General features: G+C 35.8%; 61 protein-coding genes, 1 tRNA gene and 1 pseudogene. 21 read left to right on the top strand and 42 right to left on the bottom strand.

Annotated features, from left to right (window positions below; all coding sequences use genetic code 11):
* Positions 1–447: 447 nt before the first annotated feature.
* The 10 genes from FLAVO9AF_RS15660 to FLAVO9AF_RS15615 all read right to left on the bottom strand — a co-directional run bounded on the left by FLAVO9AF_RS15660 (position 448) and on the right by FLAVO9AF_RS15615 (position 15,835).
* Positions 448–2,736: a BamA/TamA family outer membrane protein gene (locus FLAVO9AF_RS15660; RefSeq protein WP_159691483.1), complete on the bottom strand. Its 2,289-nt coding sequence runs from the start codon at positions 2,734–2,736 to the stop codon at positions 448–450.
* Positions 2,737–2,958: 222 nt separating this feature from the next.
* Positions 2,959–7,905, bottom strand: a complete 4,947-nt coding sequence (locus FLAVO9AF_RS15655) for a translocation/assembly module TamB domain-containing protein (protein WP_159691480.1) — start codon at positions 7,903–7,905, stop codon at positions 2,959–2,961.
* A 90-nt stretch (positions 7,906–7,995) separates the two neighbouring features.
* A complete protein-coding gene (locus tag FLAVO9AF_RS15650) occupies positions 7,996–11,136 on the bottom strand; it encodes a DEAD/DEAH box helicase (protein ID WP_159691477.1) in 3,141 nt (1,046 codons plus the stop codon).
* Positions 11,133–11,519 (bottom strand): (deoxy)nucleoside triphosphate pyrophosphohydrolase, encoded by a 387-nt coding sequence (locus tag FLAVO9AF_RS15645; protein WP_159691474.1) that lies wholly within the window; start codon positions 11,517–11,519, stop codon positions 11,133–11,135. Before FLAVO9AF_RS15645 ends, FLAVO9AF_RS15650 begins: the two co-directional genes overlap by 4 nt.
* Positions 11,520–11,770: 251 nt before the next feature.
* Complete coding sequence (locus tag FLAVO9AF_RS15640) at positions 11,771–11,932, bottom strand: hypothetical protein (protein WP_201296316.1); 162 nt, start codon at positions 11,930–11,932, stop codon at positions 11,771–11,773.
* A 247-nt stretch (positions 11,933–12,179) separates the two neighbouring features.
* Positions 12,180–13,295, bottom strand: coding sequence for an alkene reductase (locus FLAVO9AF_RS15635; protein ID WP_159691471.1), 1,116 nt, complete (start codon positions 13,293–13,295; stop codon positions 12,180–12,182).
* A 12-nt stretch (positions 13,296–13,307) separates the two neighbouring features.
* Positions 13,308–13,568, bottom strand: coding sequence for a hypothetical protein (locus tag FLAVO9AF_RS15630; protein ID WP_159691468.1), 261 nt, complete (start codon positions 13,566–13,568; stop codon positions 13,308–13,310).
* 174 nt (positions 13,569–13,742) lie between these two features.
* Positions 13,743–14,399, bottom strand: a complete 657-nt coding sequence (locus tag FLAVO9AF_RS15625) for an NAD(P)H-dependent oxidoreductase (protein ID WP_159691465.1) — start codon at positions 14,397–14,399, stop codon at positions 13,743–13,745.
* Positions 14,400–14,445: 46 nt separating this feature from the next.
* Positions 14,446–14,874 carry a cupin domain-containing protein gene (locus FLAVO9AF_RS15620; RefSeq protein WP_159691462.1) on the bottom strand — a complete coding sequence of 143 codons (429 nt, stop codon included), beginning with the start codon at positions 14,872–14,874 and terminating at the stop codon, positions 14,446–14,448.
* A gap of 10 nt (positions 14,875–14,884) precedes the next feature.
* Positions 14,885–15,835 (bottom strand): polysaccharide deacetylase family protein, encoded by a 951-nt coding sequence (locus tag FLAVO9AF_RS15615; protein WP_159691459.1) that lies wholly within the window; start codon positions 15,833–15,835, stop codon positions 14,885–14,887.
* Between the two features lie 92 nt (positions 15,836–15,927).
* Here FLAVO9AF_RS15615 and FLAVO9AF_RS15610 point away from each other — a divergent pair, with 92 nt between their 5' ends.
* The 5 genes from FLAVO9AF_RS15610 to FLAVO9AF_RS15590 all read left to right on the top strand — a co-directional run bounded on the left by FLAVO9AF_RS15610 (position 15,928) and on the right by FLAVO9AF_RS15590 (position 22,368).
* Complete coding sequence (locus FLAVO9AF_RS15610) at positions 15,928–16,770, top strand: AraC family transcriptional regulator (protein ID WP_159691456.1); 843 nt, start codon at positions 15,928–15,930, stop codon at positions 16,768–16,770.
* 75 nt (positions 16,771–16,845) lie between these two features.
* Positions 16,846–18,438 carry a murein L,D-transpeptidase gene (locus FLAVO9AF_RS15605; protein WP_159691453.1) on the top strand — a complete coding sequence of 531 codons (1,593 nt, stop codon included), beginning with the start codon at positions 16,846–16,848 and terminating at the stop codon, positions 18,436–18,438.
* A 235-nt stretch (positions 18,439–18,673) separates the two neighbouring features.
* Complete coding sequence (gene gnd, locus FLAVO9AF_RS15600) at positions 18,674–19,573, top strand: phosphogluconate dehydrogenase (NAD(+)-dependent, decarboxylating) (RefSeq protein ID WP_159691450.1); 900 nt, start codon at positions 18,674–18,676, stop codon at positions 19,571–19,573.
* A 51-nt stretch (positions 19,574–19,624) separates the two neighbouring features.
* The gene (locus FLAVO9AF_RS15595) at positions 19,625–20,944 is read left to right on the top strand and encodes a gluconate:H+ symporter (protein WP_159691447.1); all 1,320 of its coding nucleotides are present in this window, start codon (positions 19,625–19,627) and stop codon (positions 20,942–20,944) included.
* Complete coding sequence (locus FLAVO9AF_RS15590; RefSeq protein WP_201296315.1) at positions 20,932–22,368, top strand: gluconokinase; 1,437 nt, start codon at positions 20,932–20,934, stop codon at positions 22,366–22,368. The genes FLAVO9AF_RS15595 and FLAVO9AF_RS15590 overlap by 13 nt, the downstream gene beginning before the upstream one ends.
* A 63-nt stretch (positions 22,369–22,431) precedes the next feature.
* On the opposite strand, the gene mgtE is transcribed toward FLAVO9AF_RS15590, so the two are convergent.
* The 5 genes from mgtE to FLAVO9AF_RS15565 form a co-directional block, all read right to left on the bottom strand.
* Positions 22,432–23,748 carry a magnesium transporter gene (gene mgtE, locus FLAVO9AF_RS15585; protein ID WP_159691444.1) on the bottom strand — a complete coding sequence of 439 codons (1,317 nt, stop codon included), beginning with the start codon at positions 23,746–23,748 and terminating at the stop codon, positions 22,432–22,434.
* Between the two features lie 47 nt (positions 23,749–23,795).
* Entirely contained in the window at positions 23,796–24,086 is a 291-nt protein-coding gene (locus tag FLAVO9AF_RS15580) for a DUF1272 domain-containing protein (RefSeq protein WP_159691441.1), read from the bottom strand.
* A 38-nt stretch (positions 24,087–24,124) separates the two neighbouring features.
* Positions 24,125–25,777 carry an FAD-dependent oxidoreductase gene (locus tag FLAVO9AF_RS15575; RefSeq protein ID WP_159691438.1) on the bottom strand — a complete coding sequence of 551 codons (1,653 nt, stop codon included), beginning with the start codon at positions 25,775–25,777 and terminating at the stop codon, positions 24,125–24,127.
* 70 nt (positions 25,778–25,847) lie between these two features.
* Positions 25,848–26,636 carry a PhzF family phenazine biosynthesis protein gene (locus FLAVO9AF_RS15570; RefSeq protein WP_159691435.1) on the bottom strand — a complete coding sequence of 263 codons (789 nt, stop codon included), beginning with the start codon at positions 26,634–26,636 and terminating at the stop codon, positions 25,848–25,850.
* A gap of 145 nt (positions 26,637–26,781) precedes the next feature.
* On the bottom strand, positions 26,782–27,651 hold the full coding sequence (locus FLAVO9AF_RS15565) for an SDR family oxidoreductase (RefSeq protein WP_159691432.1): 870 nt from the start codon (positions 27,649–27,651) through the stop codon (positions 26,782–26,784).
* A gap of 130 nt (positions 27,652–27,781) precedes the next feature.
* Here FLAVO9AF_RS15565 and FLAVO9AF_RS15560 point away from each other — a divergent pair, with 130 nt between their 5' ends.
* Positions 27,782–28,159: a helix-turn-helix domain-containing protein gene (locus tag FLAVO9AF_RS15560; RefSeq protein ID WP_159691429.1), complete on the top strand. Its 378-nt coding sequence runs from the start codon at positions 27,782–27,784 to the stop codon at positions 28,157–28,159.
* Between the two features lie 4 nt (positions 28,160–28,163).
* On the opposite strand, the gene FLAVO9AF_RS15555 is transcribed toward FLAVO9AF_RS15560, so the two are convergent.
* From FLAVO9AF_RS15555 to thrA, 4 genes are all read right to left on the bottom strand, one after another.
* Positions 28,164–28,622, bottom strand: a complete 459-nt coding sequence (locus tag FLAVO9AF_RS15555; protein WP_159691426.1) for a nuclear transport factor 2 family protein — start codon at positions 28,620–28,622, stop codon at positions 28,164–28,166.
* Positions 28,623–28,720: 98 nt separating this feature from the next.
* On the bottom strand, positions 28,721–30,016 hold the full coding sequence (gene thrC / locus FLAVO9AF_RS15550) for a threonine synthase (protein WP_159691423.1): 1,296 nt from the start codon (positions 30,014–30,016) through the stop codon (positions 28,721–28,723).
* Between the two features lie 111 nt (positions 30,017–30,127).
* A complete protein-coding gene (locus FLAVO9AF_RS15545; protein WP_159691420.1) occupies positions 30,128–31,051 on the bottom strand; it encodes a homoserine kinase in 924 nt (307 codons plus the stop codon).
* 97 nt (positions 31,052–31,148) lie between these two features.
* Entirely contained in the window at positions 31,149–33,596 is a 2,448-nt protein-coding gene (thrA, locus tag FLAVO9AF_RS15540; protein ID WP_159691417.1) for a bifunctional aspartate kinase/homoserine dehydrogenase I, read from the bottom strand.
* 607 nt (positions 33,597–34,203) lie between these two features.
* Between thrA and hutH the strand changes: the two genes are divergently transcribed.
* The 3 genes from hutH to FLAVO9AF_RS15525 are packed head-to-tail and all read left to right on the top strand — an operon-like array spanning position 34,204 to position 37,732.
* Positions 34,204–35,718: a histidine ammonia-lyase gene (gene hutH, locus FLAVO9AF_RS15535; protein WP_159691414.1), complete on the top strand. Its 1,515-nt coding sequence runs from the start codon at positions 34,204–34,206 to the stop codon at positions 35,716–35,718.
* 49 nt (positions 35,719–35,767) lie between these two features.
* Entirely contained in the window at positions 35,768–36,412 is a 645-nt protein-coding gene (locus FLAVO9AF_RS15530) for a DUF47 domain-containing protein (RefSeq protein ID WP_159691411.1), read from the top strand.
* Between the two features lie 30 nt (positions 36,413–36,442).
* Positions 36,443–37,732 (top strand): inorganic phosphate transporter, encoded by a 1,290-nt coding sequence (locus FLAVO9AF_RS15525; protein ID WP_159691408.1) that lies wholly within the window; start codon positions 36,443–36,445, stop codon positions 37,730–37,732.
* Between the two features lie 65 nt (positions 37,733–37,797).
* On the opposite strand, the gene FLAVO9AF_RS15520 is transcribed toward FLAVO9AF_RS15525, so the two are convergent.
* The 15 genes from FLAVO9AF_RS15520 to FLAVO9AF_RS15450 all read right to left on the bottom strand — a co-directional run bounded on the left by FLAVO9AF_RS15520 (position 37,798) and on the right by FLAVO9AF_RS15450 (position 62,728).
* Entirely contained in the window at positions 37,798–38,265 is a 468-nt protein-coding gene (locus FLAVO9AF_RS15520) for a nuclear transport factor 2 family protein (protein ID WP_159691405.1), read from the bottom strand.
* Between the two features lie 2 nt (positions 38,266–38,267).
* Complete coding sequence (locus FLAVO9AF_RS15515) at positions 38,268–38,948, bottom strand: peptidoglycan DD-metalloendopeptidase family protein (RefSeq protein WP_159691402.1); 681 nt, start codon at positions 38,946–38,948, stop codon at positions 38,268–38,270.
* A gap of 115 nt (positions 38,949–39,063) precedes the next feature.
* Positions 39,064–41,472 carry a thiamine pyrophosphate-dependent enzyme gene (locus tag FLAVO9AF_RS15510; protein ID WP_159691399.1) on the bottom strand — a complete coding sequence of 803 codons (2,409 nt, stop codon included), beginning with the start codon at positions 41,470–41,472 and terminating at the stop codon, positions 39,064–39,066.
* A gap of 187 nt (positions 41,473–41,659) precedes the next feature.
* Positions 41,660–44,488: an aminopeptidase gene (locus FLAVO9AF_RS15505; protein ID WP_236552347.1), complete on the bottom strand. Its 2,829-nt coding sequence runs from the start codon at positions 44,486–44,488 to the stop codon at positions 41,660–41,662.
* A 293-nt stretch (positions 44,489–44,781) separates the two neighbouring features.
* Entirely contained in the window at positions 44,782–45,510 is a 729-nt protein-coding gene (locus FLAVO9AF_RS15500) for a TIGR00730 family Rossman fold protein (RefSeq protein ID WP_159691396.1), read from the bottom strand.
* A 186-nt stretch (positions 45,511–45,696) separates the two neighbouring features.
* Positions 45,697–47,418 carry a hypothetical protein gene (locus FLAVO9AF_RS15495; protein WP_159691393.1) on the bottom strand — a complete coding sequence of 574 codons (1,722 nt, stop codon included), beginning with the start codon at positions 47,416–47,418 and terminating at the stop codon, positions 45,697–45,699.
* A 10-nt stretch (positions 47,419–47,428) separates the two neighbouring features.
* Positions 47,429–49,870 (bottom strand): AAA family ATPase, encoded by a 2,442-nt coding sequence (locus FLAVO9AF_RS15490; RefSeq protein ID WP_159691390.1) that lies wholly within the window; start codon positions 49,868–49,870, stop codon positions 47,429–47,431.
* 36 nt (positions 49,871–49,906) lie between these two features.
* Positions 49,907–52,741, bottom strand: coding sequence for an excinuclease ABC subunit UvrA (uvrA, locus tag FLAVO9AF_RS15485; protein ID WP_159691387.1), 2,835 nt, complete (start codon positions 52,739–52,741; stop codon positions 49,907–49,909).
* 118 nt (positions 52,742–52,859) lie between these two features.
* Positions 52,860–53,813 (bottom strand): Fic family protein, encoded by a 954-nt coding sequence (locus FLAVO9AF_RS15480; protein ID WP_159691384.1) that lies wholly within the window; start codon positions 53,811–53,813, stop codon positions 52,860–52,862.
* Between the two features lie 109 nt (positions 53,814–53,922).
* Entirely contained in the window at positions 53,923–57,003 is a 3,081-nt protein-coding gene (locus FLAVO9AF_RS15475) for a hypothetical protein (RefSeq protein WP_159691381.1), read from the bottom strand.
* Positions 57,004–57,066: 63 nt separating this feature from the next.
* Positions 57,067–57,804: an outer membrane lipoprotein-sorting protein gene (locus FLAVO9AF_RS15470; protein WP_159691378.1), complete on the bottom strand. Its 738-nt coding sequence runs from the start codon at positions 57,802–57,804 to the stop codon at positions 57,067–57,069.
* 86 nt (positions 57,805–57,890) lie between these two features.
* A complete protein-coding gene (locus FLAVO9AF_RS15465; protein WP_159691375.1) occupies positions 57,891–59,690 on the bottom strand; it encodes a chloride channel protein in 1,800 nt (599 codons plus the stop codon).
* Positions 59,687–60,367, bottom strand: a complete 681-nt coding sequence (locus FLAVO9AF_RS15460; protein ID WP_159691372.1) for a DNA alkylation repair protein — start codon at positions 60,365–60,367, stop codon at positions 59,687–59,689. The genes FLAVO9AF_RS15465 and FLAVO9AF_RS15460 overlap by 4 nt, the downstream gene beginning before the upstream one ends.
* 2 nt (positions 60,368–60,369) lie before the next feature.
* Positions 60,370–62,052: a gamma-glutamyltransferase gene (gene ggt / locus FLAVO9AF_RS15455; RefSeq protein WP_159691369.1), complete on the bottom strand. Its 1,683-nt coding sequence runs from the start codon at positions 62,050–62,052 to the stop codon at positions 60,370–60,372.
* 91 nt (positions 62,053–62,143) lie between these two features.
* Positions 62,144–62,728: an ACP phosphodiesterase gene (locus tag FLAVO9AF_RS15450; RefSeq protein WP_159691366.1), complete on the bottom strand. Its 585-nt coding sequence runs from the start codon at positions 62,726–62,728 to the stop codon at positions 62,144–62,146.
* A 148-nt stretch (positions 62,729–62,876) separates the two neighbouring features.
* On the opposite strand from FLAVO9AF_RS15450, the gene glmM reads away from it, so the two are divergent.
* Complete coding sequence (gene glmM / locus FLAVO9AF_RS15445) at positions 62,877–64,265, top strand: phosphoglucosamine mutase (protein ID WP_159691363.1); 1,389 nt, start codon at positions 62,877–62,879, stop codon at positions 64,263–64,265.
* Positions 64,266–64,484: 219 nt separating this feature from the next.
* Here glmM and FLAVO9AF_RS15440 read toward each other — a convergent pair whose 3' ends face one another.
* Positions 64,485–65,969, bottom strand: a complete 1,485-nt coding sequence (locus FLAVO9AF_RS15440; protein WP_159691360.1) for a glycosyl hydrolase — start codon at positions 65,967–65,969, stop codon at positions 64,485–64,487.
* A gap of 241 nt (positions 65,970–66,210) precedes the next feature.
* Here FLAVO9AF_RS15440 and FLAVO9AF_RS15435 point away from each other — a divergent pair, with 241 nt between their 5' ends.
* Positions 66,211–67,698 (top strand): aminotransferase class V-fold PLP-dependent enzyme, encoded by a 1,488-nt coding sequence (locus tag FLAVO9AF_RS15435; protein ID WP_159691357.1) that lies wholly within the window; start codon positions 66,211–66,213, stop codon positions 67,696–67,698.
* A 58-nt stretch (positions 67,699–67,756) separates the two neighbouring features.
* Here FLAVO9AF_RS15435 and FLAVO9AF_RS15430 read toward each other — a convergent pair whose 3' ends face one another.
* Entirely contained in the window at positions 67,757–68,626 is an 870-nt protein-coding gene (locus FLAVO9AF_RS15430; protein ID WP_159691354.1) for a lysophospholipid acyltransferase family protein, read from the bottom strand.
* Between the two features lie 112 nt (positions 68,627–68,738).
* On the opposite strand from FLAVO9AF_RS15430, the gene FLAVO9AF_RS15425 reads away from it, so the two are divergent.
* Positions 68,739–69,377 carry a rhomboid family intramembrane serine protease gene (locus FLAVO9AF_RS15425; protein WP_159691351.1) on the top strand — a complete coding sequence of 213 codons (639 nt, stop codon included), beginning with the start codon at positions 68,739–68,741 and terminating at the stop codon, positions 69,375–69,377.
* A 63-nt stretch (positions 69,378–69,440) separates the two neighbouring features.
* Positions 69,441–70,136, top strand: a complete 696-nt coding sequence (locus tag FLAVO9AF_RS15420; RefSeq protein WP_159691348.1) for an SIMPL domain-containing protein — start codon at positions 69,441–69,443, stop codon at positions 70,134–70,136.
* Between the two features lie 52 nt (positions 70,137–70,188).
* Here the strand turns inward: FLAVO9AF_RS15420 and FLAVO9AF_RS15415 are convergent.
* The 5 genes and pseudogenes from FLAVO9AF_RS15415 to FLAVO9AF_RS15395 form a co-directional block, all read right to left on the bottom strand.
* Positions 70,189–70,269: transfer RNA gene (locus FLAVO9AF_RS15415), tRNA-Tyr, on the bottom strand.
* A gap of 171 nt (positions 70,270–70,440) precedes the next feature.
* Positions 70,441–70,830 (bottom strand): annotated as a pseudogene (locus FLAVO9AF_RS15410) (peroxiredoxin family protein); the annotation flags it as partial.
* Between the two features lie 18 nt (positions 70,831–70,848).
* Positions 70,849–71,607 carry a DUF4369 domain-containing protein gene (locus FLAVO9AF_RS15405; RefSeq protein ID WP_159691342.1) on the bottom strand — a complete coding sequence of 253 codons (759 nt, stop codon included), beginning with the start codon at positions 71,605–71,607 and terminating at the stop codon, positions 70,849–70,851.
* A 169-nt stretch (positions 71,608–71,776) separates the two neighbouring features.
* Positions 71,777–72,217 (bottom strand): KTSC domain-containing protein, encoded by a 441-nt coding sequence (locus tag FLAVO9AF_RS15400; RefSeq protein WP_064714805.1) that lies wholly within the window; start codon positions 72,215–72,217, stop codon positions 71,777–71,779.
* A gap of 162 nt (positions 72,218–72,379) precedes the next feature.
* Positions 72,380–72,625 carry a hypothetical protein gene (locus FLAVO9AF_RS15395; RefSeq protein WP_159691339.1) on the bottom strand — a complete coding sequence of 82 codons (246 nt, stop codon included), beginning with the start codon at positions 72,623–72,625 and terminating at the stop codon, positions 72,380–72,382.
* A 91-nt stretch (positions 72,626–72,716) separates the two neighbouring features.
* On the opposite strand from FLAVO9AF_RS15395, the gene FLAVO9AF_RS15390 reads away from it, so the two are divergent.
* The 7 genes from FLAVO9AF_RS15390 to FLAVO9AF_RS15360 all read left to right on the top strand — a co-directional run bounded on the left by FLAVO9AF_RS15390 (position 72,717) and on the right by FLAVO9AF_RS15360 (position 77,833).
* Entirely contained in the window at positions 72,717–73,286 is a 570-nt protein-coding gene (locus FLAVO9AF_RS15390; RefSeq protein ID WP_159691489.1) for a hypothetical protein, read from the top strand.
* Positions 73,259–73,411: a hypothetical protein gene (locus FLAVO9AF_RS15385; RefSeq protein ID WP_201296314.1), complete on the top strand. Its 153-nt coding sequence runs from the start codon at positions 73,259–73,261 to the stop codon at positions 73,409–73,411. Before FLAVO9AF_RS15390 ends, FLAVO9AF_RS15385 begins: the two co-directional genes overlap by 28 nt.
* Positions 73,404–73,640 (top strand): hypothetical protein, encoded by a 237-nt coding sequence (locus FLAVO9AF_RS15380; RefSeq protein WP_236552346.1) that lies wholly within the window; start codon positions 73,404–73,406, stop codon positions 73,638–73,640. Before FLAVO9AF_RS15385 ends, FLAVO9AF_RS15380 begins: the two co-directional genes overlap by 8 nt.
* On the top strand, positions 73,630–74,016 hold the full coding sequence (locus FLAVO9AF_RS15375) for a YchJ family protein (protein ID WP_159691336.1): 387 nt from the start codon (positions 73,630–73,632) through the stop codon (positions 74,014–74,016). The genes FLAVO9AF_RS15380 and FLAVO9AF_RS15375 overlap by 11 nt, the downstream gene beginning before the upstream one ends.
* A gap of 47 nt (positions 74,017–74,063) precedes the next feature.
* Entirely contained in the window at positions 74,064–74,858 is a 795-nt protein-coding gene (locus FLAVO9AF_RS15370; protein ID WP_159691333.1) for an META domain-containing protein, read from the top strand.
* A gap of 311 nt (positions 74,859–75,169) precedes the next feature.
* Positions 75,170–76,288, top strand: a complete 1,119-nt coding sequence (locus tag FLAVO9AF_RS15365) for a VWA domain-containing protein (RefSeq protein ID WP_159691330.1) — start codon at positions 75,170–75,172, stop codon at positions 76,286–76,288.
* 87 nt (positions 76,289–76,375) lie between these two features.
* A complete protein-coding gene (locus FLAVO9AF_RS15360; RefSeq protein WP_159691327.1) occupies positions 76,376–77,833 on the top strand; it encodes a magnesium chelatase in 1,458 nt (485 codons plus the stop codon).
* A gap of 37 nt (positions 77,834–77,870) precedes the next feature.
* Here the strand turns inward: FLAVO9AF_RS15360 and FLAVO9AF_RS15355 are convergent, their stop codons facing one another.
* The gene (locus tag FLAVO9AF_RS15355) at positions 77,871–80,294 is read right to left on the bottom strand and encodes an AsmA-like C-terminal region-containing protein (protein WP_159691324.1); all 2,424 of its coding nucleotides are present in this window, start codon (positions 80,292–80,294) and stop codon (positions 77,871–77,873) included.
* Between the two features lie 151 nt (positions 80,295–80,445).
* Here FLAVO9AF_RS15355 and FLAVO9AF_RS15350 point away from each other — a divergent pair, with 151 nt between their 5' ends.
* Complete coding sequence (locus FLAVO9AF_RS15350; RefSeq protein WP_159691321.1) at positions 80,446–81,306, top strand: EamA family transporter; 861 nt, start codon at positions 80,446–80,448, stop codon at positions 81,304–81,306.
* Positions 81,307–81,554: the final 248 nt, after the last annotated feature.

The following is an 81,554-nucleotide window of genomic DNA, read 5'->3' as shown; positions in this document are numbered from 1 at the left end:
TGTCAATCATAACTATGTAAATATATAAAAGGTTAAAAAGTTATTTCCGAAAATTTTTGAGCTTTTTGAATTAGCTCAAATTTTCAGAATAACTTTTCAACTTACACAGTTAGTGAGACACTACCATTAGGAAATCAACACAGAATCTTTGCGGTAAATTTTTCACCACGAATATTTTAAGAATACTTATATGCCTTTCCATTTTTACTTCACTATAACTCACCGTAACTATATGACCTTATATGCCTTATATGTTTTAAAAAAGCGGTTAATTGGTTAACTGTTTAATCGTTTATTCTTTGCGTCCCTTGCGTAAATCATTGCTTGCTTTGCGGTTAATTTTTTGCCACAGACATTTTAAAAACACTTAATTGTCCTTTCATTTTTACTTGACAACAACACAGCACAACTTATATGACCTTATATGTCTTATATGTTTAAGAAATACTAAAAAGGATACCCAATCGCCAAGTTAAAAATCAAGTTTTCTTTTCTCCACGCTCCATTCCCCAAGTTGATTTGGTCAATGACCCAACGATTCCCTTCAGGAAGATAAGGCTTACGAAGTGGGAAAGCAAAATCCGTTCGGAGGATGAGGAAAGACAAGTCAAAACGCAATCCAAGTCCAGCGCCGACCGCCATTTCTTTCATAAAGTTTTTAGAAAATTTGGCTCCTGGTTTGTCTTTGTTTTCATTGAGTAACCAAATATTTCCTGCGTCGATAAAAGCGGCTCCTTTCACAAAACTAAACAAGGTAGTTCGGTATTCAGTGTTAAGTTCGATTTTGATATCTCCCGATTGGTCTGCCAAAAAACCATCAGTATTTACCGCTTTATCGAGGTAACTTCCAGGTCCAATAGAACGCGCTCTAAAGGCACGAATACTGTTCGTTCCTCCAATAAAAAACTGTTTGATAAAAGGCATTTCTTTAGAATTTCCAAAAGGCAAAGCGGTACCTACTATAATTCGACTCGCCAATTGGGTTTCCTTTCCTAATTTTAAAAAATGGCGGAATTCATTTTCGAATTTTATATATTGGCTGAAAGGCACTCCAAATACTTTTAGCGTATCTTTTTTGTCGATGTTGGCACCAGCAATTAAACCTGTCACCGCAGCCGATAAGTCTACTGTGCCTTTGTAATAGATGGTGTTTTTCTTTCTCTTCTGTGCGGTGTTGGAGTAGGTGTAAGAGTAAGTAGGACCAAAAATAAGTTGGCGTTCGATTACTTTTCCTAAGGATGGATTCAAATCCACCTCATCGAGGTACAATTGCGTTACGTTTTGAGGTCGGGCAAAAATGACTTCACCTATGTTTAGTGTATGTTCTCGTCGTGCATTTTCTTTCCAGTTGTACCCAAACAGCGCTTTAAACGTTTGCAGCCTATACAATTGCTGGCGATCTTGAAATTCATAGCCTAAAGTGGCCTTGGTTTTTGGAGTAAAGCGATTGCTCATTTTGAAACGGATAGGGGAAATCATTCGTGGCCAAATCAAATTGGCTTCGGTACCAATGCGGTAGACGTTATATCCATTATTTTGCCCTGAGATTTGTACTTCATATCCACCAAATATAGAAATAGAAAGTAGTTCGGCTCCTCTAAACGTATTGCGATGGCTCCAATTGGCATTCAGTTCAGTTCCGTGATAATTGGCCGAATTGGTTTTAGCTAAAACTTCAAATCGCAATGCTTTTCGTTCTAAAGGAGATAAGTAGTAAAAGGCATCTAAATAATTGCCTTCTATCAACGAAGGCTGAAATTCATTTTTGACCAATTTAAAAACGCCCAAATTCACCAAACGATTTAAGGATAGATTGTGATTGGTACGGTTGTATACATCACCTTTTTTGAAGTACAGTGCGTGATCAAAAATTTTGGGTTTGAACAACGAATCGCGGTCTACGATTGTAAAATCTTTGTATTGGGTCACTGCTTTTTTGGAGGCGCTGATGGTGTCGGCTCCCAAGGTGTAATTGGGATAAATTACAATTTGGTTGATTTTATAAATAAATCGGGCACGGGCGGGTGTTTCCTCTTTTACTTTTAGAATCAAATCGACTTCTTGTTGGGCTACGGTTGAGTCCACTTGAATTTTTAAATATTCGGGACTGAAGTAATAAAACCCTAATTCTTTTAAGCGTTCGTCGATACGGACGCGCTCTTCTTTTATGGTTTCTAGGCTGTAGGTATTGCCAATTTTGAGCAAACTTCTTCTTTCGGTACTGCTAATGGCTTTGGACAAATCCGAGGAATCTTTCGGGAAAACTACTTTTTTGATGCGGTACTGTTTGGAAGGTGTTACGGTGTATATTGCCTGAATGTTTTTGCCTTTTATAATCGTATCCGCTTTGGTTTTTGCATTGAAAAATCCTTTGTTTTCCAAATAATTTTGGAGTACTAAGCGATTGTATTCGGGATCTAGTTTGGTGTTCAAAACGGGTGGCTCACCTACTTTGGTACGCAACCAATTTCGCCATCCTTTTTCGGTTTTGGGTGTTCCCGCCAAATTGTAAATGGATAGTTTTGGATAAATGCCTAAGAAAGATTGATTGGGAATCGGACGTACTAAAGTACTCAATTCTGTAGCCAATGCTTTTTTTTCTTTTGAGCTGCTTGGTCCTTCAACCGTTACTTTGGCACCCGTATACAGCAATTCGCCCTCTGCTAGATTTTTAGTAGATGAACAGCTTTGAAGCCCGATGGCGACAAGCAAAATGAATACTATTTTGTGATACATTTTCACTGTACTTTGGTTTTGATTCCTTATTTACTCAACGGTTGCTATTATTTTTAACCACATAGAGACATAGAATTTTTAGTTTTAAAAGAGAGAAAAAGACGCTTTACTATTCACATAGTTGTTCTATGTGTGAAATAATGTTATTGCTATTTATTCTTTTTTTATTTATTTAGGTTTAATCTATGATTCTATGTGGTTTGTTTTAATTTCAACTACTGTTTATTTACTTCTCTGAAACAACTCTTTAAATTTATTGTAATCCATCGTAATGATGAAAGAGACCCCCGTTTCGACTACTTCTCCTTGAAGCGCTACTTGGTATTTGTTTACACGATACCCTCTTATTTTGTAACGACCGTCTTTTGTGATTTGGTAATCGATAGAAACATCTCCTGCAATATTGGTGGCTTTTTCATTGGCTTGCTGGCTGCCTTCCAATTCGAAACTACTGCCTACGGTAACTTTTACTCGGTCATTGAATAGTTTTTTGGATACAGCGACGTTCAAATCTGTTTTTTCTTCTTTTTTTCCTGTCGAGTAATCTTCGGTGGATTGCAAATCAAAATTCAATTCTACACCTTTTATTAAATTGCCAGCAAAGTTGTTCAACTGATTGGATAAAATTTTACTTGCACTTCCTCTTGCCATCGATTCTGCCGAGAAACCTGATTCGCTCGATAACGGATTTTCGCCCATAAAATTACCCAAAACCAATAGAGCAAAAACCTGTTTATTCATTTCGTTCGGGTCTTGGCGTAATTGTTCAAGTTTGGCTTTGGTAGTACTCATTACCTTTGAGGAAACCGAATTGTTTTCTGGCATTACGATATCAAATGCAATTTCGGGCTTCATAATTTCACCTGTCATTTTTAACTCGGTTTCAAACGGAATTTTCTCTTTATAGGTGTTTTTTTCTGAGTCTGAAACACTACCAATTTGGTTTAACACCAAGTCGATAGGCGCCGTGGTCACTTTGTACACTGCGGTAATATTGATGTCGGCTTCCATAGGTTCACCTTTCCATAAAATATAACTTCCTTTTTTGATGTCGAATTTCTTTTTGATGGAACTGAACGTCATTTCATATTGTCCTTCTTCTATCTCATATTTTCCGGTCAAATTAGTTTTTCCGGAGGCGTCAATACCACCGTTTAAGTTGGCTGTGCCTTTTACTTTTACAAAATCGCCCGTAGTTTTATCAATAATCATTGTTAGTTCGGCGTCTTTGTCTACCGTAATATCCACTGATGCATTGATACCCATAATGTCGCTTTGACTGGCTTTTTCATCCCCTTTTAAAGTAGTCGCCAGCGCAGGATGGTCTTGGTCGATAAACTCAACAATGCCTTCTCTGTCGGCTATTGAGGGGTCGGATTGTGGGACAACGATGGTAAATTTGGTGTCTTTATTTACTTTAATTGCGCCCTTGATTATTGGATTTTTACTAGTTCCAGTAATAGTGATGTGGTTGTCTAGGAATAATTCGCCATAGAACAATTCGTTATCTTTCGCTTTGGAGTTGATGGCTTTAAAGTTTTTAGCATCAATGGCCAAATCAAAAGCGAGGTTGTCCAAAGAAGTGGTATTAATTAGACCATCAATAATCAAGTCATTGTTTTTTTCGTCTTTTATCGTAAACTTTTTAAAGATGATTTTTTGATTTTCAAAAGCAATGGCATCGTTAATGGAATTGAAGTTGGCGTTGAGTTGTTTTACATTGAAACCAACGTTGTTAAATTGCAAGAGTCCATTTAAATTTGGTTCGGCAGTTGTTCCTTTGATGTCGAAGTTACCTGACAAATAACCACTACTTTTAATCAATTGCCCCATTGAAAAGCCTTGAATACTCTTCATATTGAGTTTCGCTATGGCCAATTTCATATCGAAGCTATCGCTTTGGCTACTATAAGTCCCGTCTAGCCTTACGTCATTTTCTTGACCTGTGAGGGCTACGTGCGTATCGTATTCGTTTTCTCTTTCGTTTTTAATTTGAATCACAAAATCGCCAACAGCTTCTTTTTTGAAAGTAAAGGCATCGATTTTTATATCTGAGGTGAAAAGTGGTTGCGTCGCTATGTTTTTGACCACAGCCGTACCGTTGATTTTTCCGCTCATTTGCCAGTCGTCTTTTTCGACCATACTACTTATCGTTTGTATGTCGAAATTTTCAAATGCTAAAGCGATAGGAGCATTGGCGTTTGACGTTTGCGATTGCACGCTAATACTGCTTCCTTCGTGTTCTAATTTGAAATCCGAAATAATCAATCCTTTGGGTGTCGAAATGATTTGATTGTTTTCTGGGATTTGCCAATTTTCGTAATTCAGCAAGACATTTTTATCCAAGTGGAGCAAAGTATTGCCTTGACTGGTTTTTACATTTCCAGCAAGGAAATAACGCTCTTTGTCTTTATTATCTTTAAGTTGCAAGGCATAATCGATTTGATTGTTGGCTACTTTTCCCGACAGTAAAGTAAAAGGCAATTGCATTTGTGGATTTTGAATATCATCAATGGTTACGCTATAGTTCAGCGCATTATCATTGGTAGAAATGTTCAAATCGGCATTGGTGATGGTTTGATTGCCATACACTAGTTTTGGCATTTTTCCAGTGACTGCAATCGAATCGTTTACCGAATTGTAGCGTCCCGAAAACTGAATAGGAGCCAATTCCTTTACCTCAGGCAATAACTGTGCAAACAACGGACTTTCTTTGGTATTGAGCGTAAAGCTGAATTGTTGCGGAGCCGTTGTTTTTCTTTTGGCTTTTGGTGTCGTATTGTAATAATGCGCTATCGAGTTTTGTAAAGCCGTTGCTAATTGACTTATTTTAAATTGTCCTTCCATAGTCGCATCCACAAGGCTAGAGTTCAAGAGCAATTCGGTTTTTTCTTTATTGGATACCGCTTTAAATTGAACAGAATCTATCGGGAACGCTCCTTTTTCATTGGTGATTACGAGTTGATGTGCGACTACCGTTCCATTAAGTCTATCCAAATCGGCGGAAAGGATATTGGCATCGACTTCGCCTTTTAGTTTTAAAGGTCCTGCGTGAAGGTTTAGTTTTTCTAAATCGGCGATGTCCAAATGAAGTTTTACGTTTCCTTTTGGCGTTTTACCGTTCATCCCTCCAGTTCCTGTCAAAGTAAAAGTCAAATTGGGGTCGTTCGCATCCATCGTGGCTTCAAAAAGCCCTTGTTTAAGAGCGCCATTCCAACTCAAATTTTGATAGGTGTACTTGTTGTACATCAGTTTAGATACCGTTCCCGTACTTACAATTGTAGCTGTTTTTGGGTCCAATCCTGTCCCTTTTACTCGGATGCGGCTACTTATTTTACCCAAATCCTTATTCTGAATCAAACGACCGATATCAAAATTCGTTAACTCGGCTTGGGCGTCGTAGCGTTCTTTGTTTTTTTGGCGTTGGTCGAAAGTGGCTTTTACTTTGGCTTTGCCAAAACTACTATTCAGCACCACATCGGTAAAAAAGGAATGAATCGTTCCTTTGAAACTTCCTTTTCCACTCAATTGATTGGGTAAGCTAAGGTTAGTAGGCAAACTTCCTTTGGGAGCGAATTGTTGCAAGTCTTTGGCGGTCGACTCAAAATTTTGAATGGCGATGTCGAATCGGGCTTGGTCTACATTGGGTAAGCCTACGATTGAACCACTCGCTTGCAATTTGGTTTTGCCAATGCCGCTCACTTCGAGATTGGGAATTTCGATGCGATTCAGTTTGCCCGAAACGGTACTGTTAATCAGTAAAATTCCTTTAGGATTACTCGCAAACGGATTGGTGTTGGTCAATTGTGGCGCCAACAAAAGCACATCTTTGAAACCCAACTGACTCTTTTTTAGATTCGCCTTTACGGATATTTCACCCGGATTTTTACTTAGAGTCGCTACAGAAGGATAACCCAAAAGCACTTGGTTGCGCAAAAGGGTTTGAGGTGTTTTGAGGTACAGCTTTTTCAAATAGCTGTTTTTGGGGCCAAAGAAAAAGTCGGTGGAGAGAGAATCTATGACCAAACCACTTTGTTCTTTTCCGGCAAAAGAAGCTACGTTGACCGCAATCGATTCGGGTTTGTAATGAAAATTAGCCGCTTTGAGGTGGGCTTTTTTGAGTTGGATATGGTTGTAATCTAATCCTTTTGACAAACGGTTAAAGTTGTTGTTGTCAAACTGAAAAAACAGTTGAGCGACATCGGTTTGATTGATTTTCACTTCCCATTGGTTCGGTTTTTCGGCGGGGTTGGTGACCTTGGGAGCTGCAATCTTATTCACTTTACCCAAAGCTACGGCACCTCTTAGGTTTTCGAAATTCAGGGTGTTGATGACCACGAGTTCATTGGCCAAATCAATCAAATCTATTTTGGTGTACCAGCGTTTGAAGGAAACGTGGGCTTTGGTTTTTTGAACGGATTCTAAGTAATCGACTTGTACTTTGCGAATATCAATTTCGCCAAGGTTGATTTTCCAAACGGGCGAGGGAGCTGTAGCTCTTTTGTTGGACACTACCGTTTTGGGAGTTGCTTTTAGGGCTTGCGATACATCTGCGGTGAGTCCAGTGACTTTGATTTTGGGCAGGTCGATTTCTTGTTTTTCTAAATCGAAGGCTTGGAATTCGGTGTCGAAATGTTTGAGTTTTAGTGTTGCCTTGATGGGCTCTTTGGCATCATTGTATATGAAACGTATTTGGTTCAGATTGATTTTACGCAACACGATAGCCATAGGCTTCGAAGGCTCTTCTTTAGGTTTTTCTGGAGAAGCAAACGCTTGGGTGATGTAATCAAAATTGAATGTGCCTTGACGGTTGCGGTCTATTTTGGCAGTGATGCCTTCTAGTGTAATGCTGTTTAACGTTAGTTGGTTGCTAATCAAATCGACTAGGCTAAAATCGACGGCAAGATGTTGTCCTGCCAGTAAAGTGTCTTTCTTTTGGTCGGACAAATACAAGCCGTGTACTTTTATGGGTTGAAAAAGTCCAAACGAAAGCGAGTCGATTTGTACTTTGGTTTTGATTTTTTCTTGTAGGTAATCGACCGCTTGGTCTTTGGCGAATCGTTGTACCACGGGCAAATGCAGCGCTATACCCAAAACCAATAGCAAGAGGACAGCCCCCAAGACTATTTTGCGTACCACCGAAATACTTTTCTTGATATTAGGTTTCAAACGTTCGATTTTAGCATAAAAGTAGCTTTTTTAAAACAAAGTAGCAAGTGGTGGGTTGGGGGAGTTGCCAAGACTTAACAATATCTTTCTTTATCCTACAGACATTTTAGCTGATTCTTTCCATAAATAATTTGGCATTGGTTCATGTAGCTCCCATTTAATACTCATCGGTTTTGAACCTTCTGTCTCTATGAAATTTGCTTCACCAATAAAAACATAACCAAGGGTATTTCCGTTTTCGTCGTTTGCTTTTTCTCTAACAAAAAGAAGAATTTTTTTATTGATTTCAAGATGATTTATGTAAGATTGTCCTTTTGGAGTTTCTGGACCATAGGCATTATGAGATTGCCAATGAAATAATGTTTCACTGATAGCGTAATCATCATACATAGTGGTTGGAGAGAAATTTTCTTCTGATTTTATCAAGTTGATGAAAAGAATTTCTGTATTTAATCTTGCGTTAAAAGCCGCACCTTCTCTATTAGAGGATTTTTTATCAAAAGTACTTAACCCAAAAGCAACTAATATTTGGTCTCTTGTATATCGGGCATGCAATTTCAAAGGTTGTTCGTAAGGAAGTTTAATATCAATTTCTTTAAAACCAATTTTATCCATTAATAGTTCTAATACTTCAATAATTTCCTTAACAAGAGTTTTGTTTTTTCCAATTTGATTTATACTTTTTTCTAACGAATCAAAACCTCCAGCATTTTGCCAAACATCGTAATGAAGCATTAACAGCATTGTTTTTTCATTTTCACTAAAATCACTGATTCTAATGTTGAAATTTTGCTTTGCTATTTGTAAGATGAAATTGAAATAACTTGTGGAATTTGTAGACAACCACTTTTTACCAATGGCTGAATAAATTTGCTTTTCATTAATTGGTTCAAAATCATCAATCACTCCTGCTTTTTGACATAATCTTGACCAACTGTCTTTTTTGTAAATTGTTTCGATTGACAAATGATTTAAACTAATGAAATTTTCTAATGTTAATGGCAAGGTGGTTTGATGTTGGAAATTTCTAATCTTTGCTATCAACTGATTTACATTTAAAGATGTTGCTCTTTTGATATTTTCTAAAATAGTTTCTTTTGCTTTCTTTTCTAAAATGATTGAACATCCTAATGGTAAATGAGGAAAATCATCTTCAATTTCCTTTTGAACAGATGTCGTTGTTTTGCCGATAAGAGCTCTAAATTTACTTTCAAAATCATATTCAGGTCTTGAGTTACCTACGAAATCTAAAACAGTCAAACAATCTTTTCCTTCTGCTAAACGCAAACCACGTCCTAATTGTTGAAGAAAAACCGTTAAACTTTCAGTTGGTCTTAAAAATAATACGGTATCAATTTCTGGAATATCAACACCTTCATTGAAAATATCAACTACAAATAAGTAATTGAATTCATTTTTCTTGAATTGTGCCCGAATTTTTTCTCTTTCATTTGAATTTTTACTCGTTAAACATTCAGCTTTTATTCCCGCTAAATTGAACTTTTCTGTCATAAAAAGAGCATGCTCTTGAGTAACACAAAATCCAATAGCTCTGACATCATTTAGGTCGTTTGTATATTTTTCAAGATTTGAAATTATTTGTCCAACTCTCACATCGTTTTTTGTGTATAAACTGGTCAACTCACTGGCAACATACTTGCCTTTTTCCCATTTAACGTTCGTTAAGTCAATACTATCTGTTATTCCAAAATATTGAAACGGACATAATAATTTTTTGTTTAGTGCTTCTGGAAGTCTAATTTCAGCAGCAATGCGATTGCAAAAATCCTCCAAAATATTTTCACCATCCATTCTTTCAGGAGTAGCTGTTAATCCTAACAGCACTTTTGGCTTGAAGTAATTAATTATAGGTCGATAGGTTGCTGCTGAAATATGATGCACTTCATCAACTATTATAAAATCATAATAATCAGGTGAAAGTTTGATGTCTTTAAGTCTATTATTCAAAGTTTGAACCGAAGCAAAAACATATTCATTTGAATTGGGTTCCAATCCGTCAACCCATAAATCGCCGAAATTATTGTCTTTTAAAACTCCTTGAAAAGTAGCTTTTGCTTGCTGCAAAATTTCTTTTCTATGAGCGACAAAAAGTAATTTTGATGATTCATTATTGTTTCTGAAATTTTTATAATCAAAAGCAGAAATGACTGTTTTTCCTGTCCCTGTTGCAGCAACTACAAGATTTCTATATCTATTGTGTACTGACCTTTCCACTTCTAATTTTTCAAGTATTTCACTTTGATAATGAAAAGGTTTGATATCAAAATAAGAGGTTGTAAAAGTATATTCCTTTGAAAATTTCCCTTGTTTTAAAGCTTCGACTAATTTTACAGAATGAATATTTTTATCATATAATTCAAACTCAGAATTTTGCCAATAAGCTTCGAATGTTTTCTTGAACTTGTCAATAATATGACCAACTTCTTTGGTGGTTACTTTTAAATTCCATTCTAATCCATCTGTCAAAGCAGAACGAGAAAAGTTGGATGAGCCAATATAGCCAGTATGGAAACCCGTTTTTCTTTGAAACAAATACGCTTTCGCATGTAATCGTTCATTTCCTGTGTTGTAAGAAATTTTGACTTCTGTATTTTTTAATGAGGATAAAAACTCCACTGCTTTTGCGTCCGTTGCTCCAATATAAGTAGTTGTGATTACTCTCAGTTTGCCACCTCTTTCAGTAAATTCTTTTAGTTCTCTTTCAAGAATTCTAATTCCTTTCCATTTAATGAATGAAACTAGTAAATCAATTTCATCCGATGATAAAATTTCTTTTCTTAATTCACTTTCTAAAGTTGTACCTGAATTACCACCTGTAAAAAGTTCACTATGAATTAATCTTGTGTAAGGTGTAATTTCTTTTAGGTGTAAATCTAAGTCTGTAAAATGACTGTCAACTTTGGTAAATACAGCTTTCAGTATTTTTCCTTCAGTTTCTATCAAATCATCCTCAAACTCTTCTTTCTTTAATTCTTCTTTTAAAAATAAAATGATTTTATTGGCGATTTCAATTTGAGTTTCAAGTATGTCGTCACCTTTAATTAAATTAAAAGCTTGCTTTATAGTTTTGCCGATATGTTGAGATAATAATTGAGCAGCTTCTGCTTTGTCAATTGAAGTTTTCTTTACCTGAAAAGTATCTTTGTTTAATTCGTTTAATTTATAATTTATCAGTTTAGTAACTAATTCTTCATACAATCCTTGGTTCATAGTTCCAGTTTTAGAAATTCTTCAACAATCGGTAAATCAGCTTCAGCCCAATCTAAATGCAAAAGTTCTGATTTATCAAGTAGTTTATAATCATTATGTTCGGCTAAAATAATTTCTCCTGAAACATATTCTGATAGAAATGGAATCAAATTAATGGTAAAAGTTCCATAATTATAAATACTATTTGATAATTGTCTTACAACTTCAATTTCAATATTGATTTCTTCTTTGATTTCTCTTTTAATGCATTCAATTACATTTTCACCTTCTTCCAATTTTCCACCTGGGAATTCCCATTTTAAAGGCAATTTCATTTGTTCACTTCTTTGAGTGACTAGTATTTTGTTGTTTATCTTAATGATTGCACAAGTTACATTTATCATTTAATGATTTTTTAATAAAAATAGTTTTTTGAATTTATATTTATTAAAAAAGTCAAAGTTATTTGCATAAATAAATAAACAAACAACGCTTCTCCATTCCCAGAGAAGCGTTGTTTATTTTATGTTTTTTTTTTTTTTTTGAGATGAATTGTGCTGCTGTTTTGTTGTTTTTTGTCGCAAATAGTTACAATTTTTGCGACAAAAAAATAAAGGTATAGCTGTAAAAACTACTGAAGATAAAGTATCAGTATCTATTTTTTTACGGTAGTTTTTTCTTTTACAATTGTTTTTGCAACTACTTTTTTAGATTTGCTACTAGCAATAAAATCACTAATTTTTTTTCTCTCTTGATCCGTTAAAGGGGGACTTTGAATGATAAAATCCACACCTTTGGGTTCTTTTATGATGTTCATATTGTTACGATTTAAAATATTTTTTTACTAACTTTTTTGCTGCTTCGGTTTCAATAATCATTCTTTGATTTTTAAAATGGTAAGTACATAAATTTTCTTCGTAATGTTTGCTAAAGTTTTTTTAATGTTCTTCGAAACCTTATTCGTTCTGGCTAGCCCCGGGAGTAGTGGCATCCTTTGTGGCCTCGTTTTTTTGAACGAGGCTACAAAGTAGAACGAATCACGGGAGGGGACGTACTTGCGGTCCTTAGGCGGGCTGCTCCCAAAAAGGATAATCGGTATAGCCACGGCTGCTGCCTCCTCCAAAAAGCGTGTGGGTGTCGCTGATGGGATTGAGTGGGGCGTCTTGGAGTAGGCGTTGGGGATAATCGGGATTGGTCAAGAAGTTGCGGCCAAAACCAATTAAGTCCACGAGTTGTGCGGCTAGTAATTGCTCTCCTTCCTCGGGAGTTTTGTTGCCGGTGGCGATGATGGTGTTTTTGAAATCGTTTCGGAGTTGGATTCTGAAGTCCATTGGAATTTGCGGTGCGTCGTCCCAATCAGCTTCCGACAAATGGATATAGGCGATGTCAAGCTTGTTGAGTTGGGCGGCGGCTAGGGCAATGGTTTCAAGGATTTCGGGGTCGTTCATGTCCTTGAAACTGATGAAAGGTGACAAGCGAACGCCTGTTTTTTCTTTTCCAATGGCTTGGGCAACGGCTGTGGTGGTTTCCATCAAGAATCGGATGCGGTTTTCTTGGCTTCCGCCATAAGCATCGGTGCGTTGGTTGCTGTTGCTTCTGAGAAACTGGTCGATGAGGTAGCCATTGGCGGCGTGAATTTCAACGCCATCAAAACCCGCTGCTATGGCGTTTTTGGCGCCTTGTACGAATTCGGCAATCGCTTGGTCGATATCGGCTTGGGTCATTGCTTTTGGTTCGTCTACGGGCACAAAAGTAGCATCGCCATTGGGTGCGCCATCAAAAATGTACACGTTGGTTTTTTGAGCAGTAATTGCCGAAGGAGCGAGGGGTTGCAATCCGTTGACTTGTGCGCTACCCACACGACCTACGTGCCACAATTGGAGGAAAATGGTGCTTCCGGCTTGGTGCACGGCTTGGGTGGTCAATTTCCAGCCTTCGATTTGTTCGGGCGAGTAAATGCCGGGAGTTTTGGCGTAGCCCATACCTTGCAACGAAACCTGTGTGGCTTCGGTGATGATAATTCCAGCCGAGGCGCGTTGGGCATAGTATTCGGCCATCAATGTATTTGGAACGTCTCCAGGTTGTGAGGTTCTAGAACGGGTCATCGGTGCCATTAGGAAACGATTTTTGAGTTCGTTAGGTCCGAATTGGTATTTTGAAAATAGCTGAGGTAAGTTCATATTGTTGTTGTCTTAGTTTTTGAAAAATGTTTTGTTGACAAACTGGTACACGACAGTAAACAGTAGCAACCACAAAACCACCATCAAAGCATAGCCCCAATTGCCCAACGACCAACCAAAGACAAACAACCAGGTCTCGTGTTGGTATATAGGATTAAAAGCTTGCCAATAATTTGTCGGTCCACCGCTAGAAATTAGCAATACCACTAAGGATACCAAGTAAATTAGTAAAATGGTGAATACAGTGGTTAGGAGTATTTTTTTGAATGTCATGAGGGGTTGGTTTATGGTTTATGGTTTATGGTTTGTTGTTTATGGTTTGTGGGAAATTGTTTAAAGGTTTAAAAGTTTAAAGGTTTAAAGGTTTAAAAGTTTAAAAGTTTAAAGGTTTAATCTGTGTTCTATTTTCTATTTTCTTCCTTCTAACCTCTAACCTCTAACTTCGACCTATTTCCACGTTACGACTTCTTCGATAGTTCTTCTGGTTTTTGGTCGAGGGTCGATTACTCGGTAGCCAAAAGCGACCATATAAGCCAAGCCGTATTGGGTGGTGTCGATGCCAAAATGTTCGGCTAGGATGGCTTCGGATATTTTTTGGTTGAAGCCTTCGATAGGGCAGGAGTCAATGCCAATCATGGCAGCGGCTGTCATCATATTACCCAACGCGATATAGTTTTGTTTGGTGGCCCAGTCGAATAAGTGGCGTTCGTTGTTGAGGTCAAAATCTGATTTTTGAAAGTCTTCATAGAATTTTCCTTTGCCTTTTATGGTTTCTTCTGGAAGTTGCTGCACTTCTTTCATAAAATTTGCAATGTATTCGCTATCCCATTTGGTCAAAGGCGCTTTCATAGTTAATCCCAATACAAAATGACTTGCTGTTTCTAATTTTTTAGGAGCGCCCCAAGCATTTTGTTTCAGTAGCTCTCTCAAGTTTTTGTCTTGTACCACCACAAAATGCCAAGGTTCAAATCCAAAGGAACTAGGCGATAAACGAGCGGTTTCTAAAATAAAATCAAAATCGTCTTTGGGAATGATTTTGTTGGTATCAAATTCTTTGCAAGCGTGACGGAATTGAAAAGCGGACAGTATTTCTTGTTTGTTCATATGTTTCTGATTTTAAGAACTATAAAGATAAAATATTTTTTTGCAATTATTTTTTAGGAGTCAAATAGTTTTCGGTTTTGTTAATCCAATCCATACGTATGGGAGTGAAAATATCCAAATCCAACGTATTTTCTAAAGCCCAAAATTCGTGCGGAACATTAGGAGGAATAATTAAAACATCGCCTTTTTTTACAATATATTCTTTGTCGTTTATTTTGACCTTTACTTTTCCTTCGAGGATATGAGTGATTTGTTCATTGGGATGCTGGTGTTGCTGAATATGAGCTCCTTTTTCAAGTTTCAAATAAGCAATCATTCCGCCACTTCCATAAGCATATTTGCGTTCTACCTTGTCCATCATTTTTTCATACTTCAAAGTATCCATCGAAAAATGATTGACTTCATTGCCTTTTTGTGCCTTTGCTCCCCAAACTATTAGAAAGAGAGCGATTCCGATTATCGTTGTTTTATTCATAATTGCTTTATTAGTTATTGTACTTTGCTTCGGCATTGTCAATTGGCGTATTAGGGTCATTTTGCACCATTTTGGCAATGGCATCTTTACGCATAAAGACTACACCTGGTTTTGATTTGGCATAAGTGATGAATTCGTCCATTACTTTTACAATGGCTGGACTTCCGCCAATTCTGTCGTGTAAACTCACAGACATCATGCGTCTTTTGGTAGCGCCTTCGGCATAGAGTTGGTCGAATTCTAGTTTCAATTGTGCTAAGAATTGGTCAGCACTCCATTTTTTGCCTTCAATATTTACGATGTCGTTGTTGCGCAGGGTATAAGGCATCACGACAAAGTTTTTTCCATTGACTTTGGTAATAAAGGGTTCGTCTCTACTTAAATCATCAATGTGGTATAAAAAGCCTAATTCTTGTAATACTTTGAGTGTATTAGGACTTCTGCGTAACCAATTGGCATTGTAACCCACTGCTTTTTGTCCAGTGATTGCAGCTACAGTATCAACTCCTTTTTTTACAAAATCCAATTCATCGGCATAATTTTTATTCCATTGATTGTCCCAAGCAATACCATGTGCGGCAATTTCGTGGCCTTGATTGGCAATTGCTTTAGCTACTTCTGGGTATCGTATTGCGGCTGCACCAACCACATGCGAGGTTACTTTGATGTCGTGCTTTTTCCATAAATCGAGCATTCTGTAAATACCTTCATTTGCACCATAACGGTACCAACTATCGGCTGCCAAATCTGGGTTTCCTTTGGGAAGCGGATTGCCTGAAAATGGACTTTCGGCACCTTCGGGTTGGCCGCCTGTTTCAAATTGCATGGACACCGAGATCACTAATTGCGCGCCATTAGGCCAATAGGATTTTGTAGGCTTTTCTTCTGTTGCTTTTTGGCAATTCGAAAAAAAGAATAAGCTAATAAAGGTGCAAAGTATTGATGCTGAGGTTTTTTTCATAATTCATAATTTTATATGGTACAAAATTAATCTGTCTACAGGTGTTTTGTTTTGTAAAAAACAAGGGTATATTTGTAAAAATCAATGGTATTATGAAACGGTTTACGAATTTTCATTCCCTAAACGTCTTTTCTCTTCATTTGGATGTTTGGGAATACGAATGGCATACGCATAATTTTTATGAAGTTATTTTTATTGAGCAAGGAACGGGTATGCATTTGCTGAATGGGTTACGTTTTGAGTACAACACTGGCGATATTTTTTTGCTAACACCCGAAGATGCTCACGCTTTTGAAATTCAGTCGTCTACTGTTTTTACTTTTGTTAAGTTTACCGAGCAATTGTTTTTTGAACTAATCGATAATCCGCATGCTAAAGAAGCTGTGAGTAGCATCAAGAATGCTATACTGAATACCAATAATCGGTTAGGGTCTGTGGTTGCCTCTTCAACAGATAGTAAGTACTTGTTTGATTTATTGAAAGTACTTCAATATGAATTTCGCAACGATGCTCCGTATCAATACGCTATAGCGTTGTCTGTTTTTAAGTCGATGATGCTCTATTTGGCAAGACATCGTAATGAATCGGCTTTACTGCTTTCCAATGCCAATGACCGTCTCCAAGCCGTGTTGTCCTATATTCGACTGCACGCTCTCGATGCTGAAAAGATGAAAATCAACGCTCTGGCTGCTACTTTTCATTTGTCACCAAATTATATTAGTGCCTATATCAAAAAGCACACAGGGCTCTCGTTACAACACTACGTGATTCAAATTAAACTCAAGCAAGCCGAGCAATTGTTGCTGCAAAATAATTTTACTGTGGGCGAAATTGCAAGCCGTTTGGGATTCAATGATGCAAGTCATTTTAATAAATTATTCAAAAAATACAAAGGTGTGGCACCTACTGCCTTTCGTGAGTCGGATAAACAATAGCATTTTTTTAGTCTTTCTTATTCGAACTGTTTTCTAATTGCCTTGATTTCTATATATTTAACAAAAAAAGCTCCTATGAAAAAACAGCTCCTTATCCTCGTGTTTTTTGCTTTTAGCATTTGGTTTACTTTCGTTGCTTGCAATTCTAAGAAAGAAGCTGAATTTGCTGCACCTAAAAGCGCAACTGGAACCTTATTGTATACTGCACTGCCTGTAGATTCTATAGCTATCGACGCTTTTTATGAAAAATATCCCAAGCTAAAAGGCTATCAAAAACAAGTAATGGAATTGTATGCTAACCAACAATTTACTTCGATTTGGTATGAGAAAAAAGGCATAGTCGAGTTTGGAAATACCTTGTATTCTAAATATGGAAATAGAGAACTAGAAGGAGTAAAAGCCAAATTCCCTTACGAAAACGAATTGAATACCATTTTTGATGGTCATTCCGAAACCAATTTGTCTAATGAAACTAACGATTTGTTGTTAAGTAATTTGTATTTGTTTTATGCCGATAAAGTCTATAATGGCGTAGACCAAAAAGTAACTGAAAAAATGGGTTGGCTTTTGCCACGAAAAGAAATCGGATATGCTCAATTGCTTGATTCGATTTTGTTGCATCCCAAGAAAGCTTTAAAAGAAGAAAAGCTTTTGTTCAGTCAATACGGTAAACTGCGTAATTTTTTGCAAAAATACCGTGACATAGAGAAAAAAGGCGGCTGGGGTACGATTACCGTTGCCCCCGATTTCAAGTCGTTCAAGCCAGGCGATAGCGCACAAGCCATTCAGCAAATTCGCAGCCATTTGTTCCTTTCGCAAGACCTTGCTTCCAATTCTAAAAGTGCGATTTACGACGAAGAACTTCAAAAAGGCGTGGCCAATTATTTGGTCAGAAACGGATTCAAAGAAGATGTGGTTTTGTTACCTAAACACATCCAAGCGATGAATGTACCCATTGAAGAACGCATTGAGCAAATTATGGTCAATATGGAGCGTTGTCGCTGGATTTCGCCCGACTTAGAAAAGGCCAACGAATTCATCGTAGTCAATATTCCGTCGTACTATATGTACCTGAGTCGCGGAGGCAAGAAAATCTTCGATTCGCCAGTTGTAGTCGGAAAAGCAATGAATAAAACCGTGATTTTTAGCGGCAAAATGAGTTATATCGTCTTCAGTCCCTATTGGAATGTCCCTACCAGCATCATTAACAAAGAGGTAAAACCCGGAATGGCCAAAAATCCCAATTATTTAGCAAGCCACAATATGGAATGGAATGGTGGTCGCGTGCGTCAAAAACCCGGGAACAGTAATTCTTTGGGATTGGTTAAGTTTATTTTTCCCAATTCCAACAATATTTATTTGCACGATACCCCATCCAAAGGCTTGTTTGCCAACGAAGAGCGCGCTTACAGTCACGGTTGCATTCGCGTAGGAAAACCTCGTGAATTGGCCATAAAAATTCTAGAAAACGACAAAGCGTGGACACCCGAAAAAATCGATGCCGCTATGCACAAAGGCAAAGAAAATAGCTATGTTTTAAAGAACAAAATCCCCGTTTACATTGGCTATTTCACCGCTGTAGTCAAAGACGATGGTCAAATCTACTTCTACAAAGACGTCTACGAAAGAGACCAGCGATTGGCTAATTTACTATTCAAAGAAGAGTAGCATTTGGAGCGGGAGCAATGGGGCTTTTTTGGCAACATCGTCCCGTCATCCATTATATCTTTGCCTTTTTAAAGGAAAAAGGCAAAGGATGCCATTCCTGCCGGGGCTATAAGGGAATATTTGTTCTTTTTGGGAGTTATTAATTGTATATTGTTGATTGCCATTTATTTTTGGTAATTAATCCAAAGTTTTAGTATAAAGTATATTTTTAGAAATCAAATAGAAAATTCACAAAATGCAAATAGGAATAATAGGACTTGGAAAAATGGGATTTAATCTCGCTCTAAATTTAAAAAGAAACCAATATCAAGTGGTAGCACAAGATGTCAATCCTGATTTTGTTGCTAAAATTGGTAAAGAAGGAATTGAAACGGCGTATACTACAGAAGAATTGTGCCAAAAACTAACTAGCCGAAAAGTAATTTGGCTAATGGTTCCTGCAGGAGAAATTGTTGATTCGGTGATTCATGCTTTGCTTCCTTATTTGTCTCCAAATGATATACTTATTGATGGAGGGAATTCTAATTTTAATGATTCTAAGCGTCGTTATTCAAAATTAAAAACACTTGGCATCGATTTTTTAGATTGCGGAACTTCAGGCGGAACTTCCGGGGCCTTGCATGGAGCTTGTACCATGATAGGTGGAGACCCAGAGGTGTTTGATTATGTAGCTAAAGTATTTAAAGATATTTCTGTTGAAAATGGTTCTCTCTACACCGGTGCGGCAGGAAGTGGCCATTTTACCAAAATGGTGCATAATGGCATTGAATATGGTATGATGCAATCTATTGCTGAAGGTTTTGAAGTCTTTGAGCATTCAGAATTTGATATTGATTTTCAAAAAACCGCTAAATTATTCAATCATGGTTCTGTGGTGCGCAGTTGGTTGATGGAATTAACCGAAAATGCTTTTGCAAAAGATCCAAAATTAGACGGTATTAAAGGAATTATGCATTCTTCAGGAGAAGGTAAATGGACATTAGAAACCGCCTTGGATTTAGGTGTACCCACTCCAGTTATTGCGCTTTCTATTATGATGCGCTATCGATCACAAATGTCCGATACTTTTTCGGGCAAAGTAGTGGCAGCACTCCGAAACGAATTTGGAGGGCATGCAGTAGAGAAAAATGAGTAATACTTTTTGTTGCAAATCAACTAATTATTCACATTTATAACATTGTAATTCATGTCTTTACTGATCCTTATCGCAAGTATTGTTTTGTTGTTGGTTTTGATTTCCGGGGTCAAGCTCAATGCTTTCATAGCTTTGATAATAACAGCTTTTTTCGTTGGAATTTTGAAAGCGATGCCATTCGTTTCTTTACTTGAATCTATTCAGCTAGGTATTGGAAATACGTTGGGTTCTCTAGTTCTCATTATTGCTTTTGGAGTGATTTTGGGGAACTTACTTTCAGACAGTGGAGCCGCTCAAAGAATTAGTTCGGTAATGATTCGAACTTTTGGTGTGCAACACATCAAATGGGCGATGGTGCTTACAGGCTTTTCTGTTGGGATTTCAATGTTTTATAATGCTGGTTTTATCATATTAATTCCGATGGTTTTTGCAGTTGCCAAAAGTACAAAACAGCCTATTATTTATTTAGGCATTGCTATGGCTTCCGCTCTGTCCATTACCCATGGTTTTTTGCCGCCCCATCCGGGGCCAACGGCCATCGCCGTTATTTTTAAAGCGAATATTGGGAGGACCTTACTTTATGGCTTAGTGATTGCAATTCCCGCTCTAATTGTTGCAGGTATTATTTTTCCTGAATTGATAAAAAAAATTCAAGCGTTCCCTCCCAAAGGACTATTCGAAAGCAAAACATTCGCAGAATCAGAACTGCCTTCTTTTCAAATAAGTATTATTGCCGCCTTAGTTCCGGTTATTTTAATGGCGTCCGCTACTTTTAGCGAATTGGTTTTGACTGAAGAAAATAGTTTGCGTGCCTTTTTAATTTTTATTGGTAATCCCACCACTTCTTTACTACTCGCAATTTTGTTTGCAATAGTTGCCTTGGGGCTTTTTCGCGGTAGAAAAATGCAGGATATTATGGATAGCTCTGGTGCGGCATTAGGTTCTGCTACAATGATTATACTAATAATTGCTGCTGGTGGAGCCTTTAAACAAGTATTAATAGATAGTGGAATAGGAACAGATGTCAGTCTTTTTTTTAAAGAATCTTCTCTTTCGCCTTTGGTTTTAGGTTGGCTGATTGCAACGATTATTCGTATAGCTTTAGGTTCTGCCACTGTTGCTGGATTAACAGCAGCAGGAATTGTACAACCCTTAGTTATTCAATCGGGCGTCAGTCCAGAATTAATGGTACTTTCTATTGGTGCTGGTAGTTTAATGTGCTCTCACGTTAATGATACAGGATTTTGGATGTTCAAAGAATATTTTGGTATTAGTGTTTCGGATACGTTTAAAACCTGGACATTGATGGAAACCATTATTGGTGTTATGGGATTAATAGGTGTATTGTTATTAAATGTATGGATCAAATAAATAGAGCGCCTATGTATTATGTTGGCATTGATATTGGCACTACAGCTACAAAAGCAGTTTGTTTTGATATCCAAGGAAATGTTGTCGATGAGTTGTCTATTTCGTATCCTATGTTTCATCCCAAACCACATTGGAGTGATCAGGATCCACAAGAAATACTAAACGCTGTTGTAACATGTATAAGCACTATAACCAAAAACATTCGACCAGAATTTATTAGTTTTAGTGCAGCCATGCAAAGTGTTATTGCCATTGATTCTTCAGGAGAGCCATTGTCACCTGCTATTTTATGGGCAGATAATAGAGCCATAACTTTAGTTGAGGAGCTCAAAGTTTCCAATAAATCACAATGGTTGTATCAGAAAACAGGCATTCCGACGCATCCTTTTTCGCCTTTGGCCAAAATAGTATGGTTCAAAGCGTTTGATACTGAAACGTTTTCCAAAACCTACAAATTCATAAGTATAAAAGAATATGTTTGGCATCATCTTACAGGTGAATATGCTATTGATACTTCAATGGCATCGGGCACTGGGCTAATGAATATTCATACTTTGCAATGGGATGATGAGATTCTTACTTTTTTAAATATACAAGAGGCACAACTTTCTCCAATTCATGCAGTGACCCATTGTTTAAAAGGGATTTCGGATGATTTTTTATATGTGATTGGAGGAGGAGATGGTGCTTTGGCAAATCTAGGAACTGGTGCAATGAATGATGCATGTATCGCTTTAACCATTGGTACCAGTGGAGCGGTTCGACTCCCAATTGATCAGCCCTTACTTGATTCCCAAATGAGAACACAATGTTACCATCTTAAAGACAATCAATATCTTACTTTAGGAGCTGTAAATAATGGAGCAATTGTGTTGCAATGGCTTAAGGAAACGATGCTAAAAACAACAGCTTCTTATGAAACTCTTTTTCTTGAAGCTGAAAAAATCCCTGCGGGTGCTGAAGGATTGCTTTTTGTACCTTATTTACTTGGAGAGAGAGCGCCAATTTGGGATGCATCAGCACAAGGGACTCTTTTAGGAATGCAAATTACACATACTCAATCGCATTTGGTCAGAGCTACTCTCGAGGGAATTTTATTTGGATTATTTCAAATTACAGAAATTCTGATTCCTGATGCAGAAAAGAGAAAAAACACTACGGTTATGGTTAGTGGAGGATTTGGTAAAAGCGAATTTTGGTTACAAATAGTTGCGGATATTTTTCAAATGAAAGTAGCTATACCTAATACCATTGAAGGTGCTGCTTGGGGTGCTGTTTTAATTGGTTTGGAGGCCACTTCCGGAATAGTTAATACGAAGCAAAATATTGGAAAAACTTTTTTTCCAAATAAGACAAATGCAGAAGTATACAAAGAAGCCTTCATTAGATTTAAAAAAGTGTACACTTTGCTAAAAGAAATATAGTGTTTGCTGTTTTTTAGCGGATTAGGTGTCTTTAAATGAAATCATGTTTAATTGTGGCTATGTCTAAAGTAATTTTCCCGCCAAGAAAAATGCCGAAACAGAAAAGTAAATAATCAATCCCGTAACGTCCACCAAAGTAGCTACAAACGGAGCCGAAGCCGCTGCAGGGTCGAGTTTCATTTTGCGCAGCAAAAACGGAATCAATGCGCCTGAAAGCGTTCCCCATAAAACGATAAATAGGAGCGAAGTAGAGACACTCAGCGCAACCCACAACCAATACGGACCATAATCATAAATTCCTGCTTCTTGCCAAATCACAATTCGAATAAAGCCTAGGAGTCCTAGTATGCCACCCAATAATAATCCAGAAACAAACTCTTTTTTCATCACATACCACCAATCCCGCAATTGCAATTCTTTTAGTGCCATAGCACGAATAATCAAAGATGCCGCTTGCGAACCCGAATTTCCTCCACTAGAAATAATCAACGGAACAAACAAGGCCAAAACTACGGCTTTGGCGATTTCGTCATCATAATGTCCCATAGCCGAGGCGGTGAGTAGTTCGCCTAAAAACAAAACGACCAACCAACCCGCACGTTTTTTTACCAAATCGGAGAGTGAAGTTTTGGTGTACGAAACATCCAATTCTTCCATACCCCCAAATTTCTGCATATCTTCGGTATCTCGTTGTTCGATTTGTTCCAATAAATCGTCAAAAGTCACTATGCCCACCAAAATGCCTTTTTCGGTCACGATAGGCAAAGCTTCACGGTCGTATTTGTCAAAAATGGCCAAGCTTTCTTCAATTTTTTCGGTGGTGCGAATGGCAATAAAATTTTTATCCATCAACTCCTCAATCAAAGTCGAGTCTTCTGCCATTAGTAACTGACCTATACGTAAATCATCAATCAACTTGTTTTTGTCATTCACTACATATACAAAGTTGAGTGTTTCGGCTTTTTTACCATAAATCTTAATCGATTCAAGTACTCGTTTTACCGTCCAATCTTTTTTCGCCTGAATATAATGAGGCGTCATCAATCGGGCAATACTATCACTTTCGTAGCCCAGTAAATTCAGCGCTTGTTCTCTTTCTTTTTGGTCCAACAAATTGATGATTTCCTTGATGATGCTATCTGGGAAATCCGTCAAAAGAAGCGTTCTATCATCGGGAGCTAATTCGTTAAACAGTTCCTTTGTGGCTTCATTTCCTAAATTCAAAATGAGCTCTTGTTGAATTTCACTGTCAAAATACGGAAACACTTCAGCTTTGGCTTCTCCTGCTAAAAGGAGAAAAGAAAGCACACGGTCTTTACTGCTTTTTTGTGTCAATTGGTCGGCAATATCCGCTGGATGTTTAGAGGTAATGTGATCCATAGCAATAAAATTAATGAGGTATTTACTTTTTGGTTTTAAACAGAATACTATCTGCTTTCGGGTGGTATTGCTTTGTTGTGGTTTTGGAGTGTTTCAAAGCTACTCCAATCAATTGGTTTTATTATCGATTCATTTTGTGCAGGATATTTTGAAAGCAATTGTGCAGGACGAACGGGTCTTTTTTCAAATCCGCCGCCACAATTGGGACAAACATTTTCTAAAACGGTAGTAACACAATCCGAACAAAAGGTACATTCAAAAGTACAAATCATGGCGTCTGTACTCGTGGGAGGAAGCGGCTTTGCACAGTTTTCGCAGTGGGATCTTAGTTCTAGCATAAGCTTGTTTTTTGTTGAGTAGGGAACTAAATCAGGATTTATTTTTTAGGTTCTTCCATAACTTGTCCAGCTTCAAGCAATGCTTGTTGGAGCTTTGCATAAGGTACTTCTTGAACGCTACTTTTGTTTTGTATGGCCAATGCCGCAATTTGTGCACTTGATTCGGCCAAAATCATAAAAATAGGCTCCATGCGAATGCTTCCATAAGCGATGTGCGAACTTGACACACACACAGGTACCACCAAGTTGCTGCATTCGTTGGCTTTCGGTAAAACGGTTCCCATGGCAATTTTATAAGGTCTTGGAGGTTCGATGCCTACATCGCCTTCGTTTTCTATCCAGCCTTCTTTGGTGACATAGCGTTGTACATTGTGGGAATCTAAGTTGTAAGATCCCATGCCAATAGGATCTTCGGGTTCTGTTTCTCCCCTTACTACATTTCCAGTCATGACGTATGCACCAACCATTCGTCTGGCTTCTCTAATGTATAATTGATGGGGAAAGCCACCATTGTCTAGGAATTCATCTTTTGGATAACCCCATTTGAGCATGGCTGTTCTTATCTTTTTGGGCACTCTAGCATCTGTAGCCGTAAAGTAGAGTAGTCCTTTTTGGTAGTTTTCGTGTTCTTTGGCTATGGCTTTTCGGCGTTCGTATGAAGCTTCGGGATAGTCATGGTTCATTCCAATATTGTCATGGCTAAACGGGCCGTGATTGTTCACATCGGTTTTGAAATTGGGAATAGCATCAAATTTTTTGAACGTTTTTTTCCAACCTTTTTGATACAATCTTCCTAATATTTCATAGTCTTTTGGGTCATAACCTTCTGGCTTTTCTATCGGAATTTGGTTTTCTTTTACGGTGGTTAGGCATAAGCGGTAACAGTAGGCTTCCATTTTATGATCGCCCGTTCCATTTTTGCTAACTGGGTCTGGTGAAATTTTGGGCAACAAGCCTGAGGAAGCGTCACCGGGAATCCAATACGGACTTATCTTGAAATTTTTGAAATTATGATCGTGTTGGTATAACTTTTTTTGAACACCGTTAAATTTCTCAAAGTAAACGGCAATAGATTCTCTTCCTACATGATAAGAAACACCAGCTGCCGCCATTAAATCGCCTTCGTAGGTGGCATCAATAAACACTTTTCCTTCAATTTTCTTTCCGCTTAGGGTATAGAAAGCTTCGATTGTAGTGCCTTTTTTGTCTATTTTTTTGTTGCGATCCAGCCATTCGTTTTTATAGACTTTAATCTTGTGGTCAGCAATCCATTGGTCGAAAATATGTTCTGCTACATGCGGTTCAAAAACCCACATGGTTTTTGATTTTTCGTCTATAGCAGGTGTGCCTTGACCTTTGGCATTAAAATTTGATTTTTTTTGCCATTTCCATGCACTTTCGGCTTGGTAGTAGTTATATACTTTTTTATAAAACATTTTGGATAAACCACCTATGAGTTGTGTTTTTCCTGCATCGGTATAGCCAAGTCCAGCAGCCGACATTCCTCCCAAATGCTGATCGGGTGAAATAACGAGTACTGATTGCCCAAGTTGAGCCGCTTTTACTGCAGCGACCACTGCTGCCGATGTTCCACCGTAGACTACAATATCCGCCTGAAGTGTCGTAGTGTTTTGTCCCCAAAGCGAACCACCTAGTAGTAAACTATAAAATAATACCTTGATTTTTTTCATATGATTATAGTAAAGTTTTACTTTGGTTAATTAATTATAACTAATTGATTATAAACCATATATAATGTTATTATTCCGTCCAAAAAGAACCTATTGCATATGTTTTGGCTTGTCCGCTAATGATAACACGATCGCCACGTAATTCACAATTCAGTTTCCCCAATCTTTCAGAAACTTGAAGCGCAAAGAGTTCTTTTTTACCCAGTCTTTCTGCCCAAAGCGGAATCAAAGAGCAATGAGCTGAACCAGTTACAGGATCTTCGAGTATTGAAGCTTGCGGTGTAAAAAAGCGAGAGACAAAATCGCTGTTTTTTCCTGGTGCGGTTACAATTACCCCTCCAGTTTCCATATTGATTTGGTCAAATAAATTGCGATCAATTTGAAGGTTTTTGATATCCTCTTCATTATCGTAAATTAAAACATAATCTCTTGATTTTAAAATCTCTTTTGGTTTTATGTTAAATGAAAGCTTTAAGTTTTCTGTAAGATGAGATGCGACTGGCATTCTGGAAGGGAAATTCAAAAAATAGTAATCGTCTTGTACTAAAACCGTAAGGTCTCCACTTAAAGTTTCAAACACAAAGGTAGTTCTTGGATCATTTAAAATTGTTTTTAATGCATGAACGGTAGCCAAAGTAGCATGACCACACAAGTCCATTTCGATTTCGGGAGTAAACCAACGCAGATGTATTTTTTCTCCTTTGTCTACAAAAAAAGCGGTTTCAGCAACAGCATTTTCTTGGGTAATTTTTAATAAAAGTGCATCGGGTAACCACTCTTTCAGAGGAACAACTACTGCTGGATTTCCTCCAAATAAGGTATCGGTAAAAGCATCGATTTGATAAAAGTCTAATTTCATTGGGATATAAGTTGTGGGATAGTTTTTTATTTTTTACCAAAAATAAGGATTTCTATCGGTCTTATTGTGTGTACGCATTTTTTAAAAGGCTAATTTTTATCCATAAAAAAACCTGATGTTTAATCATCAGGTTTTGAAATTGAAATTACAATTGATATGCTTCTTTCAAGAAGGCTTTTAAAGAAGTCGGTTCCTGATCGATGATTGTTTTTAGACTACTGTCTACTTCTTCAAAATCATTGTTTTTTATACCAGCAGCAAAAAGAACCGACATAGTAATGATGGGCTCTGGAAGTCCAAATCCTTTCAGAGCGTTTTCAAAATCGGCTGAGGAAGGGCTGATGTAGGGTACTTCCTTCCCTGAGAGTTCTGATAAATAGCTAGCAATTTCGGAGAATGAATGCGATTGGCTTCCGGTAAGGTTGAAAATCTTATTTTCATGTTCGCTTTTAGCAACAATTTTAGCAATGGCTTTGGCCAAATCTTTTCGGTTTGCAAAAGCAACTTTCCCTTCGCCTGCTGGGAAAAATACTCCTGTTTCGATGGTATTGGCTCCAATAAACATTGGCACCACATCGGCATACAAACTATTGCGTAAGAAAGTATAAGTTAGTCCGCTTTGCTTAATGTATTCTTCAGTTTCAAAATGATCTCCTAGTAACGGTTTTAAGGGGGAAGTTTCGATATCTTTTATTGCAACTCCAGTGTAAAAAATATGTTGTACTCCGGCAGCTTTTGCGGCATCAATCACATTTTTATGTTGACCAATTCGGTCATTAAAGTCACTTGATGAGATTAAAAGAACTCTGTCGATTCCTTGCATAGCCTCTAATAGACTTGATGGATCTTGATAGTTCCCGATTTTTACGGTTATTCCTTTTTCAGTAAATGGAAGGCCTTTTTCGCTACTTCTTGCGAGTACCGAAAGTTGAGCAATAGGATATTTTGCTGTTAGTTCTGATACAATTTGACTTCCTAGTTGGCCTGTGGCTCCAGTAATTAATAGTTGACTCATTTTTTATTTCTTTAATTATTAATACTTACTTTTGTAGAGCAAATATCTTTTAGTTAGTTTGATTATACAAGACGGTACTTTTTTGTGCTTAACTAACTTAAAAGTTATTATTAATGAAAATCAATGATTTATGGAGGAAATAAAAATAAAAAAAGAAGATTTTAATTTATTGAATTGTCCTATTCGAACGATTTTAGATCGCTTTGGAGACAAATGGTCGGTTTTAGTCTTGTTGATTTTAGGCGAAAAAAAGAAGCTTCGCTTTAATGCAATTAATAAAGAAATAGGCACGGATATTTCACAAAAAATGCTGACGGTTACCTTACGAACACTAGAAGCCGATGGTTTGGTACACCGCACAGTTTACCCAGAAGTTCCACCAAGAGTGGAATATGAAATAACGCCATTAGGAGTGTCTTTGGTTCCTCATATTGAAAGCCTAGCACAATGGGCATCAAGCAATATGGAATCTATTAAAACGTCTCGCGAGCGATTTAAAAATAGTTAAAATACTATTGTTTTTCGTTTGTAGTTGGCTCTTCAAAATTATCGTAGTAGGTAAAATCTTTGGTAATTAGTCCGTTTTCGATGGTGAAAATGGTGCAGATGGGTAAGGTAAATTTTGTGTTATCTGGAGCTGTTCCTGTAGAAACGAATTCAACTACTATATGATTAGCATCAGAGGGATAAATTTGTACAATCGAGTCGTGAACGTCTGGAAAAATAGCTTCTAGTTCCCCATATTTTTTTGCGATTTGCGCCCTGCTTTGTTCTACTACACCCGTTCCTAAACTCGGATCTTTAAAAGCTGCTTTTTCACTATACATTTTAGCCATTTCTTCCCATTGATGTTTGTTAAATAGCTCGTAATAGCGTTCTACTATTTTTTGATTCTCGTTTGAAGAAGTTGAGGGATTTACGCAAGATAACAACAACAAAAGGACCAAAGTAATACCGTATCTATTTTTCATTTTAAAACGTATTTAGTTGTTTTTTAATTGATTATAAAAATAGAAAAAATAAAGCGATTTCTGTATAGAAATCGCTTATGAGTAGGGAAGAGGAAGAATTATTGATTTTGTAAAAATGCTTTCAGTTCCTCGTATATTTTGATTTTGGTGCTTATTTTTTCTTTGTTTAAGACACTTTCTATTTGTGGCGGAATGGGTAAAGTCACGCCTAATGCTGGTTCTACGATGTCTAGAAACTTGATAGGGTGGGCGGTTTCCAGAAAAATTCCCAAGGCATCGGGATGGTGTTGCAACTCTTTTTTCAATCCTAAATAACCTACTGCTCCGTGTGGTTCTGCGATGTAGCCTTTTTGCTTTTGGATGGTTTTCATAGCCTCGAGTGTAGCGGCATCGCTAAAAGTGTAGGACGAAAAGTCTTTTTCGAATTGTTTCAAATCATGTTGATACATTTCTTGTATGCGCACAAAATTACTCGGATTACCCACATCCATAGCATTCGAAATCGTGGCGATGGAAGGTTTTGGGTCGTAAACGCCATTTTCTAGGAAACGCGGTACGGTATCATTGGCATTGGTCGCGGCTACAAAATGTTCGATAGGTAAGCCTAATTTCTTAGCAATGATGCCTGCGCAAATGTTCCCGAAATTTCCGCTCGGACACGAAAAGACCAAGGGTTTTTGATGTTTTTTCAAGGCTTTGTAAGCAAAGAAAAAGTAGAACATTTGAGGTAACCAACGCGCAATATTGATGGAATTCGCAGAAGTTAAATGAACATCGGCCAAATCTGGATCCAAGAATGCTTTTTTAACCATATCTTGACAATCGTCAAAAACACCGTCTACTTCGAGTGCTTTGATGTTCTGTCCCAAAGTGGTCAATTGACGTTCTTGGATGTCACTCACTTTACCTGATGGATATAAAATTACCACTTCTACGCCAGTCACGCCCAAAAAACCACTCGCTACGGCGCCTCCTGTATCTCCAGAAGTGGCTACCAATACTGTGTTCTTTTTGGAAGGGTCGTTTCGGTTGAAATAAGCGATGCAACGCGACATAAAACGCGCTCCAACATCTTTGAATGCCATCGTTGGGCCGTGAAATAATTCTAACGAATAAATACCTTGTTCGACTTCGATTACTGGGAAATCAAAGCAAAGCGTTTCGGCTATGATTTGGCGTAGCGTGTCGGCTGGAATTTCGTCACCCACAAATTGCTGAATGGCTTGAAAAGCAATCTCCTCGTGAGATAGCTTTTCGATGTTTTCAAAAAAGTCAGCCGCTAATGGACTAATTGATTCCGGAAAATATAAGCCTTTATCAGAGGCCAATCCTTGTACCACCGCTTCCTCAAAAGAAACGTTGGGTGAATTATGATTTAAACTGTAGTATTTCATTTTTAGTGAATAGTCGCTCTCGACTGCGCTCGAGCTGACAGTAATTAGTGATTAGTAATTAGTGTGTTGTTTTGCTTGAATAAATAGTATTCCCCTTCGGGGGTTAGGGGGCTATGCAATTATAGCAACTCCATCTGGATTAATTTTCGACACGTGGATTTCGTAGGGCAAATTCATTTCTTCATAAACTTTGCTCATTGCATCGGCAATCTTTTTGGCTGTTTTTTCACCTCTACTCAACGCAAAAATTGAAGGGCCAGAACCTGAAATTCCAGATCCCAAAGCGCCGTTTTCGTAGGCAGTTTGTTTGATGGTATCAAAACCTGGAATCAACATACTGCGAACGGGTTCTATGATTTCGTCATGGAGTGATCGCCCAATAAGGTCATAATCTTGGGTGTACAAACCAGCGATTAAACCACCCACATTGCCCCATTGAGTAATAGCACTTTTTAGGGAAACAGTTTGTTTTAAAACCGAACGCGCATCCGAAGTCTTGAGTTCAATTTGTGGATGAACTACCGTAGCGTATAATTCTGTCGGACTGTCGATTTTGATAATGTCTAAAGGATTGGAACTTCTCACTAAAGTGAAACCACCCAAAAGGCAAGGAGCGACATTGTCAGCATGTGCATTGCCACTGGCTAGTTTTTCGCCTTGCATTGCAAATTGTACCAATTCTTTGCGTGAAAAAGGCCTTCCAAGCAATTCGTTAATTCCGAAAACGGCTCCAGCAGAACTTGCGGCGCTGCTTCCAATGCCACTTCCAGCTTTAATGTTTTTGTAGATTTCGATTTCAAAACCCATTTCTGTTTCAAAAGCTTCTAGTAATGCCAAAGCAGCAACTCCTGCTACATTTTTCTCGGTTTCTAAAGGCAAATCAGCGCCTACGATTTTGGTAATTCGAACCCCTTTTTCGGAAGAAGTCCGAACAATCATTTCGTCGCCTGCAGTGGCCAAACACAAGCCCAATACATCAAATCCACAAGAAAGATTAGCAATAGTAGCTGGACAAAATAGTTTTATTTCTTTCATTTTTTTTAGTTTCTTAGTTTCTGAGTAGCTAAGTTTTTATTGTTCTAAGTTTGAATTGTCTTAGAGGCTAAGGAACTTAGTGTCTCAGTAACTCTTTTTACACATTTCCAATACGAATTACATCGGCAAAAATTCCTGAAGCAGTAACAGCTGCTCCTGCACCAGCACCCTTAATCAATAAAGGTTGGTCTACATAGCGATCGGTGTAGAATAACACAATGTTGTCTTTTCCTTCTAAGTTATAAAACGGATGATCTTTGGCGATGAATTGTAATCCGACATTGGCTTTGCCGTTTTCGAATTGGGCAACAAATTTGAGACGGGATTCTTTTTCGTTAGCTTCTTTTAATAATTCCTCAAAATGTGAGGCATTTGTAAGGAGTGATTTGAAAAAATCTTCATTGTTAGTTGTCTTCATACATTCATCTGGTAAAAAAGAAAGGTTCTCTATATTTTCAATTTCCATTTGATAACCGCTTTCTCTAATAAGGATTAAAATCTTTCTTGCTACATCAACTCCGCTCAAATCGATTTTTGGGTCAGGTTCTGTGAATCCTTGAACGCCTGCTTCTTTTACAACATCGTGAAAAGAATAATTTGGACCGAACTTATTAAAGATAAAATTCAAACTTCCGGATAAAACCGCTTGAATTTTGTGCACTTTGTCTCCTGATGCAATTAGGTTTTTGACTGTGTCAATTATTGGTAAACCTGCACCTACATTGGTTTCGAATAAGAAAGGAGCATTGTATTTTCGAGATAGATTTTTAAGGTTTTGATAATTGGCATATGCCGATGAACATGCAATTTTGTTGCAAGTCACTACTGCTACGTTTTGTCTTAAAAATTGTTCATAAAGCTTAGACACACTTTCATTGGCAGTAATGTCGACAAATATACTATTGCGTAAATTGAGTTCTTTTACTTTGGAAATAAAAGCCTCGGCATTTGCAGGTTCACCATTTGCTAAAAGTGATGACCACTCTTTGAGCGGCATACCATCTTCATCAAAATACATGTTTCTAGAATTAGAAACAGCTATTAAACGCAAATTGATTTTTAGATTTTCTTTTAGGAATTTCTTTTGTTGGTGAATTTGTTCCATAAATTTTTCACCTACATTACCCACGCCCATCACAAATAAGTTGAGTTGTTTGGTGTTTTCTTCAAAGAAATTTTCGTGCAAAGTATTCAAGGCTTTTTTGACATCTCTTTCATTGATAACCACAGATATATTTCTCTCTGAAGCCCCTTGCGCAATGGCTCGAATATTGACATTGTTTTTTCCAAGTGTACTAAACATACGTCCGCTGAGCCCTTGATGGTTCTTCATGTTTTCGCCTACTAAAGCAATAATACAAAGGTTTTTCTCAACGATACAAGGTTCGACTTTGTTTTGAGTAATTTCAATTTCAAACGCTTTGTTGATGGCGATTTCTGCATTTTCTGCATCAGAATTCAAAATACCAATACAAATCGAATGTTCTGAAGAAGCTTGTGTGATGAAGATAACATTGATACTTTCATTCGAAAGTACTTCAAAAAGACGTTTTGAGGAACCCGCTACACCAATCATTCCAGAACCTTCGAGAGTAATAAGAGTGATGTTATCGATATGACTGATTCCTTTTACAGGTGAACCATTAGCAGCAATTGTATTCGAAATAAAAGTTCCTTCTGCTTGGGGCTCAAAAGTGTTTTTAATAAGTATTGGAATGTTTTTTCTTAGTACTGGCTGAATGGTAGGCGGATATAAAACTTTAGCCCCAAAATGAGACAACTCCATAGCTTCTTGATAAGAGATAGTGGCAATAGGTTGTGCTTGTTTTACCAATTTAGGATTAGCAGTATACATTCCGTTTACATCTGTCCAAATTTCTAGCTCGTCAACTGCTAATGCACTAGCAAGAATTGCTGCCGAATAATCTGAGCCTCCACGTCCAAGAGTAGTAGTGATTCCATCCTCAGTTGCTCCAATGAAACCAGGAAGGAGTACTACTTTAGAAGTATTTGTTGTAAAGTAATCCTGTATAAGACGATTGCTTACTTCAAAATTCACGCTTGCTTTTCCAAAAGTTGCGTTGGTTTTAATGAGTTCGCGACTGTCTTTGTAATTGGTGCTTTTTGGGTTTTGTTTCAAAGCTTCGGCTATGATAAATGAAGATAATAATTCACCAAAACTTAAAATGGTATCGGCTGTTCTCGGGGATAATTCACCCAATAAGAAACAACCATCCAACAATGTTTCTAAATGATTAATAATGCGCTTGATGTGACTCAATAAAGCACTTTGTTCGCTTACTGGAATTAATTGTTTTAAGGTGTCTAGGTGTTTTTTTTCTATTTCTAGAACAATTTCTCTAAAGTTTTCGTCATTATTAGCAGCTTTATGGGCGGCTAGTTGTAGTAAATCTGTGACTTTGCTCAAGGCGGAAACGACTACTGCTAGTGGTTCTTTTTCTGCTTTTTTAGTTATTATCGCAATTACTAGTTTTATATTATCTGCATTGGCTACTGAAGTTCCGCCAAATTTTAATACTCTCATTGTATATTTTGTTTAATTGAATGCTAAAGTTTGCTGCCTCCCAAAAGTCTATTTTCTAAATAAAATAGATGGAATAAAATCGGATGATATGTAATAAAGTATACCCCTAAAGGGTAGTAGTGGTTGTAGTTGTAGAAGTAGTAACAGCAAATGCAACCCCAGTTGGCGTTGTCATTAGTAGTGTGTATGTGCTGTTTTTATTTTCCATTTTGATTTTTCAAAAGTACAGTTTTTTTGTAAAGATTTGGAACTGTTTAGTCTTTTTACGAATATTTTAAAAATATCGAATCATAATTCATAAAATTACATATAATTTATTTTTACTTGAGAATGATTATGATTTTTGCTTTGTTTAACATAGTTATCCGATAGGGTTTACTTTTTTTATTATTTATTTTTATTTGTTTTAAGGTTGTTTTTTGTAAAAGAAGCTCCATAATTATAGAATGACTTAGTAAAAATGTTGATAATAATGATAATGTATTCAAGCTACAGATTATTATACTTTTTTAAATAGTTAGAGTGGTATATTTTTTTAAATTATTTCTATTTTCAGTTGGTTTTTAATGTGAATTTATTCAATTTTGGAGCTTAAACGATTCTTAAAATGGATAATACGCATTATATTTCTACCGAACTCCTTACTTTTGAAGCATTACAAGAGATTATTACCTTTCAAAAGACCATTGCCCTCTCTGAAGAAGCTAAAGTAAATATTCAGAAATGTAGGGATTTCTTGGATAAAAAAATGGCCACTCATAACGAACCTATTTATGGCATAAATACGGGTTTTGGTTCTTTGTGTAATGTGAAAATTTCGAATGAAAATTTATCGAAGTTACAGGAGAATTTAGTTAAATCGCATGCTTGTGGCACTGGTGAAGAAGTTCCGACTGCTATTGTTCAATTGATGTTGTTATTGAAGATTCAATCATTAAGCTATGGTCACTCTGGAGTGCAATTGCAAACGGTTGAGCGCTTGGTTGATTTTTACAATAATGGAATCTATCCTGTTGTATATACATTGGGATCTCTTGGAGCATCAGGAGATTTGGCACCTTTAGCACATTTGTCATTGCCTTTAATTGGTGAAGGTGAAGTGTATTTTGAAGGAAAAAAAAGGAACTCGTCTGAGATAATGACAAAGTTTCAATGGGAGCCAATTGTTTTGCAGTCCAAAGAAGGTTTGGCTTTGTTAAATGGGACACAATTTATGGCTGCTTATGGCGCGCACATTCTTATAAAAGGATATAAATTATCTTATTTCGCTGATTTGATAGGAGCGATTTCTCTTGAAGCTTTTGATGGACGAATTGAACCGTTTAATGAATTGATACATTATATTCGACCACACAAAGGTCAAATTGTAACAGCACAACGTATAAATGAATTCTTAGAAGGTAGTCAGATTATTGAACAAACCAAATCGCATGTGCAAGACCCTTATTCCTTTCGTTGTATCCCACAAGTGCATGGAGCGTCAAAAGATGCTATGGAATATGTGAAGAAAGTTTTTAAAACTGAGATAAATTCTGTTACTGATAACCCAAATATTTTTATAGAAAGTGACCAAATCATTTCTGGTGGTAATTTTCATGGACAACCTTTGGCTTTGGCTTTAGATTTTATGGCGATTGCATTGGCTGAGTTAGGAAGTATTTCAGAAAGGAGAACTTATCAATTAATTTCAGGCTTGCGAAATCTTCCAGCCTTTTTGGTTGACAATCCAGGATTAAATTCTGGTTTTATGATTCCACAATACACGGCTGCAAGTATTGCAAGTCAAAACAAGCAATTGGCTACTCCTTCAAGTGTTGATAGTATTGTTTCTAGCAATGGTCAGGAAGACCATGTAAGTATGGGGGCTAATGGAGCTACAAAATGTTTGAAAGTGCTAGATAATTTAGAACGAATTTTGGCAATTGAATTGATGAATGCTTCACAAGCTATTGAATTCAGAAGACCTTTGCAGTCAAGTGAATTTATAGAAATGTTTTTAGCTTCCTATAGACAAGAAGTTCCTTTTGTAAGCGAAGATAGAATATTGCATTACGATATTGAAAAAACCATTTTGTTTCTTGACAGTTTTCATATCGAAGATGATTTGTTAACGTTAAATTAACATTGGCTTAAAATAATGAACTAATTTTGCAATTCTAAATCCTTATAAAATGACATTAAATAGTGTTTTCCAATTTTTAGTACCAAAGGACAAAAAGTTTTTTCCTTTATTTGAAGAGGCATCAAGTAACTTAATTGAATTAGCTTCTAACTTGCACGAAGCAGTGAACTTACCTTTAAAGGAAAGAGAAGTTTTGTTTTTAAAAATTGATGAATTAGAACAGCGTGGCGAAGATTTAACGCGTCAAACCAATCTAGAGTTAAGTAGAAATTTTATTACTCCTTTTGATAGAGAAGATATACACTCATTGATAACTTCAATTGATAACGTGGCCGATAATTTACATGGTGCAGCTAGTAGAATGCGTTTGTATCAAGTAGATAAAATCACTAAATCTATTCGTAAATTAACAGAAATTAACCTTGAAGCTTGTCAGCATATTGACGCTGCTGTTAAAGAGTTGAAAAATTTAGAACGAATGAAAACCATTACTACGGCTTGTGCTAAAATCAATAAATTAGAAAACAAGTCGGATAATGTATACAATAAAGCTGTTTTTGAAATTTTTGAAAACGAAACTGACGTAAAAAATATTATTAAATATAAAGAAGTACTTTCTGTATTAGAAACTGCTACGGATAAATGTAAAAGTGTAGCTAGTGTATTGGAATCAATCACTGTAAAACACTCGTAAATTTATTTATTCCCTATAGAAAATACAATTATGGAATTTACTTTATTAATAATAATTATTGTTTTAGCATTAATTTTTGATTACATCAATGGTTTTCATGATGCAGCTAATGCAATTGCTACCGTGGTTGCGACAAAGGTACTTTCTCCTTTTCAAGCGGTATTATGGGCAGCTTTCTTTAACTTTTTAGCCTATTGGGTATTTGGTTTTGGTGTAGCTGACACCGTTGCAAAGACAGCAAGTACAATGGATATAAATCTTGTTGTGATTTTGGCTGGGGTTATAGCAGCGATTTGTTGGAACTTACTAACTTGGTGGTTAGGTATTCCTTCAAGTTCTTCTCATACTTTGATAGGTGGTTTTGCTGGAGCAGCCATAGCTCACGCAGGTTTTGGCGTGGTTACTTGGTTCAAAGAAGGAAAAGATGGAGGTTTGCCTTCTGGTGTTTTAATCGTTATAGCATTTATCGTTTTAGCGCCTTTGTTGGGAGCTTTGATTTCTTATTTAATTTCAATTTGGTTATTAAATTCTTCTAAGAAAAGCATTTACCCAAAAATATTTACCTTGTCAATAATGGCAGTAACTGTTTGGTTTGTTGAAAAACAAATGAAGTATTATGCAGATATTGAAAAACCAAGATTTGATTCACACTTTTGGAGCGTAGCTTTTGAAGCGCACAATATCAAATGGTTATTAGTTGCATTTATTGTTTTGTCAATAAGTACTTTCTGTTTGATTTTTAGTAGTTTAAATATTCATCAAGCGAATTCGTGGTTGAAAAAATTTCAATTACTGTCTTCTGCGGCTTTTAGTTTAGGACACGGTGGAAACGATTCTCAAAAAGTAATGGGAATTATTGCAGCAGCAGTAGCCGTATATATTCATACTAGTGGAGTGGCTCAAGAATCTTTGCCAGATTGGTTGCAAGTGATTTTACCTAATGATGATAAAGAGATAAAAGGAGCAATGCCATCTTGGATTCCTTTAGCTTGTTATACTGCTATTGCGGCAGGTACATTGAGTGGTGGTTGGAAAATTGTGAAAACAATGGGTTCTAAAATCACTAAAGTATCATCCTTCGAAGGTGTTGCTGCCGAAACAGCTGGTGCTTTGACCTTATATTTCACAGAACATCTTAAAATTCCAGTTAGTACTACTCACACCATTACAGGTTCTATTATTGGTGTAGGATTGACCAAAAGAGTTTCTGCAGTGCGTTGGGGGGTAACCGTAAGTTTAATGTGGGCTTGGGTATTAACCATTCCTATTTCAGCATTGTTAGCGGCAATTACTTATTATATACTAAGTATCTTTTTGTAGTTAACAAACAATATATAAAAATGGGCTATGAAGAATTTTTTCTTGATAGCCCTTTTTTTTGCTGTTTAACGTTCACTATATTTTTTTAACGAATACAATGCTTTTTCTTGAATTTTCTTTTGGAAAAAGCCTGTCCAGCCTAGTAAATATCCTTTCCATCCCATCGCTTGTTGCGACCATTTCCATACATTGAAGTTATCGGTATGTTTGTATATAAGCCCATCTTTGAATTCAAATTCAGCGGCAATATGATTAACTACTTTTCGGTTAGTTTGTGAAAAAGTGTAATGTGCAACCCATTTTGCTGTGCCATAAGTATCATCTGCTTTAACTTCATTGTACTCAATTTTTATAGCACCTTTGGCTCTTTCTAAAAGCATTTTCCACATCATACTGGCTTGTTCTTCTTTTAAAAGTCCAAAAGCAGGGTCACGAAATTGAATGTCGGGATGGTAGCATTCTTTCATAGTAAGGGCGTCTCCATTCTGAAAAGCTGTGTAGAATTTATGGATGAGTTGTTCGTTTGGATGCATGATTATGAGTTGATTTTTAATAATAAATTAGGGTCTGGACAATTGGATAAATAAAAAGAAAGCATACTTTGACTACATACTCCTGGATAATCACCTTCTTTATCCTGAATATCTTTTATGATTTGGAAATGCAAATGAGGTGCATAGTCGCCATTTACGCTTGCTTTTCCTAATGTGGCTATTTGTTCTCCTTTTTTTACAATTTGTCCTTTGGAAAGGTTTTGAATGCTCTCTAGGGACAAGTGTCCGTATAAAGTGTAGAAATGGTGGTCGTCAATTTGATGTTCTAGAATAATAGTTGGGCCGTAATCTCCTAATTGATTATTGAATTGAAAGCTGTGAATTTTTCCATCTAACGCAGCTAGAATAGGGGTATTAGCAGTTGTCCATAAATCTAATCCAATGTGTATATTGCGTTCCTCTTCCTCTGAAGTATTGAACACGTGGCTTCTTTTATATAAGTTTCTTGTTTCGTTATATCCGCCATAAGCGATGTTAGCTTGATTTTCCTTTAAATAGTTTTCGATATAATTTTCAAAACCGACAGAAGTAGTTAGATTATAGTTTGTTAATTCTTGATTGTGAATAGATAAATCTAAGGCAACATAGGAAGAATAAGGGACTGCTGGAGCAATTACTTTTATTCCTTCGAGTTTTTGTAGTACTTGTTCAAGTGAGGTCATTCCTTTTTTTATTGAATTTTAAAAGTAATAAAAAAAGTATATAACAAAATGTTTATTTCATAAATAAAAATGCCGTTCCTATTCGAAACGGCATTTTTTTATAAGTGTTTATTTTTTAGTATAAACTAGGAAATTTAGCAGGATTACTTTCGTGCATCATACTGTACACTTTTTCGAAAATATCCTCAGCAGATGGTTTTGAAAAATAATCTCCATCGGTTCCATAAGCTGGGCGATGTGCTTTGGCAGTAAGTGTTTCAGGCTTGCTGTCTAAGTATTTGTAACCATCTTGAATTTCTGTAATTTGTTGTAAAAGATAAGCCGAAGCACCACCAGGAACATCTTCGTCGATGACTAAAAGGCGATTCGTTTTAGCTAAACTTTTTACAATATCATGATTCAAGTCAAAAGGAAGTAATGACTGCACATCGATAACTTCGCAATTGATTCCCACTTCTAAAAGTTCGTTAGCGGCTTGTTGTACCAAACGCAAAGTTGAACCGTAAGATACCAAAGTGATGTCTGTTCCTTCTTTCAGTGTTTCAACAACTCCAATTGGTGTTTTGAATTCACCATAATTAGTTGGAGCTACTTCTTTCAAGCGGTAACCATTTAAGCATTCAATCACTAAAGCCGGTTCGTCACATTCTAAGAGTGAGTTGTAAAATCCAGCAGCTTGTGTCATATTTCTAGGAACCAATACATGCATTCCTCTAACAGCATTGATAATCATTCCCATTGGAGAGCCAGAATGCCAAATTCCTTCTAAACGATGACCACGAGTACGAACAATAAGTGGTGCTTTCTGTTTTCCAACGGTACGGTATTGCAATGTAGCCAAGTCATCACTCATGATTTGAATAGCATACAATAAGTAATCTAAGTATTGAATTTCTGCGATAGGACGTAATCCTCTTAACGCCATACCAATCCCTTGGCCAAGTATGGTAGCTTCACGAATACCTGTATCGGCAACACGTAATTCTCCATATTTTTCTTGCATACCTTCCAATCCTTGGTTTACATCACCAATAGTCCCGGCATCTTCTCCAAAAATTAAAACTTCAGGATATTTGTTGAAAAGAGCGTCAAAGTTGTCACGTAAAATCATTCTTCCGTCAGTATCAGCAGACGCATTTTCGTTATACGTTGGCGCTATTTTTTCTACTGATTGAACATTGAATTTTGATTCAGAGTGAAGATTGCTACTGAATTTTGGTTGCGTTTTATTGATGTAAGCTGATATCCATTGAGCTAATTCAGTGTGTCCTTTTTGATTGATTAGCAATCGCAATGATTTTCTAGCTGCAATTAAAATTTCCTTTTTTAATGGGTTTTTAATGGCTTTTAAATCAGCAATATGTTTTACGATAAAATCTTTATTGATGCTTGAAGGTGCTAATTGTTCTAATAAATTAATTAGCTCTTTTTGTTCATTAATTATTGGTTGAATGAAGTTATTCCAAGCTTCTTTTTTGGCTTCTAAAACCTCTTTTTTTGCTTCTGCATCAATCACGTCTAATTCTTCTGGAGAAGCAATATTAATTGCAATCATCCATAAACGCATTTGACGTAAACAGTCATATTCTTTTTCCCAAGCCAATCTGTCGCTGTTTTTATAGCGTTCATGAGAGCCTGATGTAGAATGACCTTGAGGTTGTGTAAGTTGTTGTACGTGGATTAAAACAGGAACGTGCTCTTCGCGTGCTATAGCTGCTGCTTTTTCGTAAGTAGCAATCAATTCTGCATAGTCCCAGCCTTTTACTCTAAAAATTTCGTAACCGTTATTTTTTTCGTCTCTTTGGTACCCTTTTAGAATTTCCGAAATGTTTTCTTTTGTAGTTTGGTATTTGGCGTGGACAGAAATTCCATATTCGTCATCCCAAACACTCATTACCATAGGAACTTGTAGTACTCCAGCAGCATTGATGGTTTCAAAAAACAAACCTTCAGAGGTACTTGCATTACCAATTGTTCCCCAAGCAATTTCGTTTCCGTTTTTAGAAAAATTAGAAGCGTTACTTATCTCAGGTATGTTTCTGTATATTTTTGAAGCTTGTGCTAATCCTAACAGTCTTGGCATTTGCCCTGCTGTTGGTGAAATATCGGCACTTGAATTTTTTTGTTGTGTTAGGTTCTTCCAGCTACCATCCTCGTTCAGACTGTGTGTAACAAAATGGCCTCCCATTTGTCTTCCTGCCGACATAGGGTCGTGGTTCAAGTCTGTATGACCGTATAATCCAGCAAAAAATTGAACCGGAGTTAATTCGCCTATAGCCATCATGAAAGTTTGGTCTCTGTAATAACCTGAACGGAAATCTCCGTTTTGAAAAGCCTTAGCCATTGCTAATTGTGGTACTTCCTTACCATCACCAAAAATACCAAACTTAGCTTTCCCGGTAAGTACTTCTTTACGTCCTAAAAGGCTACATTCGCGACTGGTAATGGCTAATTTGTAATCGTTTATAACTTCTGTTTTAAAATCTTCAAAAGTTAAAGTAGTGTTGTGTTGTTCTTTTACCATGGTGTAGTAGATAGTAATTTTATGCAAACTTACTTAAAAACAAGTGATTTTCATAATTCGTTAGATAAAATAAAATTAAATTATTTTCAATCAAAACCGTTTTTTAAGGGTTTTAAATTATTTAATTATTCGTTATTTTATTAAAATAATAGTAAATTACTATTTTATTGTTGGTTTTTAAGTGTTTTTAAAACCATTTTCTTGTAAAAAGATTGATTAGTTTACTTGGGTCAAATGTAACGACAAAGCGAATTTTTTGATTATAATTTCTTTGAGAAATTTCCCAACCATTACTTGAACGAACTGGAAAATAGAGTTCAAAATAATCAGTTAATAGATTCAGTCTAACGCCACTATCATAAACAAATTGTGCTTGTGTACCTTTATTTTTAACAAAACCAGCATCACCATAAAGTTCAATCCAATTCCATATATTGAAGCTTGCATTAAAAGTAGTCAACCATTGGTTGGCATAAGGTGTGTTGAGTTTTGATTTAAATCCTCCTTCGGCCAAGATAAATTGTCTGCTAAAAAATCCGGTACTTTCTGAACGTCCGTAATAGTTGTAATCAAACAAATAATCCGTTGGGCGGTCTAGTGCGTAGCTGAAAAAATCTGTACCTGTAGAAGTATTATACAAAAAACGCCCAATGAACAATCTTAAATTCAGTTGTCGATTGCCCCGAAACAATTTTCGGTAATCAATCTCTACAGATGTTTTACCAAATTCTTTTGCCAATTGTAAATCTGTTGAAAAACTCAAATGATTGGTTATTTCAGTTTTTGAATTGATGTATCTGGCATTAAAAACCGAATAGTTTAGCATAGAATTATCCACGACAATCGCGCTTTTCTCTCTATCGACCATAACATGCCGAAATACTAAAAGTTGCTTCCGATTGTCTCTAAAATCCCTGCTTCTAATTTGCATTTGTATCATTGGATTGAGTCGTAGGTAGGTAGCGTCGGGAGCATAATGAAAGTAGGATGCTCCAAGCGAATAGCGAACATTGTACAACCTACTTTCTCGATAGTTTTCATTCACTACAAAAAATCCAGAACCCGAAAAAGTCTTTGCTTTTAAGGAATACATCGGACTCATATCGAATGTAAATGGCTTGTTTAAAATCGTTTTGTTATGAAAACGTATGCCAGGAGAAAAACCATCATATACATTAAATCCTAATACTGGAGTATACAACACTTGATTGTAATACGGGTCTTCTAGGTCTTTTAGAAATACAAACTTTAAAGGGCGATTATTTGGAAAAAAACCATTCAATTTTCTCCAATTATTTCTTAAGTTAAATTCGGGAACTTCATTGTTTAAGTTCAAAATTATTTTCTCGGCATTTTCTCTTGGGATACTGTAAATAGTATCTGGATTTTTCGGGATGTCTAACCATTTGCTAAAAACGATGTTTCCTTTTTTGGTCCCATAAATTGGTACAGGTACAAAAACATTTGTCTTGTTTTTGATAGAAAAACGAATACTGTCTTTTGTTTTGCTTACTAAATCAATCTTAAAATCAAGTAATTTTCTGGAGTTAATGATTGTCTCAAAAAACCAGTCAATGTTTTTTGTTGTATTCGATTTAAGAATGCTTATTAAATCATCATCATTGGTTTGTTTTCTTTGATTTAAATCATAAAAAGCCAATATGCTTTTAGGTACAGTTGCTTCTTTTAAATAATTATTCAAGTACTTAAAACTCAATCCAGCTCTGTATTTACTTGCAATTTGTTCATTGAATTTTATTAAAGTATTTTTTGGGTCACCTAGTGGTTGGTCTAGATTTTTTCTTGCCATTAGCATATAGAAGTAGCTGTATTGGTCATTAAAATCGAGATTAAATAGATTGTAACTTTTTAATACTCTTATCTTACTTATGGTTCCAAACATTTTGCTATCAGGATGGTAAGTATCAATATAATTCATCATAGTATAAATTTGTATACCATCATAAATCCAATTGTCTTTTCTGGGGTCTAATCGCAAAGTGTTCTTTAAATAATTATTCAAAAAAGTTTTCAAAAACTGCAATTCAAATATAAATTCATTGCTAAATGGACTCAAAAAAGAGGGTAACTGATTCAATCCATAAAACTGATTGTGTTCATAATCAGATTGGCTAACCGTAATTTTAGTATGTGGATACAAGCCTATTTCATTTTTTGCAAAATGTACAATTCTATCAATAATAATTGCTTTTTGAATAGGGTCAATAGCATTATCTTTTAGGTTTGTGTGTATGTCAATAAGGTCACTTTTATAGTTTGTAAAGCTGTTTTTTTCCTCAACAAAAAGACTAAAATCAGTTCTATTATTGCCACTCAAAGAATAAGTTGTAGCGTTGCTATCTGATTCTTTTTTTGTTGCTATCAAGTCTGTAGTCACAGCATAATTTAGAGGAACTTTTAGCGTAACTTCAAAGGAGCTTAATGCGTTCGCAATGTCTTCTAAGTTTGCATTACTGTTCTTTGTAAAGGCTTGATTTTCATATCGAGCTGGCGACAAAAACCAATTTTTAAGGTTCATTTTTTTGGCAGAATAGCCAATACCGGTAAATCTATCACTTGGTATTTTTGCCAAATAATTAAGTTGAATTGTAAGGTTTTCGCCGGGAAGTAGTGGTTTTTTTAATTGTATTTCAATGACATCCGGCTTTTTATTCAAACGTTCCCAAAGCAACTCTTGTTGTTCTCTATCTCGAATACTTAAATTAAAAGTCCCGCCTCGTTCTTCTTTTTTAGACAAATGAAAACCGCGATAAAATTCATCAGAAAAACGTTTGCTAAGCGGAGTCGATAGGTCAGAGTAAGCGTGGTTCCAATCGTTCAAAACAATCGTTTTTAAGGTGTCGTCACTATCATTATTAAAATTGATTTCTTGCTCTACATAAAGTGATTTAGTAGTCCAATTTACTGTGGCTTTAAGATTTGTCTGATGTTGCCCTTTTGCAGAAAAAGAGAAGAACAACAGTAACAAAAAAAATAAACAAGTAGATTGGCGCATCAAACAGCTTTTGGATTTAGGGGTAAACTTACATTCAATTAAAATAGAGTTGCTTTTTTTTGAAGCAGAAAGAATAGGCTTTTCAGGAAACAACGTCCCGCTATCCGCTATATCTTTGTTTTTTTAAAGAAAAAAACAAAGGATGCCGCTACTATCGGGGCTAAAGATAAACATTTAGCTTTCTTGGTTTCATTTCAAAACAAAAATCTAACTCTTCCACATAAAAATACATATTCTCCTTGAAACGAACTACTAATTGTAAAAAAAAACTGTCCGACAGGACAGTTTTTCTATTAAAAATTTGGACTCAAATCATACTTCTTATAAAACTTATCCAATACATCTAGGACTTCATCTTCGGTATCCACGAGTTTGAATAAGTCCAAATCATCTTCGCTAATGGTATGTTCTCTTTCCACCAATACACTTTTAATCCAATCTATCAAACCCGACCAGAAACTAGTTCCTACCAAAATGATTGGGAACTTTCCAATCTTTTTAGTCTGAATCAATGTAATAGCTTCGAATAGTTCATCCATTGTACCAAAACCACCTGGCATCACAATAAATCCTTGCGAATATTTCACAAACATTACTTTGCGCACGAAGAAATAGTCAAAATTCAGGTTCTTATCGTGGTCAATATAAGGATTGAAATGTTGTTCAAAAGGCAATTCTATATTCAATCCTACTGAAGTACCTCCACCTAAATGAGCACCCTTGTTTCCAGCCTCCATAATTCCAGGTCCACCACCTGTGATGATGCCGTAACCAGCTTTGCTAACTTTATAAGCAATTTTCTCAGCCAATAAATAGTAAGGGGTGTCAGGTTTTAAACGTGCCGAACCAAAAATAGTCACACAAGGCCCAATTCTACTCATTGTTTCGTATCCATTTACGAATTCGGACATAATTTTGAAAATCGCCCAGCTATCATTCGTACGAATTTCATTCCAAGTTTTGCGTTTCAATTTGTCTTGAATCACTTTGTCTTCGTCGTTATCAAAATCTTCTAATTTCATATGCTTTCAATTTTATTATTTTTTCAACGGATAAAAATCTGTTATTATTATGTTCTTGTTCTTTTCTGTTGTTGAGGGGAATTATACCAATTCTTTTTTCAAAAATTCTCCTGTATAGCTCTTTTTTACTTTAATGATTTCCTCAGGTATGCTTTGATTAGAGTTTTAAATCAATATTATGTTAAATTAATTAACTTCTAGAAGTTTCTGAATACTGTTATTTAATAATCGACTTTCATTTTCAAAGTTTAATCCAATACTACCAATTGATGGATATACAGGGTTGTCGCTATCTAAATCATATTCCTTATTTTGATAAAACTCTATTGAATCTTCGATTCCTGGATATAATACAAATAATCCTAAAGGATTGAAAAAACCACCAGATTTATTTCCTATACCGTGAAGATATTTTAATGTTAAATCAGGATAATCAAATCTATTAATGATGTCTAATTTCTTGTATTTTGCATCAATAATTATGAATTTACCATTCTCCAATTCAATAGTAAAATCAGGTTTTAACTTTCCAGAATTATTTCGGACTGTTGTAAGTTTGTTTGGTATTGTTTCAAAATACAAATAATGAACAATACCTTTTTTAAATAATTTAATTTTATTAGGGAACCCATCTTCATTTCGACTAATTTCTTCAGCTTCATATTCTAAATTTATGAAAGAATCTATTAACTTGTAAAAACAAGCTTTTTCAAATAGTTGATCCATTCTGTTTATTCCTTTGAATAGTTTTTTATCTTTAGAATAGGTAGCGTTTTTATAAAGTAACCATTCAATTAGCTTTTTGTATACAAAATTATAATGTTCTTTAGATTCTATTTTGTTGGTATTGATAAAATCTAAAGTTTCATTAGTTACAGGTATATATCTGTCTAAATAAAATTTAACTTCAATTATGTTTTCAATTATGTCTTGCAAACGTTTTAGACTTCTTTTGTAAGAATAGAAATTTAAGCGACCGTCGAAAGTAACTTTGGAACAATTTTTAATATTCTCTTCAAAAGAGTCTTTAATTTGATTTAAGAAAAGTTTTAACTCAGTTAAAAAACCGTGTATTATTTGATTTTCGTTTGTGTCAGTACTTTCTTCAAGTTCATTTGAGAGTATTTCTAAAGGAGCAAAGAGTCTATTATTTATTATTATTTTATTTACATCGTAGGATGTGGATGGATATAAAGTGTCTAAGTTATTTATTAGCCAAAATAATGATTCATCTGATATATTTATTTCTGCTGTATAGTTTACAATTTCATTTTTTTGCTTGATAATTTTAATTTTATCGAAACTAAAAAAATGAAGATGTTCGTTTTTTAAATCATTAACAAAATTTTCGCAAAAATTAAGTAGCCATTCTATTTTATCATCTGCATTCAATGGAGCTGCTGTATGCTTTAATAAGGAATGTTTTGTCCATATTTTTGTTCTTTTTGATTCAATATATTTAACTAACGAATCGAACTCTATCTCATTTATTTTTGATGAATTAATATTCAAACTAAAAGATTGTATTATTCTTTCGGTTGTATTCTCAATTAACAGAATGTCGCAGCGACCAATAGGATAGTTAACAAATAATCTATAAAACCAGATTTTTTTTTGGAGTGCACTACAATAAATTTCTTTACTATAACTATCAATTCTAAATTTTTGGCTTTGAAAATAATCTTGAAGAGAATTGTAATCAAGTACATAAATATATTTATGTTTAATTTCAGTCAGCCTATTAAGTTTAAAAGGTATATCTGTGATGTCAATTCTTACGTCACCACAATCGGAATCACTTTCTAAGTAAAAAGAAAAATTATCAGTTTCATCGATACAGTCACCTTGGTTTAACTCAAAGTTTTGATTTTGATTGTTTTTTAAGCAATGTAAAATACAATTCATCATAAATTAACGATTAATAGTAAATGTATCTGAAGTGTTTTAACACTTTGCCTCTTTCAATTATTTTGGTCAATAATTTTTCTGATTTGGTCATTCCTTTATCATTCAAATCACTTTTCAAACCTTCTAGTAACTTTTGAAACGATTCTCCCCTCCCGTTAATTAATGGGAGAATGTGTTGACATATGGCATAATCAAGTGCAACATAACTATTGCCTTCTAATAAGCCAGTAGCAACTTTACAATACTTATAAATTGCAATTTCTTTTCGTGGACTAATTAAGATAGTATGATTAGATTCTAATCTTTCTTTTATTTTATTGAATGTATCTTTAATTAATGTTTCTTCTGTTTGCCATTTTTGTGTTTCCGTAAAAATATTTTCTACTTCTTTAAAATTACAAATTGAATCAATGTTGATTGTTGAATCATCAGTAATAATATTTGTTTTATCTAATTGTATTATTGCAGCTCTATCTATCAATCTGTTTGAAAGTGCTTCCGTCGTGTAGTCGTGATTTATGGTTGCAACAAATCTAAAACCATCTCCAAACTGAATTTCTTCATCATCTGAAATTTTTATTTTTCGTGAATAATTGCTATCGGCAAGCTTAATAAAATCAGACCAATAATGCTCAATTGGACTCAAGTTAGCTTCGTCGAGCAGAACAAGATAAGGAGCATTTGGATTTTCTTCGGATTTTTTTAAAGCTTCTCTTAATTTGGTTTTGGCTGGTTGGAATTTATTAGTTAACGGATTAAAAAAACCAATCAAATCTTTTGAAGATGTCCATCCTTTTGCACAAGCAATTTCCAGATAACCATAATCTTCGTTTAGTCCATAACTTTTTGATAATTTTTCAACCAATGAAGTTTTGCCAACTCCAGGAGCACCAGCTATAATGGTTATAAATGTTTGGTTGATTGTAATTATTATATTTGCAACATCGTTAAAAGAATATTCCCTCCCTTGACTTGACAATCTTTCTTTAATTTCAAGGATGTATTTTTTTGCAGTTATATCAGGATTCAATGAAATTATGTTTGCTTTTATTATTTCTGAAACCTTTTTTTTATCCTTGTTTGGCAAGATTTCAATACCATTTAGTAAGTCGTTGTACGTTTTAGCTTCTTGTAATTTTGCAGTATGTTCAGATGCTGTTCTGTCAAATATATCTTTAATCTTTTTTACAGAATCTTCAACTCCTCTTAATTCTTCTTGCTTCTTTTTGATTTCCTCGTCTAATATCTCTATTCTTACAGAGAGCCTTTCGTTTTCCTTTTTTAGATTTGAAGAAGTTATTTTTTCAATTAAAATTTTTTCAATTTCATTAATTTCATTTTCAATATCTAAAACTTTGAAAAGGTTTGGAAAGCGAATAGCATCTACTTTACTATTTTCTTTTACCTTACTTTTTTCTTCTTTGAGTTTATCTTTTAAAGTTCTATTTGCGTCAATTAAAGCTAAATTTGCATTATCTTTTAGTTTTAAATCATTCTCAATATTTTCTATTTTTTTATTTAATTTCTCTATTTCAGAAGTATCAATTGTTTCCTTAATGAATTTTTTGTTAAATAATAACTTAACTAAATTTTCAATCTCAACTTCTTCATTCTTAATTGTTTCTAAATAATCAATATACTTTTTCCATTTGAGATTTTCAGCAGAAGAAATGGCTGATGATGATATGTTTTTAATCTCTTTTAAGAAAGGAGAAATACTTGGTGAACTTTGTTCTAGTTTTTCTAGAGCCCATTTATGAAGTGATGCAACGGGAGTAAAGTCAATTGCAATGCCAATTTTACTATCTATAAAAAATTTAAAATCTTCTAGATACTCAAAACCTTCATTATCTGAAAAAATGAAGTTTGATGCTTCTTCTAGTATTATCTCAAATATTGTTGAAGTGTCATATTTTCTTTCATAGTCTTCAATAAAATTTAAAAATAATTGATCGTTAAAATTTTCTTCAAATTCTTTAAAATTTATAGCTTTAAGCTCTTTACCATTTCTTTCAAAGGGACCAAATAATTTTGTCTTGTTTTTAAGAAAGAATATTTTACTTTTTATATTTTCTGGAAAATCTACTTCATTATTTTGTATGGAAAAACTATTTGTATAAATAGGAATGAATTTTGTAGGCTCAATATTTTTGAAATAACTACTTATTCTAGTATTGTAATTTATTCTTTTTTTGCAAGCTCCACTTTCCGTTTTTTTATCTTCATAGTTATTGTCTTCTGATATAAAAAAACAATTATCCATTAAAAATATTTCTTCTTTTATATCATTATCTAATAATTCATAATCACTAAAAAAAATATGTCCACTATTTGGATATTCTTCCAAAGAAATTGGTGATATGTTTTGATTATCATCAATTTTAAATATTGGTTTTATTAGTCCATTTTTGTAACCTATAAATTGTCTAACTTTTTTTGCTATTATTTTCATTTAATTTTATATTTCTTTAAAAGTAATTTTTTTAAATTAAACTTTCAATTCTTTCTTTAAAAATTCTCCTGTATAACTCTTTTTTACTTTAATGATTTCCTCAGGTGTTCCTTTGGCTACAAGCTGTCCACCACCTTTTCCGCCTTCGGGACCAATGTCAATGATATAATCGGCGAGTTTAATGACGTCCATATTGTGTTCGATAATCAAAACGGTATTTCCTTTGTCCACCAATCGATTAATCACATCCATCAACACCCGAATATCCTCAAAATGCAAGCCTGTAGTAGGTTCGTCTAAAATATAAAACGTATTTCCTGTATCTTTTTTAGACAATTCACCCGCTAGTTTAATACGTTGTGCTTCACCACCAGAAAGCGTGGTACTTTGTTGTCCAAGCGTTATGTAACCCAAACCAACATCTTGCAAGGTTTTTACTTTTCTATATATTTTTGGAATATTTTCGAAAAACGGTACCGCTTCATCAATAGTCATATCCAATACATCCGAAATCGATTTGCCTTTGTAGCGAATTTCAAGGGTTTCTCTATTAAATCGTTTGCCCTGACAGCTTTCGCATTCTACATACACATCAGGTAAAAAGTTCATTTCGATAGTTCGAACACCAGAACCTTCGCAGGTTTCGCAACGCCCCCCTTTTACATTAAAACTAAAACGTCCCGCTTTGTAACCCCGAATCATACTTTCGGAAGTCATCGTAAACAAATTGCGGATTTCGGTAAAAACCTCAGTGTAAGTCGCAGGATTAGAACGCGGTGTTCTTCCAATTGGACTTTGGTCAATATCAATTACTTTATCGATATGTTCCAAACCTTCAATCTTTTTATAAGGTTGCGGTTTTTTGACCCCGTTAAAATAATAAGCATTCAAGATAGGGTAGAGGGTTTCGTTGATTAAAGTTGATTTTCCACTCCCCGAAACACCTGTTACACAAATCATTTGCCCTAGCGGAATTTCTATAGAAACATTTTTTAGATTGTTTCCCGTTGCTCCAGTTAATTTAAGGAACTTTCCATTGCCAGTTCTGCGCTTTTTGGGAATGTCAAATTTCATTTTTCCATTCAAATATTGTGCAGTTATAGTATTGGATGCTAAGGTTTCTTGTGGAGTACCAATGCTGATGATTTCGCCTCCATATTTCCCTGCTTTTGGACCAATATCTATTACATAATCGGCACGTTCAATCATATCTTTGTCGTGCTCAACGACCAAAACGGAATTGCCAATATCACGCAATTGCTCTAGCGAATGAATTAGTTTTTCATTATCTCTCTGATGTAAACCAATACTCGGTTCGTCTAAAATATAAAGCACACCAACCAATTGCGAGCCAATTTGGGTAGCCAAACGAATGCGCTGTGCTTCACCACCCGAAAGTGATTTAGAACTTCGGCTCAACGCCAAATAATTTAAACCAACATTCATCAAAAACGCTAATCTGTCTTTGATTTCCTTGATGACTTCTGTTGCAATTCGTTTTTGTTTATCGGTCAAATGATTTTCTAAATCCAAAAACCAAGCCGTCAAATCTGAAATGTCCATAGTGCACAATTCAGAAATATTCTTTTCGTTTACTCTAAAATAATTAGCTTCTTTTTTAAGGCGAGAACCTTCGCAAACTGGACAAGCAATTTCGTCCATAAATTCTTTAGCCCAACGCTTGATAGCAGTAGAGCCGCTTTCATCGTGTTGGTTTTTGATGAAATGTGAAATGCCTTCAAAATCAATTTTGTACTCTCTCGTGACGCCCAAATCCTTGGATTGAACAGCAAATTTTTCTTTACCACCATTCAAAATCATTTCAATAGCTTCTGGAGGAATTTTTTCGATGGGGTCCGTTATTTTAAAATTAAATTTTTCTCCAATAGTTTCAAGCTGCTTAAAAATCCAAGACGACTTGTATTCTCCAAGCGGAGCAAAACCACCTGCTTTGATAGATAATTTTGGATTGGGAATGATTTTTTTGGTATTGATTTCATTAATAGTCCCTAATCCATTACAGTGTTCGCAAGCTCCTTTTGGTGAGTTGAAAGAAAACAAATTGGGTTCAGGATTTTGATACGAAATTCCAGTAGTTGGACACATCAAATTACGACTAAAAAAGCGTACCTCATTCGTATCCTGATTCAAAATCATCAATACATTTTCACCGTGATGCATAGCAGTGTTGATACTTTCGGACAAACGTTTTTGTATGTCATCAGAAGTATCAACAACAATTCTATCCACTACAATTTCTATATCGTGTGTTTTGTAACGGTCGAGTTTCATTCCGGGAGTAATGTCTACAATTTCTCCATTTACTCTTACTTTTAGAAAACCTTGTTTGGTAATTTGTTGGAAGAGTTCGGCATAATGTCCTTTTCTCGCTCGAATGATTGGAGCCAAAATATTGATTCTTTTTCCATTAAAATCCTGAATGATTAATTCTTTGATTTGCTCATCAGAGTAGGAAACCATTTTTTCTCCCGTATTATAACTATAGGCATCAGCACCACGCGCATATAACAAACGCAAGAAATCGTATATTTCAGTAATTGTTCCCACGGTAGAACGCGGGCTTTTGCTAGTCGTTTTTTGTTCAATAGCAATCACAGGCGAAAGACCATCGATTTTATCAACATCTGGACGTTCTAATCCTCCTAAAAATTGTCGGGCATAAGCCGAAAATGTTTCTACATAGCGACGTTGTCCTTCGGCATAAATAGTGTCGAATGCCAAAGACGATTTTCCCGAACCCGAAAGTCCTGTTATGACAACGAGTTTTTCTCTAGGAATAGCAATGTCGATGTTTTTTAGGTTGTGAACGCGAGCGCCTTGAACTTCAATAGTATTGTTTGTATCTAGCATAATTTTGCAAATTCCGAATAGGTCGGAAGCAAAGTTACTATTTTGATTTATTCTTTTGGTAGAACACTATCGAAGATTGTGTTAAAAAAGGGATACAAAAAAACGCTAACTTTTTGGGTTAGCGTTTTCTTTTTCTGGTACTGATATAGGCTTCAATGGCCTCTTTGGTGGTGTACCAATTTCGCCCTTCTTTGTAGGCGTCTATTTTTCCCGTTCGAGCTAATAAACTAACATATTCTTGTCCGTAAGGGCTACTTGGTTCACTAACAATATTAGCTATTGTCTGAAAGTCGTTGTTACTATCAGGCATAGCATTTAGGTAAATATTCAAACTTCGCTCAAGTGCTTGACTCATCAAGAGTATTAATTTTTGATAGTTACCATTATTAGCTTGATTGAGGGCTTCATAGTATTTTTTTCTATCGTTCTTGAGAATAATTGCTGGTGGAAAACCACATCGCATCAATAACAAATTCATACTTAAACGAACCGTTCTTCCATTGCCATCAAAAAAAGGATGAATCCAAACTAATTTATGATGAAAAATAGTAGCCAACTCAATATCGTTTAGATGTAAAGGGTTGGTGTTAATGAAGTCAATCAATTCATCTAGTAAATCCGAAACTTTATTCGCATTGGGTGGAATAAAATTGGCTCCCGAAATACGGACACCTCCATTACGTAATCTACCTGCAAAATCATCTTCAATCGAGCGTAATACCAAACCGTGTAACGATAATATATCAATACTTCGCAATACATAGTTCTCATTGATTATCGAAAAAAGGTAATCAATGGCTTTGTCGTGATTGTGTGCTTCGAAATGTTCTCTTAAAGAAATCCCTTTTATAGTGATGCCTTCTTGCAAAACCATTTGGGTTTCTCTTAATGTTAAGGTGTTTCCTTCTATACTATTGGAATTGTAGGTCCATTCTATGGATAAACTTTCTTTTATTTTATTCAAAGCGATAGTAGGCAAGGGTCTGCTGTTTTGCAAATCTTGTTTTTTTTGGTACAATCGTTCAAAAGTTGATTGAAATTCTTCGCGATATCCTAAATCTATTTTCCACATAACCCCACAAAAATACAACTAATATCGGATAAATAAAAATATTTACCCATCCGATAATAAAAAAACGCTAACCGAAGTTAGCGTTTTTAAATATCAAAGTATTGTGAAATTATTCTGCTACAAACTCTGCATAAGTTTTAAGTGTAAACGGAATATTCTGTTCTTTTGCTTGTTTTAAATAAGCAGCTTCGTTTTTCGTTTTTAAGTTTTTAAATTCGGTCATTGAAGTGTCAAAACGTTGCAAAATAGCATCTTTGTTTTCTAACTGAGAAGGTGATGGAGCAGTAAAATTCCCTGCTACAGAAGCATAAAGTTCGCCTAATTTTTCTCTCAATTGCGGTTCAGCTGTTGCTACGTATCCATCGCCGGTAGTAACTACCATTTTTGCTTTAAGACTTTCAAAGTCAGTTTTTATCTTAGTCCCTTGTTTGCTAAAACTTTTGTTTTTAGCAATCAATTGATCTAATAATTTTACAGTTTCATCAATCTCATAAACGGTATAAGCCAATTCTTCGTTTTTGTTAAACAATTCACGAGTGGTTTCTTTTTGTTTCAAACGATCAGCTGCAGAGATACTACTTTTCGGATCGTTTAGTACTTTAAGATTGTGCGTATAGGTTTCTTTACCTTTAGTTAATACTACTTTATAAGTACCTTCTTGTACTCTAGGAGCAGTAAATCCTGCAAAAGAAAGCGTTTTGGCAGCAGCAATTTTTGGATTTTTCATATTGTAATCCCAGTTAACTACATTAATTCCTTTTTGCTTACCGGGTGCCAATGAAATGATTTTATTCCCTTTTTCATCTTGAATTTCAATATCCATTTTACCTAATGTGTGTCTTTTCTTAAGGTAATAAATGATTTGAGCACTTGTAGATGGATTTCTACCCACAAATTCAAGCTCTGTTGCTGTAGTTCCAAAGCTGGATTGTTCCTCAATAATTGCAGGTTTTAAATCAAAAAAGTGTACATCTTTAGCTAAAACCTCTTGATTAATTTGACGTAAAGGAGTGATGTCATCTAAAATAATAACACCTCTACCGTGTGTAGCCATAACTAAGGAATTGGTTTTTTTATTAATATCCATAAAGTGAACTGCTACTGATGGCATATTATTGGTAAAATGAGACCAGTTAGCTCCTCCATCAATTGTGATATACAATCCTTTTTCTGTTCCTAAGAATAATAAATTTTCATTCTTGAAATCTTCTTGAATGTTACGAACAAAGCCATCAACATCTGGAGTTATGATTGATTTCCAGGTCTTTCCATAATCGGTTGTTTTGTAGGTGTAAGGAGTGTAGTCGTTTTTGGCGTGACCTTCAAAAACAGCATAAGCAGTTCCTTCTCCAAAAACACTTGCTTCAATATGATAGCACCAAGTATTTTTTGGCAAGCCACTAATATTAGCTACCACATTAGTCCAAGTTTTTCCTCCATCTTTAGTCACTTGTACATTACCATCGTCAGTACCTGCCCAAATTACTTTTTCGTTCAAAGGAGATTCTGCAATGGTAAAAATGGTACAATGTTGCTCAGCACCTGAATTGTCAACAGATAAACCACCTGATTTTGTTGTGTCCATTTTCAGAGGGTCCTTGGTGGTCAAATCTGGTGAAATTTTAGTCCAAGTTCTTCCCATATCTTCTGATTTGTGCACGAATTGGCTTCCCATATAAAAACGATCGGGTTGTTTTTGGCTTATTTCCATCGGAGCGTTCCAATTGAAACGCAATTTTGGATCCCCTTTTACTGCCAATGGCTGAATCGTAATCAATTCTTGTGTATCTGTATTGTAACGCCAAACATTTTCAGCACCTTGCATTTCGCTGTAAATAATGTTCTTGGTTGGATGTTTTATTACTCTAAATCCGTCACCTTGACCAATTCTTGTCCAATCACGAGATTCCACTCCGCCTGGACTTTTAGAAGGACCATACCAAGAACCATTGTCTTGTAAACCTCCATATACATTGAAAGGTTCTTTGTCGTCTATACTTACGTGATAAAATTGAGAAACAGGTAAGTTGCTTACCATTTCCATAGTGTTTCCGCCATCCCAGCTTCTATACACACCTCCATCAGTACCGCAGAAAATACGATTGCTGTCTAGGTTGTCAAAAGTAATGTCATGAATATCTGAGTGCATAACACCTAAATTTTTAAATGTTTTTCCACCATCTCTACTTATGGAACCATTTAAACCACCTTTAACTACGATATCTGGATTTCTAGGGTCAACAACAATTCTTGAAAAGTAAAAAGGACGTACTACTAATCCAAAATCACTATTCAAGTGTTTCCAAGTAGCCCCAGCATCTTCAGAACGATACAATCCGTTCAATTCAGCTTTTTCGGTTTCTAAAACAGAATATAAAATGTTAGAGTTCGAAGGGGCTACAGCAATAGCAATTCGACCTAATTGTCCAGCAGGGAAACCGTTGTGAATTTTATTCCAAGTTTTTCCTCCATCGGTAGTTTTGTACAAAGCTGATTTGGTTCCTCCTGAGCTGAATGACCAACCTGTTCTTCGGAATTCCCAAAATGAGGCATACATAATGTTGCTATTTTTTGGATCCATAATCAAATCTGAACAACCTGTTTTGTTATCTACAAATAAGACTTTATTCCAAGTAGTTCCTCCATCGGTGGTTTTGTATATTCCGCGTTCGTCGCTATCACCCCAAAGTGCACCAAGAACAGCCACCCAAACTATATCGCTGTTTTTAGGGTTGATTACGATGGAAGCAATACGGTCTGATTTTGGCAATCCCATATTTTTCCAGTTTTGGCCTCCATCGGTAGATTTGTATATTCCGTCTCCCATAGAAACACTATTTCTAGTCCACGTTTCTCCAGTTCCTACCCAAATGTTTTGGTCAGGTTTTGAAGGGTCGATAGCTACACATCCAATCGATTGAATATGATCATCGAATACAGAATTGAACGAAGCACCGCCATCGTTACTTTTCCATACACCACCGCCAGCTGTGGCAGTAAAGATTATTTTGTTGTTTGTTGGGTGCATTTCAATATCTGTGATCCTACCGCTCATTAATGCTGGCCCAATGTGTCTGGCTTGAATATCACCAAACAATTCTTTGCCTTTTAGTACTATTTTGTCCTGCGCAAGTACTGTAGTTGCTGATAGTATTCCTAAACAAGCAACCCAAATAGTGGTTTTTTTCATAAAGTTAATAGTTAAAAAAAGTCCTTACTTTTCAATAAGGACTTTGAGTTGGTTTTGTTTTATTTATTGAGCTGGAAAAGCATAAGCTTTTGCGTCTACAGTTGGATTTAAAGTGATTTTTTTAACTTTCATTGCTTGACCGCCTTGGTTCATTGCAAAAGGAAAGTAAATACCATCCACTTCTTGATAATCACTCATAGTAGAAACTGATTTTTGACCTTTAGCAGGACCTTGTTTGATTTCTGTTTCAGTAGCAATTGGTAAATTATTTTCGGTATCAAAATAGTAATAGTTTACATCATCTGTTTTTACTCCGTCAACCGTGATAGGTTTTTTTGTTAATTTTATTTTGTAACACTCTGTACCTTCTTTGGTTTCTTTACCCATTAATTCTATTGAGTACCCTTTTGTTTTGTAATCTAAAAATGGATCTGGAAAATCAGCAGCGCTTAATTTTGCATTAGCGGTAGTTTCAGCATCGGATTTTTCGGCTTTCATTGTCATAAAACTAGTACTCCAAACAGTTTCCCCATCAGAAGCCATTTGAGTCATTTCTTTTCCTTGAATATTGATTTTTACGTACATTTTTCCACCTGGTTCTTGTACGATTTCAACAGGAATTTCCATTCCTTGGGCATTCACAACCATTTCCATTTTTACTCCTTTTAGTGCTTTTAATTTAGCAGCACCACCAATTGTAGTAATGTATTTGGATACAATTTCGTCAGCAGTTTGCGCAATAAGTGAGGAACTACTTGCAAGAAGAAACAATGCTAAAGCAGTCAATTTTAATGTTTTCATAATTTTTAAGTTTAGTTATTTGATTTTAATTGGGTTAGTAGGCACTTAGCCTTTTTTGTTACAAAAAATAGTATATTTTTTTTTGATTAGTCAATAGTCATCGCTTTCAGTTTGGTTCTGTAAGCCTCTAAAGCGACTGATTTTGAGATGAAACCAAAATATTTTCCATTTTGGACTACGGGCAAAAATGCTTTTCTGGTTTGTTCAAATTTATTCATCACAATTTCCATACGATCGGTTGGTGCAATTAATGCAGCTGGTGCAACCATAATTTCTTTGACCAAAGTATATTTTACGCGATAGCTATTAAATATGATTTCTCGGATGTCATTAAAATGAACGACACCTAATAATTCATTTTCTTCATTGACTACTGGAAAAATAACTTGATCCGAGTGTGAAATTAAATCCACTAAGCGTTCTAAGTTTTCGTTTGGAGAAATAGTGAGATAACTAGTGTCAATGATAGTACTTGTTTCTAAAGTTGATAAGACATTAGCATCTTTATTACTGGTGAAGGCGTGTCCTTTTTTGGCCAAATTCTTCACATCCATCGAATGTTTTTCAAAGCGTTTTGAAATGGCGTAACTAGTTGAGGCTACAATCATCAACGGAATCATCAGTCCATAACCACCTGTAATTTCAGCAATCAAGAAAATGGCTGTAAGCGGAGCGTGAAATAATCCACTCAAAATACCTGCCATTCCAACGATGGTGAAATTACTTACTGGTAATTTTGCTATACCAATAAGATTGAGTAATGATGAAAAGAAAAAACCAACATAAGAGCCTAAAAATAGAGAGGGAGCAAAATTTCCTCCATTTCCTCCACAACTCAAAGTAAATCCAGTGGCAAAAACTTTGAGCATCATACTGGCTCCAATGAATAAAAGTAACACCCAATTGTTATTACGGAATCCTTTGAAGAGTGTGTTTTCGAGTAATTGTCCGGGGTCATTTTGAGACAAAATACGGATGCTTTCATACCCTTCTCCAAAAAGTGTTGGGAATACAAAAATCAGCAAAGCCAAGATACTTGAGCCCAATAAAGCCTTTTTGTAAACAGAAAGTTTTGAAATATGAAAATAACGTTCTATTTTTTGAAAATATCTTGAATAATAAACAGAAACAAATCCTGTAAAAACGCCTAAAAAGACATAATAAATGATATTCAGATGATGAAAATGCTCTTGCTGTTTGAAGGATAGTAAGATGCTTTCATCTAATGCAACCACAGAGACCATCGCACCTGTTGCAGCGGCAATCATAATGGGTGTAAATGCAGAAATGCTTACATCAACTAACAAAACTTCCACAGCAAATAATACACCGGCTATGGGAGCATTAAAAGCTGCCGCAATTCCTGCTGCAACGCCACAGCCAATAAGTAAAGTTCTGTCCTTGTAACTCAAATGATATTTTTGTGCATAATTGGAACCAAAAGCTGCACCAGTAATCACAATGGGACTTTCTAAACCAGCCGAACCTCCCAAACCAACAGTTAATGAACTAGTCACGATTTGTGCATACATTTGTTTTTTGGGGATAATACTTGCTTTTTTAGCAACGGCATATAAAATCTGAGAAGTCCCTTTTTCTATACTCCCGCCAAGTAATTTATTCACAACAAAAACAGTAAGCAAAATTCCTATTATAGGTAGAATACTGTTGATGTAGTTGAGTTTTAAAATACCATTGACATAGGTAGCAAACGTAAAAACCGAATGCGCAAATGATTTTAGGATAATAACCGCCAAACCAGCTGATATTCCTACCAATACACTCGATAAAAAAATGAATTGTTTATTAGTAAACTTACTTTGACTCCATACAATTAGTGATTCGAAGCGATTTATCACGCTAGTAATAATAGTGCTGAAATTCATAGTTTTTGTTTTTCAATAATTCGTAAGGCTTCTTTTGTACTTAATGGTTTTAAATTGGTATTAATAACATAGTTTTGGACAGCTATCGGATTGATTTTACTGTATTCTCTTAGTGCCCAACCCATTGCTTTTTGAATAAAAAACTCGTTACTTTCTTTAAAGTGTTCACAAACAGCTTCTAAGATAGTAAAATTGGTATTCTTTTTATAGTCTAATTGAAATAAAAGTGTACTTCTGTTCAGCCAAATATTTGAAGCATTAGAAAATTTCTCAATCACCTTATTCGTTTGTTCAGGGAATTGAACCAAATAGCGTCCCAATAAATATTTGCTAATCGTATCGACACTGTCCCACCACGAGTAGGTGAGTAATAGTTGTTCTATCCAATGAATATCATCTTTTTGTAATTTTTTGCTACAATGCTGAAGTAAAAGTTCAATTGCGCAATAATGAAATTCTCTTTGTGGTTTTTCATAAAGCTGAAATGCCAGCGCGCGAGCATTTACTTTTATTTCATCCGAAAATTCGGCACTAACCGATTTTAAAATTGCTCTTCGTTGTGGCATAGCAATACCAAAAAACGGAAAATGATTTTTCATATACGCTTCCATAGCACTACTTTGTGCTGTATTGGCCTTCGCTATAAATTCTTTTTCTAAGGCTGTAATGAAATCCATAATTAAAAGCCAACCGCTGTATCGTCACCTCTAAAATCAGCTCCACCTTCAAGTTTTTTATTAGGTAAAACCAAAATAGCATCGACTTTGCCAATGACAGGAGTCGTTTTTTCGTTGATGATATAGCCTTTTGTTTTTAGTTTTTCAAAAGTAGTAGTGTCGAATGTTTTTGGTTCAAAAGTAATTATATCAGGCAACCACTGATGATGAAAACGTGGCGCATTTACAGCTTGTTGCATATTCATTTTATATTCGTAAACATTTAGAATCGTTTGCAAAACCGAAGTAATAATAGTAGAACCACCCGGCGAACCTACTACCATAAATAATTGCCCGTTTTTTTCAACGATAGTTGGAGTCATCGAACTTAGCATTCGTTTTCCGGGAGCAATACTGTTGGCTTCGTTTCCAATTAAACCAAACATATTTGGTGTTCCCGGTTTGGCGCTGAAATCATCCATTTCGTTATTGAGGAAAAAACCTAAAGCATCACAATAGTATTTGGAACCATAGCCATCATTTAAGGTTGTGGTCGCAGCCACGGCATTTCCAGCTGCATCCACTATAGAATAATGAGTGGTCTCGGTACTTTCGTTATAGTTCACTTTTCCTTCTTTGATTTCAGAGGACAACGTGGCTTTTTCAAAACTAAAAGTGCTCATTCGTTGTTGTAAATAGTCATCAGCTAACAATGCTTTAATTGGGATTTTAACAAAATCGGGGTCGCCAAGATAGTGACTTCTGTCTGCGTAAGCCCTGCGTTCCGCTTCAACAATTACTTGTATAGATTCTGTTGAGTTGTGTCCCATTTTCGATAAATCAAAGGGAGCAATCATTTTAAAAATTTCAGCCAAACAAATACCACCGCTACTTGGTGGAGGCATAGAGATGATTTTTAAATCTTTGTATTGAAACGACAACGGAGTGCGCCATTTGGCTTCGTATTGTTTTAAATCTTTCATCGTAATGATGCCTCCTTTTTGTTGTAAATACTGCACTAACGTTTTTGCCGTTTGTCCTTTGTAAAATTCATCACGACCATTTTTTGCAATTCGCTTTAGCGTTGCTGCTAGAGCGGGATATTTTATAGTATCTTTTTCTTTAAAAGGTTTTGCAAACAAGGTGTTTGTCCCATTTACTTTTATAATTTCTTCTCGATAATCATTTAATCGGCGCTCTTGTTTGCGCGTAACGACAACTCCTTTTTCTGCCAAAGCAATTACAGGTTTTAGTATTTCTGACATAGGCAGACTTCCCAGTTTTTTATGAACGGCAAAAACACCAGCGATGGTTCCCGGTACGCCAATAGCCAAAGGTGATTCTGTGCTTTTACCTTTAATGACATTACCTTCTTTATCCAAAAACATCGTTTTATGAGCTGCCAAAGGAGCTTTTTCTCTATAATCCAAAGAACCAATTTCGCCATTTGCTTTGCGATACACCATAAATCCACCGCCACCTAAATTCCCTGCATACGGATAAGCAACTGCCAAAGCCAATTCGGTAGCCACCATAGCATCAAAAGCATTGCCGCCTTTTTGCATAATTTCGACGCCTATCTTGGAAGCTTCTTCTCGTGCAGACACCACCATAGCTTTGTTAGCGATTAGACCGGTTTGCGCATCGACATTTTCACTAAAAAAACTACAGAGAATAGAAAGAAAAAGAAATTGAAAAATTTTCATATAGGTAAAAGTTATTTATTAGTTGTCATATATGGTGTCGCCTTTGATTTATCGGTGTTTGTTTTCAACAAACCTGTTGTTAATGGCGATTTCATAATTGTTGCATTTTTATTGTCACTTGTTCTTGTAAGTCTTGGAAAAAGATAGTAAACTCTTCTTCAAATTCAGGATAAAATTCAACCAATTCATTCGAGGAAAACCTCATTTTGGATGCATTTTTGGTTCTATTATCCATTTGTGTCAAAATCCGACCAATCCCTTCTACTGTTTGATAACTCAATAACCAATTGTGCTCTATTAAGTAAGGCATCATTCCTTTGGTTCTTTCGGATAAAATATCGTAATTGTCTCTTAGCGATTGATAAAAAGTTTCGGTATACTCCTCTAAATTTTCATCAGAATAAGTACTCCAATTTTTGGCCAAAAAATGGTCGTAAAACAAATCAACAATGACTCCAGCATAGTGATGGTATTTGGAGTGCAGTCTTTGTGTACTCTTTCTAAAAACAGGATGTGCGTCGGTGTAAGTATCAATGAAGCGATGCAAACGAATGCCCTTTTGTATGGACAAAGGGAAGTGCTCGTACTGTTTTCCACGAATGCCATCGGCCATAAAATTGCCTATTTTGAGTAATTCATCATCACCCGAAAGAAAAATGTGCGCGAGAAAGTTCATTGTTTTGATTTGACTATTTTCAAAGATACAAACTTTAAAAAGCCTCACAATAGAAGCCTCATTTTCCTTAACCAAAAACTTTTCGTTGGAAAGACTATAAGCCCATACAACTTTTTTATATTTGTAGCTATAACCAAATTGTAATAAAATGACATTAATCAAATCAATATCAGGTATTCGAGGAACCATTGGGGGAAAAGTTGGGGACAATTTAACTCCTGTAGATGCAGTAAAATTTGCTTCGGCCTACGGAACTTGGTTAAAAAAACATAGTAATAAAGAAAAAAATACCGTTGTAATTGGTAGAGACGCTCGTATTTCTGGACCTATGATTCACAATTTAGTGGTGAATACTTTATTAGGTTTAGGCATTGATGTAATCGACTTAGGATTGTCCACGACACCTACCGTTGAAGTCGCAGTTCCTATGGAAAAAGCTGATGGTGGAATAATTTTGACCGCGTCACATAATCCAAAACAATGGAATGCCTTGAAGCTTCTTAACGAAAAGGGTGAGTTTTTAAGTGGTGCCGATGGCGAGAAAATATTAGCCATTGCCGAAGCGGAAGCTTTTGATTTTTCTGACGTGGATAGTTTGGGAGAAATCACAATCAATGACGCTTATATGGATATTCATATCGATGAAGTGTTGAACTTACCATTAGTAGATATTGAGGCAGTAAAAGCGGCCAACTTCAAAGTGGTGGTCGATGGTGTAAATTCATCAGGTGGAATCATCGTCCCAAAATTGTTAGAACAAATGGGGGTTGAAGTAGTAAAATTGTACTGCGAACCGAATGGTCATTTTCCTCACAATCCAGAGCCGTTAAAAGAACATTTAACGGATATTTCAGCTTTAGTAGTCGAAGAAAAAGCGCATTTGGGAATCGTCGTAGACCCAGATGTTGATCGTTTGGCGTTCATTAGCGAAGACGGCGAAATGTTTGGCGAAGAGTACACTTTGGTAGCTTGTGCCGATTTTGTGTTGAGCAAAACGCCTGGTAATACGGTTTCTAATATGTCTTCTTCAAGAGCGTTGCGCGATGTAACGGTTGCTCACGGTGGCAGCTACGAAGCGAGTGCAGTGGGAGAGGTGAATGTAGTGGAATTAATGAAAAAAAATAATGCTATTATCGGAGGTGAGGGCAATGGCGGAATCATCTATCCTGAATTGCATTACGGACGCGATAGCTTGGTGGGTGTGGCTTTGTTTTTGACGCATTTGGCCAATAAAAAAATGAAAGTATCAGCCTTGCGTGCTTCGTATCCTGAATATTATATGAGTAAAAACAAAATCGAATTGACACCTCAAATTGATGTGGATGCGATTTTGGTGGCAATGGCCGATAAATATAAATCAGAAAACATCACGACCATTGACGGAGTGAAAATTGATTTTGCCGAAAATTGGGTACACCTAAGAAAATCAAATACAGAGCCAATTATCCGTATTTATACCGAAGCCGCTACGCAACAATTGGCAGACGATTTAGCGTTGCGAATCATTGACGAAATCAAAGCAGTCGCTGGAATCTAAAAACACAAGTTTAGTTTTTAGAACCGAAACAAAAGGCTAATTAGGAAACAAGAATCCCGCTATCCGCTATATCTTTGTTTTTTAAAGAAAAAAAACAAAGGATGCCGCTACTATCGGGGGTAAAAGAGTCACAATTGGCTTTTTTGGTTTCATTTTTTAGCATTCTAAATCAAGAAAAACCTTTTCAGTAGCAGTATTGAAAAGGTTTTTTTATTAGGGTTACTTTTTAATAATTTTAAAGTGCTCTACAGTAGTTCCATAGGAAACGATAACAAAATAAATACCGCTTGTAAGTTCTTTTCCTAAACTGATTTCTTGGTTGGTAAAATACCTGTCGTTTGAGTAACAGATACTTCCTTTTGTATCTAAGATTTTTATTTTAAGCGGAATTGTTTGCTCTGTTTTACAATGAAAAAAGAATTCTTTCTCAAATGGATTAGGATACACCATACTTTTTTTATCTTTCATAAAATCATCAGTATCAAGCGTATTCGTTTCTTTCACTTCAAAAAAATTAAAATTGAGGTCGTTGGTTTTAAAAAGTATTTTAAACAAGACTTCTCCTTTGGGCAACGTAATAGAGGAAACAACCTTATCTCCATAAGTTTGCCAACCACCAGTACTTTCAAAGGTTTCATCATTTTTTACCACTACACCATTTACACTTAAATCAAATTTTACAGCTATAGAAGGCGAGGCTAACCTGAATTTCATATCGTAGAGTCCTTCTTTAGGTACTTCAATCAAATATTCTGTCCAATCTCCTTCATTGATAAAGCAAACATTTTGTCCAGTAGTTCCGTCACTAGTATTTTGTAATCCTGTTCCTTTTCTACGATAATGGGTTTTGGCTGCTATTGTCGCAGGAATAATAGTTTTTTTTGAGGTATACGATGCTGTTGTGTAGGCAATCCCAATGGGTTTCAAAACGCCACTATTCGGACCAAAGAGTTGTCCCTCTTGCATATCGAGCCAGTTATCAGGAACGCGACCTGTGAACCACGAGTAACGATAAATATCGGGGTCGTTTTCAAAACTTTCTACAATCGTTTTCATAAAATCAATCTTTTCTGTACTAGTCTGAATAACTCTGTTCGCAAATTCGGTCACCCATACTGGTCGTAAGTATTTTTTTAATCCATTGGTAACACCAATAACAGAAGCCGCAGTAGCATCATAAGTATGAAAAGCAATGAAATCGACTTTGCAAGTTGGACATAATCTGAAAAATTCGTCGTGCCAAGCAATCGGACTTTGGTATCCGCCATAATTATCTGGGCCATTGTAAGCTGGAGAAGCACTCACAATTTGCAAGTTCTTCGCTTGAGCAATTTTTTCTAATGCAGGCCAAGCTGTAACTGCTTCTTGTGGTGTGAGTCTAGCACCATCATTAAAGTTAGGTTCGTTAAACGCTAACAAATATTGGGTTCCTGTTGGAATAGTGGCGATAAAGGCGTCGGGGTCGTTAATTTTTCCCCAAGCCATCGGTACAAATTTTACTCCTAATGTGTTATATGTACTTATTAATTGTGATTCGGGAGAGGGAGACCAATTATACCACCACGAAATTCCAGACTTCAAAGCGTTCATATCTTCAACCGAATGATGTCCATAAGCGATTCCACGTTTTGGACTTTGGGCATAGACAAGTGCAACTAGCAAATGAAAAAGTAATAAACTGATAAAAAGGATGATTTTATTCATAATAAAAGAATACTTGTGAATTACAGTTAATGATTCTCAAATGTAAATGTTCTCTTTAGATGTACCTTTTACTTTTTCTACTACAAAAACACATCAAAAGTATTTTTTAGAGCAAGATTATTCAGATACACTCTACTATAACTTAAATAAGCAATAATCCTTTTTTATTCTTTAGGTTTAACACTTTTGAAGATAAGTTTTTTTTAAAAAGGAATATATTTGCAATCAAATGAAAGATATAATGACAAATAGCACAAAAGAGACGGCTTTAGAACAGTATTTTCAACAATTTCGCAAAAATATTATCGGAATTGAGCAAGAATTTGAATCTCCATTTGGACAAAAAAAAATTATCTATACTGATTGGACCGCAAGCGGAAGATTGTATCGCCCCATCGAAGAGAAATTGATGAATGCCTTCGGACCTTTTGTTGCTAATACACATACTGAAACTACCGTTTCTGGAACAGCTATGACCAAAGCGTATCATCACGCTAGAAATATCATTAAGCAACACGTTAATGCCAATCAAAATGATGTTTTAATCACAGATGGTACAGGAATGACTGGAGTTGTGAATAAGTTTCAACGTATCTTAGGGATTAAAGTTCCTGAAAACTTAAAAGATTTTGTAGCTATTCCAGCCGAGAAAAAACCAGTAGTTTTTATTTCTCATATGGAGCACCATTCCAATCAAACCTCTTGGTTAGAGACCATCGCTGATGTTGAAGTAATTCCTTCAACCGAAGACGGTCTTTTTTCATTAGAAAATCTAAAAGTATTACTCGAAAAATATAAAGAGCGAACGTTAAAAATTGCTTCAATTACTTCTTGTTCCAATGTTACTGGTATTCGTACGCCATATCACGAGGCTGCAAAAATGATGCATCAGCATAATGGAGTTTGTTTTGTGGATTTTGCTTGCTCAGGTCCTTATGTATCCATTGATATGCATCCTGAAGATGAAGAGGCGTATTTGGATGCTATCTTCTTTTCACCGCACAAATTTTTAGGCGGACCAGGCACTTCGGGGGTATTGGTTTTTAATAAAAAATTGTACAACAATATGGTGCCAGATTGCCCAGGAGGAGGAACCGTTTCGTGGACGAATCCTTGGGGTGAGCATAAATACATCGATAATATTGAGGACAGAGAAGATGGAGGTACGCCTGGCTTCTTGCAAGTGATTAAAACCGCTTTGGCCATTCAGTTAAAAGACGAAATGGGTATTGACAATATTTTGAAACGCGAACACGAAATTGTGGAGTATGTGTTTGATTCACTACAAAATGTTCCAAACATCAAAATTTTAGCTGGACAACATCAAGAGCGATTGGGAGTTATTTCGTTTTTTATAGACGATTTGCATTTTAATTTAGGAGTAAAACTACTCAATGACCGTTTCGGAATTCAAACAAGAGGAGGATGTAGTTGCGCAGGAACTTACGGTCACTTTTTGTTACACGTAGATCAAGAAACGTCTCATAAGTTGGTTAACGAAATCAGTTTAGGAGATTTAATTCGTAAACCGGGGTGGATCAGAATGTCTATTCATCCGACTACAACTTCAGCTGAAATAGAATACGTTTGCAATGCTATTAAATCTTTAGCGGAGAATCATAAAGAATGGGCGTTAGAGTATCGTTATGATTCAGAAACCAATGAATTTATTCATCAAAAAGCAACTTCATTCGAAAATACATTAGTTGAAAAATGGTTTGCTAAGTAGACTTTAAATTATTCTTATAAAAAAAACTCATTACAGTTCGTAATGAGTTTTTTATAGACTAACGCTTGTGTTTCCATCTTTTATGTGTCCACAAATAATATTCTGGTGCATCTAAAATTTGCTGCTCTACCAATTTCAAAAATCGCTCGGTGATTTCAAAATCAGGCACACTTCTCGCATCCGATGAAAGATCAATAAAAGTAGCTTCGTAAAAACCTCTTTTTACTTTTTTTACATCAACAAATAGTACATTCATATCGTAACGCTTGGCAAGCATTTCGGCACCAGTGTGAACAGGAACTTCAACGCCCATAAAAGTGTGCCAATGAAAAGCACGATCCAATTTAGGTGATTGATCACTTACCAAACCATACATACACATTTTTCCGCTCTTTTGATTTTCGCGCATCATTGGTATTGCTTGTTTTGTTTCTGCCAATTCAGCATTAAATTTGGATCTAATATCGCGTACCAATTGGTCAAAATATTTATTGCCAATTTTTTTATAAACACCAATTCCAAAAAAAGAAGTTTGATTATTAAGAGTCATTAACCATTCCCAACTTGCATAATGTGAGGTCAATAACGCAACACTTTTTCCTTTTTTTTCAAATTCTTTAACCAATTCGATATTAGTTATTTTAAAACGTTTATCCATTTCTTCTTTAGAGATAGATAATGTTTTGACCATTTCTAAAAACAAATCACATAAATGATGGTAGAATTTTTTCTCAATAACTAATCGTTCTTCGGTACTCAAATGTGGAAGCGCCAGAGCCAGGTTCTCGCGGACAGTTTTTTTACGATACCCCACAATTCGATAAACGATGATGTGCATAAGATCTGAGAACCAATAAAAAACGCGAAAAGGAAGGATAGAAATAATCCAAAGAATAGGAAAAACTATAATGTAAACCAGAAACTGCATGCTAATTTTTTATGCAAATATAGCCCAAAAAAGGAAACAATTTAATGTTGGCACAACTAGGGTTTAAAAATGTAAGATTACTATCTTTACCATTATATATAAAAAGTTTACTATGAATATGATTTTGCTAGTCCTTATTTTGGCTAATGTGGTAATAAGTTACAAAGGTTGGAATGACCTTTATTTCTTTAGAAAATACGAATTCCATATAGGAAGTATTCGAGCAGGTGAACAAATCCGAATGTTGACTTCTGGTTTTCTACATGTAGATGCTTCTCATCTTATTTTTAACATGCTTACGTTGTATTTTTTCGCCCCAGTAGTAATAGGCTTTTTAGGGACTTTTTCCTTTGTTTTGGTGTATTTTGGAAGTTTGGTTTTTGGAAGTTTACTTACGATGTCTTTTCACAAAAACGACTACAGTTACAGAGCTGTAGGAGCTTCAGGTGCCGTTACAGGGGTGTTGTATTCCGCTATTTTATTGCAACCGGATATGATGTTGGGATTGTTCTTTGTAATTCCAATTCCAGCGTATCTTTTTGGAATATTGTACTTGCTGTATTCTATTTACGGAATGAAAGCTCAAAATGATAATATTGGTCATACGGCACACTTTGGTGGGGCTGTTGGGGGCTATGTGATCACTTTGGTAAAAGAACCGCAGTTATTGGTCGAACACACTTTGATGGTGATTCTTTTGGCGATTCCAATTGTTCTTTTGTTTATTTTAGAAAAAAGAGGAAAATTATAATGGCATTACTTTTGTAATATGCCATAGCAATAAATAATTAATTATAAATTAAATCCCATTCTTATGAAAAAAGTACTTATCCTATTGTTTATCTTTTCAGTGTTTGTTGTTCAAGCTCAAGACATTAAACCAACACCTCAAATTAGTGTGAATGGAGAAGGAAAAGTAAAGGTAACTCCTGATCAAGCAGCAATTGTAATAACTGTAGAAACCAAAGGAGCAAATGCCAAAGATGTTAAGAAAGAAAATGACATAAAAGTAGAGGCGGTTATTAAATTTATAAAAAAAATAAATTTACCTGCAGAAGACTACAAAACTCGTCGAGTGGCGCTAAACCCACAGTACGAATATGAGTCCAAAAAGCGTTCGTATAATGCTAGTCAAACCATTGAAATTTTATTGAAAGATTTGACTAAATATGATGGTTTAATGGAGGGCTTGGTAGATGCAGGAGTTAACCGTATTGATGGTGTTACGTTTCAATCATCAAAATTAGAGCAATATCAAGCTGAAGCTCGAAAATTAGCGATGAAGGATGCCAAAGCTAAAGCTGATGATTTCGTGTCTGTATTGGGACAAAAAGTAGGTAAAGCGTTAATGATATCTGATAATTCTCAAAATTACTATCCATCACCTGCACCAGTGTTTGCAATGAAGACCACTATGAGTGATGCCGCTGAGTCTACGCCAAGAGAAACATTGGCTATTGGAGAAATTGCAATTGTAGTAAATGTGAGTGTGAGTTTTATTTTAGAATAAACCAGAATTTTGTATAAATAAAAAGTCCCGATTTGCATCGGGACTTTTTTTGTGGGGAGAGCAGGATTCGAACCTGCGAAGTTTTCACAGCAGATTTACAGTCTGCCCTCGTTGGCCGCTTGAGTATCTCCCCAAGACTCATAAGCTGTTGCTTATTGTGCTAACCGGGTGCAAATATAAGAACACTTTTGAGTTCTCCAAATAAAAAATACACTTAATTTTTGGATATTTTTTAATGTATTGGTAGTGAATAAAATAAAAAAATCTCCACTAGGGAGATTTTTTTATTTTTTAGTAGTTAGGACTATTTTTTAGCTAAAAGTTCCACTACTTTGGCTTTTAGTGCAGCACCATTTAATCCTTGTGCTACTATATTTCCTGAAGCATCTAGCACAAATGTAGCTGGAATGGCTTCAACTTTATATTGTTTTGCAATCGGTTCATCCCAGAATTTCAAATTTGAAACTTGTGTCCATGTTAACCCATCTTTTGCAATCGCTTCTTTCCAAGCTTTAGCTGATTTGTCTAAGGAAACACCAATGATATTTAATCCTTTTGCGTGTAATTCTTTGTATAAGGCTACCATATTTGGATTTTCTTTGCGGCATGGAGGACACCAAGACGCCCAAAAATCAACTATGGTAACTTTTCCTAAACTTTGTTTTAAGCTAATCACTTTTCCTTGCGGGTTAGGCGCAGAAAAGTCGGCTCTTCATTTTGCTGAACCTGGAGCTGCTGGTGCAGCTGGAGTAGCTCCAACAGTTGGCGCTTTCATTTCAGTCAAACGCGCTTTGATTGCTTTACCTGGTTTAGTGTTTTTTAGAGATTCCTCTAAACTTTCGTATAGTTTCTCTGCTTTTTTAACATCAGTAGATGGGTCATTCAACATTCCTTGAACGATTAATGCACTAATGAATGATTTTGGGTGAGTTTCTGCATAAGAAACATATTTAGTTTTTGATGCAGTACTAACTTCTTGTTGGATCGTCATGAATTCTTTCATCAAGCTGTTGATAACTGCAGTATCTTTTTTAGCTTGAGCATCATTCATTTTTTGAGTGTTAGCTGTTTGAAAATCTACTAATTTCTTTTGAACTTTTGTAATTTCTTCATTGAAAGTAGCATATTCGTCATTATTGTAAGTTCCAGAAATTTTAGATTTTTGAAGGGTATCTTTGTTGATTACGATTTCAATAGATCCGTTTTCTAGGATGAATGGTAATTTTCCTTGAATTCCTTCAACAGTAATTAAATGGAATGCTGGTTCTGTAGCTTTACCTTCGATTTCAAATTTACCATTTTCTACTTTTACAGTATCAATAGCAATTACACCTAGTTTCTCATCTTGACTTTCTAAAATGATAGTTTTTCCATTTTCAATTCCTTTGGCTGTACCAGAAATTGTGTAGGACGTTTTGTTGCATGAAAACAATACAACAGAAGCAGATAATAATAAAATGATTTTTTTCATTTTTGAGTTATGTTATTAGATTTTGTTTGCAAAAGTATTTAAATTTATAAATTACACATACTATTGCGACCTAAATTTTTGTTATAGTCTATTTTTTTTAAGAAACATTTATGAACTCAAAAAAAAAGCACTCAAAATGAGTGCTTTTATAGAATATTTTTGAAAATAATTAATCTTGATTGATGGTTTTTCTCCAAGTGAACGCATTAAGAATGTGTCTTTTGGCAAAACGCCCTGGTGAATCAGCATTGACCATTTTTACGTAAGTTGCTTTTGGTACACTAATGTATTCGTAAACACTTCCGTTAGAGAAATTGATAATCAAACGTCCTTCTACAAATTTGTAGTCAGTAATGGTTGATGTTGCAATAGTCTCAGTATATTCAGGTAAGTTTTGTTTAATTGTCTCTGGATTGATGCTTACTAAGAAATGGTAAGCTTCAATGATTTTTTTACTGTTTTCTTCAGCAGCTTTTAATCCTTCTTCATCGCCTTGAAATTTATCAGGATGCGCGTCTTTCATCGCATTGCGATAAATAGTTTTTAACTCTTTAAGGTCTACGTTTTTGTCTACATTCAGTAGTTTGCGGTATTCAACGATTTTTTTCATAAATAAGGTAACTTATTGTCTTTTAATGTGAAGTAATGAATTAGAATTCAATTTTGACAAATTTTTTGCAAAGGTACACTTTTTTTTATCTTTTTAGTTTCGGACCAAAAAAAAATCAAAAACTAGCTAAAGTTTTTGATTTACAATGTGTTATTGGGAGACTTATTGTTCTGGTTTCATATTGGCTTTATCGAAATTTTTCGATTTTTTGGGATACTTGTCATAACTTTTGTCACTTGGGTTTTCTATAACCGACTTGATTGTGATGACGTCACCTAATTTAAATTGTAAAGCCATTTTATAATCAAGTAAATAAGTACCACAAAAAAAGTTGTTGTCTTCGTCTTGTTCTATTATTCCTGTATATACTCCTTTTTTTAGCATTTTGCTTGGTATTCCTTTTTCCATGATCCTGAAACTTCAAATTTATAAAGGGCAAAGATACACAATAATTATGGCTATTATATTGGTTTTGGTTATTCTGCTTACCTTTGCAGCTATGAAAAACGTTTTTCGACCCGCACCGCAATCTTTTAAAAACACTTTTTGTGTGTTTTACGAGGTTGCTTTGGTGCAAATTGAAGGATTGGTTTTACAATATCATAGTGCCTCGGGGAGTAAGTACTATTATACTCCAGAAGGAATGTATCGTTTGTCGAATCATTGGGGACGATTTGCCAATAGTAAATGGCGTTTGGAACCCTTGGAACCCGCCACTAGCTCTAAATTTAAAGTAGGATTTGCGCGATGGGAGGATTTTTATCCCGATAACGCAGAAGAAAAGCTGTATTACATTGCAGCAGATTACGCTAAGAGAACCGTAAATTATCAGCACAAACAAAATCCTAATTATGATAAAAAAGCGGTGCTTCGAACTAGTTTTGAGACGACAAAAAAGATCAAGCAAATTCGGAATTTGTTCGAATTGACCAATTGGGCGAAGTATTTTGATTATGAAGATATAGACGAATTAAGGAAAAGAATAATTGAGCAAATCATATACACCGAGTGCTCTCTTGAAGAAATAAAACGTAGCATACAATGGGAAGAAATAACGAAAGAAACATAAAGAAACACAACGATAAGTTGCACAAAGCCCAAGATAAGGCCAAGAAAGCAGCTATGGAACGCAAAGAGAAATTGAAAGAAATCGTAAAAAAGTTTAATGAAGACCAAGCGTCTAAAAATGAATAATATGAGCGAGAATCCGTTTGACCAATTGAAAATACAAGTGCAAGAAATCATCGGCTTGATGGCACAAAAACAAAACCGAGAAGCCAATAACAAATTGACCGAAGTAAGTGAAGCTTTGGACGAACTTCTAGACCATTCAGAAGATGATGCCGATTTAATCGAAATAAGTAAATATCAAGTGTTGCTGAATCAGTTGTTTCAAAAAATCAACCCAGAGGATGAACAATAGTGTTTGCCCTTGTGGTTCTGAAATGGTTTTTATGGACTGTTGTCAAAAATACATTTTAGGCTACGAAAGCGCGCCAACTGCTTTGGCATTGATGCAATCACGATATAGCGCTTACGTGGTTAAAAATGCGGACTATTTGATTGCGACTACATACGAAAGTACAAGAAGTCTTTTTTCTAAAGATGAAATTTTACGTTGGGCTAGCGAAAACCAATGGCAACAATTGAAAATCATAGCTTTTGATGCTACAACTGTTGAATTTCAAGCTTTTTTTAGAGGTCCCGATAGCAAAGATTACATCCATCACGAACGCTCTACTTTTGAAAAAGTGAAAGGACATTGGTACTATATAGACGGTGTTTTTTTCGAAACTTAGTTGTTTTTTTGCTAAATTTAGGGGTTACTTTCTAAAACAATTGCCTTATGTTACACTACAGCCGTTTACTTTTTGTTATTGTATTGTTTTTGGGTTGTAAAACTGCCATCAATGCTCCAGTCGATACTTCTTTGAACACAAAACCAACCAAGGCCTATCAGGAGCAAATAGAAAATATGGAGCAAGGAATTTATTTTCGTGCGATGGGGAATGAACCTGAGTGGAGTTTGAAAATTAGTTCAAAACAAATTGAGTTTACTTCTTTATCACCCGATTTTAAGTCATTTACTGCGCCTCATATTGATCCGATAAGAGTAATGGACGCCAATGTGAAAACCTATCGGTTGACAACTTCTAATGGAACGGCAGCCATCACCATTGAGCAGCAAAAATGCGCCAATACAATGTCTGGCCAAGAATTGCCTTATACTGTTCGTGTTGAAATGACGAACAATTCTAATACCTCCAAAATTTTTTCAGGTTGTGGGTATTATGTGATTGATGCTAGGCTACACGATATTTGGGTATTGGAAAAAATGAACGGTGAGAATGTTTCAATAAATAAATTTGCCAAACAATTACCTTATATTGAGATAAACAGCACCAATGGAACGTTTATGGGATATGCTGGATGCAATCGTATGAATGGAACTGTTTTTTTTGAAAAAGGGATTTTACGTTTCACAAATATAAGTACTACTGAAATGGCTTGTGAACCTCAAAATAGAGAGAGTGAGCTGCTACATTCTTTAGAAAGTACTACCACCTATCAGATTGCGAGTATGCGCTTAATACTTACCAATCCTTCTGGAATTGAGTTGGTTTTCAAGAAAGTAGATTAATTCTACACTCTTGCTTTTCCCTTTTAACTAAAAATTAATAAACGTTAGACCAGCCACCGTAACAAAATACTGTACTTTTAAAATTCTAAAGCATCGTTTCAAAATGGTATTGGCTTTACTGCTTACCAAAAAGCGATTTGCTGCTCTTTAGCCCCGGCAGTAGCGGCATCCTTTTTCTTTTATCTTTAAAAAGAAAAAGATATAGCGGATGACGGGACGATGCTGGCTAAAAAGCCCATTGTTACTGCTCCTAAATTAGGATGTAGTCATAGTTAAAAGTAAAAATTCATAATCCAATTTTGTTGTTTGCAATGAAAAACCAAAACCGTGCTGGATTTTATTTTAAGACCTACGAAGCGCCATTTCAGTCGCCGTTTGATCGTTTGTTCCCTATTTTTAAAGAATTAATTACGCATACTTCGGGCGATTTTGACGAAGCGATTGCTTGGTTACGCGAATTGGACAAGGAGTATAAATTGACCGATGCTAGTTATACTATCGATGATTTTATTGAGGATTTAAAGAAAAAAGGGTACATCCGTGAGGAATTGAAAGACGACGGCACCACTGGAACGGGTATTACAGCCAAAACCGAACGCGCTATTCGTCAGCAAGCGTTGGATACCATTTTTGGTACTATGAAACGCTCGGGAAATGGCAATCACAAAACGAAACACAGTGGCAATGGGGATGAACATACAGGTGAGTTTCGAGAGTTTCATTTTGGAGATAGTTTGGAACGTATTTCGCTGACTGAAAGTTTGCGCAATGCCCAAATCAATAATGGGGTTACCGATTTTAAACTTACAGAAAACGATTTGGTTGTCGAGGACACCCAATACAAAGCCCAAATGAGTACGGTTTTGATGATTGACATTAGCCATAGTATGATTTTGTACGGCGAAGACCGCATCACGCCTGCCAAAAAAGTAGCGATGGCTTTGGCTGAATTGATTACTACTAGGTACCCAAAAGATACTTTGGATATTTTGGTTTTTGGAAATGATGCTTGGACAATTGCGATTAAGGATTTACCTTATATAAAAGTCGGACCTTATCATACTAATACTGTTGCTGGTTTGCAATTGGCAATGGATTTACTCCGAAGAAAACGCAACACCAACAAGCAAATTTTTATGATTACCGACGGGAAACCAAGTTGTGTACGGGAGAAAGATGGCTCGTATTATATGAATAGTAATGGCTTAGACCAATACATTGTTGACAAATGCTATACTCAGGCGCAACAAGCCAGAAAATTACACATTCCTATCACCACTTTTATGATAGCGAATGATCCGTATTTGCAAAAATTCGTGACTTATTTTACCGAAGCCAATCAAGGAAAAGCCTTTTATACGGGTTTGAAAGGATTGGGTGAAATGATTTTTGAGGATTATGAAGCGAATCGAAAGAAGCGGATTAGGTAATTGTCGGTTATCAGTTATCGGTTATGGGTTATCGTTTAGGGTTTAATAGAGCAAGCATAAATTAAGATCAAAATAAAAATACCATCAATGAAGGATATAACAACTTTAGGCGCATTAAAACAATCGGGTTATCAGCCAAGAACGATTAAAGAAGAATTGCGCGATAATTTGAGGAAGAAATTGCAAGCAGGTATTCCGACTTTTGAAGGGGTACACGGATTTGAAAATTCGGTGATTCCAGAGTTGGAGCGCGCTATTTTGTCGAAGCACAATATCAATTTGCTAGGACTTCGCGGGCAAGCAAAAACGCGTTTGGCTAGAAAAATGGTAGAATTATTGGACGAATACATTCCATTTGTGGCGGGTTCTGAGATTAATGATGATCCTTTCCGCCCAATCTCTCGTTACGCCAAGGATTTGATTGCCGAGTTAGGCGATGCAACGCCCATAGATTGGTTACCTAGAAGTGAGCGTTTTTATGAAAAATTAGCTACGCCAGATGTAACAGTAGCCGATTTAATTGGTGACGTCGATCCTATTAAGGCGGCGAATCTAAAATTGTCGTATGCTGATGATCGTGTGATTCATTTTGGGATGATTCCAAGAGCGAATCGCTGTATTTTCGTCATCAATGAATTGCCCGATTTACAAGCTAGAATTCAAGTGGCGTTGTTTAATATTTTGCAAGAAGGTGATATTCAAATTCGAGGCTATAAGTTAAGAATGGCTTTGGATATGCAGTTTGTTTTTACCGCCAATCCAGAAGATTATACCAATCGTGGGAGTATTGTTACGCCATTGAAAGACCGAATTGGTTCTCAAATTTTAACCCATTACCCAGAAACTATTGCTATTGCTCGCACCATTACGCAGCAAGAAGCCAAGTTAGAAAGCAGTCAAACTGATGTGGTATATGTGCCTGCTTTGGCCAAAGATTTGTTGGAACAAATTAGTTTTGAAGCGCGAGATAGCGATTTTATTGATCCAAAAAGTGGCGTGAGTGCTAGAATGAGCATCACTGCCTACGAAAATCTGATTAGTACGGCTGAGCGTCGTGCTTTAAAAGCAGGAGAAAGCACTACAGCAGTGCGTTTGTCTGATTTTATGGGTGTGATTCCTGCCATAACCGGAAAAGTAGAATTGGTGTACGAAGGTGAGCAAGAGGGCGCTGCGGTGGTAGCCCAACATTTAATCAATGATGCGATTCGTACGTTTTTCCCGGGCTATTTTCCTAAGATTGAAAAATTGGAAAAACAAGGAGAAAAAACAGCTTATACCGATACTTTAGAATGGTTTTTTGCCGAAAGTGGTTTCGAATTATTGGATGATGCTACTAATGCTGAATATCAAACTATTTTGAATAGTGTTACACCACTAGAAGTCATCATCAAAAAATACCAACCACAATTGCCCAAGGAGGATTATTATTTTATGAAAGAATTCTTATTGTGGGGTTTGGCTTCCTATAAAAAGTTGAGCAAAGATCGATTTTCGGAAGGGTATCAGTTTAAGGATCCGTTTGGGAGTTACATCAGTAAATTATAATTTGGAAAGGGTTTAGATTAAAGCTAAACCCTTTTTTTTATTGCAGTTTTTCGTTTTTGTAGCGCAGTTTGATTTTAAACGGAGCATTGCCTTCTTCAATGGCTTGTAGATGCAATGTGATTCCTTTTTTTCTATTCTCCCTTATTGTTTTTTTATTGGATATTTCTTTGTCTTTTGCAGGGTCTCTCAAATGAACATCGAGTTGCATATTAGAATTTCCATAAAAGCCATAAGAACCCGCTAGGTCTAAATTGAGAACGGATGTGTTTATTGGAGTGGGTGCGAGGTTGGCAAAACCATTTTTAAAAACAATATTGATCGCAAGAGGATCAATGGTTACGCGATCAAAATTCCGAAAAGGGAAGGCATATTTTCCAATTCTTCGCAAAGGTTCAAATTGGTTCAAAGCGCCATTAATCAAGTTAAGTTTTAAATTTCCGGTTAGAGAACGTTTTACTATAGTAATGTTATTATCAAAGTAGCCATCCAAAACACCCGAAACAGAAATTAAACCCGAAACGGATGTTGGAGTAAGTGCTTTGGAACCAAAATTATCAAAAGCCCTCAATAGTTCTGCACTATTTACTTTACTTGCGTTAAGTTTTATGTTGAAGTGGTTGTTTTTTTTCTGTTGCGAAACCATTCCATTTACCATTAATGAACCACCACCAAATTGCAAAGAAGCCTCTTTTAATATGGTGCGATCGGGAACTACATTAATTTGTGCTATCGCATTTCGAGCCCTGAATTTTTTATAAACAATGTTTTCGGCTTTTAAACGAACTGTTGCATTGGATTGGTGTAAGATATTGATAAAGTTAGGCGTAATTGTAGTCGATTTTTTTATGCTTGCCGTTTTTCCACTTACAAAACTGAAGTCTTGTAGGTCAATTGTTTTAGCTTGAATATCCCAATTTACCACAATTTTTTCTGGAGTGTCATAGTAAAAATTTAAAAAATTAGCAGATTCACCTTTCATTTTCAAGGAGCTATTTCGGGTGTTCAACACGATTTGATTGACTTTTAATTCTTTTGAAGTAAAGGACAAATCAATCTTGCTATTGTTAAATTTTTTCTTGGAATCTACGTGTGTACCACTTGCGTTTTGAATCACAACTGAACCAATAAGTAACGGTTTTTGCATTTCTAAATTCACCACATCAGCTTTAAAAGCAAGACGCAAATCGGCTTGACCGCTTCCAAAGGTTACCGTTTGTTTCACTATCGTTTGATTCAGTTGTTCCATATTGAAACGGCTTACAAATGCGCCAGAAGCGATGGGTTTTTTCAAATCCAAAATCATCATATTTTTGGTAGTAAACGGAATCGTATGGACTTTTCCCCGAAAATCATCAAGCAGAATAGCTGAATTTTCATCGCTTACGCCTTTGTTCTTTTGGTATTCGTTGGTAAAAACGCCTTTAAAAGTACAGTCGGTTACTTGATGGTCAAAGTAGCTCAGTTCATTGTCCTTGAAGATTGCTTCTACTCGAATGTTGGGGTCACCTTCTTTGTTCAAATCACCATTAATAGTGCATTGTACGCCAAATGGATTCTTAAAATCAAAGGGTTTGAGTTTGCTGCTAATGTTGTCAGACAGCAGTTTATAAGCCGCTTGCCAGCGAATTTCTGGATTGGTAATTGCAATAGAAAAGGAACTGTTGGTCTTGCTAATCCCAAAATACGACTGAATTTGAAAAACGTCTTCTCCAATAGACAAAGCTGCGGTGTTAATGGCAATTGAGCCTTTGCTTTCGGAATATTTTGCTTGTAAAGCTCCTTGAATGACTTTGTTTTTGGCAAAACTTCCGTGTTGAGTATTAAATGTCAAACTTTTTACTAAGGTGTTTAACGCAATATCAGCTTCCCAACCTTCTGAAGTAGTCTGTTTTTCTATCCGAAGTTTTTCGATAACAAAATCAAATTTTTTATGCTTGTATTGGTTGTCAGAAACAAAGGAAACATTATTGAATTTTAAATGATTCAAATCCAATGACAAAGAACTTGAACTTGTTGTATCGGTTTTTGGAGCACTTGAAAAAACAGCTGTGTTGCTATAGCCGTTGGCGTCTACAAACAACTGAATTTCGGCATCATTGATGGACAGATGGTCAAGTTTTATTTTCTTTACAAAAATGGCCCAAGGTTGAATATAGGCATAAATCGAAGGCGCCTTTAGCAATGTTTTTTTATGTTGTGCCCATAAACTGTCTTTTATGCTGACTTTTTTTATGGCAATGGTCACGTTGGGAAATCCACGAAAAAAGAGCACTTCTAGGTCGCCAATTTTCACCTCGCCTTTACAATTTTTATTGGCAATTTCTCTAAATTCTTGTAACAGTTTGTCGTGATGCGTGCCCACATACCAGCCCAAAATGCCGTATATACTCATCAAAACCAACACGATGATTAGGAAAAATTTACCAATTTTTTTACCCAAGGACAACCATTTTTTAGTCATAAATGAAGGTTTTATGCGGTTACAAGTCGTTCATTTTTAATCAAATATAAAAAACAAAACCCATTTAAGGAAGTAAAGCGCAAACTATGCCCTTCTTTGCAGAAAGAAAACCCCCTCAGAATTTGTATTTTTGGGCAATAAACTCATCCTTATGTTCTTTTTAATTCTAAGTATCGTTTGTAGTGTTACCGTGGGCGTACTTTTCAAGTGGTTCAGAAACCACCCAGCGTTTAACAGTAAAGCCATCATTGCGACCAATTATGCGATTGCCTTGTTGCTGTGTTACTTTTGTTTTCCGCCTGAATTTAGTACGCTAGTTGAGCAAGCGCCTTGGCCTTTGTATCTCGCTCTCGGACTCTTGTTGCCGAGTGTTTTTTTATTGCTTTCACAATCCATTCAGCATATAGGTATTGTCAAAACCGATGCAGCTCAGCGCCTATCGTTGTTTATTCCGCTACTTGCTTCTTGGTTGCTTTTTGGGGAGCAATTCAGCACACTCAAAGTATTGGCTTTCGGGGTAGGATTTCCAGCCTTGCTGCTTATTTTATCTAAGCCTACCGCCAATAGCAATTCCAATTGGGGCTATCCTGCTATGGTGTTGCTGGGTTTTGGAGTCATCGATATTTTGTTCAAACAAATCGCCTTGCAAACCCAACTGCCTTTTACCACCTCACTTTTGGTCATTTTTGCGCTGGCTTTGGTGATTATGAGTGGAGTAGTGGGCTACGAAATTTTTATCCAACGCCAAAAAATCTCGGGTATCAATGCCCTTTGGGGAATAGCAGTAGGCGTTTTCAATTTTGGAAACATCTATTTTTACCTCAAGGCGCACCAAGCTTTTTCCGAAAATCCATCTACTGTTTTTGCAGGTATGAATATGGGCGTCATCGTGTTGGGCAGTCTCATTGGCGTATTGGTTTTTAAAGAAAAACTTTCCAAGAAGAACTATTTGGGTGTTTTATTGTCCTTATTAGCCATTATCCTCCTCACGTATGCACAATTGAAGGCATAATATTTTGTAGGAGCACCACTTCCTTGTGCACCACACGACTTGTCCCGCTTTCCGCTACAATCTTTTTTTAGACCTGACAGGTTTCTAAAACCTGTCAGGTCTAAAAAAAGGATTTCCACTGCAATCCTTTAGATTTGCTAAATAAATTTAAATTACTTTTAATCAACAACCAAACTGACAAAGTGAACCTTCTCTTCGATCAAAGTTAGCTACTTATGCCCCGATTAGGACTTTGTCAGTTTTATTGA

The sequence above is a fragment of the Flavobacterium sp. 9R genome, from assembly GCF_902506345.1.
Lineage (GTDB): Bacteria > Bacteroidota > Bacteroidia > Flavobacteriales > Flavobacteriaceae > Flavobacterium.
Note: the sequence above shows the minus strand (reverse complement) of the source record. Positions and strands in the feature narration are given on the sequence as shown.

Bases quoted from the DNA above. Each gene is read 5' to 3' on its own strand.
- FLAVO9AF_RS15660 (WP_159691483.1), bottom strand. From the start codon at position 2,736: ATGTATCACAAAATAGTATTCATTTTGCTTGTCGCCATCGGGCTTCAA.
- FLAVO9AF_RS15650 (WP_159691477.1), bottom strand. From the start codon at position 11,136: ATGAACCAAGGATTGTATGAAGAATTAGTTACTAAACTGATAAATTAT.
- FLAVO9AF_RS15645 (WP_159691474.1), bottom strand. From the start codon at position 11,519: ATGATAAATGTAACTTGTGCAATCATTAAGATAAACAACAAAATACTA.
- FLAVO9AF_RS15640 (WP_201296316.1), bottom strand. From the start codon at position 11,932: ATGAACATCATAAAAGAACCCAAAGGTGTGGATTTTATCATTCAAAGT.
- FLAVO9AF_RS15635 (WP_159691471.1), bottom strand. From the start codon at position 13,295: ATGAACTTACCTCAGCTATTTTCAAAATACCAATTCGGACCTAACGAA.
- FLAVO9AF_RS15630 (WP_159691468.1), bottom strand. From the start codon at position 13,568: ATGACATTCAAAAAAATACTCCTAACCACTGTATTCACCATTTTACTA.
- FLAVO9AF_RS15625 (WP_159691465.1), bottom strand. From the start codon at position 14,399: ATGAACAAACAAGAAATACTGTCCGCTTTTCAATTCCGTCACGCTTGC.
- FLAVO9AF_RS15620 (WP_159691462.1), bottom strand. From the start codon at position 14,874: ATGAATAAAACAACGATAATCGGAATCGCTCTCTTTCTAATAGTTTGG.
- FLAVO9AF_RS15615 (WP_159691459.1), bottom strand. From the start codon at position 15,835: ATGAAAAAAACCTCAGCATCAATACTTTGCACCTTTATTAGCTTATTC.
- FLAVO9AF_RS15610 (WP_159691456.1), top strand. From the start codon at position 15,928: ATGAAACGGTTTACGAATTTTCATTCCCTAAACGTCTTTTCTCTTCAT.
- FLAVO9AF_RS15605 (WP_159691453.1), top strand. From the start codon at position 16,846: ATGAAAAAACAGCTCCTTATCCTCGTGTTTTTTGCTTTTAGCATTTGG.
- gnd (WP_159691450.1), top strand. From the start codon at position 18,674: ATGCAAATAGGAATAATAGGACTTGGAAAAATGGGATTTAATCTCGCT.
- FLAVO9AF_RS15595 (WP_159691447.1), top strand. From the start codon at position 19,625: ATGTCTTTACTGATCCTTATCGCAAGTATTGTTTTGTTGTTGGTTTTG.
- FLAVO9AF_RS15590 (WP_201296315.1), top strand. From the start codon at position 20,932: ATGGATCAAATAAATAGAGCGCCTATGTATTATGTTGGCATTGATATT.
- mgtE (WP_159691444.1), bottom strand. From the start codon at position 23,748: ATGGATCACATTACCTCTAAACATCCAGCGGATATTGCCGACCAATTG.
- FLAVO9AF_RS15580 (WP_159691441.1), bottom strand. From the start codon at position 24,086: ATGCTAGAACTAAGATCCCACTGCGAAAACTGTGCAAAGCCGCTTCCT.
- FLAVO9AF_RS15575 (WP_159691438.1), bottom strand. From the start codon at position 25,777: ATGAAAAAAATCAAGGTATTATTTTATAGTTTACTACTAGGTGGTTCG.
- FLAVO9AF_RS15570 (WP_159691435.1), bottom strand. From the start codon at position 26,636: ATGAAATTAGACTTTTATCAAATCGATGCTTTTACCGATACCTTATTT.
- FLAVO9AF_RS15565 (WP_159691432.1), bottom strand. From the start codon at position 27,651: ATGAGTCAACTATTAATTACTGGAGCCACAGGCCAACTAGGAAGTCAA.
- FLAVO9AF_RS15560 (WP_159691429.1), top strand. From the start codon at position 27,782: ATGGAGGAAATAAAAATAAAAAAAGAAGATTTTAATTTATTGAATTGT.
- FLAVO9AF_RS15555 (WP_159691426.1), bottom strand. From the start codon at position 28,622: ATGAAAAATAGATACGGTATTACTTTGGTCCTTTTGTTGTTGTTATCT.
- thrC (WP_159691423.1), bottom strand. From the start codon at position 30,016: ATGAAATACTACAGTTTAAATCATAATTCACCCAACGTTTCTTTTGAG.
- FLAVO9AF_RS15545 (WP_159691420.1), bottom strand. From the start codon at position 31,051: ATGAAAGAAATAAAACTATTTTGTCCAGCTACTATTGCTAATCTTTCT.
- thrA (WP_159691417.1), bottom strand. From the start codon at position 33,596: ATGAGAGTATTAAAATTTGGCGGAACTTCAGTAGCCAATGCAGATAAT.
- hutH (WP_159691414.1), top strand. From the start codon at position 34,204: ATGGATAATACGCATTATATTTCTACCGAACTCCTTACTTTTGAAGCA.
- FLAVO9AF_RS15530 (WP_159691411.1), top strand. From the start codon at position 35,768: ATGACATTAAATAGTGTTTTCCAATTTTTAGTACCAAAGGACAAAAAG.
- FLAVO9AF_RS15525 (WP_159691408.1), top strand. From the start codon at position 36,443: ATGGAATTTACTTTATTAATAATAATTATTGTTTTAGCATTAATTTTT.
- FLAVO9AF_RS15520 (WP_159691405.1), bottom strand. From the start codon at position 38,265: ATGCATCCAAACGAACAACTCATCCATAAATTCTACACAGCTTTTCAG.
- FLAVO9AF_RS15515 (WP_159691402.1), bottom strand. From the start codon at position 38,948: ATGACCTCACTTGAACAAGTACTACAAAAACTCGAAGGAATAAAAGTA.
- FLAVO9AF_RS15510 (WP_159691399.1), bottom strand. From the start codon at position 41,472: ATGGTAAAAGAACAACACAACACTACTTTAACTTTTGAAGATTTTAAA.
- FLAVO9AF_RS15505 (WP_236552347.1), bottom strand. From the start codon at position 44,488: ATGCGCCAATCTACTTGTTTATTTTTTTTGTTACTGTTGTTCTTCTCT.
- FLAVO9AF_RS15500 (WP_159691396.1), bottom strand. From the start codon at position 45,510: ATGAAATTAGAAGATTTTGATAACGACGAAGACAAAGTGATTCAAGAC.
- FLAVO9AF_RS15495 (WP_159691393.1), bottom strand. From the start codon at position 47,418: ATGATGAATTGTATTTTACATTGCTTAAAAAACAATCAAAATCAAAAC.
- FLAVO9AF_RS15490 (WP_159691390.1), bottom strand. From the start codon at position 49,870: ATGAAAATAATAGCAAAAAAAGTTAGACAATTTATAGGTTACAAAAAT.
- uvrA (WP_159691387.1), bottom strand. From the start codon at position 52,741: ATGCTAGATACAAACAATACTATTGAAGTTCAAGGCGCTCGCGTTCAC.
- FLAVO9AF_RS15480 (WP_159691384.1), bottom strand. From the start codon at position 53,813: ATGTGGAAAATAGATTTAGGATATCGCGAAGAATTTCAATCAACTTTT.
- FLAVO9AF_RS15475 (WP_159691381.1), bottom strand. From the start codon at position 57,003: ATGAAAAAAACCACTATTTGGGTTGCTTGTTTAGGAATACTATCAGCA.
- FLAVO9AF_RS15470 (WP_159691378.1), bottom strand. From the start codon at position 57,804: ATGAAAACATTAAAATTGACTGCTTTAGCATTGTTTCTTCTTGCAAGT.
- FLAVO9AF_RS15465 (WP_159691375.1), bottom strand. From the start codon at position 59,690: ATGAATTTCAGCACTATTATTACTAGCGTGATAAATCGCTTCGAATCA.
- FLAVO9AF_RS15460 (WP_159691372.1), bottom strand. From the start codon at position 60,367: ATGGATTTCATTACAGCCTTAGAAAAAGAATTTATAGCGAAGGCCAAT.
- ggt (WP_159691369.1), bottom strand. From the start codon at position 62,052: ATGAAAATTTTTCAATTTCTTTTTCTTTCTATTCTCTGTAGTTTTTTT.
- FLAVO9AF_RS15450 (WP_159691366.1), bottom strand. From the start codon at position 62,728: ATGAACTTTCTCGCGCACATTTTTCTTTCGGGTGATGATGAATTACTC.
- glmM (WP_159691363.1), top strand. From the start codon at position 62,877: ATGACATTAATCAAATCAATATCAGGTATTCGAGGAACCATTGGGGGA.
- FLAVO9AF_RS15440 (WP_159691360.1), bottom strand. From the start codon at position 65,969: ATGAATAAAATCATCCTTTTTATCAGTTTATTACTTTTTCATTTGCTA.
- FLAVO9AF_RS15435 (WP_159691357.1), top strand. From the start codon at position 66,211: ATGACAAATAGCACAAAAGAGACGGCTTTAGAACAGTATTTTCAACAA.
- FLAVO9AF_RS15430 (WP_159691354.1), bottom strand. From the start codon at position 68,626: ATGCAGTTTCTGGTTTACATTATAGTTTTTCCTATTCTTTGGATTATT.
- FLAVO9AF_RS15425 (WP_159691351.1), top strand. From the start codon at position 68,739: ATGAATATGATTTTGCTAGTCCTTATTTTGGCTAATGTGGTAATAAGT.
- FLAVO9AF_RS15420 (WP_159691348.1), top strand. From the start codon at position 69,441: ATGAAAAAAGTACTTATCCTATTGTTTATCTTTTCAGTGTTTGTTGTT.
- FLAVO9AF_RS15405 (WP_159691342.1), bottom strand. From the start codon at position 71,607: ATGAAAAAAATCATTTTATTATTATCTGCTTCTGTTGTATTGTTTTCA.
- FLAVO9AF_RS15400 (WP_064714805.1), bottom strand. From the start codon at position 72,217: ATGAAAAAAATCGTTGAATACCGCAAACTACTGAATGTAGACAAAAAC.
- FLAVO9AF_RS15395 (WP_159691339.1), bottom strand. From the start codon at position 72,625: ATGGAAAAAGGAATACCAAGCAAAATGCTAAAAAAAGGAGTATATACA.
- FLAVO9AF_RS15390 (WP_159691489.1), top strand. From the start codon at position 72,717: ATGAAAAACGTTTTTCGACCCGCACCGCAATCTTTTAAAAACACTTTT.
- FLAVO9AF_RS15385 (WP_201296314.1), top strand. From the start codon at position 73,259: ATGGGAAGAAATAACGAAAGAAACATAAAGAAACACAACGATAAGTTG.
- FLAVO9AF_RS15380 (WP_236552346.1), top strand. From the start codon at position 73,404: ATGAATAATATGAGCGAGAATCCGTTTGACCAATTGAAAATACAAGTG.
- FLAVO9AF_RS15375 (WP_159691336.1), top strand. From the start codon at position 73,630: ATGAACAATAGTGTTTGCCCTTGTGGTTCTGAAATGGTTTTTATGGAC.
- FLAVO9AF_RS15370 (WP_159691333.1), top strand. From the start codon at position 74,064: ATGTTACACTACAGCCGTTTACTTTTTGTTATTGTATTGTTTTTGGGT.
- FLAVO9AF_RS15365 (WP_159691330.1), top strand. From the start codon at position 75,170: ATGAAAAACCAAAACCGTGCTGGATTTTATTTTAAGACCTACGAAGCG.
- FLAVO9AF_RS15360 (WP_159691327.1), top strand. From the start codon at position 76,376: ATGAAGGATATAACAACTTTAGGCGCATTAAAACAATCGGGTTATCAG.
- FLAVO9AF_RS15355 (WP_159691324.1), bottom strand. From the start codon at position 80,294: ATGACTAAAAAATGGTTGTCCTTGGGTAAAAAAATTGGTAAATTTTTC.
- FLAVO9AF_RS15350 (WP_159691321.1), top strand. From the start codon at position 80,446: ATGTTCTTTTTAATTCTAAGTATCGTTTGTAGTGTTACCGTGGGCGTA.